Here is a 113683-nt window from a genome sequence, read left to right on the forward strand (position 1 = left end):
GCGTCATGCGACGTGGCTGACGCCCGTACGATGGACGTGGTGCGCCCGCACCGGCCGAGGAGGACTGATGAGCGACCGGAGACCCCACGTCTCCGGCGACGTGCTCGCCTCGCGGTACGAGCTCGCCGACCTGGTCAGTGAGAGCCTCGGCGCCTCCAACTGGCGTGCTGTCGACCGGGTCCTGCACCGCAACGTGCGGGTCGAGCTGCTCCCCGCCGACGATCCCCGGGGCCCGAACTTCCTCGAGGCCGCCCGCCGCTCGACCAGCGTCACCGACCACCGGTTCCTGCGGGTTCTCGACCTGCTCCAGGACGAGGACGGCGTCCACGTCGTGGTGCGCGAGTGGGCCAAGGCCACGCCGCTGAGCCGCCTGCTGGCCCAGTCGCCGCTGCCGAACCGCCGCGCCGCCGCAATCGTCGCCGAGGTGGCCGAGTCGCTCGCCCACGCGCACGACCGCGGCCTCGTCCACCGCCGGCTCACGCCGCACCAGATCATGCTGAAGGAGTCCGGCGCGGTCCGGATCGTCGGGCTCGGCGTGGCCACCGCGCTAGCGCCCGCCGACCACCAGGACTCCGACGACGACCTCGCGGCCTACCGCGCCGCCGACGTGCAGGCCCTCGGCAAGCTGCTCTACGCGTGCCTGGTGAGCCGCTGGCCCGGCGGGCACGTCGACGGGCTGCGGGCCGCTCCCACCGAGCACGGGCACCTCCTGCGGCCGCGGAAGGTGCGCGCCGGCGTCCTGCGCGACGTCGACGACATCTGCGACCGCATCCTGGAGCCGGCTCGGCACCCGCACGACGCGCTCACCACCGCCGGAGACATCGCGCGTGAGCTCTACGAGGCCCGCGAGGGCGACGAGGACCTCTTCGACGAGCCGCTCGGCTACGACGTCACCTCGCCCGACCTGCTGCGCCTCGACCCGGTGGTCGAGCCGTCGGGACCGCCGCCCGGCCTGGAGCCCCCGCGGCGCCGCCCGAAGGCGTTCGAGCCCAAGCCGCCCACGCGCCGCGAGCGATTCGCCGCCCGCATGCAGATGATGACGCACGGCGACCGGGCCCTGGTGCTGCTCGGCCTGGTGACGGCGATCATCCTCTCGGGCGTGCTGGCGTTCCTCGTGGGGCGCGAGGCCGGACGCGAGGGCGACCCGTACGCCCAGTCCGCCCCGGACGTCCCGGTGCGGGTGCTTCCGGTCTCGCGCGTCGTCGACTTCGACCCGCAGGGCGAGGACGGGAGCGAGAACCCGGAGCAGGCGGAGGCCATCCTCGACGAGGATCCCGACAACGGGTGGCGCACGAGCACCTACTACGGGCGCGCCGACCTGGGCGGGCTCAAGGACGGCGTCGGACTGATCCTCGATCTCGGCACCGTGCGGCAGGTCGAGCAGGTACGGCTGCGCCTCGCGGGCAGCCCCACCGACCTGTCGATCCTGACCGCCCCGTCGTCGATCAGCGAGCTGCCGACCTCGCTCGACGACCTGCGCGAGGTCGCCACGCTGAACGGCGCCGCCGAGGACCTCTCCGTCGCCCTGCCGCGCGACGTCCGCACGCGGTACGTGGTCGTGTGGCTGCGCGGACTGCCCCGGATCGCCGAGGGTGAGTACCGCGGGGAGATCCGCGCCGCGATCGTCCGCGGCCGGTGAGCCGCCGGCGATGGCAGGGAACATTCACCACCTAGAATCCGTTGAAGCACGTGAACCCGATCGAAAGCGCTCCTCCATGACCGACGACGTCCGCAGTCTCATCATCATCGGCTCCGGCCCCTCCGGGTACACCGCCGCCATCTACGCCGCGCGTGCCAACCTCAAGCCGCTCGTGTTCGAGGGCTCCGTCACCGCCGGTGGCGCCCTGATGAACACCACCGACGTGGAGAACTTCCCCGGCTTCCCCGACGGCATCATGGGCCCGGCCCTGATGGACAACCTGCGCGCCCAAGCCGACCGCTTCGGCGCCGAGCTGGTGTCCGACGACGTCACCTCGGTCGACCTCACCGGCGACATCAAGACCGTGGCCCTGGCCAACGGCAACACCTACCGCGCCCACGCCGTGATCCTCGCGATGGGCTCGGGCTACCGCAAGCTCGGCATCGAGGGCGAGGACGCGCTCTCCGGGCACGGCGTCAGCTGGTGCGCCACGTGCGACGGCTTCTTCTTCCGCGGCAAGGACATCGCCGTCGTCGGTGGCGGCGACTCCGCCGTCGAGGAGGCGCTGTTCCTCACCCGCTTCGCCGACAAGGTCACGCTGATCCACCGTCGCGACGAGCTGCGCGCCAGCAAGATCATGGCCGACCGCGCCTACGCCAACGACAAGCTCGAGTTCGCGTGGAACAGCGCCGTCGACCAGATCCACGGCGACGGCATCCTCGAGGGCGTCACGCTGCGCGACACCGTCACCGGGGAGACCCGCCGGCTCGACGTCAGCGGCCTGTTCATCGCGATCGGCCACGACCCGCGCTCCGAGTTGCTCACCGGGCAGGTCGACCTCGACGACGAGGGCTACGTCCTCGTCCAGCCCGGCTCCACCGCCACCAACCTGCGCGGCGTCTTCGCCGCGGGCGACCTCGTCGACCACACCTACCGCCAGGCCATCACGGCCGCGGGCACCGGCTGCCAGGCCGCCCTGGACGCCGAGCGCTTCCTCGCCGACATCGAGCATGCCGGCTTCCCCGAGCCTGCGGTCGCCCTGACCGACTGACCACCACCACCCAGAGGAGAATCCATGGCTGACATCGCCGCCGTCACCGACGCCGACTTCGAGTCCACCGTCCTGAAGGCCGAGGGCCCGGTCCTCGTCGACTTCTGGGCATCCTGGTGCGGCCCGTGCCGCCAGCTCGCGCCCATCCTGGAGGAGATCGCGAACGAGAAGGAGGGCGCGCTGACCATCGTCAAGATGGACGCCGACGCCAACCCGGTCACCCCCGCGCAGTACCGCGTGACCGGCCTTCCCACGATCAACCTGTATTACCAGGGCGAGCTCGTGCGGAGCATCGTGGGCGTCCGCCCCAAGTCCGCGATCCTCACCGAGATCTCGGAGTTCGTGGCCTGACCTGCTGAATCAATAAATCCACTTGTCGATTTGTCGACAAGTGGATTTATTGTTTTCTCGACTACTGCGGAGGAGCGGGAGCCGGGTCCATCAGTTCGACGATGCGCTCCAAGTCCCCGATCGTGGCGAACTCGACCACGATCTTGCCCTTGGACTTGCCGAAGTCGACCTTGACCCGGGTGTCGAAGCGCTCGGAGAGCCGGTGTGCGAGCTCGCCGACCCGCGCCGAGGTGGGGCGCGTCGACAGCTTGCGCGCCGCCGGGGTGGCCTCCTCCTCGCCGAAGCGGACGATCTCCTCGAGCTGGCGCACGGAGATCCCTTCCGCGACGACCCGGGAGGCCAGACGGTCCTGCAGGTCGGGGTTCGGCACCGACAACAGGGCACGGGCATGTCCTGCCGAGAGCACACCGGCCGCCACCCGGCGCTGCACGGCCGGGGGCAACTTCAACAGGCGAATCGTGTTGGTGATCTGGGGACGGGAGCGCCCGATGCGCTCGGAGAGCTCCTCCTGCGTGCAGCCGAAGTCCTCGAGCAGCTGCTGGTACGCAGCCGCCTCCTCCAACGGGTTGAGCTCGGACCGGTGCAGGTTCTCCAGCAACGCGTCGCGCAGCAGGTCCTCGTCGGTGGTCTCGCGCACGACTGCCGTGATGGTCGGCAGCTCGGCCTTCTGGTGGGCGCGCCAACGCCGCTCCCCCATGATCAGCTCATAGGTCTCCGCGCCGGTCTGGCGCACCACGATCGGCTGCAGCAGGCCGATCTCCTTGATGGAGTGGACGAGCTCGCCCATCGCCTCCTCGTCGAACACCGTGCGCGGCTGGCGAGGGTTCGGCGAGATCTGGCCCACGGGGATGTCCCGCAGTCGGGCCCCCTGGATCTCGGCGAGTCCGGACTCCTTCGCCTGGGCCGGCGAGGTGGGGATCAGGGCCGAGAGTCCGCGGCCGAGACCGGGTCGGGGGTTGCTCATGACGATGCTCCTTGCTGCGCGAGGGCCGCGCCGCGCTCAGTGATCTCGCGAGCAGCCTCCAGGTAGGACAGCGCTCCCGTCGAGTTCGGATCGTACGTGATGATCGTCTGCTGGTAGCCCGGTGCCTCACTGATGCGCACCGAGCGCGGAATCGCCGTGGAGAGCACGCGATCGCCGAAATGGCCTCGAACCTCAGCCGCCACGCTCGACGAGAGGTTCGTTCGGGCGTCGTGCATCGTCAGCAAGATCGTCGAGACGTCAAGGTCGGAGTTCAGGTGCTGCTGGACCAGCTCGATGTTGCCGAGCAGCTGGCTCAGTCCCTCCAAGGCGTAGTACTCACACTGGATCGGGATCAGCACCTCGCGCGCCGCCACCATCGCGTTGACGGTGAGCAGGCCCAGCGAGGGAGGGCAGTCGATGAAGACGTAGTCGATGTCCCGGCCGGGGCCGGCGAGGTAGTCGTCGATGGCCGTGCGGAGCCGACGCTCGCGCTGCTCCAGCATCACCAGCTCGATCTCCGCGCCCGCGAGGTCGATCGTGGCCGGGACCACGCGCAGACCCGGGACGTCGGGACTCGTCTGGATCGCGTCCTGAATCGGCAGCGCGTCGAGGAGGACCTCGTACGTCCCAGGGGTGCCCGACCCGTGAGGGATCGCGGCCGCGGTGGACGCGTTGCCCTGGGGATCGAGATCGATGAGCAGCACCGACAGCCCCCGCGCGGCCATCGCGGCGGCGAGGTTCACCGACGTGGTCGTCTTGCCCACGCCGCCCTTCTGGTTGGCGACCACGAAGACACGCGTCTTCCGGGGACGGTCGTACCGGCCGGTGGAGGCCAGACGTTCCATCAGTTCGACGTGGTATCCGGCCTGATCCGCGAGGGGAGTGGACGCTGACGCCCTCAGCGGCTCCTCGGCGAAGTCAGCGGCAGTCGGGATCGTCACTACGGCTCCTGTCGTGTTTCACGTGGAACATCGGTGGTCCCACGGTGTGTCATCGGCGGCGCTGGACTTCGACGAGCGTGGTGGGAACCTCGAGATCCCACCGGTGCCCGTACGTGGCCACCACGATATCGCCGGCCTTGAGCCGAGCGAGGGTGGCGCGCGCAGTCTCCACCTCTTCGGCTGCACTGCGGCCCTTGAGCGCCAGCATGAGTCCACCCGGCTTCACGAGCGGCATGCACCAGCGCGCGAGCTTGTCCAAAGCGGCCACGGCACGCGACGTCACGACGTCGAAGGTCTGGTCGACGTCCTCAGCGCGTGCCCGCAGCACAGTGACCTGATCGTCGAGACCCAGATCGGCCACCACCTCCTCGAGCCATGTGGTGCGGCGCAGGAGGGGCTCGATCAGGGTGACGTGGAGGTCAGGGCGGGCAATCGCCCAGACCAGGCCGGGTAGTCCGGCTCCCGAGCCCACGTCCGCAACGCCGGCGCCCTCGGGCACCCGGGGGACGGGCGCCGCGCAGTTGAAGAGATGCCGTTCCCACAGCCGGTCGACCTCACGAGGGCCGATCAGACCTCGCTCGACCCCGGAAGTGGCCAGAAGTTCGGCGTAGCGCTCGGCGAGCGGAAGCCGCTCACCGAACACCGTTTCACGTGAAACAGTCACTCGGCCGGGAGTACCACGACGTGGCGGCCTGCGCCGGCGCCGTCAGACTCACTCCGCAGGCCGGCGTCGGCCACGGCGTCGTGGATGACCTTGCGCTCGAAGGGGGACATGGGCGCCAGGGCAACGGACTCGCCTTCGGCCTTGACGCGCTCAATGGCCTCAGCGGCAATCTCCACGAGCTCAGCCTTGCGCGCCGCGCGGTGACCGTCGACGTCGAGCATCAGCCGGCTGCGGGCGCCGGTCTCGCGGTAGACCGCCAGGCGCGTGAGCTCCTGCAGCGCATCGAGCACCTCGCCGTCGCGTCCCACGAGGTGACTCAGGTTGCCACCGATGATCTCCACAGCGGCACGGTCGCCGTCCACGTCGATGTCGATGTCACCATCGAGGTCGGCGATGTCGAGCAGTTCTTCGAGGAAGTCGGCGGCGATGTCGCCTTCGCGTTCCAGATCGGTGTCACTCATCGGAATCCTCCTTGGCGGGCTTGGTCGGCTTCGGCGGCGTACCACCGGACTTGCGTCGCTTGTCGCGTGACTGCTTCTTCGGCTGCTGGCGCTTGATGCGCTGCTCCTCAGCCTCGGCCTTCGCCTCGGCGATCGGGTCGTCCTGCACGAGCTTGCCCTTGGCCCGGTCGCGGTCCTGCTTCGCCTTGAAGGCGGGGGTGCCGGGAGCGGGGTTGTTGCGGATGACCCAGAACTGCTGGCCCATGGTCCAGAGGTTGGAGGTCGTCCAGTAGACGAGCACGCCGAGCGGGAAGGCGACACCAGACACGGCGAACACGACCGGCAGGACGTAGAGCAGGATCTTCTGCTGCTGCGCGAAGGGGCCGTTGAGCGCCTCCGGCGGCATGTTCTTGGCCATCAGCTGCTTCTGGGTGAAGAACTGCGTGGCGCACATGGCGATGACCATCACCATGGCGATGATCTTCGTCTCGATGTGCTCGCTGGAGAGGAAGGTGTCGGCGATCTTGCCGCCGAGCCACTGGGCGTTGGCCAGCGACTCGGCCTGCTCACCGGAGAGGAAGCCCTTGGCACCCTCGGCGCCCTTGCGCGCTGCCTGGTCGATCACGCGGAACAGCGCGAAGAAGATCGGCATCTGCAGCAGCAGCGGCATGCAGGAGGAGAACGGGTTCGTGCCCGTCTCCTGGAACAGCTTCATCTGCTCCTGGGCGAAGCGCTCCCGGTCGTGCCCGTACTTCTTGCGCAACTCCTGCAATTGCGGCTGAATCAGCTGCATGTTCCGGCTGGAGTTGATCTGCTTGACGAACAGCGGGATCAGCATCGCACGGATCGTGATCGTCAGGCCCACGATCGACAGCACCCAGGTCCACCCGGCGTCGGGGTCCATGCCGATCTGCTCGAACAGCCAATGCCACCCGAGGATGATCCCCGACACGAAGTAGTACAGCGGCGTCATGATGGCGCCACCGATGCTGCTTAGGAAGTCGAACATGCTTCTCCTCGTTCATGGGCGCGGGCAGGTACGGGGTCGTACCCGCCTGACGCCCAGGGATGACAGCGACCCAGACGACGGATCGCGAGCCAGCAGCCCTTGAGGGCGCCGTGCGTCTCGACCGCCTCGAGGGCGTAGGCCGAACAACTGGGGTGGTAGCGGCACACCTGCCCGTACATCGGGCTGATGACCAGGCGGTAGGCGCGCAGCAGGCTCGCCACGATCCAGCGCATCATCGCCGGACTCGCGACGACGCGGTCTGCAGTGCCTGGTCGAGCTGGGGAGCGAGCTGCGCCGCGGGCCGGCGGGCCGAGCCGGGAAGCGCACGGATCACGACGCGTGATCCGGCCGGGACGGCGTCGATGCGCTCACGCATGAGGTGTCGCAGGCGGCGCTTCACCAGGTTGCGATCGTGGGCCGGGCCCACCTTCTTCGACACGACGAAACCGACGGACGTGACGTCCGCCGGTTCGACAGGTCCGCCCACGTGGACGACGAGGTCGGGCTGCACACCCTTGCCACCGCGACGAATCGCCTGGCGGAACACCTCACCGTCGCGCATGCGGTGCACGCGCGGCAGCACGCGGAATCAGGCCGACAGCTTGTCGCGGCCCTTGCGGCGGCGCGCGGCCAGGATCGAGCGGCCGGCACGCGTGCGCATGCGGAGGCGGAAGCCGTGCTTCTTGGCGCGGCGACGGTTGTTCGGCTGGTAGGTGCGCTTGCTCACAGGAGGTCCTTCGGTACGAAAACGTGGCCCAGTTGGAGGAGGCCACCGCTCGCCCACGACTGGAACTGTTCATGGGCACGCGGCGGACGTCGTTCGAGACGACCCCTCCACGGTACGGGGGGCGGCATGACGCGGTCAAACCGACCCAAAGCGGCCAGTCTTATCCTGATCGCCCAAGTGGGTCCACGCGACACGCCGGAGGGCCTCCACAAATCTGTCAACCCGCTTGTGACTGGTCCGTACCGGCTGCTAGCGTCACGGGATATCCACAGGACACCACCTTGCACGGTCGTGTCATCCATCCGACTCGTACACAGCGTGTGGACAACAGTGTGAACAACCGGCGGCAGCCGCATTCGGTGCCGCTGTCGAACTCGGGAATTTCCTGCTACGGCAAGAAGGAAGGCTGTGCGGTGCGCGACGAGGCTGAGCTGGATCTGGAGACCGTATGGCGCGATTCCGTCGCCACCTTGTCCCCAGGAGCCAAGGTCTTCGTCTACGCGGCCAAGCCCCTCTCGCTCCACAACGGCATCCTCATCGTCGCCGTCCACGACGATCTGTCCCGGGCCCAGCTCGAGTCGCGTGTGCGCCCCGCGCTCGAGCAGTCGCTGACGACACAGGCCGGCGAGGACATCCGCCTGGTCGTCACGATCGATCCCGAGGTCGTCGACGAGACACCCGACCTGCTCTCCTCACGCATCACCGTGGAAGAGGATCCGGGAGACGACAAGACGACAAGTAGATTTGTCGACAAGGACGATGACTTCGAGGACGACGACGATTCGCTGACTCCCAGCTGGGTGAGCCGGCCCACCGCCTCCAAGGGCGGCCCCGGCCCCTCGCACCGCGCGAACATCGCCGAGGCCCGGCTCAACTCGCGCTACCAGTTCGAGAACTTCGTCATCGGCTCGTCCAACCGCTTCGCCCACGCCGCCGCGGTCGCGGCCGCTGAGGCACCGGGCAAGGCCTACAACCCGCTGGTCATCCACGGCGACTCCGGCCTGGGCAAGACCCACCTGCTCCACGCCATCGGCCACTACGTCATCAACCTCTACCCGTCGTCCCGGGTTCGCTACGTCAGCTCCGAGGAGTTCGTCAACGACGTCATCAACGCGATCGGTGAGAACCGCACCCCCGCGCTGCGACGCAAGTACCGCGAGATCGACGTGCTGCTGGTCGACGACATCCAGTTCATCGAGAACAAGGACGCGACGCAGGAGGAGTTCTTCCACACCTTCAACGCGCTGCACAACGAGAACAAGCAGATCGTGATGACGTCCGACCGGCCGCCGTCGGAGCTGCGAACCCTCGAGGAGCGCCTGCGCAACCGCTTCAGCTGGGGCCTTCAGACCGAGATGCTGCCGCCCGACCTCGAGACCCGCATCGCGATCCTGCGCAAGAAGGCCGCCACCGAGAAGCTCACGGCGCCGGCCGACGTGCTCGAATTCATCGCGAGCAAGGTCCAGACGAACATCCGTGAGCTCGAGGGCGCGCTGATCCGCGCCACCGCCTTCGCCAACCTCAACGGCACCACGGTCGACCTCCAGCTGGCCCAGATCGTGCTGAAGGACCTGATCGCCGAGGGCGACGACCCCGAGATCACCGCCGGCATGATCATGGCCCAGACCGCGGCCTACTCCGAGTACACGATCGAGGAGCTGTGCGGCCCCAACCGCTCGCGCAACCTCGTGCTCGCCCGCCAGATCGCGATGTACCTGTGCCGCGAGCTCACCGAGATGTCCCTGCCGCAGATCGGCGGTGAGTTCGGCGGCCGCGACCACACCACGGTGATGCACGCCGAGCGCAAGATCCGCAAGCTCATGGCCGAGAAGCACGCCGTGTACAACCAGGTCACCGAGCTGACGGCCCGGATCCGCCAGCAGGCACGACAGTCCTGACTACCTGCGCCCCACCCACACCTGGGGACACTCCTGTGCATGAAGGCCCCGAATCGGTGCATCCGGGCGATCTGCATGTGAATGACATGTGAACACGCGATGATCGTCCACAGCCCGAGCGAGTCCCCCCACTGCGCCGAACACAACTTCATCCACCGGCCGAAACGCCGCCCCGCAGCAAAAACCACGGTTGTCCACCGAATCCACAGGCCCTACTACGACGACGGAAAGTACTAAGACCGAAACCCGAGTCGAAGTCACCAGCACCCATGGGTGTGGAAGAAGGCTCACCGTGGCAGGATTCGACTGACGAATGAGAGGCCCCCGAACGTGAAGTTCCGCATCGATCGCGACACCCTCGCCGACGCCGTCGGCTGGACCGCCCGGAGTCTGCCGACCCGTCCGAGCGTCCCCGTCCTCACCGGCCTCCTGCTCGAGACCGTCGGCGACGAGCTCCACCTCTCGGGATTCGACTACGACACGTCCACGCGGGCCACGCTGCCCGCCGAGGTGAGCGACGAGGGCAAGGCGCTCGTCTCGGGCCGACTCCTGGCCGAGATCGTCCGCTCCCTCCCGGCCGGCAAGCCGGTCGACGTCGCGCACGACGGCACCAAGGTGCAGGTCACGTGCGGCAGCTCGCGCTTCAGCCTCCAGACCATGCCGGTCGACGAGTACCCGCAGCTCCCGGCGATGCCCACGTCCTCGGGCACGGTCAAGGCCGACGACTTCGCCACCGCCGTCGGCCAGGCCAGCGCCGCCGCGTCGCGCGACGAGATGCTCCCGCTGCTGACCGGCATCCGCCTCGAGCTCGAGGGCTCCACGATCTCCCTCATGGCCACCGACCGGTTCCGCGCCAGCCTGCGCGACCTGGCCTGGTACCCCGAGGCGTCCGACATCTCGGCGCGAGCCCTCGTGCCCGCGCGCGTCCTGTCCGACACCGCGAAGGCACTCACCGCGGGCGGCGACATCACGATCGCCGTCTCCACCAGCGAGACCGGCGACGGCCTCATCGGCTTCGAGGGCACGGTCGGTGGCGGCGTCCGCCGCACCACCACGCGCCTGCTCGAGGGTGACTTCCCTCGCGTGCGCCAGCTGTTCACGGCCCAGGCCGAGACGGTCGCCTACGTCGGCACCCAGACCCTCGTCGACGCGGTCAAGCGCGTCGCGCTGGTCGCCGAGCGCAACACGCCCGTCCGCCTGTCGTTCTCCGAGGGCCAGGTGCTCCTCGAGGCCGGCAGCGGCGACGAGGCGCAGGCGTCCGAGAGCGTCGAGGCCACGATCGAGGGCAACGACATCTCGATCGGTTTCAACCCCAACTACATGCTGGAAGGGCTGTCGGTCATGACCGAGCCGGTCGTGCACCTGTCCTTCACGCAGCACACCAAGCCTGCCGCGATGTCCGGAGTCGCGGAGGTGGGAGCGGATCCCGATGGCGCATTCCGCTACCTGATCATGCCGGTTCGCCTGCAGAACTGAACGCGCCACGACGTCGGGAGGCGCTCATGCACATCGGACTCGTCGGACTGGGAAAGATGGGCGGCAACATGCGTACGCGCATGCGCAATGCCGGCCTGACCGTGGTCGGCTACGACCGCGACCCCGAGCTCAGTGACGTCGGCTCGCTCGCCGAGATGGTCGAGCAGCTGCCGTCGCCCAAGGTCGTGTGGGTGATGGTCCCGCACGGCGACCCCACGCACAGCACCATCACCGAGCTCAAGGAGCTGCTCTCCGAGGGCGACGTGGTCGTCGACGGCGGCAACTCGCGCTGGACCGACGACGAGATCCACGCGGCCCAGCTCGCCGAGAAGAACATCGGCTACGTCGACTGCGGTGTCAGCGGTGGCGTGTGGGGCCTGGAGAACGGCTACGCGCTGATGGCCGGCGGCGACGCCGCCGACGTCGCGAAGGTGCAGCCGGCGTTCGACGCCCTGCGCCCCGACGCCGAGAACGGCTTCGTCCACGCCGGGCGCGTCGGTGCCGGCCACTTCAGCAAGATGGTCCACAACGGCATCGAGTACGCCATGATGCAGGCCTACGCCGAGGGCTACGAGCTGCTCGAGGCCGTCGACATGGTCGACAACGTCACCGAGGTGCTGAACTCGTGGCGCGTCGGCACGGTCGTCCGTTCGTGGCTGCTCGACCTGCTGGTCAAGGCGCTGGAGGACGATCCGCACCTGTCGCAGATCCGCGGCTATGCCGAGGACTCGGGCGAGGGTCGCTGGACCGTCGAGGCCGCGATCGCCAACTCGGTGCCCGCCCCCACGATCGCCGCCTCGCTCTTCGCGCGGTTCGTGTCGCGCCAGGACGAGTCGGCCGCGATGCAGGCCGTCGCCGCGATGCGCCAGCAGTTCGGCGGCCACGCGGTCCGTGCGGCCGAGGAGAGCCCGGACGTCCCTCCGGCCTCCTGACGCCGGCCGTAGGCTGGGCCCATGCACGTGACCCGACTGGAGCTGGCCGACTTCCGGTCGTACGGCTCGGTCGATATCGAGCTGGGTGCGGGGCCGGTGGCGTTCATCGGCGCCAACGGGCAGGGCAAGACCAATCTGGTCGAGGCGATCGACTACCTCGCCACGCTGGACTCGCACCGGGTGTCGTCCGACACTCCCCTCGTGCGGGCCGGCGCGGAGCGGGCGATCGTCCGGGCCCAGCTCCAGCGCGAGGACCGTTCGGCACTGCTGGAGCTGGAGATCACCCCGGGCCGGGCGAACCGCGCTCGCGTGAATGGCAACCCGCTGCCCCGCGTGCGCGACCTCGTCGGGATCGCACGAACCGTGCTGTTCTCGCCCGAGGACCTGGCGCTGGTGAAGGGCGATCCGTCCGACCGGCGGCGCTTCCTCGACCACCTCGTCGTGATGCGCACGCCCCGGTTCGCGGGCGTCAGGGCCGACTACGACCGCGTGCTCAAGCAGCGCAACACGCTGCTCAAGACCGCGGGACGGCGCAGCAACGTGGAGATCTCCACGCTGGACATCTGGGACGAGAACCTCGCGCGCACGGGCGGTCAGCTGGTCGCGGCGCGACTGGCCCTGCTCGACGCCCTCGCGCCGCACGCCACCGACGCGTACCGCGACGTCGCGGCCGGAGCCGCGGCCGAGCGCCAGGTGGTCTCCCTCGTCTACAAGCCCTCGGTCGAGGGCATCGAGGAGCTGCGCGACCCCGACGACATCGCCAAGGCCCTGCTGGACGAGATCGGCCGCCGCCGCCGCGAGGAGCTCGAGCGTGGCATCAGCCTCGTCGGCCCGCACCGCGACGACGTGCTGCTGGGGATCGGCGACCTCCCGGCGAAGGGGTACGCCAGCCACGGTGAGTCCTGGTCGCTCGCGCTGGCCCTGCGCCTCGCGGCGTTCTCCCTGCTGCGCGAGGACCCTTCGTCAGGTTCCGGACTCCGCGGCGACGACCCGATCCTGATCCTCGACGACGTGTTCGCCGAGCTCGACAGCGACCGTCGCTCGCGGTTGGCAGCCCGCGTCGCCGGCGCCGAGCAGGTGCTGGTCACGGCCGCGGTCGAGGGCGACGTCCCTCCCGAGCTCGTGGGTCAGTCGTTCGACGTGGCCGGCGCGGTGGTGACGCCGCGTGGCTGAGGACAACGAGGACGTCCTGCGCCTCGCCCGCGAGATCGCCGACGCCTACCGCAACGGCAACGCTCCGCCCGCGCGCACCCGGCGGCCGATCCGCCGCAACGGTCCCGCACGGCGTCCCGGCCGCGAGGACGCGGTCGCCCTCGGCGACGTGCTCGGCGAGATGGTGAGGAACCAGGGCTGGAACGACCGGCTCGCCGCCTCGCGCGTGTTCTCCGACTGGGCCTCGATCGTCGGTCCCGAGGTGGCGCAGCACTGCAAGGTCGACCACTTCACCGACGGGGTCGTCTACCTCGAGACCAGCTCCACGGCCTGGGCCAAGGAGCTCAAGATGCTCGCTCCACGCCTCGTGGCGAAGCTGAACGAGGAGCTCGGCGACGGCCAGGTGCTGCGGATCGACGTCCGCGGACCGCAGGCGCCCAGCTGGAAGAAGGGCCGGCGCTCCGTGAAGGGGCGCGGGCCCCGCGACACCTACGGCTGAGCCGGCCTCATGCGTCGGGGCTGATCCACGCGATGGCCGACACCACGAGCGCCGACACGAGCGCGACGGCGCCGAGCACGAGCGACGCGTCGAGGAATCCGTCCATCCCCTCCACCGGACGCACCCCGATCAGCACGATGCCCAGGAGCGAGCAGGCCGCTCCGGCCAGCGCGGTGGGCAGGACGGCACGGGTGCGGGCGCGTCGCCCTCCGTGGATAGTCACGGCGATCGCACACCACGTCAGCACCACCAACAGCGCCGCCACGACGTCGGCGGGCCGGTGCCATCCGGCCACGATCGTGGACAGGCCGGTCAGTCCGGAGGCGAAGGTGCCCAGGCCCGCGACGGGCGCCCGCGCTCCGGCTGGGACGACGATCAGCAGTGCGGCCACCACCGACACCACCACGGTCACGTGCCCGCTGGGCAGGGAGTTGTGGACGCCGTGGCCGAGGTCAGGGCGGTCGAGCAGGCCGTGCTTGAGGACCTGGGTGGTGACGTTCGACCCCACGATGACGACCGCCGCGGCGAAGACGGCGCGCCAGTGGTGCCGCCGCGCGGCCAACAGGAGGCACACCACGGCGAGGGTCGCGGCCGACCAGATCGGCACGCGTCCGAGGATCGACAGCAGGGTCAGCTCGGCCTCGCGGCCCGCCGCGACGGTAAGCATTGCCCGCTCGTCGGCGGCCTGTCCCCGCGCGGAGGACAGCGCCACGCGCACGAGCAGGACGAGCGCGGTGACGGCCGCTGCGCCGGTCGCCAGCGCCGGTCCCGACACCCGCGCGGGCAGGCGGGTCGTGGAGCTCACGCCTCCAGCCTTCCAGACCGGCGGTGACGCGAACTCGCCACACGGCGCTGGAGCGACCGAAACCGGCGCCGGACGATGGCCACCTTGGTCGACCCCCTCGTCGCGGCTCCCAGAGCCCTTCTAGCGCCGTTCAGTGGCACCTGTGGACAAAGGAAGAACGCCGCACAGGAGGTGTCGTGTCGTCAGACGCACAGAATGGGCCCGTATACTGGTTGGGTGACCCAGGCGCCCGAGACACCCAGCACGTACGACGCGAGCAACATCCAGGTCCTGGAGGGACTCGAGGCGGTCCGCAAGCGGCCCGGCATGTACATCGGCTCCACCGGCGAGCGCGGCCTGCACCACCTCGTCTACGAGGTCGTCGACAACTCGGTGGACGAGGCCCTCGCCGGCTACGCCACCAACATCCAGGTGGTGCTGCAGGCCGACGGTGGCGTCAAGGTCATCGACGACGGCCGTGGCATCCCGGTCGACGAGCACCCCGAGGAGAAGATCCCCGCGGTCACCCTGGTGCTCACCTCGCTGCACGCCGGCGGCAAGTTCGGCGGCGGCGGCTACAAGGTCTCCGGCGGTCTGCACGGCGTCGGCGTCTCGGTCGTGAACGCCCTGTCCACCAAGCTCTACGTCGAGGTCAAGCGCGACGGCTACCGCTGGACCCAGTCCTTCACCTACGGCGTGCCCGACGGGCCGCTCGTGCGCGAGGAGGAGACCGACGAGACCGGCACCACCACCACGTTCTACGCCTCGGACACGATCTTCGAGACCACGACCTACGAGTACGAGACGCTCAAGACGCGCTTCCGCGAGATGGCGTTCCTCAACAAGGGCCTCCAGCTCACCCTGCGCGACGAGCGCCACGCCGACGACACCGATCCCAACGAGGGCGTGGTCGACGACGTCGAGCGCGAGGTCACCTTCCGCTACGACAACGGCCTGGTCGACTACGTCAACCACATCAACGTCGGCAGCAAGGCCCCGATCCACCGCGAGATCATCAGCCTCGAGCGTGAGGACGAGGCGAACGGCCTGTCCCTCGAGCTCGCGATGCAGTGGAACGACAGCTTCAGCGAGTCGGTCCACACCTTCGCCAACACGATCAACACGCACGAGGGCGGTACGCACGAGGAGGGCTTCCGCGCGGCGCTGACCACCACGGTCAACCGCTTCGCCGAGGCCAACAACCTCATCAAGAAGAAGGAAGACCGCCTCACCGGCGACGACATCCGCGAGGGCCTCACCGCGATCATCTCGATCAAGCTCGAGGAGCCGCAGTTCGAGGGCCAGACCAAGACGAAGCTGGGCAACACCGAGGCCAAAGGCTTCGTCCAGCAGGTGCTGAACGACGAGCTCGGTGCCTGGCTCGAGCGCAACCCCGCCGAGGGCAAGACCATCATCCGCAAGTCGATCGACGCCGCGGCCGCTCGCGTGGCGGCCCGCAAGGCACGCGACCTGGCGCGCAACCGCAAGGGCTTCGGCTCCGGCGGCGGACTGCCGGGCAAGCTCATCGACTGCTCCAGCCGCAACCCGGAGGAGTGCGAGATCTTCGTGGTCGAGGGCAACTCGGCCGGCGGCTCGGCCCGCAACGGCCGCAACCCCGCGACGCAGGCGATCCTCCCGCTGCGCGGCAAGATCCTCAACGTCGAGAAGGCGCGGATCGACAAGATCATGCAGAACACCGAGGTCCAGGCGATCATCAGCGCGCTCGGCACCGGTGTCCACGAGGACTTCGACATCGCCAAGCTGCGCTATCACAAGATCGTCCTGATGGCCGATGCCGACGTCGACGGCCAGCACATCACCACGCTGCTGCTGACGCTGCTGTTCCGCTTCATGAAGCCGCTGATCGACGCCGGCCACGTGTATCTCGCGCAGCCGCCGCTCTACAAGATCAAGTGGACCAACCACCACCACGAGCTGGCCTACTCCGACTCCGAGCGCGACGCCGTCATGGCCGCCGGCCTCGATGCCGGCTACCGGCTGCCCAACACCGCCCCGGTCCAGCGCTACAAGGGCCTCGGCGAGATGAACGCCAGCGAGCTGTGGGAGACCACCATGGATCCTGACGGTCGCCTGCTGCGCCAGGTCACCCTGGCCGACGCGGCCGTCGCCGACGAGATCTTCACGATCCTCATGGGCGAGGACGTCGACCAGCGACGCTCGTTCATCCAGCGGAACGCCAAGGACGTCCGCTTCCTCGACATCTGACCCCACCGAACCACCCGGTGGTCGAGGCGCCCGGCTAGCCAGCGGCACGAGACCACGGAACGAAGGACACAGAAGTGACCGACACCCCGATCGAGAGCGACCGCACCGAACCGGTCGAGCTGCAGGACGAGATGCAGCGCTCGTACATCGACTACGCGATGAGCGTCATCGTGGCGCGCGCGCTGCCCGACGTGCGCGACGGCCTCAAGCCGGTGCACCGCCGCGTCCTCTACGCCATGTACGACGGCGGCTACCGCCCCGACCGCGGCTTCAACAAGTGCAGCCGCATCGTCGGTGACGTCATGGGTCAGTACCACCCCCACGGCGACTCGGCGATCTACGACACCCTGGTGCGCCTGGCGCAGCCGTGGGTGATGCGCGCGCCGATGATCAGCGGCCAGGGCAACTTCGGCTCGCCGGGCGACGATCCCGCGGCCGCCATGCGGTACACGGAGTGCAAGCTCGCGCCGATCGCGATGGAGATGGTGCGTGACATCGACGAGGAGACCGTCGACTTCAAGCCCAACTACGACGGTCGCTCGCAGGAGCCCTCGGTGCTGCCCGCGCGCATCCCGAACCTGCTGGTCAACGGCTCGGCCGGCATCGCCGTCGGCATGGCCACCAACATCCCGCCGCACAACCTGCGCGAGGTGGCCGAGGGCGTCCAGTGGGCGCTCGAGCACCCCGACGCGTCCCGTGAGGAGCTGCTCGAGGCGCTCCTGGCGCGCATCAAGGGCCCCGACTTCCCCACCGACGGCCTCATCGTCGGCACCAGCGGCATCGAGGACATGTACCGCACGGGTCGCGGCTCGGTCCCGATGCGCGCCGTGGTGAACATCGAGGAGGACACCAAGGGACGCATGCAACTCGTCGTCACCGAGCTGCCCTACCAGGTGAACCCCGACGGCCTGATGCGCAAGATCGCCGACCTGGCCCAGACCGGCCGCGTCCAGGGCATCAGCGACCTGCGTGACGAGTCCAGCGACCGCGCCGGCCGCCGCATCGTCATCGAGATCCGCCGCGACGCTGTCGCCCGCGTCGTGCTGAACAACCTCTACAAGCACACCGACCTGCAGACGAACTTCAGCGCCAACATGCTGGCGATCGTCGACGAGGTCCCGCGCACGCTGACCCTCGACGGGTTCATCTCGCACTGGATCCACCACCAGGTCGACGTCATCCGTCGTCGCACCGAGTTCCGCCTGCGCAAGGCCGAGGAGCGCGCCCACATCCTGCGCGGCCTGGTCAAGGCCCTCGACATGCTGGACGACGTCATCGCGTTGATCCGCCGCAGCCCCACGGCCGACGAGGCCAACGAGGGACTGCAGGCGCTGCTCGAGATCGATGAGCTCCAGGCACGCGCGATCCTCGACATGCAGCTGCGTCGCCTGGCCGCCCTCGAGCGCCAGAAGATCATCGACGACCTGGCCAAGATCGAGATCGAGATCGCCGAGTTCAAGGCGATCCTGGCCAGCGAGGCGCGCCAGCGCGAGATCGTCGGCGAGGAGCTGGCCGAGGTCGTCGCGAAGTACGGCGACGACCGCCGCACCAAGATCATCGCCGCCGACGGCGATCTGTCCGACGAGGACCTCATCCCCGATGAGGAGCTCGTCGTCACGATCACCAAGGGCGGCTACGCCAAGCGCACGAAGACCGAGCTCTACCGCGTGCAGGGTCGCGGCGGCAAGGGTGTCCGCGGCGCCTCGCTGCGCGGTGAGGACGTCGTCGAGCACGTGTTCTCCACGACGGCGCACCACTGGATCCTGTTCTTCACCACGGCGGGCCGGGTCTACCGCGCCAAGGCGTACCACCTGCCCGAGGGCGGCCGCGACGCGCGCGGCGGCCACGTGGCCGGACTGCTGGCGTTCCAGCCCGACGAGGAGATCGCCCAGGTGCTGGCGGTCCGCGACTACGAGCAGGCGCCCTACCTGGTGCTCGCCACGAAGCGCGGCCTGGTCAAGAAGACCCGCCTCACCGACTACAACAGCCCCCGCCAGGCCGGCGTCATCGCGATCAACTTCCGCGACGAGGACGACGAGCTGGTCGGCGCCGAGCTGGTCTCGCCCGAGGACGACATCCTGCTGATCAGCCGCAAGGCGCAGTCGATCCGCTTCCGGGCCGACGACGAGCAGCTGCGCCCGATGGGTCGCGCCACCTCCGGTGTCACGGGCATGAAGTTCCGCGGCGAGGACTCCCTGCTGTCGATGACGGTCATCAAGGCCGGCGCCGACCTGGAGGGCGAGGACGACGAGAGCCAGAAGCTCTACGTCTTCACGGTCACCGACGGCGGCTTCGCGAAGAAGACGCGCATCGACGAGTACCGCATCCAGGGTCGCGGCGGACTGGGCATCAAGGCCATGCAGATCACCGAGTCGCGCGGCGAGTTGGTGGGCGGCCTGGTGCTGCGCGACACCGACGACGTGATCAGCGTGACCGAGTCCGGACAGATCACCCGGAGCCTCGTATCCGGTGTTCCTGTGAAGGGCCGTGGCACGATGGGTGTGAGTTTCGTGAAGTTCAAGGGCAACGACCGCGTGGTCACCATCGCCCGGAACACCGAGGTCGCAGTAGTGGCGGCACCGGAGTCCACGGACGAAACCGAGCAGTCGGAAGCGAGCGGGGACGACAGTGAGTGAGCAGAAGCCGGACAACGGTCAGCAGAACGGCGTGCCTGCGAAGAACGCCAAGGCCAACGGGACGACCCCGTCGGTCACGGCACGCCGCCCGCTGACGAAGGCGGAGTACGCCCGTACGACGAAGGCGACCCCGGACACCACCGCGGTCATCCCGGCGGTGCGTGACGACCAGCCCGCTCCGCCCAAGCCCGCGGCCCCGCCCGTGGACGACCGGCCCACGCAGACGTTGAAGGCCGTCCCGGCCGAGGCGCCCGCACCTTCGAAGAAGCCGGCTGGTCAGCCGCAGCAGAAGGCGCCCGAGCGCCCGGCGCCGGCGAAGAAGGACGCGCCGGCTGCCGTCCCTAAGAAGGCTCCGGGTCAGGGCGGTGCCGCTGCCGGCGTCGCCGGCGCGGGTGTTGCTGGTGCCACGGCGGCTGGCGCGACGGCTGCGGCCGCTGCGCCTGCGGCTGCACCGGCGGCGGCTCCGGCCGCCCCCGCCCCGGCTGCCCCGAAGCCCGAGCAGAAGGCTGCCCCGGAGCCGACGATGGCCCCGGCGCCCAAGCCCGAGTCGAAGAAGGCCGAGCCCAAGAAGCCGGAGCCGAAGAAGCCTGCGAAGTCCGTGCAGACCACCACGGCGCCCGCTGCCGACTCCGGTCGGTCGGCACGCCTGAAGCTGAGCCACGTCGAGCCGTGGAGCGTCACGAAGATGTCGTTCGTCGTCTCGGTCGCGCTCATGGTGGTCAGCGTCGTCGCGGTCACCGTGTTCTGGCTCGTCATGCAGATCACCGGCGTGTGGGGCGCCCTCAACGACAGCGTCTCCAACGTGCTCGCCGACGACGCCTCCGGCTTCGACATCACCGAGTACCTGGGCTTCGGCCGCGTCGTGGGCCTGACCCTGCTGGTGTCGGCCCTGAATGTCATCTTCATGACCGCCCTGGCCACCATCGCCGCCCACCTGTACAACCTGGCGGCCGGCATCCTCGGTGGCATCGAGCTGACCTTCGGCGAGCGCAAGTAGTCCGCAGACCCCAGCGCCTCTCCCCGCGAGTGGCGCGAATCGGCCCGCCACTCGTCGAGTGGCGGGCCTTTCTGCGCCACTCGTGGCGGGTGATGGGTCCCTCACGGACCCGATTGGAACTCCGGTGGGACCCTGAGGTAATCTCTTCTATTGCTGCCCGGGGCCTATAGCTCAGCTCGGTTAGAGCGCTTCCCTGATAAGGAAGAGGTCGATGGTTCAAGTCCATCTAGGCCCACCGAAGGAGGAATCGACGTGAAGAAGATCCTCACCCTGGCACTCGCGGTCGGCGGAGCCGTCTGGTTCGCGAACCGCCGCAAGTCCGCAGCTCAGCCCGATGCCTGGGCTCAGCACAGCGATCCGGTCTGACGCTCTCCCACCACGGGGCCTTGGCGCAATTGGTAGCGCACCTGCTTTGCAAGCAGGGGGTTAGGGGTTCGAGTCCCCTAGGCTCCACCACGAGAAACGCCAGTTCAGCCTGCGGCTTTCTGTCCTTCTCTGGCCGCTCAGCCTGCTAGCCGCAGATCCGCTGTTTGGGACCGGTGGGGGAATCGGGTAGAGCACAGTGTGCTGCCTGCCCGTTGGATCCCACACCAACCGAGTCCCCGCCGTGGCGCAACCCGTTCTTACATCTCTGCATTTTGTCGGTGCGCCGATCTAGCGTCGGCCATCTGCGCCTGCTTTGGCAGCGCACACCGGTATCGGGCAGGGGACGGGAAACGCCATGCAAGAAGACGAACGGAAAGCTGAAAGCTCAGCTAAGCTACTAGGCATGAGCTCGGCACCGTTCACGTTTGTTGACTTGTTCGCAGGCGTCGGTGGGTTTCACGCCGCGCTCGGGGCCCTGGGCGGGGAGTGTGTATATGCCGTCGAGAAGGACCCAGAAGCCGCGGCCGTCTACGAGCGGAACTGGGGCGCCAAAGCCTACGGCGACATCGTCGATGACACCGAAACGCGGATGCGAGTGCCCGCGCACGACGTCCTGACCGCAGGCTTCCCTTGCCAGCCCTTCTCTAAGTCGGGTTTCCAGCGGGGTATGGACGAGGCGCGTGGAACGCTGTTCTGGAACATCCTCCGGATCTTGGAGGTGCGACGACCGACGGTGGTCCTCCTGGAAAACGTCCGCAACATCTACGGACCCCGCCACAAGCACGAGTGGGATGTGATCGTCCGCTCGCTTCGCGAACTCGGCTACCAGGTCTCGTCCCGCCCCATCGTCTTCTCTCCGCACGTGCTTCCGCCCGAGCGCGGCGGGCGTCCGCAGGTCCGTGAGCGTGTGTTCATCGCGGCTACGCATGTCGGCTCGCAGGATTCACACGTAGACGTCGAGCCTTCTGTGCCGCGCCAGCCAGTCGACGGTTGGTCACCCAAGAGTTGGGAACTTCATTCGGATCTTCCCGTACAGCCGGACAAGGAATTGGGGAACCGGCTCCGACTGAACCTGACCTCGGCCGAGAAAATGTGGGTCGAGGCATGGAACGACTTCGTGATCTCCCTTCGTCGGGGAGGTGTGTCGAAGCTTCCAGGGTTCCCCATCTGGGTTGACGCGTTCGTTCACATGGACGACTTGGTAGTCCCCGACGACACCCCGCACTGGAAGGCCACCTTCCTTCGGAAGAATGCGGAGCTCTACACCAATCACCAAGACCTGATCGAGGCCTGGCTGGAGCGCTGGGGCTACCTCCGGGACTTCCCCGCGTCGAGGCGCAAGTTTGAATGGCAGGCTCAGGACGCCGAGTCGCTCTTGGACACCGTGATGCATCTCCGACCATCTGGCCTTCGCGTCAAGAAGGCAACCTATGTACCCGCACTAGTCGCAATCAGGCAGACGAGCATTCTGGGCCATCTTCAGCGACGAATCTCGCCACGGGAAGCTGCTCGACTACAGGGCCTTCCTGAGTGGTTCGACTTCGGTGACCAGCCCGAATCTGCGACATACAAACAACTGGGAAACGGCGTGAACGTCGGCGCCGCTTACCACGTCTTCCGCGAGCACGTTCTCAAGACCAGTCCAAGCGTCCGGCGGCGTGCACCCGGCCTCGCCGACGCCGTTGAGGCGAGCGCACCGAGCCCAGACGCTGCCTTAGAACGCTATTGGGACCGCGAGCGGCCAGTGATTCAGCGAGTCCGCCGGACGAGCGGAACCAACACCAGGGCGGTGGGCTAGCCTCAACGAGTGGCCGAGCGCCGCAGCGTTACTGCCGCCCCCCGGCCGCACGTGTGCTTACCTGAACCTGTCGGGAGGGTCGGCGGAATTAACGATCTAGGTGATGAGCGTGATGCGTGGTGGAGTACTCGAGCGCGAGGTCGAAGGCGGCCGCGACAGCGCGGATGTATGCATTAGGTGGAGTTCCCTCTGAGCCGCTCGGGGCCGGCAGCAAGGAGAAGCGATCGGCGCTAGACTCTCTCGGCCGATTCCTCGGCCTAGAGGAACTGGTTCCGGGCAAGGTAGAGGCAGGGCGAGCTATTGCGGGGCGACTCGGAGTCTCATGGGACGAGTCCTGCTTTTCTCTGGGAGACACCATTACGCTCGTCGGCTTGAATCGGCTCGTTGACGCCGCCGTTCTCGAGTACGTGAACTCTCCTCGCAACGAGTCGCCGCTAGATTTCCTCACGCGCGTAGTGAGCGCAAACCTTCCGGATCAACAAGAACGTGGCGAGAACGCCCCGCGAGAACAGGAGTCGACAGTGCCAGAGGACCTCAGCGAGATCGAGGAGAACGTCGCCGAGCTGATCGCGCAGCTTGCCGACACGGCACAGACTCCTATCGGGGTCGATGCTTCGCCCACGGCGATTAAGGCCGAGTCTGTCCGGATCGGTGACGGCAGTTGGCGCGAGCGATTGGTCGATGTAAAGGGGTGGCTCCGCCTTCCGAGTGACCTCGACGTTTCGGGTCCCGACGCGTTCGACACGAGCCTTGTTGCCGCACTTGGACTGGAGGCCGGGGCAGGCGAGTACACGATGTTTGTGGGGCTTGCGGAGCTCCTTGAGCGGGCGACGACGATGCGCGACGAGTTCGTAGCCCGTATGAGCGAGACGAGCGAGGGTGCCGAGACGCTCACGACGGCCACCCAGGCCTGGGTCACCGCGTGGGAAGAGGCGGAGGTCGAAGATGAAGAGGAAGCTGAGTCGGAGGGTGTTCCGATCAACGCGGACGCCGACACTTGGCCGATCTCAGACTTCGTCCAGCACGCCGAGGACAATGAGCTCAACCTAAGCCCCTCGTATCAACGCGCTGACGTGTGGCCGACCGGCGACGCACAGTTGCTGATCGAGTCGATCCTCCGCGGCATTCCCCTCCCATCTGTGATCATCCTGCAGGGCGATGACGGCATGACGACCAACTACGAAGTCGTGGACGGCAAGCAGCGCCTGACATCCATTCTCAGGTTCATCGGGGCACACCCGCGAGCGACGGCGCTCGTGGCCGAAAAGGCGGCGCTTTGGAGTGAGCCCGACGCCGAGACGCTCTTCCGTGCCGACTACCCGAAGTTCAAAAGGCTCTGGAACACCAAGGAGAGCGAGAAACTAACGGCCCAGGTCGAGCGGAGACTCTACTTCCCGTTCGCCCTCCGCCGACCCAAGCGCGGTCCACTAGGACCGCAGGGGAGCCTGGCCCACCTGAAAGGGAAGTACTACTCGGAGATCCGCGAGGAGACCATCCAGGTCCAAGGTCTTCCGAAGAAGATCAAGTCGGTATTCGAGCAGACCTCGGCATACAAGATCCCGGTGATCACCTACAAGAAGGTGACTCCGGCGCAGGTCCACGAGGTGTTCAGCCTGTACAACAAGCAGGGTAAGCACCTCAACGCGGAAGAGATCCGGAACGCGCTCTATCACGAGCTGGACCTGATGAAGGCTCTCCTTGTAACCGCGGGCGACGCCGAGGACGTCGAGGCTGTGGCGCCCTTCCTCGTCGAGGTCTGGGATGATCTGAGCTCCACGTCGAAGACGCTCGACGGATACGGATTCGATCGAGTCGGATACAAGCGCACCAAGATCCTCTCGTGGACGGCCGCGACTCTTCTCCTCGATGACGAGACTCAGGGACGCTCAACCGCCAGCCACATCAATGCCCTCCTCAAGCGGGTGCAGGAGACCCATGGCGACCGTCTCCGGAGCGCCGAACGAGTCAGGGTCGCGATGACCATGCTCGACCACGGCGTGGACGCCCACGCGATCGTCGAGGCGAACGGCGGTTGGGCGCCCACCTTCAAGAACGCCCAAGGCAAGGGCAAGTGGCAGGAACTGCAACTCGTCGCTGGCGTGATCGGGATGTCAGCGGCGAGCCTCGTGCTCGGTGACGACCTGCGCGCCCTCTCCGACGACGCAACGCCCGCGATCCTGGAGTCGTCGAGCAGTTGGAAGCGACCGACGAGCGCACAGTCGAAGGACCAGTGGGAGTTCATTGCCAGGGTGGTCAAGGGGCTGCTGGACGTGCTTGACGTCGACCCCGCCGCCGCGGACGACTTGATCAAGCAGCAGTTCGGAGAGTCCGGGCTGGCGGCGCTGTTGAGCGCATGAGCAACAACGCGCCGCATGGAATGGTGCGGATCTTCCGTCCAACAGGATCGGTCTCGGAGCCGTCTTGGTGGGAGACCTATGCGACTCACCTGGGGGGAATCAACGCAACCAGCCGCGGAGTCATCGAAGAGGACGCGGAGTTCATCGTCGATCGAGGCGTCTTCGGGGTCGGTGATCCGGCAGACGGCCAGTGGCCCTCGTCCCGTGAGCGCAGCGGTCTCGTCATGGGGGCTGTGCAGTCGGGTAAGACCGCGTCGATGATGGCCGTCACAGCTAAAGCACTGGATCGTGGCGTCGATGCGGTGGTCATCCTCGCCGGCACCCGGACCGCCTTGTGGAAGCAGACTCACGAGCGCGCAACCGACCAGTTGGCGTTCGCGACCAACGCCCACAAGCGCCGGCTTCTCGTACCACGAACCATCCCAGCCGACCCGCCTGATGTCGACATCGACCTTCTCTACCAGATTGGCGCGCCAGCGGCGCTGACCCTGGCTTTGAAGCAGAACAAGCCGATCCTCGCCATCGTCATGAAGAACTGGGCGCACCTGCAACGGCTCGCTAAGGTCATGCGAGACGTCTACGCTGGCGCCTCCGCACGCGACAAGCCATTTCACGTGCTTGTCATCGATGACGAGGCCGATGACTCTTCAGTCGTGGACGCGAGCGCTGAGGCTGCTTCGCCCACGGCCGAGCCGAAACAGGTGCCACGCAGAATCGTCGACATCTGGGAGGACCGAGCCCATCCAGGCGAGACGGTGAACAGCAACGTCTTCGCCACGTACCTGGCGTACACAGCGACTCCTCATGCCAACTTCCTCCAGGACGACCAGAATCCCCTCGCCCCGCGAGACTTCGTGGCGAGCCTCAGGACCGCTGGTGCAGAGGGGATCCCAGAGATTCGCACACCGACATATCGGGTGCCGGAGGGCATCAAAGACTGGTACACCGGCGGCGACACCTACTACAAGACCTTGAGCTCTGTGCCGTTGTGCATTCCGACCGACCAGATCGCTCCTAATGAACAGGTCCCGGAGGCAGTTCGAGCGTTCCTCGTTGCCTCTGCCGTCCGTTTGATGCGAGTGCCCAACCGACTCGGGCCTCGCGACGCCAAGGAAGCAACTTTCGTGTCGTTGGAGGATGCCAAACAGCAGTTGCCCGCAGTGGCATCAATGTTGATCCACCCGTCGTCGGGCATGGACGACCATTTCCGGGTCGCTCAGGAATTGCTCCGTTGGTCCGCAGGCGCGGTCGAGGATGCGGATGGCGACGATGTCGACACTCGGATCGACAGGCAGCTTGGCTCTGCCGGCATTGAGCAGGACATGGCTGCACAGCCTGAGCGGTGGCTGCACTGGCTCGGGGAGTATTCGAAGGCCGCGACAGCCGTTGTCGCCATGCCGGGGGCGGGTGATCGGCCCGTTCCTCAACTCGACGAGTGGCGCTCCGTTCAAAGCCTGATACTCAGCCAAATCCTTCCGGCGACATCGGTGCGTGTGATCAACAGCCACGAAGACGCAGACGACCGACCGCAGTACTCGCCGTCGCATGAGGTAGACGAGACCTGGCGTGCACCTCAGAACCTGTCGACAATCTTCATCTCGGGCAACGTGATGTCGCGGGGCCTCACGCTCGAGGGCCTGACCACCACGTTGTTCACCCGTCGAGCCGGCATCCCGTTTGCGGACACGCAGATGCAGATGCAGAGGTGGTTCGGTTACCGCGGCAGTTACATCGACCTGTGCCGCGTGTTCATGCCGCAGGACGTGCTCGGCAACTTCGTCAGTTACCACGAGGACGATGAGGCGCTCAGACTCGATGTCCTCGCTCGGATGGAGTCCAACAACGCCCTCCCAGACATCAGCGTCCTACAGGGACGGACCTACCTCGCCACGGGGAAGATCGCGAACCTCCGGGGTCAGCCGCTCTTTCCTGGCCCGAAGCCATTCATCACTCACATGAATGCACCTGGCCACGACGATGCGAACGCGCGTCTTGTCGCCGAGCTGTTCGCGGTCGATCCGATTAACGTCGGAAGCGGCGCGCGCCCTCGCGGGCTCATGCGCGGGACGCCAATGTCGCTGCTTGAGGCCGCAGACGTGCTCGACGAGTTGTGTTATGCCGACCACGGGCCTGGCAGAGACGGGCCCGAGGGTGAACGATGGCGTTCGGCCGAGAACTACGCCCAACTTGGAGCCGATCCGGTCGTGCCCTTGTTTCGGGCTCCCTCTGTACAGGAGGGCCGCGACCTTGGTGCAAAGTCTCCGTACTGGGTCGCCGCTTACCTCCGGTTCTGGCATGCGTGCTTGATAAGGCGCGTGCCCTCCGTCGTGACGACCGACGAGCCGCCGACGCGGTGGGACCTGGTGGATCTGAGAACCAAACGTTCCGAGCAGCCGAAGTTCTGGGTGGGCCTCCGTTTCGGCGATGGGAGCATCGTGACAGACGGTCCCCTCGCGGCGCTCGCCGGTCCTGTGCGTGCCATGAAGCGCCAGGTTGCTGGCAACGAGCTCCGGGCGACGTGGGGATCACGAGGTCGCGGCGAGGACGGCGAGATCCGTGGCGATGACCAGTTCGACTATCGGGCACGTCATCGAGCAGCGAACATCACGCCGAGCGGCGACCGGAAGGCAGGTGAAGACGGCTTGATCCTGTTCCACCCGATCGAGCGCTCTGACGGTTCTGTCACTACAGCCGTCGGGTTGAGCATCCCGCTGGGTGGGCCCGATCAGATGCGAGCGATGACGAGGAACTCCAGTGACTGATACAGACCAGACAACGTACGAGCAACTCAAGTCGTACGTCGCGAGCCTGGATCCCGCATCGTCGTCGACCGAGCGTTCCATCGGATTTGCCGACGGAGCCCACTCGGTCGCATTGTCGCGCGACGAGGCCGGTCGAGTCGAGGTCTTCCTCGTGGGTGGCCGGCTTGCGGCATCCCAGTCCGTGGTCGACCGTGCGATGGACTACCGCGAGGACTGGCAGTCGTCGAACGAGGGTTCGATCTGCGCGAACCAGATCGTTCTTCCGGGAGATACCTACTTCGACAGCGCGGCCGCGCTCATCTGCGTCGAGCTCATCCAGGCGGGGTTCGACGACGACCCGCACGGGGCGTTTGCACAGGTCGAGCCACTGATCGCGAAGTTCATCCACGGGAGCGAGCAGATTGGTGACCAGGTGCTCGTGGGCCTCTATGGAGAGCTCGTTCTCCTCGACGAGCTCACGGTCAGGGCCCAACCCGCAGCCGTCGACGACCTCGTCGGATCCTGGTTCGGCTGGCGGCCGTCGTCGCGCGACTTCCAGTTCGGCGCGGTCGGCGTCGAGGTCAAGACGACGTCGGGATCCACGTCCACACACCACATCCAGGGCTTCCAACAGGTCGAGGTCGGGCACCCGGTCATTGACGTTTCCGAGACGCACCTGTATCTGCTGAGTCTGGGGGTGGTCGCTGTCCCCAGCGGTCAGTGTGCAGGCGAAGCAGTCCCGTCGCTCGTGGAGCGGATCCTTCAGAGAATCACGAACACCTCTGCGCAAGATGACTTTCTTGATCGAGTACAGCAGTACGGCGGCGACGCCGGTCTCGGCTACAAGCATGCACGCGACAGGAACAAGTCACGCTTCCAGAAGCGGTTCTCACCGACGTTCGAGCGGCTCTACGACCTGGCGGATGACGGCCTTCACATCCTCCAGCGCTCAGACGTCTCGGGGTTCTCGCACATCGATGTGGACTCGATCGAGTTCAAGGTTGCCCTGCCGTACCCGTTCAGGGGGGTGGTCAATCCCGTCTCCGGACTCCCGACGATCGTCGACTTGCTCCTTGATCCGCCGACCTCTTCTGAGTCCGCTCCGCCCACGGCTTGAGTGCGCGAGCATCTCTCGTGGCATCTCAACCGTGGAGCGACGAGAAGATCAAGACGACCGTCGACGTCTAACTTCCGGATGCCGACCCTCAAGCTTGCGGACAAGAACTACCCAAGTCTGAGTCCCGGCGGGACGTCGAGCGAGAGGTGGAGCGGTCGACTTCCGCTAGCGACTACGAGTTCAACACTGTTTCTGCGGTCCTCGAGGCGTCTAACGATCTAGGTCGCGCGTATCGCCTGCTTCGCTTGTCCGCGACGGCAAAACGAGACACCGGGTACGACACGACGCTTGGACCGTGGGCGCGAAATGCGCAACTCCTGCCGGACTCGTATCGCGGCCTACCCGCGCTCGGGTCCAACGGATAGGTCGTAGACCGTCGCAGCCACGGCTGAGGCGACTTCGGCCGGGTCCTCGTGTTCCCAGAACCGGAGGACAGTCCACCCTGCGGCCCGCAGTCGCTCGGTGGTGTCAGCATCGCGGGCGACGTTCCGAGCGAGCTTCTCAGACCAGTAGGTCGCGTTCGACTGTGCGATCGTCTTATGCTCCGGGCAGGCGTGCCAGTAGCAGCCGTCGATGAATACAGCGATGCGCTGCTTGGTGAACACGATGTCGGCGGTGCGGCGCAGCGCGGGCTCGGGGCGATGATTGACCCGGTAGCGGAGCCCTGCAGCGTGAAGGAGGCGGCGGATTGCAATCTCTGGCGCGGTGTCGCGAGACCTGTTCGCTCGCATGACGTTGCGAGACGCCGCACTGCTCGCCCAGCTCTCGTATGTCGGCACACTTTCATCATGTCCGCGCGAGTCCGGGACCGCATGTGCGAATCAGGGCAGCGATCCGGTCTGACGCTCTCCCACCACGGGGCCTTGGCGCAATTGGTAGCGCACCTGCTTTGCAAGCAGGGGGTTAGGGGTTCGAGTCCCCTAGGCTCCACCACATGACCGCAACCCTCGCCAGAGCGTGCCGGTGAGCCAGCCGGACGATCGCCGCATGGGAGTGGCGCTGGGATGCTTCTGTGTTCATCTGGCCTGTGGGGCCGGCCTGTTGGTCTTCAATCCGGAGCCGGTGGGGTGGGTCGTCGTCGGGTGCGTTGCGGCGATCGCCAGCTTCGTCGGCGTCGTCCTCGTCCGGGCCCCCTTCGCGAAGTTCCTCTTCGCGGCGACCCTGCCCTTCGCGGTCCACCTGGTGCTGGTCTGGGTCGAGGCTCTCCAAGGGGCTCTCACGGACTTCTACGGGCTGTACTTCTTCTACGACGTGCTTCCTCTGATCTTCTTCTCCGCTCTCGCGGTGGTGGCGGCCTTCCTGACGCCCACGTCGTTCGACAGCCCCTACACCTAGATCCACGTCCTTGAGCTCCGTCCCGGCGCGTCATCGGCGGGCCGCGCCGCCCTGTCCGGGAGGCTGGTGCGATGACCCCCGGCATCGACACCCCTGACCATCGCGGCCGCATGGGCCTGCACCTGACCGGTCGCGACCTGACCCGCAACCCCGACGTCGTCGTGCGCGACGTGGAGGTGCTGTCGAACGACTGGTACGTCCTGCGCGCGACGACGTTCGACCGACGCGGGTCCGACGACGTCTGGCGCACCGAGCGGCGCGAGACCTATGACCGCGGCGACGGCGCGACGATCCTGCTCTACGACGCGGACCGCAGGACGGTGCTGCTGACGCGGCAGTTCCGCTTCCCGGTCTACGTCAACGGCCACCCTGACGGGATGCTCCTTGAAACCGCCGCCGGCTTGCTGGACGAGGACGACCCCGTCGCGGCGATCCGCCGCGAGACCGTCGAGGAGACGGGCGTCGAGATCGGTCCGGTCCAGCACGTCTTCGACGTGTTCATGAGCCCCGGTTCCGTGACCGAGCGCGTGCACTTCTTCGCGGCCCCGTATCGCTCGGAGGACATCGAGGGCACGCAGCACGGCGTCGCGGCCGAGGGCGAGGACATCGAGATCGTGGAGCTGGACATCGACCGGGCCCGCGCGGCCATCGGCACCGAGATCGTGGACGCCAAGGCGATCATGCTCCTGCAATGGGCGCTGCTGGACGGCCCTTTCGCCTGATTCTCCGACGAGCGGAGGGGCCCGGACTGCGGTACCAAGGAGGGAGGGCCCGGTGCGCCAGCGTCGACCGACGCAGCCGGACCCGCGGAGGTGAACCTGATGGACAACGTCGACCCCTGGGTCTGGATCCTGATCGCGGTTGTGGCGCTGCTGCTCGTGGCCGCTCTCGTCTGGGCCCTCACGAAGGGAAACAAGGCCAAGGAGGAGAAGCGGCTCGAGAAGGAGCGCGAGCAGCGCGTCGAAGCCGCCCGTCTGCGCGACGAGGCCCGCGAGGCCTCGGTCTCTGCCAACCAGACCGCCGCCGGTGCCGCGGCGGCCCGTGCCGACGCCGACCAGGCGCGACTCGACGCCGAGCGACTCGAGCGTCAGGCCGAGGAGCTCCAACAGGAGGCCGCGGAGACCAAGCAGCACGTCGACCACCGGATGGCCAAGGCCGACGAGATCGACCCCGACGTCACCGACGGTCAGCGCAACGACCGCACGGACGCCCAGCGTGACGACCTCACCGACGGTCGCCACGACGACGTGGCCGCGGCCCGGCAGGACCCGGTGTCGCAGGATCGGCCCGTCTTCACCGGCAAGCACGGTGGCGACCCGGACTCCGACGTGCGGGACCCCGCGCTGACGGACGCTCCGCCCGAGGATCCCGACACCCGTCGCGTCTGACCGCAGCGCGGACGGCGGGTTCGTCCCCAGGTGTGGGTAGACCTGTGGATGAAATAACAGCGATGTAATTCCTACCGTTGCAGGCAGTCCTGGGCAGGCCCGGGTTCCACGTCCGGAACCCGGGCCTGCTCGCTCTCCAATGTCACGCACGACGACGGAGGCGAGCACCATGGCCAGGGACGACAGGTCGACCCCATGATCGCGCTGGCGCTCGCCTTCCTGTGCGGCATGGCGTTCACTGTGTCCGTCGCCGTGATGCTGGCGACCGGCATGGTGAGTCGGGCGATGGCCTCGTTCTCGCTGGCCGAGGAGGACGCCGGGCTCGACGAGTTCGCCCACCTGCGCTGACGCGGCGTTGTCCCCAGCTGTGCACAGCCATGTGGATGAACCACACGGGTGTAATTCGTGGAATTCACCGGCATCAGTAGGATGTCCGAATGCCGTTGATCGTCCCGGACGCCCTGCGCGCCGCCGGTGTGGTCAGCGTCGTGGCGGCCACGATCCACGCGGGCTGGATCGGCTTCGCACTCTTCTTCCTCGTGCTCGGGGCGCTCTTCATCCCTCGGGCGGTCGGCACCGGGCCGGCCCTCGACGTCACCTTCTGCGGCGCCCTCCTGCTCGGCGGCTGGGCGGCCCAGCTCGACTGGTACCTCGCCGTCCCGGGCCTCGATCTCGTCGTCCACGCCACAGCCACCGGGCTCATCGCCGCCCTGACGTGGCAGGTGCTCGTGAAGGTCGGCGCCCTCGCCACCCACGACGATCCCCGGCTCGCGCGCCCCCGGCTCGGCGCCTTCGTCGTCACGATCACCACCGCCGTCGCGCTCGCCGTGGTGTGGGAGTTCCTCGAGTGGATGGGCCACACGTGGATCGACGACCGGATCCAGGTGGGCTACGACGACACGATCGGCGACCTCGCCGCCGGAGCGGTCGGCGCGCTGGTCGCCGCGCTCGTGGTGAGCCGCACGTCGGCCGCGGAGCCGAGCCGGTGACGACCCCGACGGTCTCGGTCGTCATCCCCGTGCACGACGACGCGGACGAGCTCCGCGAGTGCCTGCGTCTGCTCGCGCTCCAGACCGTGGCCCCGCTCGAGGTGGTCGTCGTCGACAACGACTGCACCGACGACTCGGCGGCCGTCGCCGAGGCCGCCGGGGCCCGTGTCGTCGTGGAGCCGCGCCTGGGCATCCCCCCGGCGGCCGCCACCGGCTACGACGCGGCCTCGGGCGATGTGGTCGCCCGGCTCGACGCCGACTCGCGGCCCGGCCCCGACTGGATCGCGCGGGTCGCCGGCGCGATGGCCGACCCCGAGGTCGATGCCGTCACCGGGGCGGGCTGGTTCCACGACCTGCCGCCCCTGCTCGGCCGCATCGCCACCGTGGCCTACCTCGGCGCCTACTACGTCCTGACGTACCTGGCCCTCGGCCACCATCCGCTGTGGGGATCGAGCATGGCGATCCGCCGCACCAGCTGGGAGCGCGTGCGCGACCGGGTGCACCGGTTCGACGACGTCCACGACGACATGGACCTGGCCTTCGCGCTCGGCCCCGAGTCCGTGATCCGCTACGACCGCGCCCTGCGGCTGGGTGTCTCGGGACGCTCGGTGCGGGGCCGGAGGCAGCTGGCGCGCCGGATGGACCGGGCCGTCACCACGCTGAGGCTCAACTGGGCGGAGCGACCGCCGTGGAAGCGCTGGCAGGACCGGTTCCGGCCCCGCCACGTCACCGGAGGCTGATCCAGATCAGCAGCTGCGTCACGAGGAACCCGGTGAGGAAGTTCAGCCACAGGAAGCGGCGCCAGCCGGCGTTCGCCTCCTCGCACCGCTCGTCGGTGATCGACAGGTACGGCGCGATGTTGGCGGCGTAGGGCAGCACCAGCAGGGCGGAGAGGGATCCGGGCCACGGCAGCGCCAGCAGGCACAGGCCGCCCACGAGGTAGGCCGCGAACGCGAATCGGGTGGTGTTGCGGGCCCCGAGGACCGTGCCGATCGAGCCGATGCCGGCCGCGCGGTCGGCGGTGACGTCCTGGACGGCACCGAACGCGTGCGAACCGACGCCCCACGCGAAGAAGCCCGCGATGGCGGCGACGACCGTGCCCCCGAGCTCGACCTCGCCACCGCGGGCAGCCGCGAGGGCCAGCCCGAACACGGCAGGGCTGACGAAGTGCGTGCTGGAGGTGATCGAGTCCAGGAACGGGCGCTCCTTGAACCGCAGCACCGGGGCCGAGTACGCGATGACGGCGAAGATGCTGATCGCCAGCACGAGGTTCGACAGCGGCGAGCCCATGACGGCGAGCACCACGACGAACGGCACGTTCGAGAGGACCGCCGACCAGATCGTGAGCCGGTGGATGCGCCGGTCGAGCACGATCCCCTCGACCCCGCCCTTGCGCGGGTTGCGCAGGTCGGACTCGTAGTCGAAGACGTCGTTGATCCCGTACATCAGCAGGTTGTAGGGCACCAGGAAGTACGCGCAGCCCACCCAGAACGCGACGTCGAGCCCACCGCCGGCCAGCAGGTAGGCCGCGCCGAACGGGAAGGCCGTGTTGACCCACGACAGCGGGCGGGACGACGCCAGCACCTGGCCGGCGCGGCTCACGCCTGGTCCTGCGCCGAGACGGTGGAGTCGAAGTGCCGGGCCGGCCGCGAGAGCAGCAGGGACAGCGACGAGACCAGGATCGTGGCCGCGAGCGGCCACGCGAAGTCCTCGATCGGCGCGAGCCCCACGTGGATGCCGGTCAGGGCCGACTCGTCGAACCGGAAGAGGTCGGCGGCGATCATCACGCTGTCGAACACCGCGGTCAGGACGGCGAGCGCCACGGCGGTGAGCCCGGTGGCGGCCCACCAGCGACGGTCGGGGCGACGCGTGACGACCGCGAGGGCCAGGACGGGAAGAGTGGCGGCCGTGAAGACCGCGGCGAGCCCGAGGTACGTCATCGGGTCACCGTCCTGCGGTCGAGCAGCATCGTGAACAGCCCGTGCAGGACGCCGGTGACGTAGCAGAGGAAGACGATGAAGAAGAGCTCCTCGAGTGGCAGCTCCCGGGCCACCTCGATCCCGGTCATCGCCGGGGACTCGCCCCGCGCGTACACCTCGAGCCGGATCGCCACGATGTCCCACACCAGGAAGAACACGAAGCCGATGGCGAGGACCACCAGCGCGTTCGAGGCCTTCCGGAAGAGGAACAGCCGCCAGCGGCGGTCGACCAGTCCCATGCAGAAGCCCGCCCCGATCACCGAGGCGAGGTAGAGCCAGCTCACGCGACCACCGTAGTGCCGGCCTGCGGCTCGGATGACGGGCCCGCCGACCGGTCGCCGCGCAGCCGCTTCAGCACGAGCTCGGCGCTGATCAGGCACATCGGCAGTCCGATGCCCGGGATCGTGCTGGATCCGGCGTAGAGCAGCCCGTCCACCTTGCGCGAGGCGTTGCGCGCGCGGAGGAAGGCGCTCTGCCTCAGGGTGTGGGCGGGCCCGAGAGCCCCGCCCGACCACGCGTTCAGGTCTGCGGCGAAGTCACCGGGTCCCATGGTGCGCCGCACCTTGATCCGCGAGGCCAGGTCGGGGACGCCCGCCCACGAGGCGATCTGGCCGATGGCCGCGTCCGCGGTCTTCTCGACCACGGGATCGCCTGCCCCGTCGACGCCCCCGCGCCCCAGGCCCACGTCGGCCGGGACGGGAACGAGGATGAAGACGTTCTCGTCGCCCTCGGGAGCCACCGAGGGGTCGGTGGCCGACGGACGGCACACGTAGGAGGACGCGGGGTCCGGCACGCGTCCGGGGCGGCCGAGGACGTCGTCGAAGTTCGCGGCCCAGTCCCGCGTGAAGAACATCGTGTGGTGGGCCAGCTCGGGCAGCTCGCCCTCCACGCCGAGGTACGCCAGCACGGCGCCAGGCCCCGGATCGCGGCGCTTCCACCACGACTCCGGGTAGGTCTGCAGGTGCTCGGGCAGCAGTCGCGTCTCGAGGTGGTGCAGGTCCATCGCGCCGACCACCACGTCGGCATCGATCCGCTCGATCCCCTCGTCGGTGCGGAACGTGACCCCCTCGACCCGCGCCCGCGCGCCCGGCGTGGGCAGGGCGCGGCCGGTGGAGCTGGTGTCGATGCCGATGACGGTGGCGCCCGTGCGGATGCGCACGCCGCGGGCGCGCGCCAGGGCGGCGATCGCGTCGATCAGCGTGGAGAACCCGCCCTGCGGGTAGAGCACGCCGTCGGCGAGGTCCATCCCGCTCATCAGGTGGTACATGCTGGGCGCGCGCGACGGCGACGAGCCGAGGAACACGGCGGGGTACCCCAGGATCTGGCGCAGCCGCGTGTCGTCGAAGCGCGCGGCGACGTGCGACTCCAGAGAGCGCCCCAGCAGCCCGGCCAGGCGCGGCGCCCGGCGCAGCACGTCGGCATGAGCGAGGTTCGCCGGTCGCTCGAAGCTCGTGTAGAGGAAGTGGTCGACCGCCATCTGGTGGGTGTCGGCCGCGGAGTCCAGGTAGTCCTCGAGGCGACGGCCCGCGCCGGGCTCGATCGCGTCGAACAGGGCGACGTTCTCGGCGCGCGTGGCCCGCACGTCGACGGGTTGCTCGTTGCCCTCGAAGAACACGCGGTAGCCCGGATCGAGCCGGACGAGGTCGAGCTGCTCGTCCGCGGTGGTCCCGAGGAGCCGGAAGAAGTGCTCGAAGACCTCGGGCATCAGGTACCAGGACGGGCCCGTGTCGAAGCGGAAGCCGTCCTTGCTCCACGAGCCGGCGCGCCCGCCCACGTCGTCGCGCTGCTCGAGCAGGTCGACCGACCAGCCGTCGGCGGCCAGGAGGGCCGCGGTGGCGAGTCCGGAGATCCCGCCGCCGATGACGGTGACGCGGCGCATCAGACGCCCACCGTGACGGCGCGCGCGACGACCCGGGCCTTCGCCGGGCCGGGCACGCGGATGCGCTCGGAGCGGATCCGGGCCGGCGAGGCGTTGCGGAGCCGCCGTGACAGCTCCGCGAAGAGGGCGTGGGCGGCGGCGACCGCGCGGCGGCTGCCGGCGGGCAGGCGCGGGATCACGGCCGCGGCGGCGGCGAGGTCGGCGTCGATGTCATCGAGCAGCCGGTCGCGCATCGCGACGTCGAAGTGCTCCGGGTCCAGTCCGGGCACGTAGCTGCGGCCGAGGTTGTCGCGGTCGTCGCCGAGGTCGCGCAGGAAGTTCACCTTCTGGAAGGCGGCGCCGAGGCGCTGGGCGCCGGGGGCCAGCTCGGCGTACTGCGCCTCGGGGCTGGGCTGGTCGAGGAGGAACGCCTTGAGGCACATCAGTCCCACGACCTCGGCGGAGCCGTAGATGTACGTCGCGAAGCTGGCCTCGTCGTGGTCGGTGCGGAAGAGGTCGGTGCGCATCGACTGGAAGAACGGGTCGACCAGGTCGGTGCCGATCCCGCACGCGCGCGCCGTGCGCGCGAACGCGTGGACGACGAGATTCGCACTGTGCCCGGTGCGCATGGCCTCGTGGACCTCGGCATGGAGCGAGTCGAGCACGCGCAGCTGCTGGTCGTGGTCGCCGTCCGGGCGCGGGGCGTCGACGATCTCGTCCGCCACGCGCACGAGCGCGTAGATGTTGCACACGCGCGTGCGCACGGGCTCGTTCAGCAGCCGTGACGCCAGCGAGAACGAGGTGGAGTAGCGCTTGATCACGAGCGCGGCGGCACCCTCGGCCACGTCGTCGTACAGCGTGTACGCCTCGGTGGCGGCGGTCGATCCCGAGCGGCCGTGCTCGTCGTGGTGGAGCGCGCTCATGCCGCACCGACCTGGGCGGCGGGGTCGTGCGTCGTGGCGGCCATGTGCCAAGCCTGCGCCACGAGGGGGTCCAGGAGCGACCGTTCGAGGTCGAGCGTGCGGGCGTGCTCGCGCGCCAGCGCCAGGTGGCCGTCGGCGAGGTCCTCCACGTAGCCCCGCGATCCGCAGGCCGCGAGTGCCTCGCGCACGCCGGCCGCGGCCGCCTCGGTGAGGTCGGGGTCACCGAGGTGGGGCGCGATCCGCTCCCACTCGGCCGTCTGCGACGCGTGCACCATGAGCGGCGTTCGCTTGCCCTCGCGCAGGTCGCCCAGCGGGTCCTTGCCCGTCGTCTCGGGGTCGCCGAACATCGCCATCACGTCGTCGTGGAGCTGGAACGCGACCCCCAGGCAGCGGCCGATCTCGCCGAGGACCCGCACGGCGGACTCGTCGGCGCCCGCCAGGACGGCTCCGGCCTGCAGCGGCAGCACGAACGAGTAGACGGCCGTCTTGTGCTCGGTGACGGCGATGGCCTCGTCGGCGCTCGGCATGGCGGTGCCCAGGGCCAGGCGGACGTCGGCCAGCTCGCCGGCGGCGGAGGCGTGCAGCGTGGCGTCGAGGAGATCGAGCAGACGGTGGGTGGTGACCGGGTCGACGCCGCACGTCGCCACGGCGCGGATCGCCGCGGCCAGTGCCAGGTCGCCGGCGAGGATCGCGCCGGCGCGCGCGTAGGTGTCGTGGTCGTCCGGCGAGCTGGCCAGCTCGGTGGCGTCGGAGCGGAACAGGCCCGGCACGCTGGGCCGTCCACGGCGGGTGTCGTCGTTGTCGATCACGTCGTCGTGGATCACGAAGGCGGTGTGGAGCAGCTCGGTGGCCGCGGCGACGGCATCGACCACCGTGTCGGGCTGGTCGCCGCCGAAGGCCGCGTGCACCGTCGTGACGAGCCACGGCCGGAAGCGCTTGCCGCCGGAGCTGCCGAGGTCGAGGGCGGTGAGCAGTGCGTGGTGGTCGCGGCTCAGGCCGGGGACGCGGGCCGAGTGCAGGAGTGAGTCGAGCTCCGATTGCAGGGTCATGGACTCGTCTCCGTCTCGTCCGGCGCCAGCACGTGCCAGGCGTCCGCCTCCTCGATCGCGGCAGCCTGCTCGACCAGCCACGGGCTCAGCGCCCACGGCGCGATCCGCACCGTCTCGCGCAGGTCGGACACGTCGACCCAGCGCAGCTCCTCCACCTCGTCGGGATGGGGCTGCGCCTCGTCGGTCGCGCGGGCGACGAAGACGGGGCACACCTCGTTCTCCACCACGCCGGAGGCGTCGACCGCGCGGTAGGCGAAGTCGGGCAGGAACGGGCGGATGGATGAGGGCTCGAGGCCGAGCTCACCGCGGCCGTGGCGGCTGACCGCGTCGACGAGGTCCTCGCCGGGCCGCGGGTGGCCGCAGAAGGAGTTGGTCCACACGCCGGGCCACGACCGCTTTCCCAGGGCGCGCCGGGTGAGCAGCACGCGACCGCGACCGTCGATCAGGTAGCAGGAGAAAGCCAGGTGCAGCGGCGTGTCCTGGCCGTGGACGTCGTGCCGGGGAGCGGTGCCGATGGGGCGCCTCTCGTCGTCCAGCAGGACGACGAGGTCGTCGGGATCCCCGTGCGGGAGCCGGTCGGGCAGGCCCGAGCGCGTGCCGCTGGACGGCGCAGCGGCGTCCGCTGCCCCGGTGGCGTGGTCGAGCACGGGTTCCACAAGACCTCCTGGTGACACCTCGAACGATATTGCTAACCAATCTAGATATCAACTTGTAGAAATAGTGCCTATGATGAAGGGGTGCCGATGCGTCCACTTCCCCGTACCCCCGTGGCACCCGACTACACCGACGACGAACGCGACCTGCTGAGGGCCGTGCGCGAGCTCGTCCGGGCCGATCGGGAGATGCGCAACCGCCTCAGCGACGCGATGCGGGTCAACCCCACCGACCTGCGATCGCTGCGTCACGTCATTCGCGCGGTGGAGATCGCGGAGTCCGATCCGCAGGGCAGCGCGGTCCCGGGGGTGACCCCGCGCCGGCTCGCAGACCACCTCGGCATCAGCACCGCCGCCGTGACGACCTTGGTCGACCGGCTCGTCGCCTCCGGACACCTGGAGCGCGTGCCGCACCCCACCGACCGTCGTTCCGTGGTGCTGGTCCCCACCGAGCAGGCCCGCCACGAGATGTCGGTGCACCTGGCCGACATGCACGAGCGGATGAAGGCCATCGCGGCCAGGGTGCCGGTGGAAGCCAGGCCCGCGATCATCGACTTCCTGCAGTCCCTCACGTCGGAGATGGAGCGCGGCCGGCTCGAGGTGGGCCCGTCCTGAGGCCCCGGTTGTCCCCAGATGGGGACAATGCTGTGGGTAAACCACACCCATGTAATTCGCGGCGTTCGAGTGCCGAAACGACAAGGCATCCGAGCCCGGATGGGGGTCGGATGCCTCATCGTTCGTCGGTACTCAGACGTGCGGAAGGATCTCCTCGGCCACGAGCCGCAGGTGGTCCAGGTCGGCCAGGTCGAGCACCTGCAGGTACAGGCGCTCTGACCCGGAGTCCGCGAACTCGCCGATCCGGTCGAGGATCTCAGCAGGCGTGCCGGCGAGCCCGTTGGTGCGCAGCTCGTCGACCTCGCGGCCGATCGCCGCGGCACGCCGGGCGATCTCGGTCTCGTCCGATCCCGCGCACAGCACCAGCGCGTTGGACCACGCGAGCGATGCCGGATCGCGCTCGGCCTTCTCGCAGGCCTCACGCACCCGCCCGAACTGCGTGCGGGTGAAGTCGGCCGACTCGAACGGGATGTTGAACTCGTCGGCGAACCGCGCCGCGAGCGCCGGCGTGCGGCGCTTGCCCTTGCCGCCCACGATCACGGGGATCCGGTCCTGTGCCGGCTTGGGCAAGGCCGGCGAGTCGGTGACGGTGTAGTGCCGGCCCTCGAACGAGTAGGCGCCGGAGGTGTCGGCCCACAGGCCGGTGATGATCTCCAGCTGCTCCTCGAGGCGGTCGAAGCGCTCGGGCGTCTCGGGGAAGCCGATTCCGTAGGCCCGGTGCTCGGCGTCGAACCAGCCAGCGCCGAGCCCGAACTCCACGCGTCCACCGCTCATCTGGTCGACCCCGGCCACGCTGATCGCCAGCGGTCCGGGCAGCCGGAACGTGGCGCTCGTGACGAGGGTGCCCAGCCGGATGGTGGACGTGTCGCGGGCCAGGCCGGCCAGCGTGATCCAGGCGTCGCTCGGACCGGGCAGGCCCTCCCCGCCCATCGCGAGGTAGTGGTCGGAGCGGAAGAAGGCGTCGAAGCCCAGCCGCTCGGACTCCTGCGCGACGGCGAGGAGGTCGTCGTACGACGCGCCCTGCTGCGGTTCGGTGAAGATCCTCAGTCGCATCAGGCGCGAGCGTCGGGATCGTCGGTGCCCAGCGGGTTCGGCTGGGAGGAGAGGTCGTCCGAGCCGGCCTCGTCGATGTCGAACGGAGCCCGGGCGTCGGCGGCTGCCGCGTCAGCACGCAGACCCTCCGAGCTGGTGCTGTAGGCGGGGGCGGACGCGTCGGCATCCGTGGCGGCGGCCGTACGGGACCCGGTGCCTGAGTCCTTCGAGCCCTCGTCCTTGGAGAAGTCGGCGGCGGTCTTCACCTTGTCGCCGACCGTGCCGGAGACGTCCTTGGCCTTCTCGCTGACGACGCCGGAGACGTCCTTCGCCGTCTCGGCGACGCGGTGGCCCACGTCGGAGGCGGCCTGCTTGGCGGTGTCCTGCGCCTTGTGGGCGGTGGACTGGACCGGATCGGTGTGCCACACCTTCTCGGCCTGCTGCTTGATCTGCTCATAGCGGCCGCGGCCGGCGCGGGTTCCAAGGACGTATCCGACGGCGGCGGCCGTCAGCAGCGCGAGCTTCTTCACGAGCGATCACTCCTAGGTTCTGGTGGGGACCCGTCCATTGTGTCGCGGTTCGCCGACATCCTCATGTCGTGGAGCGGGGCGCGGGCGACATGGCCCATCCGATCGCCCGCGTCACGGCCACGCCGCCGGCGCGTACGGCGGTCGCCTCGGTGACCGGCAGCCAGGGCAGGCGCAGCGGACGGCGGGCCCAGCGCGGCAGCAACCCCACCGCCGCGGCCGCGAGCATCCCGTAGGGCGCTCGCACCGTCCACGGCACCGGCGGGCTCAGCAGCATGAAGCGGGCGGCCTCGCGAGCGGCGGGCGTGCTCTCGAGCTCGGGGCGGTAGGACGCCAGCGCAGCCGCCAGCTCCTCCGTGCTCTCCGGCACGTCGCGCGCGCCGAGCAGTCGGGCGGTGATTCCCGCCTGGGCGACGTAGACGTCGCGCTCCTCGGGCCCGAGGGGACGGGCGCCGTAGCGGTCGTGCGCGCGCAGGAACGAGTCGATCTCGGCGACGTGCACCCAGCGCAGCAGGTGCGGGTCGGAGGCGGCGTACTCGCGTCCGTCGTCGGTGGTGCCCCGGACGCGCTCGTGGATCCGGCGCACGGCCCCGATCGCGCGGTCGGCGTGGTCGACGGTGCCGAAGGTCGTCTCGGCGATGAAGCCGCTGGTGCGCTGGAGTCGTCCCCAGGGGTCGCCGCTGAACCCCGAGTGCTGGTCCACCCCGGCCATCGCCAGGGGGTGTAGCGACTGCAGGAGGAGGGCACGGATCCCGCCGACGAACATCGAGGCATCCCCGTGGACGCGCCAGACGGGGTCCGCGGGGGTGAACCGGCGCTGGCCCGGCGTGCCGTGGATGCGCTCGCGGCGACCCTCGCCCTCGGGACCGGCCACGCGCGCGAAGATCGCGGAGGCGGCCTGATCGCGGACGCGTTCGATCATGGCGCCAACGTAGCCCCGGCGGCGTGAGATCGCCGCCGGGACTTCGGGCTGCCCAGGACCTTCGGGGGCGAGGCGGGGCAGCGGACCGCGCGTGGGGGAGGGGCGCGGCCCGGGAAGGGCGGCCGGGAGGGGAAGCCCGGCTCGCCTCAGTGCGTGACCAGGTCGTCGGCCGAGGCCACGTCCACCGTCTCGGCGGTGGACGTGGTCGGCACCGCGACCACGACGCACTGCGCGTGGGTCAGGCAGTAGTGGCTGACCGATCCGAACAGCACGCGGCTGATGCCCGTGTGCACGCGCGTGCCGACGACCAGCATGGCCGCGTCGCGCGAGGCATCGACGAGCGTCGGTCCGGGCGCGCCCTGCACGACCTCGATGCGGCGGGGCCTGCCGTCGGCGTCCTCGGACCCGATCGTCTCGGTCACCCAGCGCGCGGCGTTCGACCGGGCGTCGGTCTCGTAGGCCATCCACGGGACCTCGGCGCCGGCCATCGCGACGGCCGCGTCGATCTGCCACACGTGGACGATCTTGAGGTCCGCGCCACGGAGGTCGGCCTCCTTCGCGGCCCACGTGAGGGCGGCGGCTCCTGCGGGGGTCTCGTCCACTCCGACGACGATGGTGTTGGTGCTCATCGTGGTTCCTTTCTCGACACCTCCATCGTGCTCCGGTCCGGCGTCGCGGAGCAGGGCCGAAGGTCCCGAGTTGCAGGGACCTCCGGCCCGGCGATCTCGGTACGGTGAGCGCGTGGACGAACAGGACCGGAAGCGCTGGGAGAACATCGTCGACGCCGCCGTCGCGGTGACGTCCGACCTCGACCTCGACAGCCTGCTGGCCCGCATCATCGAGCTGGCCCGCGACCTGACCGGTGCCCGCTACGGCGCGCTGGGGGTGCTGGGGCACGACCACGACGAGCTGGCCGAGTTCCTCACCCAGGGCATCGACGAGGAGACCGCGGCCCGGATCGGCGACCTGCCGCGAGGTGCCGGGGTCCTCGGCGTCGTGCTCCGCGACGGGGTGCCGCTGCGACTCGACGACGTCGCCTCGCACCCCGCCTCCGTCGGCTTCCCGCCGCACCACCCGCCCATGGGCGCGTTCCTCGGGGTGCCCGTGCGGGTCAACGGCCAGGTGTTCGGCGACCTCTACCTGACCGAGAAGCCGGGCGGGTTCACCGACGACGACGAGCGCCTCGTGACCGGTCTCGCCGCGGTCGCCGGGACGGCGATCGCGAACGCGCGCCTCTTCGACGAGCTCGCCGGCACACGGGCCGAGCTCGCGCGGATGGCCGTGGTCGAGGACCGCAACCGCATCGCGCGCGACCTCCACGACCTCGTCATCGGGCGGCTCTTCGCCGTGGGCCTGTCCCTGGACCGGATCTCGCGGAACGTCGACGAGCCGTGGGCCGGCCGAGCCTCGCAGGCCGTGGACGACGTCGACCGGGCGATCGCCGACCTGCGCGGGGCGATCTTCGCGCTGGGCTCCGACGCCGCGACGGACGAGGCACGTCTCGTGCGCCTCCTGAAGGCCACGGCTGCGCCGCTGGGCTTCGCGCCCGTCATCGACATCGAGGGCGACCTCGGCCGGCTCGACATCGGCCTGCGCAGCGACGTGCACGCGGTGATGAACGAGGCGCTGGCCAACGTCATCCGGCACGCGAGGGCCACGTCGGTGGCCCTGCGCCTCGAGGTGGCCGAGCACGAGGTGGTGGCCACGGTGACCGACGACGGTGCCGGCATGGGCGACGCCGAGCCGGCCAGCGGACTGGCGAACCTGAGCGAGCGGGCCCAGCGCTCGGGCGGGTCGTTGCGGATCGGTCCCGGTCCGGGCGGCACGGGGACCCGCGTGGTCTGGCGCATCCCGCTCGTAACCGGCGGCGCCGCGGCCGCCCTTCCGTAGGCTGAGCCCGTGAGCGAACCCATCCGCGTCTTCCTGCTCGACGACCACGAGGTCGTGCGGCGCGGCGTCGGTGACCTCCTCGAGGACTCCGGCGTGATCACCGTGGTGGGCGAGGCCGGAACGGTCGCCGAGGCCGCCACCGCGATCGAGCGGCTCCAGCCCGACGTCGCGGTGCTCGACGCGCGGTTGCCGGACGGCTCGGGGATCGAGCTGTGCCGGCGGGTCCGGCTCTCGGCCGAGCGCACGGCGGTCCTCATCCTGACGTCCTACGAGGACGACGAGGCGCTCTTCGAGGCGATCATGGCCGGAGCCTCGGGGTTCCTCCTCAAGCAGGTGCGCGGGAACGACCTCGTCGACGCCGTCCAGCGGGTCGCCGCGGGACAGTCGCTGCTCGACCCCGCCGTCACCCGCTCGGTGCTCGAGCGCCTGCGCCACCAGGCCGACCCCGACCCGCTCGACGAGCTCACCACGCAGGAGCGCAAGGTCTTCGACGAGCTGCGGCTCGGCCGCTCCAACCGCGAGATCGCCGCCACGCTCTTCCTGTCCGAGAAGACCGTCAAGAACTACGTCTCCACCGTCCTGGGCAAGCTCGGCCTCGAGCGCCGCGCCCAGGTCGCCGCCTGGGACCGCTGACGCCCGAGGCCTCGCGCACCTAGGCGCCCGTCAGCAGGTCGCCCCGTTCGGCGCGCCGGCGGCGCTGCTCGGCCGGATCCGGCACGGGCACGGCCGCGATCAGGCTGCGCGTGTACTCCTCAGCGGGCTGCCGCAGCACCTGGTCGCGCGGGCCGAGCTCGACCAGCCGCCCGCGCTGCATCACCGCGACCCGGTTCGCCAGGGTGTCGACCACCGCGAGGTCGTGCGTGATGAACAGGCACGCGAACTGCAGGCGCTGCTGCAGCTCCAGGAAGAGCTCCAGCACGCGCGCCTGCACCGAGACGTCGAGCGCCGAGGTGGGCTCGTCCGCGATGAGCAGGTCGGGGTCGAGCGCCAGGGCCCGCGCGAGGCTGATCCGCTGGCGCTGACCGCCGGAGAGCTCGTGCGGGAAGCGCTCGGCGTACTCGCCGGGCAGCTCCACCGAGTCGAGCAGGCTCCGCACCTTCTCGGTGACCTGCGCGTCGGTGAGGTCGGTGTGCACCCGCAGCGGCTCCGCGATGCAGTCCAGGATCGACATCCGCGGGTTGAGCGAGGCCGCCGGGTCCTGGAACACGAAGCCGAACCGGCTGCGGTACGGGCGCAGGTCCTTGTCGCTGAGGCCGGAAATGGTCTCGCCGCCCACCCGGACGATGCCGGAGGTCGGCTGCTGCAGCCCCACGGCGACACGGCCCAGCGTGGACTTGCCCGAGCCGGACTCGCCCACCAGGCCCAGCACCTCACCACGGTGCACCTGCAGGCTGACGTGGTCGACGGCGCGGAAGGCCGTCTCGCCCCAGCCGCCCGGGAACTCCACCACGATGTCCTCGAGGTCGAGCACGACGGGCGCACCCTCGAGCGGGGCGGGGCCGGTCGGGCCGTCCTCGCTCCCGTGCGTGCGACCGAGGTGGGGCACCGAGTCCAGCAGGGCCTGCGTGTACGGGTGCGCGGGCGCGGCGAAGAGCCGGTCGACGGGCGCCTGCTCGACGATGCGCCCCTTGTACATCACGACCACGCGATCTGCGATGTCGGCGACGACCCCCATGTTGTGCGTGATCAGCACGATCGCCGTGCCGAGCCGCGAGCGCAGGTCCAGCAGCAGCTCGAGGATCGCCGCCTGCACCGTCACGTCGAGCGCGGTGGTCGGCTCGTCCGCCACGATCACGTCCGGCTCGCACGCGATGGCGATCGCGATCACGACGCGCTGCTTCTGGCCGCCGGAGAGCTGGTGCGGGTAGTAGTCCACCCGCTTGGCCGGATCGGGCAGTCCGACCAGCTCGAGCAGCTCGATGGCGCGGGCCCGGGCGTCTGCCTTGCTGGTCTGGCGGTGGGCGCGGATCGCCTCGACGACCTGCCAGCCGACCGTGCGCACCGGGTCGAGCGCGGTCCCGGGCTCCTGGAAGACCATCGAGATCTCGTCGCCTCGGATCGGCCGCAGCTCCTGCGGCGTCATCCCGATCAGCTCGCGTCGGGCGTCCCCGCTGGTGTGCAGCACCGCGGACCCGTCCACGGTCGCCGTGCTCGGGAGCAGGCCCATGACGGCACGTGAGGTGACCGACTTGCCCGACCCGGACTCGCCGACGACGGCGACGACCTCGCCGGGTGCGACGTCGAAGCCCACGCCGTCCACTGCGACCACGCGGCCGGCGTCGGTGCCGAAGCTCACCCTCAGGTCCGACAGGGACAGCACCGCCGTGCGCCGTCGCTCCACCGATTCGGGAGCGCTGATCGGCGCGGCTCCGGCGGACTCGGTGATCTCGGGAGCGGCGCTGAGGTCCTCGGCCAGCTCGATCTCGAGCTCACCCTCGGCCTTGTCGGCCGCACGCGTGCGCAGCAGCGGGTTGGTGATGTCGTTGAGGCTCTCGCCCATCAGCGTCACGCCCAGCACGACCAGGACGATCGCCAGACCCGGGTAGAGGCCGGTCCACCAGATGTCGTTGGTGGCGTCGGGCATCGCCTTGTTGAGGTCGTAGCCCCACTCGGCGGCGGCCGACGGCTCGATGCCGAAGCCCAGGAAGCCCAGGGCCGCCAGGGTCAGGATCGCCTCGGAGGCGTTCAGGGTCCCGATCACCGGGAGGGTCTGCGCGACGTTGGACAGGATGTGCCGGAACAGGATCCGCGGGGTCCGCACGCCCACGACCTTGGCGGCGTCGACGTACGGCTCGGTCTTGACCGAGACCGTCGCGTTGCGGATCACGCGGTAGTACTGCGGGATGAAGATGACGGTGATCGAGATCGCGGCCGAGGCGATGCCGCCCAGCGCGCCGCTCGACCCGCCGGAGACGACGATCGACACGACGATCGCGAGCAGCAGCGACGGGAAGGAGTAGAGCGCGTCCATCACGAGCACGAGCGTCTTGTCGAGCCAGCCGCCGAGGTAGCCCGAGACCAGCCCGAGCGGCACGCCGATCAGGCTCGAGACGAGCACGGCCAGGATGATGACCTCGACCGCGGTGCGGGCCCCGTAGACGACGCGCGAGAGCACGTCGGTGCCTCCCACGTTGGTGCCGAACCAGTGGTCGGCGCTCGGCGGCTGCTGCGTGCCGAACAGGACACCGTCGTCGCCGCGCACCTGGTTGAAGTCGTACGGGGCGATCCACGGCGCGAAGACGGCGAGGACGAGGAAGAACGCGATGAGCCCGAAGCCCAGCAGCAGCATGAACCGCTGGAGGCCGTGGGACTGCGAGACGACGGACTGGCCGGGGTAGCGCATCAGAACCTCACTCGGGGGTCGACGAGCGCCACGATGGCGTCGATGAGGAAGCTCGCGATGCACACGATGAAGGCGATCGCGGTGACGATGCCCTGCACGGCGAGGAAGTCGCGCCGGACCAGGTACTCCGTGAGCTGGTAGCCGAGCCCGTTCCACTCGAAGGTCGTCTCGGTCAGCACGGCGCCTCCGAGCAGGATGGCGATCTGCATGCCCATGACCGTGACCACCGGGACCAGGGCGTTGCGGAAGGCGTGCTTGCGCTCGACCTGTCGCTCCGAGACGCCGCGGGCGCGGGCGGCCGTGACGTAGTCAGCGCGCAGCGTCTGCAGCAGGTTCACGCGGACGAGCCGCAGGAAGATGCCGCCGGTCAGCATACCCAGCGCGAGCGCCGGGAGCACGGCGTGCTGCAGGACGTCCCAGATGTACTCCGGCTCGCCCCACAAGATGGCGTCGACGATCATGATGTTGGTCTGCGGCTCGACCTTGGCCAGCGTCAGCTCGGTGGCGGTCGAGGCCCGGCCCGAGGTGGGCCAGCCGAACGGGGCGACGGCCAGCTTCAGCAGCAGGCCGACGAAGAAGACGGGGGCGGCGTAGGCGACGATCGCGAACAGCCGCAGCAGCACGTCGCGCCAGCGGTCGCGGTGGCGGGCGGCGATCCGGCCCAGCGGGATGCCGATGGCGAACGCGACCATCAGCGCCCACACCGACAGCTCCAGCGTGGCGGCGCCGTTGACGATGAGGATGTCGGTGACCTCGCGGTTGTCGGTCAGCGTCGTGCCGAAGTCGCCGTGCAGGATGTTGCCGAGGTACTCGAGGTACTGCACGATGATCGGCCGGTCGAGGCCTGCCTCGGCCTTGCGCTCGGCGATCTGGTCGGGGGTCAGGCGGCCACCCTGCGCCGCGGTGATCGGGTCGCCGATCACGCGCATCAGGAAGAAGACCAGGGTCACCAGCACCCACAGCATCGGGATGATCAGCGCCAGCCTGATCAGCAGGTAGCGCGCGAGCGGGCTCAGCCCGCCGCGGCGACCGGGTGGTTCGGCCGACGGGCTGTCGGCGGCGACGAGGACGTCAGTGGTCACGCTGTGCTCCTGCCTACGTGGAAGCGGGGCCCCGGCACGCGCAGGGCGTGCCGGGACCCCGGTCCCGGGTGTCCGTTACTTCGACAGCGACGCGAACCGGAACTTGAACGACGGGTCCAGCGTGTCGCCCACGCCCTTCACGTCCTTGCCGGCCACCGCGACCTGCGCGCCGGTCAGCAGCGGCAGGATCGGCACCTGGTCGGCCACCATCTCCTGCGCCTCGGCGAGCTTGGCCTCGCGCGAGGCGGCGTCGGCGTCGACCCGCTGCTCGTCGAGCAGCTTCGTCATCGCGTCGTCCTCGTAGTGCGACTGGAGGAAGTTGTTCGGCGCGAAGAACGGCGTGAGGTAGTTGTCCGGGTCCGGGAAGTCCGGGAACCAGCCCAGCTGGAACGCCGGGTAGGCGTCCTTCACGCGCTCCTCGGAGTAGGTGTTCCACTCCGTCGACTGCAGGTTGACGGTGAAGAGTCCGCCTTCCTCGAGCTGGCGCTTGACTGCCTGGTACTCCTGGTCGGAGCTGCCGCCGTAGTGGTCGGGGTTCCACTGCAGGTTCAGCTCGACGGGCGTCGAGACGCCGGCGTCGTCGAGGACCTTCTTCGCGGCGGCCGGGTCGGGCGCGTCGCCGTACTTGTCCTTGAACGCCTCGGTCGCGCCGACCTGGCCCTCAGGGACGGCCGAGTAGGCCGGCGTGTAGGTGCCCTTGTAGACCTCGGAGGAGATCTCGTCGCGGTTCACCAGGTAGGCCGTGGCCTGGCGGACGGCCTGCTTCTGCGCGTCGTCGTCGCCGGGCATCGTCTTGAGGTTGAACACGATGTAGCGCAGCTCGCCGCCGGGTCCGGTGTGGACCGTGACGTCGTCGGACTTCTTCAGGCTGTCGATGTCCGTGGGGGTCAGCGAGCGGTAGGCGACGTCGATGTCGCCCTTCTCCACGTCGAGCTTGAGGTTGTTCGAGTCGGCGTAGTAGCGCATCGTCACGTCCGACTTCGGCTCACCGTAGGTGCCGTCGTAGTCGGGGTTGACCTTGAACTCGGCCAGCTCGTTCTTCTTGTACTCGCCGATCGTGTACGGGCCGGAGAAGGCGTTGGCCTCGACCGCCGCGTCGTCGTCGAGCAGCTTGTCGGCGGGGTAGGTCTCCTCGTCGACGATCGGGCCGGCGGAGGTCACCAGGACCTGCGCGAACGTCTGGTCGTTCGGCGCGGCGAGCGTGAACGCGACCGTCGCGTCGTCGCGGGCCTCGACCTTCTTCATGGCGCCGAGCAGCGAGGCCGGGCCGTTCGGGTCGTTGATGTCGACGATGCGCTGGAACGAGAAGGCCACGTCGGAGGCGGTCAGCTCGTTGCCGTTGCCGAACTTGAGGCCGGACTTCATGGTGCACACGTAGACCGTGGGCTCCTCGAAGTCGCACTTCTCGGCGGCGTCCGGGGTCAGCTCGGTGCTGCCCGCGGGGAAGTTGAGGAGGTACTGGAAGACCTGCGTCTGCACCGCCATCGAGCCGTTGTCGTACGAGCCGGCCGGATCGATCGAGACCACCTTGTCGGTGGTGCCCACGATCAGGCTCGCGTCGCTGTCGTCGTCGTTGTTCTGACCTGCCCCGCACGCTGCCAGGACGGATCCGGCCAGGGCCGCGGTCGCCAGAGTGGTGACGCGTCGCCGCATCGAGTTCATGTGTTCCTCCCCTTCGGTGTCCACCATCCGGACACTCGCTGCGACGCTACTCCCGTCGCGCGGCGGGGGCCATCCGCAACGAGGTTGCGTTTTGGTTACGCCCGGAGGGGGCGCGCGGATCTGGGCGTGCGGAGCGGGCGATATCCTCGGACCATGAGCCACGACCAGCATCTCGCCGATTTCGATCCCGACATCGCCGCGCTCCTCGACGCCGAGCTGGTCCGCCAGCAGACGACGCTCGAGATGATCGCTTCGGAGAACTTCGCTCCCGTCGCCGCCCTCGAGGCGCAGGGCAGCGTGCTCACGAACAAGTACGCCGAGGGCTATCCGGGCAAGCGCTACTACGGCGGCTGCGAGTTCGTCGACCAGGTCGAGCAGCTGGCCATCGACCGGCTCAAGGAGCTCTTCGACGCCGAGTACGCCAACGTGCAGCCCCACTCGGGCGCCTCGGCGAACGCGGCCGCGCTGCACGCGATCGCCACCGCCGGCGACACGATCCTGGGCCTCGACCTGGCCAACGGCGGTCACCTCACGCACGGGATGAAGCTCAACTTCTCGGGCCGTCTGTACAACCCGATCGCCTACCACGTCGTCCCCGAGACCGGCCTGGTCGACATGGACGAGGTGCGCGCCCTCGCGATCGAGCACCGTCCCCGCGTGATCATCGCCGGCTGGTCGGCCTACCCGCGCCAGCTCGACTTCGCCGCGTTCCGCGCGATCGCCGACGAGGTCGACGCGATCCTGTGGGTCGACATGGCCCACTTCGCCGGCCTCGTGGCCGCGGGTCTGCACCCGAGCCCGCTGCCGCACGCGCACATCGTCACCACCACGACGCACAAGACCCTCGGCGGCCCGCGCGGCGGCGCGATCCTCACGAACGACGAGACGATCGCCAAGAAGATGCGCTCCGCCGTGTTCCCGGGCCAGCAGGGTGGACCCCTCGAGCACGTCATCGCTGCGAAGGCCGTGGCCTTCAAGATGGCCCTACAGCCCGAGTTCGCCGAGCGTCAGCAGCGCACGATCGAGGGTGCGCGCATCCTCGCCGACCGCCTGCTCGCCGCCGACGCGGTGGACGCGGGCGTCCAGGTCCTCAGCGGCGGCACCGACGTGCACCTGGTGCTCGTCGACCTGCGCAACTCCGAGCTCGACGGCCAGCAGGCCGAGGACCGGCTCCACGAGGTCGGCATCACGGTGAACCGCAACGCGGTCCCGAACGACCCGCGGCCGCCGATGGTCACCTCCGGTCTGCGCATCGGCACGCCGGCCCTGGCCACGCGTGGCTTCGGCGCCGAGGAGTTCACCGAGGTCGCCGACATCATCGCCGCGGCCCTGCAGCCCGGCGCGGTCGACATCGACGGCCTGCGCAAGCGCACCGCCGTGCTGGCCGAGCGCTTCCCGCTGTACCCCGGCATCAAGCCGTTCACCTCGTGAACGACCGGCCGGGGGTGGGTGCGTGGTTCCGCCCGGCCGTCCTCGGCCTGCACCTGTTCGCGATCGCGGCGATCGGCTTCTGCCTGTTCATGGGCACGTGGCAGCTCGGCGCGTACGACCAGCGGCAGGAGGACGAGCGCGCCGAGCAGGGCAGCACCGGCGCGGTCGCCCTCGAGTCGGTGTGGAGCCCGACCGACATCTTCACCACCGACCAGGACCAGCGCCCGGTCACCGTCACCGGCACCTTCCGTCCCTCGGAGGAGCAGCTGTGGGTCACGGGGCGTGAGCACGACGGTCAGGACGGCGTGTGGCTGCTCGCCCCGGTCACGGTCGACGACGCGCAGCTGATGGTGGTGCGCGGGTGGGCGCCCCGCCCCGCGGCCGCGTTCCCCGAGGTACCGGCCGGCGTGGTCTCCTTCGAGGCCGTGCTGCAGCCGGGCGAGGAGTCCGCCGTCGGCTGGGACGCCACCGCGCGCACGATCGGCTCGGTGCGGATCCCCACGCTGCTGAACGAGCTCGGCTACGCCGACCTGTGGTCGGGCTTCGCGATCTCCACCGATCCGGCGGTGGCAGGCGGGCTCGAGGTCGCCGACGTGCCGGAGTCCGACGTCTCCTGGACCGCGGGTGGTCGCAACCTCGGATACGGCCTGCAATGGTGGGTCTTCGCCGCCTTCGCGCTGTTCATGTGGTGGCGCATGGCCCGCGAGATGGTGCTTGGCCGCGCTCGGTAATCTGGGGCGGTGAACGACCGACTCCTGCGCGCTTACCAGGTCATGGCGACCATCGTGGGCCTCAACCTGCTGATCGTGATGGCCGGCTTCATCGGCAAGTACGCCACCGACGCCGGCTCGTGGTGGAACCGCAACCAGGACGCCTTCCTGGTCATCGACCAGCTGCACGGCTTCCTGTTCATGGTGCTGATCGTGCTCGTCGCCCGTCTCACGCTGCGCGAGAAGTGGTCCTGGGGCTACATGCTCAGCGTCATCGTGCTGGCCTGCATCCCGCTGGTGTCCTTCTGGTCCGAGCGCCGCACCACCCGTCGCGTGCACGCCGGCCGCCAGCCCGCCACCGTCTGAGGCGCTAGCCCTCCTCGGGGTCGGGGACGAACAGGTCCTCGATCCGGCACGCGAACACCGCCGCCAGCCTGAACGCGAGCGGCAGCGACGGGTCGTAGCGCCCCTTCTCGATCGAGATGACCGTCTGGCGCGACACCCCGAGCTCGTCGGCGAGGCGCCGCTGCGACCAGCCGCGCTCCTCCCGCACGCGCACGACGTGGTTCTCCATCAGCCCTCCCGGCGCTTGAGCCACAGCAGCCGCAGCGCCGCGTCGGCCATCGCGAAGGCGAGGACGACGGTGAGCGCGCCGCGCACCGACACGTCGAGGTCGACGAAGACGCCGACGACCAGCGCGATGCCCAGGAGCAGCAGCAGGTCCGTGAACGCCCCACTCTGGGCGCGCCGCATCCACTGGAGCTCGATGGTCTCCTCGGGGCGGTCCACCGCGTCGCGCAAGGACGCCGGATCGACCAGCGCGACCCAGGCGAGCGCGAACACGGACGGCAGCGCCAGGAACGCGAACACCAGCGCCACGTCCCGCCGCGACCCCTCGAGACCGGTCAGGGCCAGGGCGGCCGTCGCGCCCGACACGGCCAGCGCGATCCCTACGCACGACGCGAGGAGCGCGCCCGTCCCCCCGCCCAGCCGCGCCCGTCCCCAGTAGCTGCCCTGCTGTGTGTCCGTCGACATGCCGATCCCCTCGTCCCCGCGCCACGCGACGCTGCGACCACCGTAAGGTCAAGGTCACTTGACAGTCAAGCGACCTTGACTTGATGGAAACTCGACTGTTTCCCCGGTTAAGCGGGGAAACTGTCACTTCACGAGGGTTGCGAACCTCGCGAAGTGACTGGAAACCTCGTTAAGTGGGGACTCCGCTCGATGCAGCGGTGCACGGCTTTCCACAGGCGACGCCGGCCGGGTTGTTCAGTTGGACACGAATCGTCGAGTCTCCTGGGATGGAGAACTTCTTCGAGACTGTCGCCGAGCACCGGGGCGGGTACATTCTGCGTCCCGACCTCTTGGATCTCGGAGTGACGGATCGCCAGATCAAGGACGCGATCCGCGCCAACGTGCTCGTCCGGATTCGACCCGGAACCTACGCACCGCGCGGTCACCTCGATCTCACACGGGAGGAACGACACCGACTCCTGTCCTTCGCTGTCCAAGACAAGCTGCCGTCGGGCGTGGTGCTGAGTCATCACTCAGCTGCGGTCATCCACACGGGCGTATCGCAAGGGCTCGACCTGAGCACCGTGCATGTGACCCGTCTGGGGAGGATGACGGCGCGAGCGGAAGCGAAGGTCGTCCACCACGGCGGGACGCTACCTGAGGAGGACATCACGGAGGTGGATGGACATCTCGTCGTCGTGCCCGGACGTGCGGCCCTCGAAACGGGTGCTGTCGCGGGTACGGAAGCCGGACTGGTCCAAACATCGTTCGTCCTGCGGCACGGCGTGACACCGGAGGAATTGCATGAGCGGCTGGGCCGGATGGCTCGGTGGCCGGGTGTGGCGAAGGTCCGACTGTCGGTCGTCTGGGCGGCGCCGCAGTGCGAGAGCGTCGGTGAGGTCCGGTCCATTTACATGTTCCGGATGGGCGGGCTGCCGATGCCGCGCATGCAGGTGGAGTTCTTCGATGCGACTGGTACGTCTCTCGGGCGAGTGGATTTCGAGTGGGAGGACTTTTTCCACTGCGGCGAATTCGACGGCCTGCAGAAGTACGGACGGCTCAACCCCTACGGCGGAGGGAATCTCGGTCAAGTGATCGTGGACGAGAAGCGCCGAGAGGATCGCATCCGTGATCTGGGCCGAGGGATGAGCCGGTGGGTCTGGTCGGACCTCTACTCACCTTCCGCGACGTGTCAGCGGATCCGAACGTCACTCGAGCAATCGCGTCGCCTTCACGCACGTCCCACGGCAACGATCATCGTCTGACTTCGCGAGGTTCCCCGTCACTTAACGAGGTTCGTAACCCTCGTTCAGTGACAGTTTCCCCGGTTAACCGGGGAAACTGTCAGCGCCCGACGAACGTGGCCTTCCCGGGCCCGTCGGCGAGGAAGGACGCCATGCCGTGCTGGAGGTCCTCGGTGTCGAAGAGCTCGGCGGCGATCTCGGTGGTGCGGGCGACGGAGCCCGGGACGCCACCGGTCTCGAACTCGCGCAGGATCTGCTTGGCGGCGCCGAACGCGCGAGTGGGGCCGGCGGCGAGGTCGGCGACGAAGGCGGCGACGCCGGCGTCGAGGTCTTCAGGGGCGAGGACGCGGTTGACGACGTTCCACCGCTCGAGGGTGGCCGCGTCGTACGGCGTCCCGGTGAAGACGAACTCCTTGGCCCGCGCGACGCCTGCGCGCCCGGCGAGGCGCTGGGTGCCGCCCATCGTGGGCGTCAGGCCGATGACGCGCTCCACGAGCCCGAACTTTGCCCGCTCTGACGCCAGCAGCACGTCGCACGCCAGCGCCACCTCGAACGCCCACGTGAGGGTCAGCCCGTGGGCCACGAAGACCGTCGGGAAGTCCAGGGCCGCGAAGCGCTCGGGCAGCTCGAGCATCCGGTCGTAGAGCTCGCGGGTCTCGACCTTGGACTTCCTTGCGTGGAACTGCGACACGTCGACGCCACCGGAGACGATCTTCCCTTCGGCGCGCACCACCAGCACGCGCGGCGGGTCGGCCTCGATGCGGTCGAGCGCCGCGTCGAACTCGTCGTGCAGCTCGAGCGAGTACAGGTTGACCGGGACGGCGGAGAACGTGAGCGTCGTCACGCCGCCCTCGGTGCGGAGGTCGACGGTCACCGATCGTCCCTCGGATCGTAGGAGCCACCGCGGTCCGCGGTGGCCTTGCGGAGGACCGCGACGACGGCCGCGGCAGCAATCAGGAGCAACACCAGTCTCGACATGCCCCCACGCTAGCGGCCGGCGCTCGACCGCTCGTGCAAGGATGGAAGCAACCCCTGAAAGGACGTGAAGTGCCCACCATCGCAACGCTCCACACGAATCGTGGAGACATCAAGATCGAGCTGTTCGACCACCAGGCCCCCAAGACCGTGGCGAACTTCGTCGGCTTGGCCGAGGGCACGAAGGAATGGGTCGACCCCGCCACCGGTTCGGTGTCGACGAAGCCCTTCTACGACGGCCTCACGTTCCACCGGATCATCCCCAACTTCATGCTCCAGGGCGGCGACCCGCTCGGTGACGGACGCGGCGGCCCCGGCTACGAGTTCGACGACGAGTTCCATCCCGAGCTCCAGTTCGACCGCCCCTACCTGCTGGCCATGGCCAACGCGGGCACCAAGGCCAACGGCGCCGGCACGAACGGCTCCCAGTTCTTCATCACCGTCGCCAAGACCGAGTGGCTGAACCGCAAGCACTCGATCTTCGGTGAGGTCAAGGACGCCGACAGCCGCGCCGTCATCGACGCGATCGCCGCCGTCGAGACCGATCGGTTCGACCGTCCGGCCGAGCCCGTCGTGATCGAATCCGTGACCATCGAGAAGTGACCGACCAGGGCGCCGGCCAGACCTGCTACCGCCACCCGGGTCGGCCTGCGTTCATCCAGTGCCAGCGCTGCTCGCGCTACATCTGTCCTGAGGACATGCGCGAGGCCAGCGTCGGCTTCCAGTGCCCCGAGTGCGTGAAGAGCGGCCAGGCGGCCGTCCGCCAGCCGCGCACCCTCGCCGGTGGCGCGATCTCCACCAACGCGGCCGCGATCACGATGGCCATCATCGCGATCAATGTCGCGGCACAGGTGGCGGTCGTGGCCACGGGCGGCGTCCGCAACCCGAGCAACAGCGAGTTCTTCCGGTGGGGCTGGCTCAGCGGCATCGAGGTGGCCGACGGCCAGTACTGGCGGCTGCTCACGGCGGCGTTCCTGCACGGCGGCTGGCTGCACCTGGCGTTCAACATGTACGCGCTGTACCTGTTCGGACCCTTCGTCGAGCAGACGCTCGGGCGCGTGCGCTTCGTCATCACCTACCTGACCCTCGCGATCGGGTCGTCGGTGCTGGTCTACCTGCTGGAGGACCCGCTCACCCCGACGATCGGCGCGTCAGGCGCCGTCTTCGGCCTGTTCGGGCTCGCGCTGGTGTTCCTCATCCGCACCCGGCAGAACATCACCGGCATGCTCATCCTGCTGGCCATCAACGGCTTCATCAGCCTGCAGGAGGGCATCAGCTGGCAGGGTCACCTCGGTGGGTTCATCACCGGCGTGCTGCTCGGGCTGATGTTCGCCTACGCGCCCCGCGAGCGCAGGACGCTGATCCAGGTCGTCACGTTCGTGGCGCTGTGGGCGGTGTTCGTGGCGGCGATCGCGTGGCGAACGGACGAGATCATGGGCGCGATCGCGCCGTGGCTCGGCTGACCGAGAATTAGTTTGTCCACAGGGGTGTGCACAACCTGTGGGGCATGACAGGGGTGTGATTCACTCCCACTTCATGGCGAAGCCGAAGGCCGCCAGGATGAAGCCCATGCCGATGGCGAGGTTCCACCCGCCGAGGTCGCTGTAGACCGGGATCGTCACGTCGGTGTTGCTGATCGTGTAGAAGACCACGATCCACGCCAGGCCGATGACCGCGCACGCGACCATCAACGGAGCCGCCCACCGGTTGCCGATGCGCACGGGCTTGGGGCCGTTGTCGTTCACGGACTTGCGCTTGAACCTGTTGAACACGAGCATCTCCCGGTCTGGCGGCTTGGCACGGCCGCGGTGTGTCGTACTCCGCTAGCGTAGTCGTCGTGCCGGGAACCCCACGCGACCAGGGGAAGATCAGGGCCGTCAGCAGGTGGAGCCTGCTCGCCCTGACGGTCGCGTGCGCCTGCGGTGTGGTCGTCGTCGCGGCCGCGGTCACCTCCAACGGGTCCGACCTGCGCCCCGCCGGAGGCGATCTCAGCTCCGTGCTGCGCGACCGGGCGCAGGAGGTCGAGAATCGCCGGCGGGAAGCGGTCGAGCTCCAGCGCGAGGTCGATGCCCTCACGCGGGGGGTCGACGACGCCGACCTGCGCCGCGAGGCGAGCCGGGTCTCCCGCCTCTCCGATCCCGCGGGGCTCACCCCGGTCGAGGGGCCGGGTGTGCGGATCGCCCTCGAGGACGCTCCCCGCTCGGTGGACATCCCCGGCCTCGACCCGAACCTCCTGGTGGTCCACCAGCAGGACATCCAGGCGTTCGTGAACGCCCTGTGGGCCGGGGGCGCCGAGGCCATCACGCTGCAGGGTCAGCGCCTGATCACCACGACGGGGATCAAGTGCGTCGGCAACACGGTCGTGCTCGACGGCGTGCCCTACTCGCCGCCCTACGTGATCGAGGCGATCGGCGACCGCAGCCGGTTGCGCGGGGCGATGACCTCCTCGCCCGAGGTCACCACGTACACGCAGTACGCGAACCGGTACGGGCTCGGGCTGGAGCAGCGCGACGTCGACGTGGTGAAGGCTCCCGCTCACGGCGGCAGCGTGGCGATGCGCCACGCCACCGTCGTGGAGTGAGCTAGGGCGTCGGCACGACCGTCGGCGGCGCGTTCGGGTCCGGCGTGGGCTCCGTGGTGGGAGCCGGCGGCCGCGACACGGTGAGAGTGATCGTGGTGCCCGGAGCCACCATCGAGCCGGGCTCGCGGCTCTGCTCGGTGACGGTGCCGTCGGGCGCGGTGCCGGCGGGATCGTTCTGGGCCGAGACCTTCAGGCCGGCGTCCTCGAGCGTCTTCGTGGCGTCCTCGACCGACTGGCCCACGACGTTCGGGACGTCGACCTCGCCGCGCGACACGATGAGGGTGACGGTGCTGCCGCGCTCCACCTCGGTGCCCGGAGGCGGGTTGCTGTTGAGCACGCGACCCTTCGGCTCGCTGCTGTCGGTGTTCTGGCGCTTGACCTTCAGCCCGTAGCGGTCGCCCTCGAGCAGGTCCTTGGCCTCGTCGTACGAGTAGCTGGTGAGGTTCGGGATGTCGACCAGCTCGGGACCCGAGCTGACGATGAGATCGATCGCGGTGCCCTCGTCGACCGTGGTCCCGGCCTCGGGATTGGTGGCGATGACCTGGTCCTCGGGGATGTCGGCGCTGGTCTGCTCGGTGACCTCGCCGACGACGAGATTCTGCGACTCCAGCCGGTTCGTTGCGGTGGGGACGTCGAGTCCCTCGACCCGCGGCACGTCGGTGGTCGGCGTGTTCACCTCGGGATCTCGGTCGTTGAGCATGAGGGCCAGGCCGACTGCGGCAGCGATGGCCAGCAGCACCAGCGCGAGGGCCCACCACTTCCCGGACCCCTTCTTCTCCTCCTCGTCCGGCGGCGGCAGGAGGGGCGCGGCGACCGCGGGGCTGACCTGCGTGGCCGCACCGACGGCGGTGACGGCCTGCGTCGGCGCGTCGACGGTGCCACCGGCGAGCACCCGCTCGATGTCCTTGCGCATGTCGCCCGCGCTGGAGTACCGGTCGTCGACGCGCTTGGCCAGGGCCTTGGCGACGACGTTGTCGACCTCGACCGAGACGTCGGGGTTCAGCTGGGACGGGGGCCGGGCCTCCTCGCGCACGTGCTGGTAGGCCACCGAGACGGGGCTGTCGCCGACGAACGGCGGGCGCCCCGTGAGCAGCTCGTAGAGCACGCAGCCGGTGGAGTAGATGTCGCTGCGGGCGTCGACCGTCTCGCCGCGCGCCTGCTCGGGCGACAGGTACTGCGCCGTGCCGATGACGGCTGCGGTCTGGGTCATGGCGCTGGAGGTGTCGGCGATGGCCCGGGCGATGCCGAAGTCCATCACCTTGACCTTGCCCTCGGGCGTGAGCATGACGTTGGCCGGCTTGATGTCGCGGTGGATGATGCCGGCGCGGTGGCTGTAGTCCAGCGCGGCGAGGATGTCGGCGGTGATCGAGAGGGCACGCTCGGGCAGGATCTTGCGACCGTCGCGCAGGACGTCGCGCAGCGTGCGTCCCTCGACGAGCTCCATGACGATGTACGGCACGGTGGCGCCGGTGGGATCGGTGGCCTCGCCGGTGTCGTAGACGGCGACGATCGACGGGTGGTTCAGCGAGGCCGCCGACTGCGCCTCGCGCCGGAAGCGCTCCTGGAACGTCTCGTCGGCTGCGAGGTCGGCGCGGAGCAGCTTGATGGCGACGGGGCGACCGAGCCGCATGTCGTGGCCGGCCCGGACGTCGGCCATGCCTCCGCGCCCGACCAGCTCGCCGACCTGGTAGCGGTCGCCGAGGGGGCTCATGTTCGCGTCACTCTCGGTCATGGTGTCCAGTCTCCCAAAGGGTGGATGAGGTTCATCGGAGCACCGCTTCCATCACGGAGCGGGCGATGGGGCCGCCGAGGCGGCCACCGCCGATGTCGTTGGTGTTCTGTGCGGACTCGACCAGCACGGCGACCGCGACCTGGGGGTCCGTGGCGGGTGCGTAGCTGATGAACCAGGCGTAGGGCGGTCGGTCGGGCGCCGACTCGGCCGTGCCGGTCTTGCCACCGACGTCCACGCCGGGGATCTTGGCCGGGGTTCCGGTGCCCTCGTCGACGACGGCCACCATCATGTCGTTGAGCTCGCGGGCGTCGCCGGCCGACATGGCGCGTCCCAGCTCCTGGGGCTCGGGCTGCTCGAGGATCGAGAGGTTGGGCGCACGGACGGTGCGCACGACCCGCGGCTTCATCAGCACGCCGTCGTTCGCGATCGTGCCCGCGACCATCGCCATCTGCAGCGGGGTGGCGGCGACCTCGTACTGGCCGATGCCCGACTGCGCGAGCTGCGGCGGCTCGAGCTCGGTGTCGGGGTCGGCCGTGAAGCGGCTGGCCGCGGACGCGAGGTCGTCGAGGGGGCGCTCTCCGAAGCCGAACTTCGTGGCCTGCTCGGACAGGACGTCCTGCCCGACCTTGCCGGCCATCCAGCCGAACGAGACGTTGCAGGAGACCTCGAGGGCCCGCTCGAAGCTGATGGGGTTTCCTCCGCAGTTGCTGCCGCCCTGGTTGGTCAGCTGGTAGTCGATGCCGGGGAAGCTCAGCGTGGCGCCGCCGCGGACGTCGTCATCGGCCTTGAGCCCGAGGTCCTCGATGCCGGCGGCGGCGGTGACGGCCTTGAACGTCGATCCCGGGGGGAGCGTGGTCTGGGCGCCACGGTTGATGAGCGGGTCGTTCTCGTCGGACTCGAGCTTGCGCATGGCCGACGTGACGGCGTCGAGGTCGTGGCTCGCGAGCTGGTTCGGGTTGTAGGTCGGCTGGCTGACCATGGCCAGGATGTCGCCCGACTGCGGGTCCAGCGCCACCACGGCGCCGCGGGTCTTCTCGCCGAGGTCGGCCAGGCCCTCGAACGCGGCCTTCTGCGCGGCGGGGTCGAGCGTGAGCTCCACGCTGCCGCCCTGGGGCTGGTCGTTGGAGATCACGTCGATGACCCGGTTCACGAAGAGCCGGTCGTCGCTGCCGGAGAGGATGTCGTTGTACGACTGCTCGATGCCGTCGCGGCCGTAGATGTAGGAGAAGTAGCCGGTCACCGGGGCGTAGAGCTCGGGCTCGGTGTACTTGCGCTGGAACTGCCACTTGTCCTTGACGGGCACGGACTGGGCGATCGGCTCGCCGTCGACGATGATCGCGCCGCGCTCGCGGCTGAACTGCTCGTCGATGACGCGGCGGTTGCCCTCCTTCGCGTTCAGGTCGTCGGCCTGGACGAACTGCACGTAGTTGGCGTTCAGCAGCAGGGCGAGGAACATCAGCAGGCACGCGACGGCCATGGCACGGACGGGCTTGTTCATGACAGCTTCACCACCTGTGTCTCGTCGTCGCCGCTGATCGTGGCGACCTCCGGCGCGGGGCGCCGGGTCTGGTCGCTGATGCGCAGCAGCAGCGCGACGATGATCCAGTTCATGATGATCGAGGAGCCGCCCGCGGCCAGGAACGGCGCGGTCAGGCCGGTCAGCGGGATGAGCCGCATGACGCCGCCGGCGACGACGAAGACCTGCAGGGCGAAGGACACCGAGAGGCCCACGGCGAGCAGCTTGCCGAAGGCGTCGCGGCACGTCAGCGCGATCCGCAGGCCGCGCTCGACGACGAGGGCGTAGACCATGATCACGGCCATCAGCCCGGCCAGGCCGAGCTCCTCGCCGATGGACGACAGGATGAAGTCGGAGAAGCCGAACGGGGTCAGCTCGGGGCTGCCCTGCCCCCAGCCGCGACCGAGCAGACCGCCGTGCGCGAGACCGTAGAGCGCCGTGATGATCTGGTAGTTCTTGTCCGGATCGGCCCACGGGTCGAGCCACGCGTCGAAGCGGTCGCGCACGTGGCCGAAGGCGGCGTAGCCGAACCACGCGCCCACCGCGAACAGCGCACCGCCGACGACGAGCCAGCCCGGGCGCTCGGTGGCCACGTAGAGCATGACGACGAAGAGGCCGAAGAACAGCAGCGAGGAGCCGAGGTCGCGCTGGAAGACCAGGATTCCGACGCTGACGAGCCAGCCCAGCAGGATGGGGCCGAGGTCGCGGCCCCGGGGCAGGTCGATGCCGAGGACCCGCCGGCCGGCCAGGGCCAGGGCGTCGCGCTTGGCGACGAGGTAGCCGGCGAAGAAGATCGCCAGCGCGATCTTGGCGGCCTCCGCGGGCTGGAAGCTGAAGGGGCCGAGCTGGATCCAGATCTGTGCGCCGCGCTTGGCGTTGCCGATGATCGGCAGGATCGGGAGCACGAGCAGCGCGATCGCCGCGAGGCCGAACGTGTAGGTGTACTGCTGCAGGCGGCGGTGGTCGCGGATCAGCACCAGCACGGCGACGAACATCAGGATGCCCAGGATCGTCCAGCGCAGCTGACCCTGCGCGAACGGGCCGAACCCGGAGCCGTTGGCCTCCAGGCCGAGGTCGATCCGGTAGATCATCACCAGGCCGATGCCGTTGAGGGCCACGACGAGCGGCAGCAGCACGGGGTCGGCGTACCCGGCGAACCTCCGGACGGCCAGGTGCGCGCCCAGCGCCACGACGGCGTAGACGGCTCCGACCGTGTAGATGCCCGCGGGAACCGTGCCGTCGAAGCCGAGCCCGACGGCGGCGTACGACCCGATGCCGATTGCGATCGCCAGCAGCAGCAGTCCCAGCTCGGCGGTGCGGCGCTTGCGCGGGATCCAGGCGGGAGTGACGCCGCCGGCACTCATGGTGCCTCCGTCGGAGCGGACGTGGCGGGGGTGCGGCGCGGCGTGGGAGTCGGCGTCGGTGTCGGCGTGGGCGTCGGCTCGGTCACCTGGATGCTGAGGTTGGTGACGATGCGCTTGGCCTCGTCGTGGTCGGCGGCCGCGATGCCGGCGGCGACGCGGTCGCGCTGGTACGGCGGCAGCGTGTCGATCTCGATCCGCGTGACCTCGTCGACCGTCTTGAGGGTCACGCCGGGCACGTCGACGTCGACGCCGCGGTAGATCGCGACCATGCCGTTCGAGGGCGCCACGAAGTACTGCCGCTGCGACCAGTCGTAGGCGTAGGCCGCCGCGCCGCCGAGCAGCCCGAGGATCACGAGGCTCCCCAGCAGCCACCGCACCCAGCGACGCCTCGGGATCGGAAGGGGGGCGTAGCGCAGCTCCTCGGGGTCGGGCTCGACCGCGCCGGGTGCACCCGCGACGTGCACGGCCGGGGCCGAGGACGCCGAGACCGAGCCGGTGCGACGGCGCGGCTGGCTGGTGGCGGCGCCCACGAGCTGGGGCTTGCCGTCGGCGCAGACCAGGTCCTCGTCGACCGGCTCGTCGCCGGGCACGAACTCCGCCAGCACGACGGTGACGTTGTCGTAGCCGCCGGCCTCGAGGGCGAGCCGGACCAGCTCGGTCGCGGCCGCGTCGATCGTCTCGAGCTTCATCGTCCGCTCGATCGTCTCGTCGTCGACCATGTCCGTGAGGCCGTCGCTGCACAGCAGGTAGCGGTCGCCCACCGCCGGCTGCAGCCACGTGAAGTCGGGCTCGAAGTCGTCGCGACCCAGGATCGCCTTCAGCAGCAGCGACCGGTGGGGGTGGACGCGCGCCTCCTCGGGCGTGATCCGGCCTTCCTCGACGAGGCTCTGCACGAACGTGTGGTCGATGCTGAGCTGGCTCAGGCGGCCGTGCCGCAGCCGGTAGGCCCGCGAGTCGCCGATATGGGCCACGGCCAGCTTCTCGCCGTCCCACAGCATCGCCTCGAGGGTGGTGCCCATGCCCTCGACGGCCGGGTCGTCGGCGATCAGCTGGGCGAGGCGGTGGTTCGCGTTGGCGACGGCGGTGCGCATCGCGTCCAGGGCGTCGCCGTCGGTGTCGTCGTCCAGCTCACGGTCGAGGTCGCGGATCTCCGCGAGGGCGGCCGAGGAGGCCAGGTCGCCGGCCGCGGCGCCGCCCATGCCGTCGGCGATGACCAGCAGGCGGGGGCTGGCGTAACCGGAGTCCTGGTTGTTCGAACGGCGCAGACCGACGTCGGTCAGCGCTACGTAGCGGTAGGTCAGCGGCGCCATCTACTTGCGCAACTCCACGATCGTCTTGCCCAGCCGCACCGACGTGCCGATCGCGACGGGCACCGGCGAGGTGACGCGCTGACTGCCGATGTAGGTGCCGTTCGTGGAGCCGAGGTCCTCGACGAACCACTGCTCGCCGTTGGTGGCGAAGCGGGCGTGACGGGTGGAGACGTAGTCGTCGTCGAGGCGGATGGCGGCGTCGGTGCCGCGGCCGAGCAGGATCGGCTCGGTGCCCAGCGGGACGCTCTGGCCGGCGTTGGGGCCGTCGACGATCTGGAGCTTGTTGGGGGCGCCACGCATCTTGCGGCTGTTGCGCGGGACCTTCTTCTGGGGCTTGGGCTGCTTCTGGCCCTTGGCGGGCTTCGGGGTCTGGACCTTCGTGCCGAAGATGTCGGTGCGGATCACCGAGACCGCGGACAGCACGAACAGCCACAGCACGGCCAGGAAGCCGAGCTTGATCAGCGTGAGGGTCAGTTCGCTCACGCGATCTCCTCGCTGATCTGGACCGAGATGGTCGTGTTGCCGAGGCGGATCGTAGAGCCGTTGCGCAGGAAGGCGGCGTCCACACGGCGGCCGTCGACGATCACGCCGTTGGTGGAGCCCAGGTCGCGCACCTCGACGCCGTTGCCGAGGAACGAGATCTCGGCGTGGTTGCGGCTGATGCCCGGGTCGTCGATCTTCAGGTCCACCGAGGAGCCGCGGCCGATCGTGATGCCGGGCGGGTTCACGGGGTGACGCAGGCCGCCGATGTCGAGGACGACGCGGGCGCGGCGCACCGCGGTGTCGGTGATCGGCTCGCCGCGCACGGGGGTGACCGACGCGTTCGAGGCGCTGACGATCGTGAAGCGACCCGTGTGCAGGTTCTCGTCGAGCGCGAACTCGATGTGCAGCGGGCCGGCGGCCGTGTAGTGCTGCTCGGCCAGGTGCTCCTTGAGCAGGGTGGCCAGCTCGGTGGCCAGCGTCGCCCCGTAGGGCGAGAGGCGCTCGTGGTCGGCGGGCGAGAGCTCCACCGTGAAGTCGTTCGGCACGAGCGTGCGCTCGCGGCTGAGGATCGTGGCGCTCTGGTCGACCTCGCGCTGCAGGGCGGCGGCGATCTCGACCGGCTGGACCGCGCTGCGGAAGGCGCGCGCGAAGGCCCCGGTGACGGCACCCTCGAGACGCTTCTCGAAGCGCTGCAGGACTCCAGCCACGGGTGCTCACCTCCTCGGGCATGCGACGTCGACGACGGTTGGTCCTGTCGATCGTATCGACACCGCACCAGATCGGGGGTGTCCGTGCCTGCGACCCGCCGCACACCCCGACGCTGGAAGGAGGGTGACCCGGGGAGTTCGCGTCCTCCGCCGGTCCTGTTAGACTCTGACGTCGGTCCGGTTCACCGGATCACTGCGCGAGTGGCGGAATGGTAGACGCGCTGGCTTCAGGTGCCAGTGTCCGCAAGGGCGTGGGGGTTCAAATCCCCCCTCGCGCACCATAACGAGAGAGCCCCTGACCTGCGGTTGCCCGCGGAGCAGGGGCTTTGTCGTGTCCCGGGCCGTCGGCCCGTCACCCCGCCAGACTTTTGTGACGCGTTGCGGCCCTCGGAGCCCCGCGGGGCCGACTCCTGTCACAAAACTCGGCCGTGGGATCAGTCCGGCTGCAGGACGATCCTCGCGGACTGGCCGCTTTGTCGTTCCTTGTCTCGAAGCATGTGCTGGACGGCGTTCGACAGTCGCAGGATCCACCGGCAGACGAGGCGGGCGATGACGAAGCATGCGCAAGGTGCAGCAGGACCGCCATTCAGCTTGGCGGATCTGATGTCGGTGCTCGGCGGCGTTCCAGAGTGCTCGGAGGACGGGTCGCGCATGATCGTCCGAAAGGCCTGGGGCGGACGCGTCTTCGACGTCGACGTCGAGGGCGCCGTCGCCTACCTGAACGACGAGTTCTACCCCAAGCACCGCGACCTCGCAGCGAAGGCTCGCGAGGACGCACTGTCCTACTTCGACCTGGAAATCCAGGAGTTCACGGGCACCACGCCCCCCGCGGGTGATCCCATCATCATCGATCGGGCGGGCCCGCGACTCACGCACGACGTGCGGTGGGAGCACCCGACCGGTGGGGAGTGGTTCGCCCGCGCTGACGGCGTCGACGGGGATCGTCGACCGTGACGCACTGACGCTTCCCGAGCTCGCGCACCAGATCGACCAGCCCCTGCCTTGCGGAGACCACGGAGCAAGGGCTTTGTCGTGTCGACCCCGGGCCGCCGGAGCTGGTCCCTACCGTCAGCCGGGTGACCGACGGACGAACTGATGTGTTTCATTCGTTGAGTCTGTGCAACACAATGGGTGGCGATGATGATCGTCGACCGGTCGGTGACCGATGGAGGAACGTCCGTCGTCGTCATCGAGCAGGTCAAGGACGCAGGCGTACGACCGATCACCGGCTGGGAGGCATGAGGATGGGAAAGAAGAGCACCAACCAGGAGCTCGCCGAGCACTACAACGAGACCGGCGACCTCTCCGGTTTCGACGAGACCAAGGCCGAGCCGGTCGCGGTCAGGCGAGCCGTGACGATCTCGGTGCGCTTCTCCGACGAGGAGATCGCCCAACTCCGTGAACGAGCAGACCAGGCCGGTGTGAAGGTGACCTCCTTCATCCGTGCGGCCGCGCTCGAGGCCGCCAGTCCGGTCGACCTCACCGTGCTGAGCCGGCTCGCCCGGGACCTGGAGCAGCGCGCTCACGACGTCGCGACGATGGCCGCCCGCGGCGTGGCCTGAGCTGACGACTCGTCGACACCGCAGCAGTGGCCGGGCCCACACCGCTCACCCGGCGAAGGTGGCGGTGACGACCCTAGGATGGCGGTGACGCGCCCGACGTCGCGCGCGCTGGAACCGAATCCCCATCACCCCCGCGGGAGTCACATGTCCGAGTCCCTGGAAGTCCACGGCGTCGACCTCGACGACCTGACCCTTCCCGAGCCCACGCCCGAGCAGTTCCGCCGGTCCCTGCTGCATCACCTGCAGTACACGGTCGGCACGGACCCCGAGCACGCCTCGAAGTTCGACTGGCGGATGGCGCTGTCCTACACGATCCGCGACCGTGCGCTCGAGCCGTGGTTCGACGCCACCCGGCGCACGTGGAACGAGGACCGCAAGCGCGTCTACTACCTCTCGATGGAGTTCCTCATCGGGCGCCTGCTCGAGGACGCCACCATCAACCTCGGACTGCGCGACGTCGCGGTCCAGGTCTTCGACCGCCTGGGCCTGGACTTCGCCGACATCGCCGACGACGAGCCCGACGCCGCACTCGGCAACGGCGGCCTCGGCCGCCTCGCGGCCTGCTACCTCGAGTCGATGGCGACCCTCGGCTGCCCGGCCTACGGCTACGGCATCCGCTACGAGCACGGCCTGTTCAAGCAGCGCTTCGAGGGCGGCCGGCAGGTCGAGGCCCCCGAGGACTGGCTCGTCACCGACAACCCGTGGAGCTTCACCCGGCCCGAGTCGGCCTACCCCGTCGGCTTCCGCGGCGAGGTCGTCGAGCAGGACGGCCGCCAGGTCTGGACGCCGCAGCTGCAGGTCCTCGCCGAGGCGCACGACACCCCCGTCGTCGGCTACGGCCGCCAGTGGGCGAACACGCTGCGCCTCTGGGCGGCCAAGCCCAGCGCCGACCTGTTCGACCTCGAGCGCTTCAACGCGGGCGACTTCACGGCGGCGGCCGAGCCCGAGGCGTGGGCGCGCACCCTGTCGCGCGTGCTCTACCCGAACGACACGACCTCGCGGGGCAAGGAGCTGCGGCTCTCGCAGGAGTACTTCCTGACCTCGGCCTCGGTGCAGGACATCGTGCGCCGCTACCTCGAGACGCACGACGACCTGCGCCGGCTGCCCGAGTACGTCGCGATCCAGATGAACGACACGCACCCGGCGATCGCCGGACCCGAGCTGATCCGGCTGCTCGTGGACGAGCACGGCTTCGGGTTCGACGCGGCTGTGGACCTCTCGACGCAGGTGCTCGGCTACACGAACCACACGCTGCTGCCCGAGGCGCTCGAGCACTGGTCGGTCGGCCTCATGCGCAAGGTGCTGCCGCGCCACCTGCAGATCATCGAGCAGCTCGACCGGCGCGACGCCGAGCTGCACGGCCCGCGGCCCGAGGGCGTCGGCCTGATCGGCGACGACCAGGTCAGGATGGGCGACCTCGCGTTCGTGACGAGCCACAAGATCAACGGCGTCTCGGCGCTGCACACCGACCTCGTGCGCCGCGACCTCTTCCCGGCCCTCGACAGCCTGCACCCCGACCGGATCGTCAACGTGACGAACGGCGTCACGCCGCGCCGGTGGATCGCGCTCGCGAACCCGCCGCTGGCCCAGCTGCTCACCGACACGCTCGGGTCCGGCTGGGAGACCGACCTCGAGCGGCTCAAGGGCCTCGAGGACCACATCGACGACCCGGCGTTCCGCGAGGCGTTCGGCGCCACGAAGCGTCAGGCGAAGGAGCGGCTCTCCGGCTGGCTGGCCGACCACCACGGCATCGAGGTCCCGACGGACGCCCTGTACGACGTCCAGGTCAAGCGGCTGCACGAGTACAAGCGCCAGCTGATGAACATCCTGTGGACCATCGCCCACTGGCAGCGCATCAAGCGCGATCCGGGTGCCGGGTGGGTGCCGCGGGTCAAGATCTTCGGCGGCAAGGCCGCACCCAGCTACGTCATGGCCAAGGACATCATCCGGCTCATCAACGACGTCGCCGCCGTCGTGAACGCGGACCCGGAGACCCGCGACCTGCTGCAGGTCGTCTACCCGGCGAACTACAACGTGTCGATGGCCGAGAAGCTCATCCCCGCGGCCGACCTGTCCGAGCAGATCTCGACCGCCGGCATGGAGGCCTCGGGCACGGGCAACATGAAGTTCGCGCTGAACGGTGCGCTGACGATCGGCACCCTCGACGGCGCCAACGTCGAGATCCGCGAGCACGTGGGCGCGGAGAACTTCTTCCTGTTCGGCCTGACCGCCGACGAGGTCACGGCCCGCCGGAACGAGCCCGACCACGCCCGCACGGCGATCGAGAAGAGCCAGGCGATGCGCGACGTGCTCCAGGCCATCGCCGAGGGGACGTTCAGCCCGGACGAGCCGAACCGTTACGGCGCCATCCTCGACATGATCTGGAACAGCGACTGGTTCCTCGTGGCGTCGGACTTCGACTCCTACGACGAGACCCAGCAGGCGGTCGACCGTACGTACCTCGACCACGAGCGCTGGCAGCGGATGGCCCTCCTCAACGTCGCCCGGACGGGGTACTTCAGCTCCGACCGCTCGGTGCGCGAGTACATGAGCCGCATCTGGAACATCACCCCGGCGCTCTGAGCCCGGCGAGCCCGACGCGTCTCAAGGGTGCCAACCGGCGCCGCCGGTGGTTGTATGAAACAGATGGCAGCCGAGGAGGGACGCATGGCCGGTGAGGACACGACCCCGCTCGTGCTGGACGCGGCCGAGGCCTGGCAGCTCGCGCAGGGCCTGCACCGCGACCCCTTCGCGGCGCTCGGTCCCACCGACGACGGTCACCACGTCGTGGTGCACCGCCCCGGTGCCGACCGCGTCTGGGTCGTCAACGACACCGACGAGGTCGAGCTGTCCCGGCACCCGGCCGCCCGCGACGTCTTCGTCGGGCCGTCGCTGCCGTTCTACCGGGTGCGCGTCCTGTGGCCCGAGGCCGGCACCGAGGAGTACGAGGACCCCTACCGCTTCGGTCCCGTCCTCGGCGAGATCGACGAGTACCTGATCGGCGAGGGCACCCACCGGCGGCTGTGGCAGGTGCTCGGCGCCCGCGTGATCACGCACGAGGAGACCACCGGCGTGCACTTCGCCGTGTGGGCACCGAACGCCGAACGGGTGTCGGTGGTCGGTGACTTCAACGGCTGGAACGGAGCGGTGCACCCGATGCGCCCGCGCGGCGCGACCGGCGTGTGGGAGGTCTTCCTGCCCGGTCTGGGCGAGGGGTGCGTCTACAAGTACGACATCCTCGGGCCCGGGGGCCGCCAGCTGCCGCTCAAGGCCGACCCGGTCGGCTTCGGCAGCGAGCACCCGCCGCGCACCGGCTCGGTCGTCCGAGAACTCGGTCGCCACGCGTGGCAGGACGCCGACTGGCTCGAGAACCGGGCGGACATCCACGCGGTCGACGCCCCGATGAGCATCTACGAGGTCCACCTCGGCTCGTGGCGACGCGTCGCGGAGGAGGGGAACCGTCCCCTGTCGTACCTCGAGGCGGCCACGCGACTGGTCGACTACGTGGCCGACCTCGGCTTCACCCACCTCGAGGTGCTGCCCGTCAGCGAGCATCCCTTCGACGGGTCGTGGGGCTACCAGCCGATCGGGCTCTACGCGCCGACGATCCGCTACGGGACGCCCGCGGAGTTCGCCGCGTTCGTCGACGCGGCCCACGCGAAAGGCATCGGGGTGCTTGCCGACTGGGTGCCGGGGCACTTCCCGACCGACCAGCACGGACTCGGCCGGTTCGACGGCACGCCGCTGTACGAGCACGCCGACCCGCGCGAGGGCTTCCACCCCGACTGGAACACGCTGATCTTCAACTACGGCCGCCCAGAGGTGCTGAACTACCTCGTCTCGAACGCGCTGTACTGGCTGGACGAGTACCACCTCGACGGCCTGCGCGTGGACGCCGTCGCCTCGATGCTCTACCGCGACTACTCGCGCCAGCCCGGCGAGTGGATCCCCAACAAGGACGGCGGCCGCGAGAACTACGAGGCGGTGAAGTTCGTCCAGGAGGCCAACGTCGCCGTCTACGGCGAGCACGACGGCGCGGTGATGATCGCCGAGGAGTCGACCACCTTCCCGGGCGTCACCCGCCGCGTCGACGAGCAGGGCCTGGGGTTCGGCTACAAGTGGAACCTCGGCTGGATGAACGACTCACTGACCTACTTCGGCAAGGACCCGGTCCACCGCAAGCACCACCAGGACGAGCTCACGTTCGGCCTCACGTACGCGTTCACCGAGAACTTCGTCCTGCCGATCAGCCACGACGAGGTCGTCCACGGCAAGGGCTCGATGTACGGGCGCATGCCCGGCAACCACGCCGACAAGCTGGGCAACCTCAAGTCGTTCTACGGCTACATGTGGGGCTACCCCGGCAAGAAGCTGCTGTTCATGGGGCAGGAGCTCGGCCAGCCCGCCGAGTGGAACCACGACGGCGAGCTGGACTGGGGCGTGCTGCACGACCCGGGCCACGTCGGGGTCCAGAGTCTCGTCCGCGACCTCAACCGGCTGTACCGCGAATTGCCCGCGCTGCACCGCCACGACACCCACGGCCGCGGGTTCCAGTGGCTGCTCGTCGACGCCGTGGAGGAGCAGGTCTTCGCCTGGCTCCGCCGCGGCGACGAGGACGACCAGCACGTGGTCGTCGTGCTCAACCTGACCCCCGTCGAGCGCACCGGCTTCCGCATCGGGTTCCCCGTCGCGGGTCGCTGGACCGAGGCGCTCAACACCGACTCGCGCTTCTACGGAGGTGCCGACCGTGGCAACGGCGGCGCCATCGAGACCGAGCCCGTCCCCGCCCAGAACGAGGCACAGTCGGCGATGCTGACGCTGCCGCCCCTGTCCGCTGTCTACTTCGTGGAGGAACGGTCATGACCATCCCGATCTTGACGGGTCGCGACGCCGGCGCGCCGCCCCGACTGTCCAGTCAAGCGATGGCGTTCGTGCTGGCGGGCGGACGCGGCAGCCGCCTCGAGGAGCTCACCGACCGACGGGCGAAACCGGCCGTGCAGTTCGGCGGCGAGTGGCGCATCATCGACTTCCCGCTGTCGAACGCGCTGAACTCCGGCATCCGGAAGATGGCCGTCGCCACGCAGTACAAGGCCCACTCCCTGATCCGGCACATGCAGCGGGGCTGGAACTTCTTCCAGGCCGAGCGCAACGAGTACCTGGACATCCTCCCCGCGAGCCAACGCGTCGAGGAGACCAAGTGGTACCTCGGCACCGCCGACGCCGTGACGCAGAACATCGACATCGTCGACGACTACAAGGTCAAGTACGTGATCGTCCTGGCCGGCGACCACGTCTACAAGATGGACTACGAGGTCATGCTGCGTCAGCACGTCGAGACGGGCGCCGACGTGACCGTGGGCTGCCTGACCGTGCCGCGCGAGGAGGCCACGGCGTTCGGCGTCATGCACGTCGACGCGACCGGCCGCATCGTCGACTTCCTCGAGAAGCCGGCCGATCCGCCGGGCACCCCGGAGGACCCGGACGTCGCCCTCGCGTCGATGGGCATCTACGTCTTCGACTGGGACTTCCTGCGCGAGCTGCTGCGCCAGGACGCCGAGGACACCAGCTCGCGGCACGACTTCGGGTTCGACCTGATCCCGGCGATCGTCCGCGGCGGCAGTGCCTACGCCCACCGGTTCAGCGAGTCGTGCGTCATGACGGGTCTGGAGACCGAGCCCTACTGGCGCGACGTCGGCACGATCGACACGTTCTGGCAGGCCAACATCGACCTGACCGAGTTCATCCCGGCGCTCGACCTCTACGACAACTCGTGGCCGATCTGGACGTACGCGGAGTTCACGCCGCCGGCGAAGTTCGCCCACGACGAGGAGGGCCGGCGCGGCCAGGCGATCCAGTCGCTCATCGCGGGCGACTGCATCGTGAGCGGCTCGGAGGTGCACAACTCGCTGCTGTTCACGGGCACCCGCACGCACTCGTACTCGATGCTCGACCGCGTCGTGGCGCTGCCGCACGTCGACGTCGGCCGCGGTGCCCGGCTGACGAACGCCGTGGTCGACAGCCGGGTCCACATCCCCGAGGGGCTCGTGGTCGGTGAGGACCCCGACGAGGACAACCGCTGGTTCCGCCGGACCGAGAACGGGATCGTGCTGGTGACCCAGCCGATGCTCGACCGCCGCGCGGCCTCGCTGGAGTAGTCGATGCCCCCTCGCCCGCGCCGCCTGCTCTCGGTGGCGTCGGAGTGCGCCCCGCTGCTCAAGACCGGGGGGCTCGCCGACGTCGTCGGTGCCCTGCCGTCCGCCCTCGCCGAGCAGGGCTGGCGGTCGCGCGTCCTGATGCCCGCGTACCCGGGAATCCTCGATCGGGTCGGCTCGACGAAGACCGTGTGGGAGGACCCCGACCTGTTCGGTGGCCCGGCGGTCGTGCGCGCCGGGCGCCACGCGGGCGTGGACCTTCTGCTGCTCGACGCGCCACACCTCTTCGACCGCCCGGGCGGCCCGTACAACGTCGACGGGCACGACCACCCCGACAACCACGTGCGGTTCGCGGCGCTGTCGTGGGTCGGTGCGCGGATCGCGACCGGCGGCACCACCGATCGCTGGCGCCCCGACGTGGTGCACGCCCACGACTGGCAGGCGGGCCTCGTGCCGTCGTACCTGCGCTACGCGGAGGCTGACGTGCCGACCGTGATGACCATCCACAACATCGCCTTCCAGGGCATCTTCGGGCCCGACCAGCTGGACCGGCTGCGCCTGCCGACGTGGGACTTCCACCACGAGGCGCTGGAGTACCACGGTCTCGTCAGCACGCTGAAGGCCGGCATGGTGCACGCCACGAAGGTGACGAGCGTCAGCCCCACGTACGCCGAGGAGCTGACGACACCGGAGTTCGGGTTCGGGCTCGAGGGCGTGGCCGCCGCGCGCCGGGACGGCGGCGACCTGCTCGGCATCGTCAACGGGATCGACACGACCGTGTGGGATCCGGCGTCGGACCGCGCGGTCGTCCACTACTCCGTCGACGACCCGGCAGCGAAGGACCGCAACCGGCGCGAGCTGCTCGCCGAGTTCGGGCTGGCGGAGCCGGCCGGCCCGCTCGCGGTCGTGGTCACCCGGCTCACGCACCAGAAGGGTGTCGACCTGCTGCTCGAGGCCCTCCCGGGATTCGTGGAGGCCGGCGGGGCCGTGATCGTCCTGGGCTCCGGCGACCCCGGCTACGAGTACGCCCTGAACGACCTCGCCGCCCGGTACTCGCAGTCGATCGGCGTGCGGATCGGCTACGACGAGCCCCTCAGCCACCGGATGTACGGCGGGGGCGACCTGGTCCTCGTGCCGTCGCGCTTCGAGCCCTGCGGGCTGACCCAGCTCTACGGGATGCGCTACGGCGCGATCCCGGTCGTCGCGTCCACCGGAGGTCTGCGCGACACCGTCGTGGATGCCTCGCCGGAGAACCTCGCCGCCGACGTGGCCACCGGCTTCGCCTTCGCCGACATCGACGCGGGCGGGCTCGCCGGGGCGCTCTCCCGGGCGCGCGAGCTGTACGCCGACCCGCCCGCCTGGCAGCGGCTGCGCCACCGGGCGATGTCCACGCCGGTGGACTGGGGGCCTTCCGCCGAGCGCTACGCGACGCTGTTCGCGGAGATCGTGCGATGACCCGAGCCGTGACCACCGGCCGGCCGTACCCCCTGGGCGTCACCGTCGACGGCGACGGCGTCAACGTGGCGGTCTGGTCGGCGAACGCCGAGCGGGTCGAGCTCTGCCTGTTCGACGAGTCGGGTGCCGAGGAGCGGATCGACCTCGTCTTCCGCGACGGTGACGTCCGACACGCCCACGTGACCGGAGTCGGACCCGGCACGCGGTACGGCCTGCGCGCCCACGGCCCCCACCGGCCCGAGGAGGGCCTGCGGTTCAACCCCGCCAAGCTGCTCATCGACCCGTACGCCCGCGCGCTCGACCGGCCGCTGCGCTGGGACGAGGCGATGTCCGGGCACGCCGGTGACGACGACCTCACGCTCGACGACCGCGACAGTGCGCCCGTGGTCCCGCGCGGCATCGTGCAGGGCGACCCGGCGGGCCCCGACCCGACGACCAACCGGCCCGGCCATGCCTTCAGCGACCTGGTGATCTACGAGGCGCACGTGAAGGGCCTCACCGCCGCGCACCCCGGCGTCCCCGAGGAGGTGCGCGGCACCTACGAGGGCCTCGCGTCGCCTGCCGTCATCGACCACCTGACCTCGCTGGGGGTCAACGCCGTCGAGCTGTTGCCGGTGCAGGCGTTCCTCGACGACCGCTTCCTCGTCGCAAAGGACCTGCGGAACTACTGGGGCTACCAGCCCATCGCGTGGTGCGCCCCCGAGCCCCGGTACGCCCGGGACGACGCGGTCGCCGAGCTCCGCCAGGCCGTCCACGCCCTGCACGAGGCGGGCATCGAGGTCATCGTCGACGTCGTCTACAACCACACCGGCGAGGGTGACGAGCTCGGCCCCACGCTGTCGTTGCGCGGTCTGGACAACACCGCGTACTACCGGCTCGTCGACGCGGGACGTCACTACGTCGACGACACGGGCACGGGCAACACCCTCGCCGTCGACCGGCCGCCGGTGCTGCGGCTCGTGATGGACAGCCTGAGGTACTGGGTCGAGGTGCTCGGGGTCGACGGGTTCCGGTTCGACCTCGCCACCACGCTCGGCCGCACCCAGAAGGGCTTCCGCCCCCACGGGCCGTTCTTCAGCGCCATCCGCCAGGACCCGGTGCTGTCGACGGTGAAGCTGATCGCCGAGCCGTGGGACCTCGGCCCCGGCGGCCATCGGCTGGGCCGGTTCCCGCACCCGTTCTCGGAGTGGAACGACCGCTTCCGCGACGGGATCCGCCGGGCGTGGCAGGTCCGGTCGCTCGGCAGTGCCGACGTCGGCGCCCGGCTGCTGGGTTCGGCCGACCAGTTCGACCACGGCTCACGCGGGGCCACCGCCTCGGTCAACTTCGTCACGGCCCACGACGGGTTCACCGTGGCCGACCTCGCCTCCTACGCGCACAAGCACAACGAGGCCAACGGCGAGGACAACCGGGACGGCCACGACGAGAACCTCTCGGACAACCTCGGGGTCGAAGGCCCCACCGACGATCCCGACGTCCTGGCCGCACGGGCGCGCCGGGTGCGCGGGCTGCTGGCGACGCTGCTGGTGTCGCAGGGGGTGCCGATGCTGCTGGCCGGCGACGAGATCGGCAACAGCCAGGGCGGCAACAACAACGCCTACGCGCAGGACAACGAGCTCGGCTGGATCGACTGGTCGGCGCCCGACACCGGGCTGCTCGCGCTGGTGCGCCGGCTCGTCCGGTTGCGCCGCGAGCAGCCGGTGCTGCGCCAGCGCACCTTCATGCACGGCCGCGAGCGCGCTGACGGCCACAGAGACGTGACGTGGCACCGGGCCGACGGGGCGACCCCGACGGCCGAGGACTGGCACGACCCCGAGTGGCGGTCGGTGGGCCTGCTCCTGCGGGGCGCTGCGGGCGACCCGATGGGCGAGGCGCTGGACGACGCCGTCTTCGTCGTCCTCAACGTGGGCGGCGACGTCGAGATGGCGCTCCCCGACCCGGGGCAGCACCGTGCCTGGCGGCTCGAGGTCGACACCGCCCGTCCCGACGACGAGGTGTCGTTCGGCTCGACCTATCCCGCGCTCGGGCAGTCGGTCGTCGTCCTGGCAGCGCGCTGAGCGTGCCCGGGACGCGCAATGGCCGCGGGGGGAGAACCCGCGGCCATTGCCAGAGTGCTGAGGTCGGCAGGAGGAGGGAACCGACGTCAGCTGAGAAGGAGACGATCAGTCGCCGGGCCACTCACCCGTCGCCTTGGCGAACGCCTTGGCGCCCTGCCGCTGGACGATCGCACGTACGCCGGAGAAGATCGCGCCCTGGATCACCGCAGCGAGCAGGATCTCCTTGAGCGGGAACTCCGACTGGGTCGGGTTGGGCGGATCGCCCTCGCTGTTCGGGCTGGCGCGCTTCCACACCTGCTTGAACACCGCCGAGGCGATCAGACCCGCCAGGATCGACGTGATCAGCCCGACCGGCTGGTAGAGGATCTTGGCGGAGGTGCTGGCCTTCGCCTTCTTCGGCGCCGCCATCAGCCGACAGCGGCCTGACGGCCGGCCAGGATCTCGGTGCGCTCGGACTCGGTGAGGCCACCCCAGACGCCGTACGGCTCCTGGACGGCGAGGGCGTGCTCCCGGCACCGGTCGATGACCGGGCACGTGGCGCAGACGGCCTTGGCGGACTCTTCACGGCGGTGGCGCTTCATGCCGCGTTCAGCTTCGGGCGAGAAAAAAACGGAGGAGTCGACGCCCATGCAGGCGCCCTCCCACTGCCATTCGTAGGACTCAATGATGGGCGACGGAAGTCGCTTGATGTTGACCATGTTTCCTGCCCCTTCCCCAAGGGTGAGGACTGACTCGAGCTGTGTGCGCAACCCGGCAAGTAGTTCGACGGTACTACCTAATCTATTCATTGTGCAAGCACCCTGAATAAGTTTTATGATCGACCGCATGCACCGCCGCTGGACCGTGGGTACCCTCTCCGAGATGCTGGGAATCGCGGCTCCCACCCTCCGGACCTGGGAACGCCGCTATGGCGTCGGTCCGACCTTCCGTACGGCGGGCGGCCACCGTCGCTACACGATCGTCGACGCCGACCGCGTCGCGACGATGGCCCGGTTCATCGAGTCGGGCGTCCCCGCCCACGACGCCGCCGAGCGGGTGAAGCGGCTCTCGCCGCACGAGCTGGCCGCGATCGTGGGGGCCGGACCCGCCGGCCTCAGGGCCTCCGCCCACGAGCAGACCGTCTTCGACATGCTCGAGGGCGCGAAGGAGCTCGACGCCGCGAAGGTGCAGGAGGCCGCCGAGAGCGCGATCGAGCGCTTCGGCGTCGAGGAGGCCTGGGACTCGGCCATCGCCCCGGCGATGATCCAGGTCGGCCTGTACTGGGAGGACGGGCGGATCGACGTGGCCGCCGAGCACCTCGTCACCGCGTGCGTCCTGACGGCCCTGCGCGCGGCGGCGCACCGCTACCCCTCGCGTGGGCCGGCGCGCGTCGTGCTGGCCAGTGTGGAGGACGAGCAGCACAAGCTGCCGATCGTCGCGCTCGGCGCGGCCCTGGCCCGTCACGGCCACGGGTGGACCGAGCTCGGGGCCCGGCTGCCCATGGAGTCGCTCGAGTCCTTCGTGCGCAGCAGCCGGCCCGACGCCGTGTTCCTCTGGTCCTCGGTGATGAAGCCGGGGCCCGAGACCCTGGAACGGCTGGCCGAGCTGGGGCGTCACACCGCGCTGTTCCTCGGTGGTGCGGGGTGGCCGCGGGACGTCGTCACGTCGCACTCCCTGACCGAGACCGTGCGGCAGTTGCGGCAGGCGCTCGGCGACGATCTACCCTGAGCGCATGACCGAACAGCATGTCGTCACCGAGATCGAGGGGCCCATCGCCCGCGTCTGGCTCAACCGCCCCGACAAGCTGAACGGCATCACGTTCGGCGTGCTCGACGGCCTCCTGGAGGCCGCCGACCGGATCGAGGCCGATCCGAACGTCCGCGCGGTGCTGCTCGAGGGCCGCGGCCCGTCCTTCTGCGCCGGCCTGGACTTCGCCCAGGTGATGACCGACAAGAAGCGCGTCGCCCGCTACTTCATGCCGAACCCGCTCAAGGGCACGAACAAGTTCCAGCAGCCGCTGTGGGCGTGGCGCGAGCTCTCCGTCCCGGTCATCGCCGTCACGCGCGGCCACGTGTTCGGCGGCGGCATCCAGCTGGCGCTGGGCGCGGACTTCCGGTTCACCACCCCCGACTGCCAGTGGTCGATCATGGAGGCCAAGTGGGGCCTGGTCCCCGACATGAGCGGCACCGTGGCGCTGGCCGAGCTGGTCGGCGCCGACCTGGCCAAGCGCCTCGTGATGACCGGCGAGGTGTTCTCCGGCGAGCAGGCGGTCGAGTACGGCATCGCCTCGGGCGTCGCCGAGGACCCGACCAAGCCGGCCCTCGAGCTGATCGACCAGCTCCTCGCTCGCTCGCCCGACTCCGTCGCCGCGTCCAAGCGCCTGCTGAACGAGACCCGTCTCGCCAAGCCGCGCCGGGCGTTCGCGCTCGAGCGCAAGTACCAGCGGGCCATGCTCAAGTCGCCGAACACCGACGTCGCGCGCAAGGCCGGCATGGCGAAGACCGAGCCCGAGTTCGGTCCGCGCCGGTTCGGCCGCTGACCGGCGTCCGGCGATGACCGCCGTTCAGCCCCTGATTGTTAGGGTTGCCCGGTGAACGAGGACAAGCCCAGCAAGAAGGTCGCCGACCAGTACGACCGGGGATACGACTACACCCAGTACTGGAACAACCGCGACTACGAGAACGCCGCCGAGCAGGTGGCGATCCGCCGGCTGCTCAAGGGCCGCCGGTTCGCCAAGGCCGCCGACGTGGGCGGTGGCTTCGGCCGCCTCGCGCTGCTGCTGCGCGAGTACGCCGACCAGGTCACGCTCGCCGAGCCCAGTCAGACCCAGCTCGACGCCGCCGAGAAGTTCCTCGAGGGCACCGACGTCATCAAGGCGCGCCAGCAGGCCGACGCCCTGCAGTTCGGCGACGGCGAGCTCGACCTCATCACGATGGTCCGGGTCATGCACCACATCCCCGAGCCCACCGACGAGTTCGCCGAGATCGCCCGCGTGCTCGCGCCCGGCGGCACGGCGATCATCGAGGTCGCGAACTACGGCCACTTCAAGAACCGTCGCGCCTTCAAGAAGGCCGGCAAGGCGCTGCCGAAGGAGCCCGTCAGCATCCGCACCGTCGCGGCCGACGAGCCCGACGCGATCGCCTTCGTGAACCACAACATCGACACGGTCGTCGGCCAGCTGGCCGCGGCCGGCCTGGTGCTGCAGCGCAAGCTGTCGGTGTCGAACCTGCGCAGCCAGAAGCTCAAGCGCTACGTGCCGGGCAAGGTGCTCGTCGCGGTCGAGCGCGTGCTGCAGAAGCCCCTCGCCTCCAGCGACTTCGGTCCCTCGATCTTCCTGGAACTGCGCAAGCGCTGAGGGTGGCGACCTACCGCACGCTCGATCTCGGCCTCGGCGACACCGCCGAGGCCGAGATCGTGGTGCTGAGGTCGCGCTTCCTGGCGCGTGCGGGGCGCGTGGAGGACGAGGCGAGCGCCCGGGCGCTCATCGCCGACGTCCGCGCGACGCACCACGACGCCCGGCACCACTGCACCGCCTTCGTCGTCGGCCCCGAGGCCGCGCTGCGTCGCAGCAACGACGACGGCGAGCCCTCGGGGACCGCCGGACGACCCATGCTCGAGGTCATCACCGGACGTGAGGTCAGCGACGTCGTCGTCGTCGTGACGCGGTGGTTCGGCGGCACGCTGCTGGGCACCGGGGGCCTCGCCCGCGCCTACGCCGACGCCACCGGGGCAGCGCTCGACGAGGCCGGGGTCCGCGAGAGGCGCCTGTGGCAGCGGGCCCGGGTGACCGTCCCGGTCACCGAGGTCGGCGCGATGGAGAGCCGCCTGCGCCGCGACACCGACGTGATCGACGTGGCCTACGGCCCCGACCGCGTCAGCTACGAGGTCGCCGCCGCCGACCTCGCCGTCCTGGAGCGGTTGCCGTTCGAGCGGCTCGAGCCGGTCTGGCGCGACGCCTGAGGTCGTGACCCCGGGCGCCGCGCCGGGGCGTCAGCCCTGGACGGTGGCCTTCGCGACGACCAGCTGGTGGTCGGACGGGCTGTCGAGGGCGTTGAAGGCCGCGCCCGACTGCGTCCACGGGGTCTTGTTGTTCGAGAAGAACACGTGGTCGATCTTGCGCTTGCCGCTCTGGTCCGTGGCGTTGCCCCCGCGGTTGGAGGTCTGCCCCTCGAGCTGCGCCGCCTCGAAGAACTTGCCGTTCGGGGAGTTGCCGTCCTCGTCGACGCCGCGGGCGTACATGCGGTTCAGCACCGGGTCCTTCGGGACGGCGTTGAAGTCGCCGCCCACGACGACCAGCTGGCCGTTGCCGATGAACGTCGCGGTGATGTCCTTGATCTCCTTGATCTGGGTCTTGCGCGCGTTGAGGGTGGGGCTGCCCACGACGTAGGCCTTGCCCAGCGCGACGTGCACGGAGCACACGGTGCGCACGGAGGTGTCCGTCCACCGCACGCACACCAGCTCCTGCTGCCGCGTGTGCAGGCTGCCGTCGTCGTTCACGGACTCGTCCTGGGAGAGCGACCGGACGACGTTGTCCGCGCCGGCCGCGGTCCGCACGGCGACGGTCATGACGTCGCCCCGGGCGCCGCAGCCGGCGGTACGGCTCTGCTGCGCGTGCACCGACCAGGTCTGGCCGACGCTGGCGGCGTAGCTCTGGATCAGCGGCACGTCGCTCGCACAGACCTCCTGCAGGGTCACCGCCTGGGCGCCGAGGCTGTGAGCCTTCGCCAGTGCGTGGGTGATCGCCGCGCCGTTCTTCTCCACGTTGTGCTGGACGACGATGAACCTCGTCGCGGCCTGCGCACTCGTCGGTGAGACGAACGAGATCGCCGTCAGGGCGAGTGCGCCGGCGAGTGCGGTGACGGCGCTGCGCGCGCGTCGTGGGGTGCGTTGCGTCATGCGGATGGCCTCATTCGTCGAAGGACTCGGAGTTCCCCACGATGCGTCACGTCCGGGTCGGTGTCCACCTGAGCGCCGGCCGGCCCGACACGCGGCTCACTGGCCGAGGCGGCCCAGGACCTCGCGCACGTGGCCGAGCGCGTCGGGGCTGCCCAGGCCGGTGGTGTCGTCGAAGTAGAGGCCGTCGCCGATGAGCTGGATCGTGCGGGCGAGGGCCTCGTCGCCGAGGTGCTCGTTGAGGACGCCGAACCACGCGTCGCGGATGTCGGCCAGCGCCGCGCGCGCGCCGTGGTCGTGCTCCTGGGCGATGCGCGACGCCGCGATCAGGGCGCGGTCGAAGTCGCTGCCGGTGTCCACGGAGGTCTCGAGGTAGAAGGCCACGGGGCCCTGCTCGGCCGAGCGCATCTGCTCGACGTCACGAGCCGCCTGCTCGCGCAGCCGCTCGACCATGCCGTCGACGAGGGCCTCGCGACTGTGGAAGTGGTACAGCAGCCCGCCCTTGGAGACGCCGGCCTCCGCGGCGACGGCGTCCAGCGTGGCGGCGCGGCTGCCGGCACCCACCAGCAGGCGCTCGAAGGCGTCGAGGACGCGATCGCGGGTACTGCGCTCCTCGGCCATGGGCTCAGCCTAGTGATCCGGCCGCGTCCACGGCCCGGAACCTGCGACGCGGGTGACCCTGATCACCGGAAAGCCCTGTGACGCGAGTCATTTTGGAACTGTACCGTCTGGACGGTACAGTAAGGGTGATGTCCACGTTCACACCTCATGCCGCCCGTGCCGGCCGACGCGAATGGTCCGCGTTGGCCGTGCTGATGCTGCCCGTGCTGCTCGTCTCGGTCGACAACACGGTGCTGTCCTTCGCGCTGCCCGAGATCAGTCGCGAGCTGCGCCCGAGTGGCAACCAGCTCATGTGGATCGTCGACATCTACGCGCTCATGCTGGCCGGTCTGCTCATCGCCATGGGCAGCCTCGGCGACCGCATCGGTCGCCGCCGCCTGCTCGTGGCCGGCTCCGTCGGATTCGGCGCCGCCTCCGTGCTCGCGGCCTTCAGCACGAGCCCGGAGATGCTGATCGCGGGCCGTGCGCTGCTCGGCTTCTTCGGCGCGACCCTCATGCCCTCGACGCTGTCGCTGATCCGCAACATCTTCGAGGACGCGCGCGACCGGCGCACCGCGATCGCGGCGTGGGCGGCCATGTTCTCCGGCGGTGCCGTCCTCGGCCCGGTGGTGGGCGGCTACCTGCTCGAGCACTTCTGGTGGGGCTCGGTGTTCCTGCTGAACGTCCCGCTGATCATCGCCTTCGTTCCCGCGGCGCTCGCGCTCATCCCCGAGTCGCGAGACCCCCAGCCCGGCCCGTTCGACCCGACCTCGGTCGTGCTGTCGCTGGTCGCGATGGTGCCGCTCGTCTTCGCGATCAAGCACGGTGCCACGGCCGGCCTCGACGACACCACGCTCGCCGCGCTGGCCCTGGGCCTCGGTGCCGGCTGGTGCTTCATCCGCCGCCAGCAGCGCAGTGCCACGCCGATGCTCGACCTGAGCCTGTTCCGCAACCCGGTCTTCAGCGGCGCCCTGGCGGCGAACGCCCTCAGCCTCATGGCACTGGCGGGCTTCCTCTACTTCGGCGCCCAGCTGCTCCAGCTCGTGCTGGGGCTGTCCCCGCTGGAGTCGGCGCTGGTCCTGGTGCCCGGCTCGATCGCCACGATGGCGGCCGGCTTCGCGGCCGTGCGTCTCGTCGAGCGGGTCCCGGCGCGCACCCTCGTACCGCTGAGCTTCATGCTGTCATCGAGCGGCTACGCGCTGGCGGCCTTCACGGGTCACCCGACGGTGCTCTCGGTGGGTGTGGCGTTCCTGATCCTGGGCATCGGCATCGGCCTGGCCGAGACGATCACCAACGACCTCATCCTGTCGAGCGTGCCGCCGCAGAAGGCGGGCGCCGCGTCGGCGATCTCCGAGACCGCCTACGAGATCGGTGCCGTCCTGGGCACCGCGGTGCTCGGCAGCGTGCTCACCGCGACGTTCCGCTCGAACCTGACGGTCCCGGCGGTCGCGAAGTTCGGCGAGCAGGAGAACGCGTTCGAGACCCTCGGCAGCACCCTGCAGTTCGCCGAGCAGTTCGCGGCGCCGGTGCAGGGGTGGATCCACGCCTCGGCCGCCTCGGCGTTCGACCTCGGCGTGCAGTTCACCGCGGGTGCTGCGATCTTCGTCGCCCTGGCCGCTGCGCTCATCTCGCGACGCACCCTGCGCCACGCCTGAGCGGACCTACACTCGGCCCATGCGGGGTCGTGTCGCGCTGGTCTCAGCCCTCCTGGTGGTGGCGGGGTGCTCGGCCGCGCCCGACCTGGAGGACGCGCCGGAGGGGTTCACGGCTGAGGTGATGCAGTACCGCGGCAAGCGCCTGACCCGTGACATCGCGATCGCGATCCGCAACGACACCGACCGCGAGATCACGCTCTCGGCGATGCGCCTGGAGTCGAACCGGTGGTCCGAGGCGGTCGACTGGTCGGGCACGGAGTCGGTCGGTCCGGGCTTCGGCACGGGCATCGACGTCGACCCGCCCGCCGGCACGTGCCCCGAGGGGGAGGAGCTCGCGACGGTCGCGGAGTTCACCTACCGCACCGGCGACGACGATCGCCGTTCGCGAGTGGACGTCGAGGACCCGTACGGCGTGCTGCGCGACCTGGTCGACGGGGACTGCGGCGAGCAGGCGTTCGACGCCGCCACCACGGTCACGGTCGGCCCGCCGGGGGTCCGCGGCGACACGTGGTCGGCCACCCTCGATCTCGCTCCCCGTGAGCCGAACGACGTGGTGTTGCTCGGCTTCGCGCCCACGCTGCGCTTCGCGTTCGGGCCGGCCACGCCGGTGGACGTGGAGCTGCCGCTCGACCAGCCGCAGCGCGTGCGTCTCGACGTCGTCATGGGCCGCTGCGATCCGCACGTGGTCGCCGAGGACAAGGTCGGGTCGCGCTTCGGCGTCCGCGTGCGCACCACCGACATCGAGCACGCGTACTTCACGCTGCCGCTCGACGATGCGGTCCGGGAGTCGCTGGAGGAGTTCTACGCCGAGCGCTGCCGGCCCTGAGCCACGGCTGTCTCCGGTTCGGTCTGGAACACTGGCGACGTGACCGAGCACTACCCGTTGGACGACCACGCCGACTCCCGCTCGCTGCTCGTCGCCGCCGCCTACGTGATCCTGCGCCGCGGCGACGAGGTCTTCGTGCAGCGTCGCGCCGGGACCGGGTACCGCGACGGGTACTGGGCGGTCGTGGCCGGCCACGTCGACCCCGGCGAGTCCGTGCACGAGGCCGCGGTGCGCGAGGCGCTCGAGGAGGCCGGCGTGACGATCGCCCCCGACGATCTGCGTCCCGTGACCGCGATCCACCGCTTCGAGCGCGGCGGCCCGCAGGTCGAGCAGCGGATCGACGTCTTCTTCGAGGTGACGCGGTGGAGCGGCGACGCAGCCCACCTGGAGGCGGACAAGGCCGCCGAGGCCGGGTGGTACCCGCTGTCGGCCCTGCCCGAGCCGTTCGTGCCCCACGAGCGCGACGTGCTCGACCTCCTCGCCGCCGGCACCCCCGTGCCGCCGGTGATCTCGCTGCCGATGCGAGACCGCCGGTGGCGTGATCTTGACGAGGACTGGCAGCGGGCGCCGCTGCGCCGGGTGACGCCCACCTGACAGCATGGCCCGGTGACCCGCCGCGACAGCCTGCTCGCCGTCCTCGTGGCGGTGCTCTGGGGCTGCAACTTCGTCGCCATCCACGTCGGTCTCGCCGACGTGCCGCCCTTCCTGTTCCTGGCGATCCGGTTCGTCCTCGTGGCGTTCCCCCTCGTGTTCTTCGTGGCGCGGCCCAAGGCCTCGTGGCAGGTCGTCGTCGCCGTCGGCTTCTTCATGAGCTTCGGTCAGTTCGGGCTGCTGTACCTGGCGATGGCCATCGGCATGCCCGCAGGCCTGGCCGCGCTGGTCCTGCAGGCGCAGGTCATCTTCACGATCCTGATCGCCGCCGGAGTCCTCGGCGAGCGGGCGTCCCGTCGTCAGGGCATCGGCGCCGCGATCGGCACCGCCGGCTTGGCGATCGTCGCCTGGGGCTTCCACCAGGACGCCCCGCTGGTCCCGCTGCTCGTCACGATCGGCGCCGCGCTCTCGTGGGCGATCGGCAACGTCGTGGCGCGGGCCGCGAAGGTGTCGTCGGGGCTGTCGCTCGTGGTGTGGTCGGCGCTCGTCGTGCCGCTGCCCGCGCTCGCCGTCTCGCTCACGGTGGAGGGGCCGGCCGAGATCTCGGCCGCCCTGGGCCGGTTCGGGATCGAGGCCTGGATCAGCACGCTCTACACCGTGGTGCTGTCCTCGCTCGTGGGCTACACGATCTTCAACGGCCTGATGGCGAAGTACCCCGCGGCCAGCGTCGTGCCGTTCATCCTGCTCGTCCCGCCGGTCGGGGTCCTGTCGGCGTGGGTCGCGCTGGACGAGGTGCCCAGCGCGCTGGAGTGGGTGGGCGGCATCGTGATGATGGTCGGCGTGGCGGTCGCCACGATCTCGTTCAGGTCGCGAGCAGCGCGGCGCGCGCCATCGACGCCAGCAGCCGCGCCATCGAGTCCGCGCTGATCCGCGCCGAGTGCGGGGTGGAGTTGATCAGCCCGAACACCGCCTGGACGGCGGCACGGGCCGTCGCGCGGTCGAGGTCGGCGCGCAGCTCGCGCAGGGTCTCGACCCACGCGTCGATGTAGGCCAGCTGCAGCTCGCGGACGGCGGCCTGGGCGGCCGGCGGGAGGTTCGACCACTCGCGGTCCTGGATCACGATGAGCGCCGGGTGGGTCAGCGCGAACTCGACGTGCCACGCGATGAGGGCGTCGAGGGCCGCGGCCGGATCGCCGGCCTCCGCGCGACGCTGCCGACCCTCCGAGAGGAGTCGCTCGCTGATGGAGGTGAGCGAGTGGGCCAGCAGGTCCTCCTTGCCGGCGAAGTGCTTGTAGAGGGCCGGGCCGGAGATCCCGCACGCCTCGCCGATGTCGTTGACCGAGACCCCGTGGAAGCCGCGCTCGGCGAACAGTCCGGCGGCGGTGTCGAGGATCTGCTCGCGGCGGCTCACGGCAGGAGCATAGCAGCGCAGGTTAATGAGTGTTAACCTTCGAGCCGTGAACATGAGAGAGCTCGTCGCCGAGCTGAGGGAGCGCACCGCCACCGCGCGGCTGGGCGGGTCGGAGAAGGCCCGCGAGCGTCACGTCTCGCGCGGCAAGCTGCTGCCGCGCGAGCGGGTGGACCGGCTGCTCGACCCGGGCTCGCCCTTCCTCGAGATCGGCGCGCTCGCCGCCTACGGCCTCTACGGGGACGACCCGTTCGCCGTCCCGAGCGCCGGCATCATCACGGGCATCGGCACCGTCTCCGGGCGCGAGTGCGTGATCGTGGCGAACGACGCGACGGTCAAGGGCGGCACGTACTACCCGCTCACCGTCAAGAAGCACCTGCGGGCCCAGACCATCGCGGCGGACAACCACCTGCCGTGCCTCTACCTCGTGGACTCCGGGGGCGCCTTCCTGCCGATGCAGGACGAGGTCTTCCCCGACCGCGACCACTTCGGCCGGATCTTCTTCCACCAGGCGCAGATGTCCTCGCGCGGCATCCCGCAGGTGGCCGCGGTGATGGGCTCGTGCACCGCGGGCGGCGCCTACGTGCCGGCGATGAGCGACGAGTCGGTGATCGTGCGCGACCAGGGCACGATCTTCCTCGGCGGGCCGCCCCTCGTGAAGGCCGCGACCGGCGAGGTCGTCACGGCCGAGGAGCTCGGCGGCGGCGAGGTCCACGCCAAGGTCTCGGGCGTCGTCGACCACCTGGCCGACGACGACGACCACGCGCTGCAGCTCGTGCGCTCGATCGTCGACACGTTCGCGCGTCCGCAGGAGCCCACGATCACGCGCCGCGAGCCGATGCCGCCGCGCGAGGATCCCGCCGGCCTCTACGACGTCGTCCCGGTGGACTCGCGCACCCCCTACGACGTGCGCGAGGTGATCAGCCGCATCGTCGACGACTCCCGCCTGCACGAGTTCAAGCCGCTCTACGGCGACACCCTCGTGTGCGGGTTCGCGCACATCGACGGCTGGCCCGTGGCGATCCTGGCCAACAACGGCATCCTGTTCAGCGAGTCGGCCCTCAAGGGGGCGCACTTCATCGAGCTGGCCAACCAGCGCGGCATCCCGCTGGTGTTCCTGCAGAACATCACCGGCTTCATGGTCGGCCGGGAGTACGAGAACGGCGGCATCGCCAAGGACGGCGCGAAGCTCGTCACGGCGGTCGCCTCGAGCGTCGTCCCGAAGTTCACCGTGGTGATCGGCGGCTCGTTCGGCGCCGGCAACTACGGCATGTGCGGCCGCGCCTACGACCCGCGGTTCCTGTGGATGTGGCCCAATGCCCGGATCTCGGTGATGGGCGGCGAGCAGGCGGCTTCGGTCCTGGCGACCGTGCGCGGCGACTTCGACTCGCCCGACGCCGAGGAGGCGTTCAAGGCGCCGATCCGCGACCAGTACGAGACCCAGGGCTCGCCGTACTACTCCACCGCGCGACTGTGGGACGACGGGATCATCGACCCGGTCGACACCCGACGGGTCCTGGCCCTCGGCCTGGCCGCGGCCGCCCACGCCCCCGTTCCCGCGCCGAGCTTCGGCATCTTCCGGATGTGAGTGACATGACCCTCGACTCCGTACTGGTCGCCAACCGCGGCGAGATCGCCGCCCGCGTGCTGCGGGCGTGCCGCGAGCTCGGCATCCGCGGCATCGCCGTGCACGTCGCCGGCGACACCGCTCACCTCCCGTGGGCCGACGCCGCGGTCGAGGTGCCGTCGTACCTCGACGGCGCCGCGATCGTCGAGGCCGCGCGCGAGGCCGGCGCCGCAGCCGTCCACCCCGGGTACGGCTTCCTCTCCGAGAACGCCGCGTTCGCGCGGGCGGTCACCGAGGCGGGGCTCGTCTTCGTGGGGCCGGACGCCGACGTCATCGAGCTGATGGGCCGCAAGGACCGGGCACGCGAGGTCGCCGAGCGGGCCGGAGTTCCGGTCATGCCGCGCTACGAGCCCGGCGCCGTGCCGACCGACGCCTACCCCGTGCTCGTGAAGGCCGCCGCCGGTGGTGGCGGCAAGGGCATGCACGTCGTGCGCGACCCGAAGGACCTCGGCCACGCCCTGACCACCGCCGCGCGTGAGGCCCGCGCCGCGTTCGACGACGACACCCTGCTCATCGAGCGCTACGTCGAGGGTGGTCGTCACGTGGAGGTGCAGGTCTTCGGCGACCGCCAGGGCCACGTGGTGCACCTGCTCGACCGTGACTGCTCGGTGCAGCGCCGCCACCAGAAGGTCGTGGAGGAGGCTCCGGCACCGGGTCTGGACCCCGAGGTGCGCGAGCGGATCCGCTCCGCCGCGGTCGCCCTGTGCCGTGAGGTGGGCTACGTCAACGCGGGCACGGTGGAGTACCTCGTCCACGGCGACGAGGCCTACTTCCTCGAGATGAACACGCGGCTCCAGGTGGAGCACCCGGTCACCGAGGAGGTCACCGGCACCGACCTCGTCCACTGGCAGCTGGCCGTCGCCGCCGGCGAGCCGCTGCCGTTGCGCCAGGACGAGATCACCGAGCACGGTCACGCCGTCGAGGTGCGCGTCTACGCCGAGGACCCCTACGCGGGCTTCCTGCCGCAGGCCGGCCGTATCCGCGAGGTGTGGTGGCCCGGCGCCCGCGTGGAGTCGGTCATCGAGGACTTCGACGCGGCCGACGTCAGCGCCGCGTTCGACCCGATGATCGCGAAGATCGTCACGACGGGCGACGACCGCGACGAGGCCGTCGACGCGATGGTCGAGGCGCTCGACATGACGGCGGTCTTCGGCATCCGCTCGAACGTCGGGTTCCTGCGCCGGGTCGTGGACTCGGCGCGGTTCCGTGCGGCCGAGATGGACACCGGCTGGCTCGACACCGCGCCCGAGGAGCTGCTGTCGCTGCCGGTCGTGCCCGAGGCCGCGGCGGCCTGCGCGGCCCGGCTCCTGTGGCCGCGACCCGCCGACGGCTGGAGGCTGGCCGGCCCCGCGGCGCCGCTGCTGCTCCCCGTGGTCGACGAGGAGGGCGAGCGGCACGAGATCACGTCCTGGTCCGACCACGTCCTGCCCGCCACGACCGACGGGGCGAGGGCGTGGGTGGCCGTCCGCGGCGAGACCCACGTCTTCGAGCGGCCCGATGGCACGCGTCGCCCGCGCGCCGTCCACGCCGGCGACGCCGAGGTCACGGCGCCCATGCCCGGCACCATCATCGCCGTTGAGGTCGAGCCGGGCCAGGAGGTCGAGGCCGGTCAGCGGCTCGGTGCCGTCGAGGCGATGAAGATGGAGCTGGCCCTCACCGCCGCGCACGCCGGCGTCGTCACCGAGGTGGCCGCCACGGTGGGCCGTCAGGTGAGGATGGGCGACCTGCTGTTCCACGTCGAGGCCCGGGAGGACTGATGGACGCACTGCCGATGGTCGAGCGCGATCCCGCCCTGCCCGAGCGCGTCACGATCTACGAGGTCGGCCCGCGCGACGGCCTGCAGAACGAGTCGGGCATCGTCCCCGTGGACGCCAAGGTCGCGTTCATTCGCGACCTGATGGCGGCGGGGCTGCCGGTGGTCGAGGCCACGAGCTTCGTCCACCCGAAGTGGGTTCCGCAGCTCGCCGACGCCGGTGAGGTCGTGGCGCGGCTGCCGATGGACGGTGCGGTCCCGCTGCCCGTCCTCGTGCCGAACGAGCGAGGGCTCGATCGCGCGCTGGAGGCCGGGGTGCGGCACATCGCGATCTTCGCCAGTGCCACCGAGACGTTTGCGCGCAAGAACCTCAACAGCTCGGTCGAGGACCAGTTCGCGATGTTCACGCCGGTCGTCGCCCGCGCCCTCGACGCGGGCGTGGACGTCCGGGCCTACGTCTCGATGTGCTTCGGCGATCCCTGGGAGGGCCCGGTCGATCCCGCTCAGGTCGTGCGCGTCGGCTCGCGCCTGCTCGACCTCGGGGCCACCCAGCTGTCGATCGGTGACACGATCGGCGTGGGCACGGCCGCGCACGTGGCGCGGCTCGTGGCGGAGTTCGCCGCGGCGGGCGTGGCGCCCGACCGCCTCGCGATGCACTTCCACGACACCTACGGCCAGGCGCTGGCGAACGCGCTCGCGGCGCTGCGCTGCGGCATCACGACCTTCGACGCGTCGGCCGGCGGCCTGGGCGGCTGCCCCTACGCCGAGAGCGCCACGGGCAACCTCGCCACCGAGGACCTCGTGTGGATGCTGAACGGCCTGGGGATCGAGCACGGCGTCGACCTGCCGGCGCTCGTCCGCGCAAGCGTCACGATGGCGCAGGTGCTGGGCCGCGAGAGCCCCTCCGCGGTCGTCCGCGCCCTCGCCTGATCCCCCGGTGGTCGAGTAGCTCGTGAGCGCAGCGAGCGGCGTATCGAGACCACGTTCGGATTCAGCGTCGGAGGCGGCGGTCCTTGAGCTCGTCCTGGGCGTAGCGACCGACCTGCCACGTGCCGAAGCCGTCGGCGGTCGCGCCGACGGCGCCACCGAGCAGCGGGATCTTCTTGCCGGCGAGCATGAGCGCGCGGCGACCGATGGTGCGGCCGACGAGCTCGCCCGTGACCTCCTTGGCGATCCGGTCGTCGAGGACCGGATCGTGCATCGGCGAGGTCGCGAGCGCCATCGGCGAGGAGGGCAGCGTGCGCTTCTTGATCATGTCGGCGACGGTGTCCTCGCCGAGCATCACCGCGAGCACGGCGTTGCGGACGCGGGGGTCCTCGATGTCGTAGCCGCGGAGGTGGGCGATGCTGGCCACGAGGTGGCACTGCACGATCGTCACGCCCACGACGTTCGCCGGGACGCTGACCGGCGCGAGCGCGATGCCGCCCAGGTTGGTGACGAAGCCCTGGAGCCCCGCGAGGCTGGTGTGGGAGCGGACCAGCGCGGCGACCGCCTTCTCGACGTCACCGCCGTGCGCCGCGAGCTTCGCTCCGGCCGTCTCGGCGACCGACCGCAGCGGCCCGACGCCGTCGATGGCGCTGTCGAGCACCGTGCGGACGTACCCGGAGGCCACGTTGGGCACGACACGGGTGCCGGCCTCCTTGGCGATGCGGTCCTTCATACCCATGCGGCAAGCATAGGAAGCCTGGGCGAATCCGCTCACTCGCCGCGAGCACGCCCCGCCCCTAGGGTGGCGCCATGGCGCAGGAGCCGTTCTCGACGCACGTGGCGACGCCGCAGTGGCGTGCCCTCGCGGTGGAGTGGCTCACGGGGGCCCTCGCCGAGCACGCGATCGCGGTGACCGGCGAGATCGAGCAGCCCCGGATCCGGCCCTGGTCGACCCAGCTCACCGTCCCCACCGACGCCGGGCGGGTCTGGTTCAAGGCCACGTGCCCGGCGATGGCGTTCGAGCCGCCCCTGCAGCAGGCGATGGCCCGCCTCGTGCCCGGGGCGGTGCAGGAGCCGCTGGCCGTGGACGGCGAGCGGGGCTGGATGCTCACGCTCGACCACGGCCCCACCGTCGGCGACCAACGCACGCCCACGGCGCAGGACTGGTGCCGGGCTGTGGCCCAGGCGGCCCGCGTGCAGCGCGCCCTGGTCGGCCACCACGACGAACTGCTCGCCACCGGCCTCCCGGACGCGGGCCCGGAGACGGTCGTCGCGCGCTTCGACCGGCTGCTGGAGATCCACGAGCAGTCTCCTGCCGACCACGACGGTCGCGTTCCTCCCGGGCGGATCGAGGAGCTGCGCGCGCGCCGACCCGAGCTCGTCGACGCCTGCGCAGTCCTCGCCGCGTCGGCCGTCCCGTCCACCTGGCAGCACGGTGACCTGCACCCGTGGAACCTCCACGGCTCGGGCGACGACGTCGCCTTCTTCGACCTCGGCGACGGCATGTGGGCCCACGCCGTCGAGCTGCTCTCGGTGCCCTACGGCGTCGTGACCTCGCAGGACGCGGTGGCGTGGGAGGACGTCGCGCCCGCCTGGTGCGAGGTGTGGGAGGTCGAGCCGCCCGAGTTCGAGTGCCTGTGGCGGGCCTCGGGCTTCACCCACGCCGTGAACCGCGCCGTGACGTGGCATCGGGCGCTGCTGACCGCCACCCGCGAGGAAATGGCCGAATGGGGCGGTGCCGTCGAGCACCACCTGACCTCCATGCTTGACGCATGAGACCGGTGCCCCTGCCGCCCTCGCCCTGGGCGTTCGAGCCGGCGGAGTGGCCCGAGGAGGACTGCATCGCGTCCGGCGCCGACCTCGAGCCGTCCACCCTCATCGCGGCCTACCGGCACGGAGCCTTCCCGATGCCCGACCGCAGGCGCCTGCTCTGGTGGTCGCCGATGGACCGCGGCGTCCTCGGGCCGGGTGACCTGCGCGTCTCGCGCTCACTGCGGCGCTCGATGCGCTCGTTCACGATCACCGTGGACCAGGACTTCGAGGCGGTCATCGCCGCATGCGCCGACCCGCGCCGTCCGGGGGCGTGGATCAACCCGGCGATCCGCAAGGCCTACATCCGGCTGTTCGAGCTGGGTCACGCGCACAGCGTCGAGACCCGCGACGAGCACGGGCGGCTCGTCGGAGGGCTGTACGGACTGGGGATCGGAGCCCTGTTCGCAGGCGAATCGATGTTCCACCACCGCACCGACGCCTCGAAGGCGGCCCTGGTCGGCCTGGTCGAGCGGATGTCGGTGCTCCCGGACTGGCTCATCGACACCCAGTGGCAGACCGACCACCTGGCGACGCTCGGGGTGCGCGAGGTTCCGCGGGCGGACTACCTGGCCGCGATCGAGGCCCTCACGGAGCTCCCCGCACCCGATTGGGACTGAAATCTCGCGACACGCCCGGGGGCCCCCGGCAGGCGGACCCTCCCGTGTCATCCCTAGACTGACGCAGTACCCATTTCATCCATTTCAGGAGCAGAATCGTGGCACTTTCCCGCAACGATCTCGTGGCCGAGCTGGCCGCCAAGACCGGCAGCACCAAGAAGGACGTCGACGAGTTCGTCACCGCCTTCGCCGAGCTCGTCATCGACTCGGTCGCCAAGGGCGAGAAGATCTCGATCCCGGGTGTCCTCTCGGTCGAGCGCGTGCAGCGCGCCGCTCGCACGGGCCGCAACCCCGCCACGGGCGAGACCATCGACATCCCCGCCGGCTACGGCGTGAAGGTCAGCGCCGGCTCGCGCCTCAAGGCCGCCGCGAAGTGATCTGACGCCTGCGTCACGACGCCCCCGCCCCTGTGGTTCCCGAAGCTGTGGACACAGGGCCGGGGGCGTCGTTCGTCTGTGTGAGGATGCGGCCGTGAGCTCCTCGACGACGTCCTATCCCCGACTGGCGCGTGAGTCCCCCGACTTCGCGCACTGGAAGCTGCCGGTCGCGGCGGTCGTGGGGACCTTCCTCTACGTCGTCCTGGTCGTCGTCCTGGTCATCGTGGCCGTCGTCGGCGTCGCGGCGTCCGGTACGTCGTTCGACACGTGGCTCGACGGGACCGACACCGACATCGCCCTGGACGATCCGGGCCTGCTGCTCTTCCAGCTCGCCACGATCGCCGTGCTGCTGCCGTGCGTCGTGCTGGCGGTCGCGCTGGTGTGGCGGCGCCACGTGGGCTACCTGCACTCGGTCGAGGGACACCTGCGCTGGTCGTGGCTCGGCCGCTGCCTCGCGCTGGCGTTCCTCGTCGTCGCGGCGGCGCTCGGCCTCTCGGTCCTGGTGGCCGCGGTGGCGGGCGACGAGACTGTCAGCGTCGAGGCACCCGGTGGGCGCGCCCTGGCCGCCCTCGCGGTCGTCCTGCTGGTCGTGCCGTTCCAGGCCGCGGCCGAGGAGTACGTGTTCCGCGGCGGGCTGATGCAGCTGATCGGCTCGTGGACCCGCTGGACGGTGGTCCCCGTCGTCGCCACGAGCCTGCTGTTCGCCGCCGGCCACCTCTACTCGTTCTGGGGGCTCGTCTCGGTCTTCGCCTTCGGCGTCATCGCGGCCGTGCTCACGATCCGCACGGGCGGCCTCGAGGCCGCCGTGGCCCTGCACGTGGCCAACAACATCGTCCTCATGGTGCTCGACATCGTGGGCGTCATCGACTCGAGCGGGGAAGGTGCGGGGCTGTGGAACGAGGTCGTCCCGTCCACGGTGATGTGCCTCGTCTTCTGGGCCCTCGTCGAGTGGTCCGCCCGGCGTCGCGGCCTCCAGCGGCGCCGTCCGCCGCTGCCCGCACCGGCGCCCGCCGCGGCCCCTGCCTATGTCGTGGTGCCGCCCCCGCCGTACGTGCCCGCCGCCGAGGGCCCGACTCCCGCAGTGCCGGCACCGCCCGTCGTGCCGGCCGCCGCGCAGCCTGTCGTGCCGCCGAACGCACCGTCCTACCCGGGGGATCCCGGCGTGTGGGGTCGCTGAGCCACCACGGACGACGACGGGCTGCCCACGGAGGAACCGTGGACAGCCCGTGCAGGCCGAGGATCAGGCGTTCACCTTGGCGTAGTGGTCCTCGAGGTGGGGCCGGTGCAGGTTCTCGCCCTCGATGTCCACGTTGGGCAGGATCCGGTCCAGCCAGCGCGGCAGGTACCAGGCCTTCTCGCCCATGAGGTACATCAGAGCGGGGATCAGCACCATCCGCACCACGAACGCGTCGAAGATCACCGCGGCCGCCAGCGCGAAGCCCATCGACTGCACGATCGGCTCGTCCATGAAGATGAAGCCGGCGAAGACCGAGGTCATGATGAGCGCCGCCGCCGTGACCACGCGCGCGCTGTTGCGGAAGCCGTCGACGACCGCCTCACGGTACGAGGCACCGTGCACGTGGGCCTCACGGATCCGGGTCACCAGGAACACCTGGTAGTCCATCGCCAGGCCGAAGACCACGCCGATCAGGAAGATCGGGATGAAGCTCACGATCGGCTGGCCCGGGAAGATCCCGAACAGGCCCTCCTGGAAGATCGCGACGGTCGCGCCGAGCGTGGCCATCACCGACAGCAGGAAGCCGAGCGTCGCGGTGAGCGGCACCAGCAGCGAGCGGAAGACCATGACCAGCAGCACGAAGGCCAGGCCGATGACGATCGCCAGGTAGACGGGCAGCGCGTCGGAGAGCTTCTCCGAGACGTCGGTCTGGATGGCCGTCATCCCGGTCACGCCGATGGACGTTCCCGTCTCGGCCTCGATGGCCTGCTCACCGTCGCGCAGCGACTGGAGCAGCTCCTCGGTGGCGGTGTCCTCGGCCCCGGACGACGGGGTGAGCAGGATCATCGCGCCCTGCTCGTTGCCCGCCGCCATCATGGCGCTCGCGACGTCGTCCTGGTCGGCGGCCCACTGCGTGACGGCCTGGTAGGCGGCCTGCTGCTCCTGGGGGTCCTCCACGCCGCGCGCGTCGACGACCACGAGCATCGGCGAGAGCCGGCCGGGGCCGAACGCCTCGGTGACGAGGTCGGACGCCTTGCGCTGGGTGGTGTCCTCCGCGGCGGTGCTGTCGGTCGGCAGCGCGAGGTGCATGTCCTTCACCGGAATCGCCAGGGCGCCGAGGCCCACGACGACCAGCAGCACCCACACCAGCGGCGCCCTGCCGACGAACCGCGCCCAGCGGACGCCGTGGTTCAGGACGTGGCCGTTGGCGTCGCGGGCCGGCGTGTAGCGGCGGAAGCGCAGCGAGAAGGCCTTCGTCTTCAGCATGCCCAGGATGGCGGGCAGCAGCGTCAGCGCGACCAGCACCGCGACGGCGACCGTCGCGGCCGCGCCCAGGCCCATGGCCGTGAGGAACGAGATCCCGACGACGCTGAGCGCGACGAGGGCGATGATCACCGTCAGACCGGCGAACACCACGGCCGAACCGGCGGTGCCGACGGCGATGCCCATCGCCTCCTGGCGGTCGTCGGTGTGCTCCAGCTCGCTGCGGTAGCGGGCCAGGATGAACAGGGCGTAGTCGATCCCGACCGCCAGGCCCAGCATGCTGGCCAGTGCCGTGGTGCTCGACGGGACCTCGGTGACCGCCGTCATCGCGGTGATCGCGGTGAGGCCGATGCCGACGCCGATGCCGGCGGTGACGATCGGCATGCCGGCGGCCACCAGCGAGCCGAACGTGAGCGCGAGGATCACCAGGGCCAGACCGATGCCGATCAGCTCCGACGAGGCGCCGGCGGGCTCCATGGACTGCATGGCGGAGCCGGAGACCTCGACGGTCAGGCCGGCATCGCGCGCCGTGTCCATGACCTCGGTGACCTCGTCCTGCATCTCGGGCGTCACCTCGAGCACCGTGGGGGTGTCGAACGTGAACGCGATCGTGCCGACGCGGCCGTCCTCCGACAGCGGGGTGGCCGCGTCGATCTGCGCGGTCGCCCGGGCCAGGGCCGCGTCGCGGTCGAACGGCTGGCCGGCGGCCGTGGCCTGCTCCTGCGCCTGGTCGACGCCGCCGACGGCCTGGGCCCCGAGCCCGGCGGCCGCCTCCACCGGTCCGACGACGCCGTCCTCGACGTCCTCGAGTGCGTTCAGCTCGGACACGAGCGTCGCCACGGTGCCCGCGTGGGGCTCGGCCGACAGCTGCTCACCCTCGGGGGCGGCCAGCACGATCGTCGCGCTGGGCGCGTCGACCGGTGCGGCGTCGGGGAAGAGCTCCTGCTGCAGCTCGGCCGCCTCGACGGACTCGATGCCGGGAATCGAGAAGGTGTTCGACATCGGCTTGGACAGGTAGCCGGCGACGGCGCCGAGGCCGATGAGCGCGATGAGCCAGGCGGCGATGAAGATCGGCCAGCGCCGGTAGGCGGTCTTGCCGAGTCGGTAGAGCAGGGTTGCCATGAAGGTCTTTCTCGGGTGGGTGGGCGGAGGATCAGGCGCGACGGGTGCCGAACAGGGCGCTCGTCGCGGCGAAGGCGCGGTCGAAGTGGTGGGCGACCGTCTGCGACGGGTCGGCGAGCGACTCGTCGAGCGCGGCGTCGCACAGGGTGAGGATCAGATTGCCGATGAGTCGCAGGTCCAGCGGATCGACGGCCTTGCCCTCGCGGTGCTCGATCGCCTCGGAGAGCTTCCGGGCGCGTTCGACGAAGCGCTCGTGCACCGCCGACATCAGGCGATGGTCGCGGCGCAGGATGCGGCGGACCGCCGCGAGCTCGGCCGGGTCGGGTACCTCGGCCTCGAGCGAGGTGCGCACGAGCTCCTTCACGTCGACCAGGAGGTCACCGGTCGGGCCGCCGGACAGGAACGTGGCGACGATCGCCTCGTCGGGGTCCTGGTCCGGGCCGAGCACGGCGTCGAGCTTGCCCGGCACGTAGTTGAACAGGGTCCGGCGCGAGACGCCGGCGGCCTCGGCCAGCTCCTCCATCGTGAAGCCGTCCAGACCGCGTTCGTCGGTCAGCAGGCGGGCCTGGCGCACGATCGCCGCGAGGGTGCGCTCACGCCGGGTCGAACTTGCACTCTTTGCCATGGAGTGCATTCTTGCACTCCATGAGCCACAGTGCAAAGTTCGTGAGCGTGCTCACGTCACGACGGGCCGCCCGGCCGCCTCCCAGGCGTCCATCCCGCCCTCGAGGTTCACCGCGTGGTGGCCGATCGACGTCAGCCAGGCGGTGGCTCGCGCCGACCGCTGGCCGAGGTGGCACACCACCAGCAGGGGACGCTGCGGATCGAGCTCGCCGACGTGCAGCGGCAGCTGTCCCAAGGGGATGTGCAGCGCGGACCGGACGTGACCGGCGGCCCACTCGTGGGGCTCGCGGACGTCCAGCACGACCCAGTCCGGCGGCAGCGGATCGGGCACCTCGGCGACCGTGACGTGGGGCACCTCGGAGTCACTCATGGGACGTGGCACCTTTCCCGGGTCTTGAATCCCGGCCGGTTGAATGGTTAATTGTTACTAGTCATGCGGTCGTGGCGCACAGTGCGCCCTGCCCTCATGACCAGGCGCGTGTCGACCGACACGTGCTGGGGGAGGAGGACACATGGTGGAGAGTCGCGACCTGGTACGACTGCCCTTCGAGTCTTCCACCCCGGGCATCGCCCGCACGAAGCTCGCCGCGTTCCTCACCCGCAACCGCACTGATCTGGCCGCCATCGACAACGCCCTCATCGTGCTGAGCGAGATGATCGCGAACGCCGTCGCCCACGGCACCCCCGACGACGACGGGGCCATGGAGATCTCCTGGGCGATCGAGAACGGTCACCTCCTGCTGAGCGTGCGCGACTTCGGCCGTGGCTCCGGCGCCGACCTCGTGCCGCGCCCCTTCGACGAGGACTCCCTCGGTGGCCGCGGCCTCTCGATCATCAGCCGGGTCGCCGACAACTGGTCGGTCGACCTGAGCGAGGGCACCTGCGTGCGTGCCGAGCTCACGCTGGCCTGAGCACCGGACCCACGCCGCCGACGGATACCGTGTCGGCCATGGGCAAGAAGTCGCGAGGAACCAAGCCGGCCAAGCAGCGCATGCCGTTCGTGGCACGCACCTTCGAGGGACTCCCGTCCGAGGGTGACTGGGTCGCGATGCGCGAGTTCGTCCCGTCGGCCACGGCCCGCGTGGGCCTGCGCGACGGAGGAACGGTCCGGATCTGCTCCCTGCTGCCAGGTGCCGGTGCCGGACTCGTGCGTCCCGACGGCGAGATCTGGGTCGGCCTGCAGGTCATGCACAACCACGGCGACATCAGCCGCGACCTGGCCCACGTCATCGAGGTGGCCCGCGAGACCGAGCCGGGCACGCCCATCCGCATGACGCCCCCGGGCGTGGGCGCCCGCCTGCAGGACCTCATCGACCCCGACGGCTCCTTCGAGATCGAGTTGCACGAAGGCTTCGACTGGTGGCTCGTCGAGGAGGACCGCGGCTCGTCCGCGGCCGCGTCGGCGCTCGAGGAGGCCAACGCCACCGTGGCGCCCACCACGCGCCTCACCGCCACCGACTCCGCCTACGTCACCGAGATGGGCGACCACGCGTACCTGCGCTGGATCATGCTCGACGAGGAGGGCCCGCTGCTCGACGCTTTCGCCCGCCTGCGCGCCGCCGGCACCGACTCGCTCGGCGAGGGCACCAAGCTGATCGGCATCTTCCGCGCCCACGGCCTGCTGGTGCCCGTTTGGGAGCTCGACGGCGTCGGTGCCACCGAGCTCGATGCCGCGGTCCCGGACTTCGTCGCCGTGCTCGACGAGGCCAAGGCGCAGACCGCCGAGCTGTCCGCTGCCGAGCGCACGGCCCGCCGCGACCTGGTCAGCCGACAGGTCACCATTCGCTGAATCGACGGGCTGATCGGCGTGCCGTCGGTCACGGGGTTCGGTGTGACCGGCGACCAGCCCCTAGGCTGATTGCGTGGACTGGAACGACTACGACGCCGCGTTGTTCGACCTCGACGGAGTGATCACGCCCACCGCCGAGGTCCACGAGACGGCCTGGGGCCGGATGTTCAGCGACTTCCTCGCGGGGCACCCGGACGCCGAGCCCTACACCGACGCCGACTACTTCGCGTACGTCGACGGCAAGCCGCGCTACGAGGGCGTGCGCTCGTTCCTCGAGTCGCGCGGCATCGAGCTGCCGTACGGCGACCCGTCCGATGATCCCGCGGCCGAGACCGTCTGCGCGCTCGGCAACCGCAAGAACGACTACTTCCGCGAGGTGCTGCGCACCGAGGGGGTCGAGGCGTACCCGGGCTCGATCCGGCTGCTCGACGCCCTCGAGGAGCGCGGCGTCAAGGCCGCCCTCGTGTCCAGCTCGCGCAACGCCCGGCCCGTGCTCGAGGCCGCCGGCATCACCGAGCGCTTCGAGGTGATCATCGACGGCGAGGTCGCGGCCGCCGAGCACATCGCCGGCAAGCCGCGTCCCGACACGTACGCGGCGGCCGCCGAGCGCCTCGGCGTGCCCACGCAGCGGTCGGTCGTCCTCGAGGACGCCGTGTCCGGCGTCCAGGCCGGCGCCGCCGGAGACTTCGGCCTCGTCGTGGGCGTCGACCGCGGCGCCGGCGCCGAGACGCTGCGCGAGAACGGTGCCGACGTGGTCGTCTCGGACCTGGCGGAGCTCCTGTGAGCGAGCGCGCGATCCTGGTGGCCCCGTGCCGTCGCTCCCACTCGGCGGTGATCGCATGAGCGAGCGTCAGCGAGTGAGCCATGCAGATCTCATGCCGGCGGCCCCGTACCGTCGCTTCTCCACGGGGGTGACGGCATGAGCTCGCACGAGGCCCCCCTGGCGGACGACTTCCTCGACCGGGTGCGCTGGCCCGCCGATCCGTGGCGGCTCGTCGAGACCGCGCCCGACCAGACCGACCTCGGCGTCACCGAGACGCTCTTCGCGGTGGGCAACGGCTACCTTGGCATGCGCGGCAACGTCACCGAGGGCCGCGACTCCCACACCCACGGCACGTTCGTGAACGGCTTCCACGAGACGTGGAAGATCCACCACGCCGAGGAGGCCTACGGGTTCGCGCGGGTCGGCCAGACGATCGTCAACGCCCCCGACGCCAAGGTGATCCGGCTCTACGTCGACGACGAGCCGCTGCTGCTGAGCGTGGCCGACCTGCTCGAGTACGAGCGCTCCATCGACTTCCGCGAGGGGGTGCTGCGGCGCGAGATCCTGTGGCGCACCCCGTCGAACAAGCGCGTGCGCGTCGTGGCGACCCGCATGGTGTCGTTCGCCCAGCGCCACCTCGCGGTGCTGGAGTTCGAGGTCACGATGCTCGACGACAGCGCGCCCATCGCGATCTCGTCGCAGATCCTCAACCGTCAGGACGGCGAGGACGAGTACCACGTCCGTTCGAAGTCCATGGGTGAAGGACACGACCCCCGCAAGTCCGAGGGCTTCGACCGGCGGGTTCTCGAGCCGCGGCACAGCTGGGGCGACGCCGACCAGGGACGGGTGTCCCTGGGCTTCCGGTGCTCCGACAGTGGCATGACCCTGGCCGTTGCGGCCGACCACCAGCTCGAGACCTCCCTGGACTACACGACCCGGGTCCAGGTCGAGGACGACCTGGCCAAGGTGACGTACCGGATCGCGGCCCAGCCGGGCGAGACGATCCGGCTCACCAAGCTCGTCGCCTACCACACGTCCCGGGGCGTTCCGGTGCGCGAGCTCGTCGACCGGTGCCGCCGCACGCTCGAGCGCGCCGCGCAGGACGGCGTCGCGCAGCTGCACGAGGCGCAGGCCGGTTGGCTCTCCGACTTCTGGGCCCGCTCCGACGTCGAGGTCCCGGGGCACGCCGCCATCCAGCAGGCGATCCGCTGGAACCTCTTCCAGGTGGCGCAGGCCAGCGCCCGCGCGGAGGGCGCGGGCATCCCCGCGAAGGGCGTCACCGGCTCGGGCTACAGCGGTCACTACTTCTGGGACACCGAGGTCTACGTCCTGCCGTTCCTGACCTACACGAATCCCGACCACGCCCGCAACGCCCTGCGCTTCCGGCACAGCCTGCTCGAGGCGGGCCGGCGCCGCGCGCGTGAGATGTCGCAGTCGGGAGCGCTCTTTCCCTGGCGCACGATCAACGGCGAGGAGGCCTCGGCCTTCTTCGCCGCGGGCACCGCGCAGTACCACATCGACGCCGACATCGCGTATGCCGTGACGCAGTACTACCTCGCCACGGGCGACGAGGACTTCATGATCCGCCAGGGCATCGACATCCTCGTCGAGACCGCGCGGATGTGGGTCGACCTGGGCTTCTGGCGCGACGAGGAGGTGGGCACGTTCCACATCCACGGTGTCACCGGTCCGGACGAGTACACCACCGTCGTGAACGACAACATGTTCACGAACGTCATGGCGCGGTTCAACCTCGGCGCGGCGGCGTTCGCCGTGAAGCGGCTCGCCGAGCGCGACGAGATCGCCTACCAGCGCATGCTCACCCGGCTCGCGCTCCAGGACCACGAGATCACCGACTGGGAGCGCGCCGCCCGCAACATGGCGATCCCCTACGACGAGGCGCTCGGCGTCCACCCGCAGGACCAGCACTTCCTCGAGCGGGAGGTCTGGGACCTCGACCACACACCGCTGGACAAGCGGCCGCTGCTGCTGAACTACCACCCGCTGGTCATTTACCGGTTCCAGGTGATCAAGCAGGCCGACGTCGTGCTGGCCCTCTACCTGCAGGGCCACCACTTCACGTCGGAGCAGAAGCGCGCCAACTTCGAGTACTACGACCCGATCACGACGGGCGACTCCACGCTGTCCGCCGTGGTGCAGTCGATCATCGCCGCGGAGGTCGGGTACCGCGATCTGGCCTACCGCTACTTCCTCGGCGCCCTCTTCGTCGACCTGGCCGACCGCCACAAGAACGCCACCGACGGTGTCCACGTGGCATCGACCGGAGGCGTCTGGGGCGTGCTGGCCAGCGGCTTCGGTGGCTTCCGCGACCACCAGGGCGACTTCTCGATCGACCCGCGCCTGCCCGAGGAGTGGGACGAGCTGACCTACCGCGTGACGCTCCACGGCACCCGGGTCCGGGTCACCGTGCGTCGCGAGGAGCTCGAGCTGTTCGTCGAGGACCAGCAGCCCGACGCGCAGGGCCGGCTCGTCGACCCCACGTTCTTCGTGCGCAAGCGCTCGATCACCGTGAAGCCCGGCGAGCCCGTCGTGGTGCCGCTGGAGGGTCAGGGCCCCGACATCGAGGGCACCCCGCCGCCGGTGTCGGGCCGCCGTCGCGCCGACGGCACGATCATCACGGCCATCGTCCCCGGCGGCTGAGCCCTACTCGGCGGGGGCCAGCGTGGCCGGCACCCGCACCAGGACGACGCCCGGGTGGATCTCGGCCGTGATCTCGCGGCCCTCGCCCACCGGGTCGCCGTCGAGCTGCATGGGAACGGGCTTCTCGGCCTTCACGTGCACGCGCTGGGCGCACAGGCGGGTCAGCCGCGCGTCGTTGGTCTTGCGGCGCGTGATGACGCGGGCCACGATCGACAGCCAGCCGATGAAGCGCTTGGGTGCCACGATCACGACGTCGAGCAGCCCGTCGTCGATCTGCGCGTCGGGCAGCAGCGGGATGCCACCCTGCAGGAAGCCCACGTTGCCGATCACCACGGTGCGGGCCCGGAAGTGGCGCGGCTCGTCGTCGTCGAGGGTGATCTCGACCTTGGTGCGCGGGAACGTGATCGCCTTGACGCCCGACACGAAGTACGCGAGGTAGCCGACGCGCTTCTTCAGGTCCTCGTTGACGCCCGTCATGATCATGGCGTCCATGCCCAGGCCGGCCATCACGAGGAACGAGGTCTCCGTGCCGCCGTCCGTGCTGAAGCTGGCCAGGTCGATCGCGCGGTCCTGGCCGCCGAACACGACGTCCAGGGCGTCCCGCGTGTTCACGGGGATGTCGAGGTTGCGCGCGAGCAGGTTGCCGGTGCCGTGGGGCAGCACGCCGATCGCGACGCCGGAGCGGGTCGCCTCCTCGCACACGGCGCGCACCGTGCCGTCGCCACCGGCGGCGATGACCAGGTCGACGTCGGAGTCGAGGGCCAGGCGGGTCTGGCCGTGGCCGGGGTCCTCGATGGTGGTCTCGAACCACTGCGGCTCGTCCCAGCCGTGCGCGGCGCCGACCTGGCGCACCTTCGCCTTGAAGTCCTCGATGTCGCCGACCTTGACGGGGTTGAGCACCACCGCGGCGCGGCGGCGGCCCGAGCCCGTGACGACCGCGAGCTCGGACGGCATCCGGCCGCGGCCGTGGACCAGGAGCTGCCACAGCAGGAGCGTGGCCGTGACGCCGAAGCACAGGCCCGCCGTGACGTCGCTGAGGAAGTGCACGCCCAGGAAGACGCGGTCGGCGGCCACGAGGAGGGCGAGCACGATCCACAGCGTCAGCCAGAGGCGCCGGCGCAGCCCGCGGCCCGTGACCACGATCGTGAGCAGGGCCAGGACGGTGAAGAACAGCCCGGCGCCGGCGGAGTGTCCGCTGGGGAACGAGTAGCCGCCGATCTCGTGCAGGGGCAGGTCCCACACCGGACGCTCGCGCTTCACGGCGAGCTTGATCAGCGCGTTGCCGGCCAGGACCACGACACCGGACACGACCACCCAGATCGCCACGAGCCGCTCGTTGCGCCACCACAGCAGACCGGCGAGCACCGACAGCACGATGGCGACGGTCCAGTTGCTGGTGACGATGGCGACGAAGTCGAGGAGGTCGACCAGCCAGGCGCGCGACGCCGAGACGTCGTAGGCCCACTCGGCGACCTCCTGGTCGAGGTCCATCAGCGGCTGCCAGCGGATCGACACCAGGATCGTGAGGACGACGAACACGACGCCGCCGATCACCATGAGGGCGGTCGGCAGGAGCGGCCGGTCGCCGTCGGCGCGGCGCAGGTCGATCGTCACTGCGGTCCTCTCGTCAGAAATGGGGCCCGCTCAGCGTAACCGCGCCGGGACGACTCGGCCGTTCACGCCTCGCTAGGCTGGCGGAGTGATCGATCCCCGACTGTTGCGCGACGAACCCGACCTGCTGCGAGCCGCCCAGGAGCGCCGGGGCGAGTCGCCCGAGGTCGTCGACCAGCTCATCGCGGCCGACGAGGCCCGCCGAGCCGCGATCGTGCGGTTCGAGGCCGTGCGGTCCGAGCAGAAGCAGCTCGGCAAGCAGATCCCGAAGGCGCAGGGCGACGAGAAGCAGGCGCTGCTGGCGCGCACGAAGGAGCTGAGCACCGAGGTCAAGGCCGCCGAGGCCGCCCAGGCCGAGTCCGCGAAGGCGTTCGAGCTCCTGCTGAAGTCCCTGCCGAACCCCACGGTCGACGCGCCCCCGGGCGGCGAGGACGACTTCGTCGTGCTCGAGGAGATCGGCACGCCGCGCGACTTCGCCGCCGAGGGCTTCGAGCCGCGCGACCACCTCGAGCTGGGCGAGCTGCTCGGCGCCATCGACGTCGAGCGCGGCGCGAAGGTCAGCGGCTCGCGGTTCTACTACCTCACGGGCGTCGGCGCCCAGCTCGAGCTCGCGCTCGTGCAGCTGGCGATGTCCACGGCCGCCGAGTGGGGCTTCACGCCGATGATCCCCCCGGCGCTGGTCAAGCCGCAGGCGATGGAGGGCACCGGCTTCCTCGGCCAGGCGGCCGACGACGTCTACCACCTGGAGAAGGACGACCTCTACCTCGTCGGCACCTCCGAGGTGCCGCTCGCGGCCTACCACGGCGGCGAGATTCTCCCCACCGAGTCGCTGCCGCGTCGCTACGCCGCCTTCAGCCCGTGCTTCCGGCGCGAGGCCGGGTCGTACGGCAAGGACACCCGCGGCATCTTCCGCGTGCACTGGTTCGACAAGGTCGAGATGTTCGTCTACACCACGCTCGACCAGGCGGCCGCCGAGCACGAGCGGCTGCTGGGCTGGGAGAAGGCGTGGCTCGAGAAGCTCGAGCTGCCGTTCCGCGTCATCGACGTGGCCGCGGGCGACCTCGGCCTGTCGGCCGTGCGCAAGTTCGACTGCGAGGCGTGGATCCCCACGCAGGCCAAGTACCGCGAGCTCTCGTCGGCGTCGAACTGCACCGAGTTCCAGGCGCGCCGGCTCGACGTGCGCACCCGTGGCGTGGCCGACGAGGGCACCTCGCACGTCGCCACGCTCAACGGCACCCTGTGCGCCATGACCCGCACGATCGTGGCGCTGCTGGAGAACGGCCAGCAGGCCGACGGCTCGGTGCGGCTCCCTGCGGCGCTGCACCCGTTCCTCGGCGAGGTCCTGCGGCCGATCGGTCAGGCGTCGGCGTGACCTGGCGCCCGAAGCTCGTCGCACTCGACGTCGACGGCACGATCGTCGACCACCGCAACGAGCTCAGTCCCGCGGTGAAGGAGGCGATCCTCGGCCTGCGCGAGCAGGGCGTCCCGGTGGTCATCGCCACCGGCCGCGCGGTGCCGGGCGTCTACGACGTGCTCGACAAGCTGGGCTTCCGTGAGGGTCTCGGCGTGGCCAGCAACGGCTCCGTGGTGTTCAGCGTCGACCCGTTCGAGGTCGTCCACACCACCACGTTCGACGCCCGCGAGGCCGTCAAGCGCGTGCTCGAGCAGGTGCCGGAGGCCCTCGTGGCGGTCGAGGAGGTCGGCATCGGCTACCGCGTGAACCGCGCGTTCCCCAAGGGCGAGATCACCGGCAAGATCATCCTCGACGAGGTCGACCGCATGGTCTCCCAGCCCGTCACCCGCGTCGTCGTGCGAGCCCCCGACCACGACCGCGACGAGTTCTCGAAGCTGGTCGAGGACCTCGGCCTCGACGGTACGAACTACTACATCGGCTACACCGCGTGGCTCGACCTCGCGCCCGAGGGCGTCTCCAAGGCGTCGGGCCTCGACGTCGTGAGCCGCTCGATGGGCCTCACCGCCGCTGACGTCCTCGCCGTCGGCGACGGCAGCAACGACGTCGAGATGATCCGCTGGGCCGGCCGCGGCGTCGCCATGGGCCAGGCCCCCGACGAGCTCACCGCGGTCGCCGACCACGTCACCGGCCCGGTCGAGGACGACGGCCTCGCCGAGGAGCTCTCGCGCTGGCTCGACTGACGCCGCGCCCCGGAGCGCACCGCTCGCCGCACGACAGTGGCCGCTCGTCGGTGTGCTCTGGCGCACACCGGCCGTGATGGGGCACCGTAAAGTCGTCGGCAGTTGTGACCTGCGACACCAGAACCCCCACCGCGCCAGGAGGCCCACTCGTGACTCAGACCGGCATCGACAACCTCGCCCACGAGGACCGCATCTTCGAGCCGCCGGCCGACCTGGCCGCCAACGCCAACGTCACCGCCGAGGCCTACGACCGCGCCGCGCAGGACCGCCTCGGATTCTGGGGCGAGCAGGCGAACCGCCTCACCTGGGACACGCCGTTCACCGACGTCCTCGACTGGTCGAACCCGCCGTTCGCGAAGTGGTTCGTCGGAGGCAAGCTCAACGTCGCGTACAACTGCGTCGACCGCCACGTCGAGAACGGCCTGGGCGACAAGGTCGCGTTCCACTTCGTCGGCGAGCCCGGCGACACCCGCGACATCACGTACAGCCAGCTCAAGGACGAGGTGTCCAAGGCCGCGAACGCGATCACCGAGCTCGGCATCGAGGCCGGCGACCGCGTGGCCATCTACCTGCCGATGATCCCCGAGGCCGTCATCGCCATGCTGGCGTGCGCCCGCGTCGGCGCCCCGCACACGGTGGTCTTCGGCGGGTTCAGCTCCGACGCGCTCGCCAGCCGGGTGGAGGACTGCGAGGCCAAGCTCGTCATCACCGCCGACGGCGGCTACCGCCGCGGCAACCCCTCGGCCCTCAAGCCCGCCGTGGACGAGGCGATCGCGAAGCTCGGCGACGCAAGCCCCGTCGAGAACGTGCTGGTCGTGCGCCGCACCGGCCAGGAGGTCGCGTTCGACCAGGACATCGACGTCTGGTGGGACGAGTTGGTGGACGAGTCCTCGACCGACCACACGCCCGAAGCGTTCGACGCCGAGCACCCGCTCTACGTCATGTACACGTCCGGCACCACGGGCAAGCCCAAGGGCATCCTGCACACCAGCGGCGGCTACCTGACGCAGTGCGCCTACACGTTCGACGCCGTCTTCGACCACAAGCGCGACACCGACGTGTTCTGGTGCACCGCCGACGTCGGCTGGGTCACCGGCCACTCGTACATCGTCTACGGACCCACGGCCGAGGGCGCCACGCAGGTGCTCTACGAGGGCACGCCCGACACCCCGCACAAGGGCCGCTGGTGGGAGATCATCGCCGAGAAGGGCGTGACGCTCTTCTACACCGCGCCCACCGCGATCCGCACGTTCATGAAGTGGGGCGACGACATCCCCGCCCAGTTCGACCTGTCGTCGCTGCGCATCCTGGGCTCGGTGGGCGAGTCCATCAACCCCGAGGCCTACGTCTGGTACCGCAAGAACATCGGCGGCGACCGCACGCCGATCGTCGACACGTGGTGGCAGACCGAGACCGGCGCGCACATGCTCAGCCCGCTCCCGGGCGTGACGACGGCCAAGCCCGGCTCGGCCATGGGCCCGCTGCCGGGCATCAGCGCCGAGGTCGTGAACGACGAGGGCAAGCCGGTGGGCCACGGCGAGGGCGGCTACCTCGTCCTCACCGAGCCGTGGCCGTCGATGCTCCGCACGATCTGGGGCGACGACCAGCGCTTCAAGGACACCTACTGGGCGCGCTTCCCGAACATGTACTTCGCCGGCGACGGCGCCAAGAAGGACGACGACGGCGCCATCTGGCTGCTCGGTCGCGTCGACGACGTCATGAACGTCTCCGGGCACCGCCTGTCGACCACCGAGATCGAGTCCGCGCTCGTGTCGCACCCCACCGTGGCCGAGGCCGCCGTCGTGGGTGCCTCGGACGACACCACCGGCCAGGCCGTCGTGGCGTTCGTGATCCTGCGCGAGTCGGCGGGCGAGGCCGGCGGCACCGAGGAGGCGATCGTCGCGCTGCGCAACCACGTGGCCAAGGAGATCGGCCCGATCGCCAAGCCGCGCCAGATCATGGTCGTGCCCGAGCTGCCCAAGACGCGGTCCGGCAAGATCATGCGCCGCCTGCTGCGGGACGTCGCGGAGAACCGCGAGGTCGGCGACGCGACGACCCTGGCCGACTCCTCGGTCATGGACCTCATCACCGCCGGCCTCAAGAAGCCGGCAGCCGACCAGGAATGACCGCGAGTCCGGGCTGCGGCGGTCACGAAAGGCTGTCGCGCCCGGACTTGGGTACTCTCGGGCCATGACGAAGACCACGGACGACCCCACGATCGGACGACTCGTCGCAGACGTGACCCGCGACCTCTCGTCGATCGTCCAGCACGAGATCGCGCTGGCGAAGTCGGAGCTGCGTGTCAGCGTGAAGGCGGGAGGCATCGGCGTCGCCCTCGTCGCCGTCGCCGCGTTCCTGCTGCTGCTGGTCCTGATCCTCGCCTCGATCACCGTGGCGTACTTCCTGACGATGACCGGGCTGCACCCCGCCTGGGCGTTCCTGATCGTGACGGCGTTCTACCTGCTGCTCGCCGTGGTGCTCGTGCTCGTGGCCTGGACCCGCTTCAAGAAGGTGCGCGCGCCCGAGAACACGATCGGCACGGTGCGCCAGCTTCCGGGGGCCCTGAAGCCGGGCAGCCCCTCGCCGGGGACGCGCGTCAAGACCGCCGCGCGCGGCTGAGCAGGCCCAGCAGCGTCAGCGCGGCGCCGCCCAGCGCCACCCAGAGCAGCGTCGTGTCGAGCGACGCCACGATCCGGTCGGTCAGCACCTCGTGCAGCTCCCGGCCGTAGGCCGTGGCGGCCGCCTGGTCCTCGATGAACTGCGGCAGGGCCATCCGGCCCAGGACCCACCACGCACCCACCGCGAGCAGCACGCCGATCCCGAGCGCGGCCAGCGTGGTGGAGCGCCGACGTGAGACTGCGAGGGCGATCACCCCCGCGACCAGCGCGACCCCGATCGCCACGAGCGTCATGTCGCGGGCGCGTGAGACGGCAGCGACGAGGTCGGCCGGGTCCTCGTCGCTCACGGTGACCGGCAGCTCGGAGGGACCCGGGAGGGTGATCGGCAGGTCGACCTCGGCGATGGCCAGGTTCACCAGCGGCGCGACGTCGGCCCGGATGTCGGTGGGCGTCGGCTCGGCGAACAGTCGCTGGTGCGTGCTGCGGGTGGTGTCGCGCCAGGCGCTGCTCCAGTCGGGCGATTCCGTCAGGCGCAGGATCGACCGGCTGACGGCGGACGTCACCTGATCGTGCCACGCGATCGGCAGGCCGGTCTGGTCGGCGAACGCCTCGCCGGCGAGTGCCGCGGCGGCCTCCTGCACCTCCCGGTCGTCGCCGACGCGCGACGTGAGCTCGACGAAGCCGCTCTCGTCCTGGAGGTGCGCCGCGGACCACTGGGCGCCGATCGCGACGAACGTGGCCAGGGTCGCGACGCACCACAGCAGCGCGGTGGCGAGCGTGCGCATCAGGCGCACGCCCCGGTGTCGACGGTCGAGGTGGCCCGCGTGGCCGCCTGCGCGACGGGCAGGCTCTCCCTGGCGGTCACCGCGTAGCCCGTCTCGGGGTCGGACAGTGACGCGGCGAAGATGACGCCGATGACGTCGCCACGTGCCGAGAGCAGCGGGCCGCCGGAGTTCCCCGAGCGGACGAGCGAGCGGATCGAGAAGACGTCGCGCGACACGCGGCCGTCGCCGTAGATGTCGGGGCCCCTCAGGTCGAGCCGGCCGCGGACGCGCGCGGCGCGGGCGTCGAAGGGGCCGTTCTCGGGGAAGCCCAGCACGGCGGCGGGGTCGCCCTGCTGCGCGCCGGTGTCGAAGCGCAGCGGGGTGCCGTCGAGGCCCGGGACGTCGACGACCGCGAGATCGAGCTGGGTGTCGAACCACACCGGACGCGCCTCGAGCCTGCGGTCGCCCAGCGTCACCGTGGGCCGGTCGACGCCGGCGATGACGTGCGCGTTCGTCATGACGCGCTCCGGGGCGATGACGAACCCGGAGCCCTCGATCGTGCGCCGGCACTCGGCCTGTCCGAGCAGCCGCACGACGCTCTGGCGGGCCGAGCGGACCGACTTCAGGGCCAGGGTGGCCTCGTCCGGCGGCTCGGTGTCGGGGATGATCTCGGTCTCGAACGGATCGAGGTAGCGCGGGAAGACGTCGCCGGTGAGGGTGTCGGTGAACGCGCGCAGGGCCTCGCCGGCGCGCTCGGGCATGAGGTTGTCGACGCGCGCCAGCACGGAGGAGTCGCGCACCGCCGAGCTGACGTACGGCAGCGTGGAGGCGCTCACCGCGTAGCCGAGGGCCCACGAGGCCGCCATCACCACGACGGCGCCGAAGGCGGCCCCGAAGACGGCGTCGACGGCGCGACCGGGCCCGCGGCGGATGCGCAGCGACCGCCCGATGAGGGTGCCGACGAAGTTGCCGATGCCGGCCACGACGAACACCAGGACGATCGACATGACGGCCTGCATCGGGTCGCCCTCGCCCTGCGTGAAGAACCGCGGTGCCAGGGCGATGCCCAGCAGGAAGCCCAGCAGCAGGCCACCTCCGGAGAAGACGTTCGAGACGAACCCGTGCACCCACCCCGCGTAGGCGTAGACCACGAACGTCACGACCAGGACGACATCGAGCCAGTTCATGTCACTCCGGGATGGGTCGGGTCCGGGTGGCGTCCCAAGGGCGCTCCCACCCCAGGCGCTCGAACAGGCGGGCGATGATGCCGGCGGTGAATCCCCACAGGGGGACGTCCGTGCCGATGTCGAAGGCGGGTCCGGTCCAGCCCGAGGGGTGCACGACGCTGAAGCGCCGGTCGGGGTCGAGCAGCAGGTCGAGCGGCGTGGGCAGCACCTTCTCGACCTCGTCGGGGCTGTGCGCGTGCAGGGGGCGCGGGTCGGTCCAGTAGCCGAGCACGGGGGTCACCGCGTGGTTGCTCGGCGGCAGCCACAGCGTGGGCAGGGAGCCGAAGACGACGACCTCGGTCGGGTCGAGGCCGACCTCCTCCTGCGCCTCGCGCAGCGCCGTGTGGACGGGGTCGCGGTCGGTGGCGTCCTGCCGCCCGCCGGGGAACGAGATCTGCCGAGCGTGGCTGCGCAGCGTGGCCGCGCGCTCGGTGAGCAGCAGCTCGCGGCCCTGCGCGCCGTCGGCGAAGAGCATCAGCACGGCGGCGGGGCGAGCCTCCGGCGGCGGGTGGGGGAACCGGGGAGCGAGGTGCTCGGCCTCCACGGAGTCGAGCATCTCGGCGAGCGGGTGCAGCCACTCCGGCAGTCCGACGAGGGGAGCGGCCGCGTGGGAGGAGTCGGTCATGCGGGCCCCTGCGTGGTGACGAGCGCCTCGGCCACCTCGGGGTCGGTGGGACCCAGGCCGTAGGAGGGGCACCACTGCGCGACGGGGCAGGCGCCGCAGGCGGGCACCTTCGCGTGGCAGCGACGGCGCCCGTGCCAGATCACGTGGTGGCACAGCATCGTCCAGTCGCTGCGCGGGAACAGGGCGCCGACGGCGTGCTCGGTCTTCACGGGGTCCTTCGCGGTGGCCTCGTCGACCCACTCCCACCGGCGCACGAGGCGGGCGAAGTGCGTGTCGACGGTGATTCCGGGGACGTCGAAGGCGTTGCCGAGGACGACGTTCGCGGTCTTGCGGCCGACGCCCGGCAGGGAGACCAGGTCGGGCAGCCTCCCCGGGACCTCGCCGTCGAAGCGCTCGACGAGCGCGGACGACAGGCCCAGGATGCTCTCGGTCTTGGCGCGGAAGAACCCGGTGGGCCGGACGATCTCCTCGACCGCCGCGCGGTCGGCGCCGGCGAGCGCGGCGGCGTCGGGATACGCCGCGAAGAGGGCGGGTGTGATCGCGTTGACGCGACGGTCGGTGGTCTGGGCCGACAGCACCGTGGCCACCAGCAGCTGGAAGGGATTCTCGAAGTCGAGCTCGCACCGGGCGTCGGGGTAGGTCTGCGCCAGGACCCGGTTGATCTTGCGTGCGCGCCGTACGAGGGACGTGGCCGGACGCGAGGTCGCGGGCGTCGATTCGGCTGGCACGCTAACACCGTATCCGGACACATCACACGCGCGCGGGCCCAAGGTGGGTGTGATCTGGGTTGCATGTGGGAAACTAACGCTGTGACCGACGAAGTTCTGCGCCAAGCTCCTCTGTTCAACGGCCTCGACGACGACGCCTCCGGCGCGCTCGAGTCCTCCATGTCGCCGGTGACCCTGCGCCGCGGCGAGGTCCTGTTCGGCGAGGGCGACGAGGGTGATCAGCTCTACGTCGTCATCGAGGGCAAGATCAAGCTCGGCCGTCGCTCGGTCGACGGTCGCGAGAACCTCATCGCGATCCTGGGCCCCGGACAGATGTTCGGCGAGCTCTCCTTCTTCGACCCGGGCCCGCGCTCGGCCACGGCCACGGCCGTCACCGACACCGAGCTGCGCAGCCTCGGCCACAGCGCGCTCAACCCCGTGCTCCAGTCGCACCCCGACGTGGCCTACGCCCTGCTGAACCAGCTCGCCGGGCGCCTGCGCCGCACCAACGAGGTCGTGGGCGACCTCGTGTTCTCCGACGTCCCCGGTCGCGTCTCGAAGGCGCTGCTCGACCTCGCCGCGCGTTTCGGTCGCGAGGCCGACGACGGCATCCACGTCAACCACGACCTCACGCAGGAGGAGCTGGCGCAGCTCGTCGGCGCCTCGCGCGAGACGGTCAACAAGGCGCTGGCCGACTTCGCGTCGCGCGGCTGGCTGCGCCTCGAGCCCCGCTCGGTCATCATCCTCGACCTCGAGCGGCTCAAGCGCCGCTCCCGCTGAGCGGTTGCCAGCAGCCGAGGTCCAGGCCCTCATCCGGAACGAGCGCGCTCGACTGGTCGAGGCACTGGAGCCGCTGAGTCCTGATCAGTGGCGCACGACGTCACGGTGCCCGCGATGGTCCGTGGAGGACGTCGTGGCCCACTTGAGCGCCGCCGCGAGTACGGGCACCCTGGCCTGGATCGCCAGCATCGCGCGCGCCCGGTTCGACCAGGACAAGCACAACGACCGCCTCGTCGCCCGGCACCGAGGCGCGACGCCGGCCGAGACGCTCGCGACGTTCCGCGCGCTCGTGCCGAGCCGCACCGCGGCAGCCGGTGCCCACGTCGCCATGCTCGGTGAGGTCGTCGTCCACAGCCAGGACATCGTCCGGCCGTTGGGGATCGAGCTCGTGCCTTCCCCGGCCGCGCTCCTCGAGGTTGCCGAGTTCTT

112 protein-coding genes and 4 tRNA genes (2 of these 116 running past the window's edge) are annotated in these 113683 nt (G+C 70.1%); 68 read left to right on the forward strand and 48 right to left on the reverse strand.

Annotation, left to right across the window (positions count from 1 at the left end; all coding sequences use genetic code 11):
• From murJ to trxA, 4 genes are all read left to right on the forward strand, one after another.
• A protein-coding gene (gene murJ / locus B2363_RS12915; RefSeq protein ID WP_286930696.1) for a murein biosynthesis integral membrane protein MurJ crosses the window boundary here: on the forward strand, positions 1-20 show its 3' portion. Its footprint begins 1624 nt before the window's first position; only the last 20 of its 1644 coding nucleotides appear in the window; the start codon falls outside the window, past its left edge; its stop codon occupies positions 18-20.
• 47 nt (positions 21-67) lie between these two features.
• On the forward strand, positions 68-1639 hold the full coding sequence (locus tag B2363_RS12920; RefSeq protein ID WP_286930697.1) for a protein kinase family protein: 1572 nt from the start codon (positions 68-70) through the stop codon (positions 1637-1639).
• Positions 1640-1715: 76 nt separating this feature from the next.
• Complete coding sequence (gene trxB, locus B2363_RS12925) at positions 1716-2690, forward strand: thioredoxin-disulfide reductase (RefSeq protein WP_286930698.1); 975 nt, start codon at positions 1716-1718, stop codon at positions 2688-2690.
• 24 nt (positions 2691-2714) lie between these two features.
• Positions 2715-3041, forward strand: a complete 327-nt coding sequence (gene trxA / locus B2363_RS12930) for a thioredoxin (protein ID WP_078699626.1) — start codon at positions 2715-2717, stop codon at positions 3039-3041.
• Between the two features lie 61 nt (positions 3042-3102).
• On the opposite strand, the gene B2363_RS12935 is transcribed toward trxA, so the two are convergent.
• The 8 genes from B2363_RS12935 to rpmH are packed head-to-tail and all read right to left on the reverse strand — an operon-like array spanning position 3103 to position 7786.
• Positions 3103-4005 carry a ParB/RepB/Spo0J family partition protein gene (locus tag B2363_RS12935; protein WP_286930699.1) on the reverse strand — a complete coding sequence of 301 codons (903 nt, stop codon included), beginning with the start codon at positions 4003-4005 and terminating at the stop codon, positions 3103-3105.
• Entirely contained in the window at positions 4002-4946 is a 945-nt protein-coding gene (locus B2363_RS12940) for a ParA family protein (protein ID WP_376785978.1), read from the reverse strand. Before B2363_RS12940 ends, B2363_RS12935 begins: the two co-directional genes overlap by 4 nt.
• A 49-nt stretch (positions 4947-4995) precedes the next feature.
• Positions 4996-5610, reverse strand: a complete 615-nt coding sequence (rsmG, locus tag B2363_RS12945; RefSeq protein WP_286930700.1) for a 16S rRNA (guanine(527)-N(7))-methyltransferase RsmG — start codon at positions 5608-5610, stop codon at positions 4996-4998.
• On the reverse strand, positions 5607-6071 hold the full coding sequence (locus tag B2363_RS12950) for a protein jag (protein ID WP_286930701.1): 465 nt from the start codon (positions 6069-6071) through the stop codon (positions 5607-5609). Before B2363_RS12950 ends, rsmG begins: the two co-directional genes overlap by 4 nt.
• Entirely contained in the window at positions 6064-7059 is a 996-nt protein-coding gene (yidC, locus tag B2363_RS12955; RefSeq protein WP_286930702.1) for a membrane protein insertase YidC, read from the reverse strand. The genes B2363_RS12950 and yidC overlap by 8 nt, the downstream gene beginning before the upstream one ends.
• Positions 7044-7292, reverse strand: coding sequence for a membrane protein insertion efficiency factor YidD (yidD, locus tag B2363_RS12960; protein ID WP_181756153.1), 249 nt, complete (start codon positions 7290-7292; stop codon positions 7044-7046). The genes yidC and yidD overlap by 16 nt, the downstream gene beginning before the upstream one ends.
• Positions 7292-7642: a ribonuclease P protein component gene (rnpA, locus tag B2363_RS12965; protein ID WP_286930703.1), complete on the reverse strand. Its 351-nt coding sequence runs from the start codon at positions 7640-7642 to the stop codon at positions 7292-7294. Before rnpA ends, yidD begins: the two co-directional genes overlap by 1 nt.
• A gap of 6 nt (positions 7643-7648) precedes the next feature.
• Positions 7649-7786: a 50S ribosomal protein L34 gene (gene rpmH / locus B2363_RS12970; protein WP_078699619.1), complete on the reverse strand. Its 138-nt coding sequence runs from the start codon at positions 7784-7786 to the stop codon at positions 7649-7651.
• A 470-nt stretch (positions 7787-8256) separates the two neighbouring features.
• Between rpmH and dnaA the strand changes: the two genes are divergently transcribed.
• The 5 genes from dnaA to B2363_RS12995 all read left to right on the forward strand — a co-directional run bounded on the left by dnaA (position 8257) and on the right by B2363_RS12995 (position 13743).
• Positions 8257-9684 (forward strand): chromosomal replication initiator protein DnaA, encoded by a 1428-nt coding sequence (gene dnaA, locus B2363_RS12975; RefSeq protein WP_286930704.1) that lies wholly within the window; start codon positions 8257-8259, stop codon positions 9682-9684.
• Between the two features lie 330 nt (positions 9685-10014).
• A complete protein-coding gene (gene dnaN, locus B2363_RS12980) occupies positions 10015-11160 on the forward strand; it encodes a DNA polymerase III subunit beta (RefSeq protein ID WP_181753559.1) in 1146 nt (381 codons plus the stop codon).
• 26 nt (positions 11161-11186) lie between these two features.
• Positions 11187-12092, forward strand: a complete 906-nt coding sequence (gene gnd / locus B2363_RS12985) for a phosphogluconate dehydrogenase (NAD(+)-dependent, decarboxylating) (protein WP_286930705.1) — start codon at positions 11187-11189, stop codon at positions 12090-12092.
• A 21-nt stretch (positions 12093-12113) separates the two neighbouring features.
• Positions 12114-13265, forward strand: a complete 1152-nt coding sequence (gene recF, locus B2363_RS12990; RefSeq protein WP_286930706.1) for a DNA replication/repair protein RecF — start codon at positions 12114-12116, stop codon at positions 13263-13265.
• Positions 13258-13743, forward strand: a complete 486-nt coding sequence (locus B2363_RS12995; protein WP_286930707.1) for a DUF721 domain-containing protein — start codon at positions 13258-13260, stop codon at positions 13741-13743. Before recF ends, B2363_RS12995 begins: the two co-directional genes overlap by 8 nt.
• 7 nt (positions 13744-13750) lie before the next feature.
• Here the strand turns inward: B2363_RS12995 and B2363_RS13000 are convergent, their stop codons facing one another.
• On the reverse strand, positions 13751-14548 hold the full coding sequence (locus tag B2363_RS13000) for a phosphatase PAP2 family protein (protein ID WP_286930709.1): 798 nt from the start codon (positions 14546-14548) through the stop codon (positions 13751-13753).
• Positions 14549-14764: 216 nt separating this feature from the next.
• On the opposite strand from B2363_RS13000, the gene gyrB reads away from it, so the two are divergent.
• The 9 genes from gyrB (at position 14765) to B2363_RS13045 (ending at position 28765) form a co-directional block, all read left to right on the forward strand.
• Positions 14765-16753: a DNA topoisomerase (ATP-hydrolyzing) subunit B gene (gene gyrB, locus B2363_RS13005; RefSeq protein ID WP_286930710.1), complete on the forward strand. Its 1989-nt coding sequence runs from the start codon at positions 14765-14767 to the stop codon at positions 16751-16753.
• A 74-nt stretch (positions 16754-16827) separates the two neighbouring features.
• Positions 16828-19389, forward strand: coding sequence for a DNA gyrase subunit A (gene gyrA / locus B2363_RS13010; RefSeq protein WP_286930712.1), 2562 nt, complete (start codon positions 16828-16830; stop codon positions 19387-19389).
• Entirely contained in the window at positions 19382-20386 is a 1005-nt protein-coding gene (locus tag B2363_RS13015; RefSeq protein WP_286930713.1) for a DUF3566 domain-containing protein, read from the forward strand. Before gyrA ends, B2363_RS13015 begins: the two co-directional genes overlap by 8 nt.
• 160 nt (positions 20387-20546) lie before the next feature.
• Positions 20547-20621, forward strand: a tRNA-Ile gene (locus tag B2363_RS13020).
• A gap of 145 nt (positions 20622-20766) precedes the next feature.
• A tRNA-Ala gene (locus B2363_RS13025) sits at positions 20767-20842 on the forward strand.
• A gap of 313 nt (positions 20843-21155) precedes the next feature.
• Positions 21156-22550, forward strand: coding sequence for a DNA cytosine methyltransferase (locus B2363_RS13030; RefSeq protein WP_286930714.1), 1395 nt, complete (start codon positions 21156-21158; stop codon positions 22548-22550).
• 116 nt (positions 22551-22666) lie between these two features.
• Positions 22667-24907 carry a DUF262 domain-containing protein gene (locus B2363_RS13035; RefSeq protein ID WP_286930715.1) on the forward strand — a complete coding sequence of 747 codons (2241 nt, stop codon included), beginning with the start codon at positions 22667-22669 and terminating at the stop codon, positions 24905-24907.
• Positions 24904-27669 carry a Z1 domain-containing protein gene (locus B2363_RS13040; RefSeq protein ID WP_286930716.1) on the forward strand — a complete coding sequence of 922 codons (2766 nt, stop codon included), beginning with the start codon at positions 24904-24906 and terminating at the stop codon, positions 27667-27669. The genes B2363_RS13035 and B2363_RS13040 overlap by 4 nt, the downstream gene beginning before the upstream one ends.
• A complete protein-coding gene (locus B2363_RS13045) occupies positions 27662-28765 on the forward strand; it encodes a PD-(D/E)XK motif protein (RefSeq protein ID WP_286930718.1) in 1104 nt (367 codons plus the stop codon). Before B2363_RS13040 ends, B2363_RS13045 begins: the two co-directional genes overlap by 8 nt.
• 338 nt (positions 28766-29103) lie before the next feature.
• On the opposite strand, the gene B2363_RS13050 is transcribed toward B2363_RS13045, so the two are convergent.
• A complete protein-coding gene (locus B2363_RS13050; RefSeq protein WP_286930719.1) occupies positions 29104-29544 on the reverse strand; it encodes a very short patch repair endonuclease in 441 nt (146 codons plus the stop codon).
• A 78-nt stretch (positions 29545-29622) separates the two neighbouring features.
• On the opposite strand from B2363_RS13050, the gene B2363_RS13055 reads away from it, so the two are divergent.
• The 7 genes from B2363_RS13055 (at position 29623) to B2363_RS13085 (ending at position 33217) form a co-directional block, all read left to right on the forward strand.
• A tRNA-Ala gene (locus B2363_RS13055) sits at positions 29623-29698 on the forward strand.
• A gap of 54 nt (positions 29699-29752) precedes the next feature.
• A complete protein-coding gene (locus B2363_RS13060) occupies positions 29753-30100 on the forward strand; it encodes a hypothetical protein (RefSeq protein ID WP_286930721.1) in 348 nt (115 codons plus the stop codon).
• Between the two features lie 71 nt (positions 30101-30171).
• Complete coding sequence (locus B2363_RS13065) at positions 30172-30822, forward strand: NUDIX domain-containing protein (RefSeq protein ID WP_286930723.1); 651 nt, start codon at positions 30172-30174, stop codon at positions 30820-30822.
• A gap of 99 nt (positions 30823-30921) precedes the next feature.
• On the forward strand, positions 30922-31488 hold the full coding sequence (locus B2363_RS13070) for a hypothetical protein (RefSeq protein WP_286930725.1): 567 nt from the start codon (positions 30922-30924) through the stop codon (positions 31486-31488).
• A 195-nt stretch (positions 31489-31683) separates the two neighbouring features.
• Positions 31684-31836, forward strand: coding sequence for a hypothetical protein (locus B2363_RS13075; protein WP_286930726.1), 153 nt, complete (start codon positions 31684-31686; stop codon positions 31834-31836).
• An 89-nt stretch (positions 31837-31925) separates the two neighbouring features.
• Positions 31926-32477, forward strand: a complete 552-nt coding sequence (locus B2363_RS13080; protein ID WP_286930727.1) for a hypothetical protein — start codon at positions 31926-31928, stop codon at positions 32475-32477.
• On the forward strand, positions 32474-33217 hold the full coding sequence (locus B2363_RS13085; RefSeq protein WP_286930729.1) for a glycosyltransferase: 744 nt from the start codon (positions 32474-32476) through the stop codon (positions 33215-33217). Before B2363_RS13080 ends, B2363_RS13085 begins: the two co-directional genes overlap by 4 nt.
• Here the strand turns inward: B2363_RS13085 and B2363_RS13090 are convergent.
• The 7 genes from B2363_RS13090 to idi are packed head-to-tail and all read right to left on the reverse strand — an operon-like array spanning position 33204 to position 38870.
• Entirely contained in the window at positions 33204-34079 is an 876-nt protein-coding gene (locus B2363_RS13090; protein ID WP_286930730.1) for a prenyltransferase, read from the reverse strand. The two genes, B2363_RS13085 and B2363_RS13090, sit on opposite strands and share 14 nt — an antisense overlap.
• Positions 34076-34417: a lycopene cyclase domain-containing protein gene (locus B2363_RS13095; RefSeq protein WP_181753534.1), complete on the reverse strand. Its 342-nt coding sequence runs from the start codon at positions 34415-34417 to the stop codon at positions 34076-34078. The genes B2363_RS13090 and B2363_RS13095 overlap by 4 nt, the downstream gene beginning before the upstream one ends.
• Complete coding sequence (locus B2363_RS13100; RefSeq protein WP_286930731.1) at positions 34414-34740, reverse strand: lycopene cyclase domain-containing protein; 327 nt, start codon at positions 34738-34740, stop codon at positions 34414-34416. Before B2363_RS13100 ends, B2363_RS13095 begins: the two co-directional genes overlap by 4 nt.
• Complete coding sequence (crtI, locus tag B2363_RS13105; RefSeq protein WP_286930732.1) at positions 34737-36335, reverse strand: phytoene desaturase family protein; 1599 nt, start codon at positions 36333-36335, stop codon at positions 34737-34739. Before crtI ends, B2363_RS13100 begins: the two co-directional genes overlap by 4 nt.
• A complete protein-coding gene (locus tag B2363_RS13110; protein ID WP_286930733.1) occupies positions 36335-37237 on the reverse strand; it encodes a phytoene/squalene synthase family protein in 903 nt (300 codons plus the stop codon). The genes crtI and B2363_RS13110 overlap by 1 nt, the downstream gene beginning before the upstream one ends.
• Positions 37234-38286: a polyprenyl synthetase family protein gene (locus B2363_RS13115; RefSeq protein ID WP_286930734.1), complete on the reverse strand. Its 1053-nt coding sequence runs from the start codon at positions 38284-38286 to the stop codon at positions 37234-37236. The genes B2363_RS13110 and B2363_RS13115 overlap by 4 nt, the downstream gene beginning before the upstream one ends.
• Complete coding sequence (gene idi / locus B2363_RS13120) at positions 38283-38870, reverse strand: isopentenyl-diphosphate Delta-isomerase (RefSeq protein WP_313601369.1); 588 nt, start codon at positions 38868-38870, stop codon at positions 38283-38285. Before idi ends, B2363_RS13115 begins: the two co-directional genes overlap by 4 nt.
• A gap of 159 nt (positions 38871-39029) precedes the next feature.
• Here idi and B2363_RS13125 point away from each other — a divergent pair, with 159 nt between their 5' ends.
• Complete coding sequence (locus tag B2363_RS13125) at positions 39030-39554, forward strand: MarR family winged helix-turn-helix transcriptional regulator (RefSeq protein WP_181753524.1); 525 nt, start codon at positions 39030-39032, stop codon at positions 39552-39554.
• Between the two features lie 132 nt (positions 39555-39686).
• Here B2363_RS13125 and B2363_RS13130 read toward each other — a convergent pair whose 3' ends face one another.
• The 4 genes from B2363_RS13130 to B2363_RS13145 form a co-directional block, all read right to left on the reverse strand.
• A complete protein-coding gene (locus B2363_RS13130; protein ID WP_286930736.1) occupies positions 39687-40607 on the reverse strand; it encodes an LLM class F420-dependent oxidoreductase in 921 nt (306 codons plus the stop codon).
• Positions 40607-41116, reverse strand: a complete 510-nt coding sequence (locus tag B2363_RS13135; protein ID WP_286930737.1) for a hypothetical protein — start codon at positions 41114-41116, stop codon at positions 40607-40609. The genes B2363_RS13130 and B2363_RS13135 overlap by 1 nt, the downstream gene beginning before the upstream one ends.
• A 61-nt stretch (positions 41117-41177) precedes the next feature.
• Entirely contained in the window at positions 41178-42035 is an 858-nt protein-coding gene (locus B2363_RS13140; protein ID WP_286930738.1) for an oxygenase MpaB family protein, read from the reverse strand.
• 146 nt (positions 42036-42181) lie between these two features.
• Positions 42182-42664 carry a universal stress protein gene (locus B2363_RS13145; RefSeq protein ID WP_286930739.1) on the reverse strand — a complete coding sequence of 161 codons (483 nt, stop codon included), beginning with the start codon at positions 42662-42664 and terminating at the stop codon, positions 42182-42184.
• A gap of 112 nt (positions 42665-42776) precedes the next feature.
• On the opposite strand from B2363_RS13145, the gene B2363_RS13150 reads away from it, so the two are divergent.
• Together B2363_RS13150 and B2363_RS13155 are read left to right on the forward strand one after the other, a co-directional pair.
• Positions 42777-43925, forward strand: coding sequence for a GAF domain-containing protein (locus B2363_RS13150; RefSeq protein WP_286930740.1), 1149 nt, complete (start codon positions 42777-42779; stop codon positions 43923-43925).
• 9 nt (positions 43926-43934) lie between these two features.
• Positions 43935-44558, forward strand: coding sequence for a response regulator (locus B2363_RS13155; RefSeq protein ID WP_286930741.1), 624 nt, complete (start codon positions 43935-43937; stop codon positions 44556-44558).
• Positions 44559-44577: 19 nt separating this feature from the next.
• On the opposite strand, the gene B2363_RS13160 is transcribed toward B2363_RS13155, so the two are convergent.
• From B2363_RS13160 to B2363_RS13170, 3 genes are all read right to left on the reverse strand, one after another.
• Entirely contained in the window at positions 44578-47268 is a 2691-nt protein-coding gene (locus B2363_RS13160) for a dipeptide ABC transporter ATP-binding protein (RefSeq protein ID WP_286930742.1), read from the reverse strand.
• Positions 47268-48350 carry an ABC transporter permease gene (locus tag B2363_RS13165; RefSeq protein WP_286930743.1) on the reverse strand — a complete coding sequence of 361 codons (1083 nt, stop codon included), beginning with the start codon at positions 48348-48350 and terminating at the stop codon, positions 47268-47270. Before B2363_RS13165 ends, B2363_RS13160 begins: the two co-directional genes overlap by 1 nt.
• Positions 48351-48425: 75 nt before the next feature.
• Positions 48426-50012, reverse strand: a complete 1587-nt coding sequence (locus B2363_RS13170) for an ABC transporter substrate-binding protein (protein WP_241732810.1) — start codon at positions 50010-50012, stop codon at positions 48426-48428.
• A 153-nt stretch (positions 50013-50165) separates the two neighbouring features.
• Between B2363_RS13170 and glyA the strand changes: the two genes are divergently transcribed.
• Genes glyA through B2363_RS13185 form a run of 3 tightly spaced genes read left to right on the forward strand, consistent with a single transcriptional unit; the run spans position 50166 to position 52519 of the window.
• Positions 50166-51443 carry a serine hydroxymethyltransferase gene (gene glyA, locus B2363_RS13175; protein WP_286930744.1) on the forward strand — a complete coding sequence of 426 codons (1278 nt, stop codon included), beginning with the start codon at positions 50166-50168 and terminating at the stop codon, positions 51441-51443.
• Entirely contained in the window at positions 51440-52174 is a 735-nt protein-coding gene (locus tag B2363_RS13180; protein ID WP_286930745.1) for an SURF1 family protein, read from the forward strand. The genes glyA and B2363_RS13180 overlap by 4 nt, the downstream gene beginning before the upstream one ends.
• 9 nt (positions 52175-52183) lie before the next feature.
• Complete coding sequence (locus tag B2363_RS13185; protein WP_181753510.1) at positions 52184-52519, forward strand: DUF3817 domain-containing protein; 336 nt, start codon at positions 52184-52186, stop codon at positions 52517-52519.
• A gap of 4 nt (positions 52520-52523) precedes the next feature.
• Here the strand turns inward: B2363_RS13185 and B2363_RS13190 are convergent, their stop codons facing one another.
• Positions 52524-52727, reverse strand: coding sequence for a helix-turn-helix transcriptional regulator (locus tag B2363_RS13190; RefSeq protein WP_286930746.1), 204 nt, complete (start codon positions 52725-52727; stop codon positions 52524-52526).
• Positions 52727-53188: a hypothetical protein gene (locus B2363_RS13195; RefSeq protein ID WP_286930747.1), complete on the reverse strand. Its 462-nt coding sequence runs from the start codon at positions 53186-53188 to the stop codon at positions 52727-52729. Before B2363_RS13195 ends, B2363_RS13190 begins: the two co-directional genes overlap by 1 nt.
• 266 nt (positions 53189-53454) lie before the next feature.
• Between B2363_RS13195 and B2363_RS13200 the strand changes: the two genes are divergently transcribed.
• Entirely contained in the window at positions 53455-54432 is a 978-nt protein-coding gene (locus B2363_RS13200) for a type IV toxin-antitoxin system AbiEi family antitoxin domain-containing protein (protein WP_286930748.1), read from the forward strand.
• 79 nt (positions 54433-54511) lie between these two features.
• Here the strand turns inward: B2363_RS13200 and B2363_RS13205 are convergent, their stop codons facing one another.
• Positions 54512-55285, reverse strand: coding sequence for an enoyl-CoA hydratase/isomerase family protein (locus tag B2363_RS13205; protein WP_286930750.1), 774 nt, complete (start codon positions 55283-55285; stop codon positions 54512-54514).
• A gap of 173 nt (positions 55286-55458) precedes the next feature.
• Between B2363_RS13205 and B2363_RS13210 the strand changes: the two genes are divergently transcribed.
• Entirely contained in the window at positions 55459-55989 is a 531-nt protein-coding gene (locus B2363_RS13210; protein WP_286930752.1) for a peptidylprolyl isomerase, read from the forward strand.
• Entirely contained in the window at positions 55986-56849 is an 864-nt protein-coding gene (locus B2363_RS13215) for a rhomboid family intramembrane serine protease (RefSeq protein ID WP_286930753.1), read from the forward strand. The genes B2363_RS13210 and B2363_RS13215 overlap by 4 nt, the downstream gene beginning before the upstream one ends.
• A gap of 60 nt (positions 56850-56909) precedes the next feature.
• Here the strand turns inward: B2363_RS13215 and B2363_RS13220 are convergent, their stop codons facing one another.
• Complete coding sequence (locus B2363_RS13220; protein WP_206679956.1) at positions 56910-57158, reverse strand: cell division protein CrgA; 249 nt, start codon at positions 57156-57158, stop codon at positions 56910-56912.
• Between the two features lie 65 nt (positions 57159-57223).
• On the opposite strand from B2363_RS13220, the gene B2363_RS13225 reads away from it, so the two are divergent.
• Positions 57224-57967: a DUF881 domain-containing protein gene (locus tag B2363_RS13225; protein WP_286930754.1), complete on the forward strand. Its 744-nt coding sequence runs from the start codon at positions 57224-57226 to the stop codon at positions 57965-57967.
• 1 nt (position 57968) lies between these two features.
• Here B2363_RS13225 and pknB read toward each other — a convergent pair whose 3' ends face one another.
• The 6 genes from pknB to B2363_RS13255 are packed head-to-tail and all read right to left on the reverse strand — an operon-like array spanning position 57969 to position 65079.
• Entirely contained in the window at positions 57969-59699 is a 1731-nt protein-coding gene (pknB, locus tag B2363_RS13230) for a Stk1 family PASTA domain-containing Ser/Thr kinase (RefSeq protein ID WP_286930755.1), read from the reverse strand.
• 31 nt (positions 59700-59730) lie between these two features.
• The gene (locus B2363_RS13235; protein WP_286930756.1) at positions 59731-61197 is read right to left on the reverse strand and encodes a peptidoglycan D,D-transpeptidase FtsI family protein; all 1467 of its coding nucleotides are present in this window, start codon (positions 61195-61197) and stop codon (positions 59731-59733) included.
• Positions 61194-62579, reverse strand: a complete 1386-nt coding sequence (locus B2363_RS13240) for an FtsW/RodA/SpoVE family cell cycle protein (protein ID WP_181753493.1) — start codon at positions 62577-62579, stop codon at positions 61194-61196. The genes B2363_RS13235 and B2363_RS13240 overlap by 4 nt, the downstream gene beginning before the upstream one ends.
• On the reverse strand, positions 62576-63889 hold the full coding sequence (locus B2363_RS13245; protein ID WP_286930757.1) for a PP2C family protein-serine/threonine phosphatase: 1314 nt from the start codon (positions 63887-63889) through the stop codon (positions 62576-62578). Before B2363_RS13245 ends, B2363_RS13240 begins: the two co-directional genes overlap by 4 nt.
• Entirely contained in the window at positions 63890-64372 is a 483-nt protein-coding gene (locus B2363_RS13250; RefSeq protein ID WP_181753489.1) for an FHA domain-containing protein FhaB/FipA, read from the reverse strand.
• Positions 64369-65079 carry an FhaA domain-containing protein gene (locus B2363_RS13255; RefSeq protein WP_286930759.1) on the reverse strand — a complete coding sequence of 237 codons (711 nt, stop codon included), beginning with the start codon at positions 65077-65079 and terminating at the stop codon, positions 64369-64371. The genes B2363_RS13250 and B2363_RS13255 overlap by 4 nt, the downstream gene beginning before the upstream one ends.
• 195 nt (positions 65080-65274) lie before the next feature.
• Here B2363_RS13255 and B2363_RS13260 point away from each other — a divergent pair.
• From B2363_RS13260 to glgX, 8 genes are all read left to right on the forward strand, one after another.
• A tRNA-Leu gene (locus B2363_RS13260) sits at positions 65275-65360 on the forward strand.
• A 370-nt stretch (positions 65361-65730) separates the two neighbouring features.
• Positions 65731-66033, forward strand: a complete 303-nt coding sequence (locus B2363_RS13265; protein WP_286930760.1) for a hypothetical protein — start codon at positions 65731-65733, stop codon at positions 66031-66033.
• A gap of 290 nt (positions 66034-66323) precedes the next feature.
• Positions 66324-66641, forward strand: coding sequence for a plasmid mobilization protein (locus tag B2363_RS13270; protein ID WP_286930762.1), 318 nt, complete (start codon positions 66324-66326; stop codon positions 66639-66641).
• 144 nt (positions 66642-66785) lie between these two features.
• Entirely contained in the window at positions 66786-69224 is a 2439-nt protein-coding gene (locus tag B2363_RS13275) for a glycogen/starch/alpha-glucan phosphorylase (RefSeq protein WP_286930764.1), read from the forward strand.
• An 84-nt stretch (positions 69225-69308) separates the two neighbouring features.
• The gene (gene glgB, locus B2363_RS13280; protein WP_286930766.1) at positions 69309-71504 is read left to right on the forward strand and encodes a 1,4-alpha-glucan branching protein GlgB; all 2196 of its coding nucleotides are present in this window, start codon (positions 69309-69311) and stop codon (positions 71502-71504) included.
• Positions 71501-72796: a glucose-1-phosphate adenylyltransferase gene (gene glgC / locus B2363_RS13285; RefSeq protein WP_286930767.1), complete on the forward strand. Its 1296-nt coding sequence runs from the start codon at positions 71501-71503 to the stop codon at positions 72794-72796. Before glgB ends, glgC begins: the two co-directional genes overlap by 4 nt.
• Positions 72797-72799: 3 nt before the next feature.
• A complete protein-coding gene (gene glgA / locus B2363_RS13290; protein ID WP_286930768.1) occupies positions 72800-74248 on the forward strand; it encodes a glycogen synthase GlgA in 1449 nt (482 codons plus the stop codon).
• Positions 74245-76305, forward strand: coding sequence for a glycogen debranching protein GlgX (glgX, locus tag B2363_RS13295; protein ID WP_286930769.1), 2061 nt, complete (start codon positions 74245-74247; stop codon positions 76303-76305). Before glgA ends, glgX begins: the two co-directional genes overlap by 4 nt.
• A gap of 105 nt (positions 76306-76410) precedes the next feature.
• Here glgX and B2363_RS13300 read toward each other — a convergent pair whose 3' ends face one another.
• Complete coding sequence (locus B2363_RS13300) at positions 76411-76713, reverse strand: DUF4235 domain-containing protein (protein WP_181753474.1); 303 nt, start codon at positions 76711-76713, stop codon at positions 76411-76413.
• Positions 76713-77003, reverse strand: a complete 291-nt coding sequence (locus B2363_RS13305; RefSeq protein ID WP_181753472.1) for a WhiB family transcriptional regulator — start codon at positions 77001-77003, stop codon at positions 76713-76715. The genes B2363_RS13300 and B2363_RS13305 overlap by 1 nt, the downstream gene beginning before the upstream one ends.
• Positions 77004-77130: 127 nt before the next feature.
• Between B2363_RS13305 and B2363_RS13310 the strand changes: the two genes are divergently transcribed.
• The 4 genes from B2363_RS13310 to B2363_RS13325 are packed head-to-tail and all read left to right on the forward strand — an operon-like array spanning position 77131 to position 80244.
• Entirely contained in the window at positions 77131-78012 is an 882-nt protein-coding gene (locus tag B2363_RS13310; protein WP_181753470.1) for a MerR family transcriptional regulator, read from the forward strand.
• A 4-nt stretch (positions 78013-78016) separates the two neighbouring features.
• A complete protein-coding gene (locus tag B2363_RS13315; RefSeq protein ID WP_286930770.1) occupies positions 78017-78823 on the forward strand; it encodes a crotonase/enoyl-CoA hydratase family protein in 807 nt (268 codons plus the stop codon).
• A gap of 51 nt (positions 78824-78874) precedes the next feature.
• Entirely contained in the window at positions 78875-79639 is a 765-nt protein-coding gene (locus tag B2363_RS13320) for a class I SAM-dependent methyltransferase (RefSeq protein ID WP_286930771.1), read from the forward strand.
• Positions 79640-79641: 2 nt separating this feature from the next.
• Positions 79642-80244 carry an IMPACT family protein gene (locus B2363_RS13325; protein WP_286930773.1) on the forward strand — a complete coding sequence of 201 codons (603 nt, stop codon included), beginning with the start codon at positions 79642-79644 and terminating at the stop codon, positions 80242-80244.
• 30 nt (positions 80245-80274) lie between these two features.
• Here the strand turns inward: B2363_RS13325 and B2363_RS13330 are convergent, their stop codons facing one another.
• The gene (locus B2363_RS13330) at positions 80275-81180 is read right to left on the reverse strand and encodes an endonuclease/exonuclease/phosphatase family protein (RefSeq protein WP_286930775.1); all 906 of its coding nucleotides are present in this window, start codon (positions 81178-81180) and stop codon (positions 80275-80277) included.
• 96 nt (positions 81181-81276) lie between these two features.
• Entirely contained in the window at positions 81277-81798 is a 522-nt protein-coding gene (locus B2363_RS13335) for a TetR/AcrR family transcriptional regulator (protein ID WP_181753464.1), read from the reverse strand.
• A 128-nt stretch (positions 81799-81926) separates the two neighbouring features.
• Here B2363_RS13335 and B2363_RS13340 point away from each other — a divergent pair, with 128 nt between their 5' ends.
• Genes B2363_RS13340 through B2363_RS13355 form a run of 4 tightly spaced genes read left to right on the forward strand, consistent with a single transcriptional unit; the run spans position 81927 to position 85776 of the window.
• Complete coding sequence (locus tag B2363_RS13340; protein ID WP_286930778.1) at positions 81927-83432, forward strand: MFS transporter; 1506 nt, start codon at positions 81927-81929, stop codon at positions 83430-83432.
• A gap of 19 nt (positions 83433-83451) precedes the next feature.
• Positions 83452-84258, forward strand: a complete 807-nt coding sequence (locus B2363_RS13345) for a hypothetical protein (RefSeq protein WP_286930780.1) — start codon at positions 83452-83454, stop codon at positions 84256-84258.
• 39 nt (positions 84259-84297) lie between these two features.
• Positions 84298-84852, forward strand: a complete 555-nt coding sequence (locus B2363_RS13350; RefSeq protein ID WP_286930782.1) for an NUDIX hydrolase — start codon at positions 84298-84300, stop codon at positions 84850-84852.
• A gap of 12 nt (positions 84853-84864) precedes the next feature.
• Positions 84865-85776: an EamA family transporter gene (locus tag B2363_RS13355; protein ID WP_286930784.1), complete on the forward strand. Its 912-nt coding sequence runs from the start codon at positions 84865-84867 to the stop codon at positions 85774-85776.
• Here B2363_RS13355 and B2363_RS13360 read toward each other — a convergent pair.
• On the reverse strand, positions 85712-86260 hold the full coding sequence (locus B2363_RS13360; RefSeq protein WP_286930785.1) for a TetR/AcrR family transcriptional regulator: 549 nt from the start codon (positions 86258-86260) through the stop codon (positions 85712-85714). The two genes, B2363_RS13355 and B2363_RS13360, sit on opposite strands and share 65 nt — an antisense overlap.
• A 52-nt stretch (positions 86261-86312) precedes the next feature.
• On the opposite strand from B2363_RS13360, the gene B2363_RS13365 reads away from it, so the two are divergent.
• The 3 genes from B2363_RS13365 to B2363_RS13375 are packed head-to-tail and all read left to right on the forward strand — an operon-like array spanning position 86313 to position 90567.
• Positions 86313-87845, forward strand: a complete 1533-nt coding sequence (locus B2363_RS13365) for a carboxyl transferase domain-containing protein (RefSeq protein ID WP_286931537.1) — start codon at positions 86313-86315, stop codon at positions 87843-87845.
• 5 nt (positions 87846-87850) lie between these two features.
• Positions 87851-89641, forward strand: coding sequence for a biotin carboxylase N-terminal domain-containing protein (locus B2363_RS13370; protein WP_286930786.1), 1791 nt, complete (start codon positions 87851-87853; stop codon positions 89639-89641).
• Positions 89641-90567 (forward strand): hydroxymethylglutaryl-CoA lyase, encoded by a 927-nt coding sequence (locus B2363_RS13375; RefSeq protein WP_286930787.1) that lies wholly within the window; start codon positions 89641-89643, stop codon positions 90565-90567. Before B2363_RS13370 ends, B2363_RS13375 begins: the two co-directional genes overlap by 1 nt.
• A gap of 61 nt (positions 90568-90628) precedes the next feature.
• Here the strand turns inward: B2363_RS13375 and B2363_RS13380 are convergent, their stop codons facing one another.
• Positions 90629-91303, reverse strand: a complete 675-nt coding sequence (locus tag B2363_RS13380) for an EcsC family protein (protein ID WP_286930788.1) — start codon at positions 91301-91303, stop codon at positions 90629-90631.
• Positions 91304-91374: 71 nt separating this feature from the next.
• On the opposite strand from B2363_RS13380, the gene B2363_RS13385 reads away from it, so the two are divergent.
• From B2363_RS13385 to B2363_RS13400, 4 genes are all read left to right on the forward strand, one after another.
• Positions 91375-92340 carry a phosphotransferase gene (locus B2363_RS13385; protein ID WP_286930789.1) on the forward strand — a complete coding sequence of 322 codons (966 nt, stop codon included), beginning with the start codon at positions 91375-91377 and terminating at the stop codon, positions 92338-92340.
• Positions 92337-92993, forward strand: coding sequence for a leucyl/phenylalanyl-tRNA--protein transferase (gene aat / locus B2363_RS13390; RefSeq protein ID WP_286930790.1), 657 nt, complete (start codon positions 92337-92339; stop codon positions 92991-92993). The genes B2363_RS13385 and aat overlap by 4 nt, the downstream gene beginning before the upstream one ends.
• Before the next feature lie 98 nt (positions 92994-93091).
• Complete coding sequence (locus B2363_RS13395) at positions 93092-93370, forward strand: HU family DNA-binding protein (RefSeq protein WP_078699556.1); 279 nt, start codon at positions 93092-93094, stop codon at positions 93368-93370.
• Positions 93371-93464: 94 nt separating this feature from the next.
• Entirely contained in the window at positions 93465-94547 is a 1083-nt protein-coding gene (locus tag B2363_RS13400) for a CPBP family intramembrane glutamic endopeptidase (RefSeq protein ID WP_286930791.1), read from the forward strand.
• A 63-nt stretch (positions 94548-94610) separates the two neighbouring features.
• Here B2363_RS13400 and B2363_RS13405 read toward each other — a convergent pair whose 3' ends face one another.
• Genes B2363_RS13405 through B2363_RS13415 form a run of 3 tightly spaced genes read right to left on the reverse strand, consistent with a single transcriptional unit; the run spans position 94611 to position 97926 of the window.
• Positions 94611-96932: an MMPL family transporter gene (locus B2363_RS13405; protein ID WP_286930792.1), complete on the reverse strand. Its 2322-nt coding sequence runs from the start codon at positions 96930-96932 to the stop codon at positions 94611-94613.
• A 31-nt stretch (positions 96933-96963) separates the two neighbouring features.
• Positions 96964-97557 (reverse strand): TetR/AcrR family transcriptional regulator, encoded by a 594-nt coding sequence (locus B2363_RS13410; protein WP_286930793.1) that lies wholly within the window; start codon positions 97555-97557, stop codon positions 96964-96966.
• A 51-nt stretch (positions 97558-97608) separates the two neighbouring features.
• A complete protein-coding gene (locus B2363_RS13415; RefSeq protein ID WP_286930794.1) occupies positions 97609-97926 on the reverse strand; it encodes a rhodanese-like domain-containing protein in 318 nt (105 codons plus the stop codon).
• A gap of 142 nt (positions 97927-98068) precedes the next feature.
• Here B2363_RS13415 and B2363_RS13420 point away from each other — a divergent pair, with 142 nt between their 5' ends.
• From B2363_RS13420 to B2363_RS13435, 4 genes are all read left to right on the forward strand, one after another.
• Positions 98069-98467, forward strand: a complete 399-nt coding sequence (locus tag B2363_RS13420; RefSeq protein WP_286930795.1) for an ATP-binding protein — start codon at positions 98069-98071, stop codon at positions 98465-98467.
• A 38-nt stretch (positions 98468-98505) separates the two neighbouring features.
• Positions 98506-99345, forward strand: a complete 840-nt coding sequence (locus B2363_RS13425) for a DUF5926 family protein (RefSeq protein WP_286930796.1) — start codon at positions 98506-98508, stop codon at positions 99343-99345.
• 73 nt (positions 99346-99418) lie between these two features.
• On the forward strand, positions 99419-100129 hold the full coding sequence (locus B2363_RS13430) for an HAD family hydrolase (RefSeq protein ID WP_286930798.1): 711 nt from the start codon (positions 99419-99421) through the stop codon (positions 100127-100129).
• A gap of 135 nt (positions 100130-100264) precedes the next feature.
• On the forward strand, positions 100265-102769 hold the full coding sequence (locus B2363_RS13435; RefSeq protein ID WP_286930799.1) for a glycoside hydrolase family 65 protein: 2505 nt from the start codon (positions 100265-100267) through the stop codon (positions 102767-102769).
• A 3-nt stretch (positions 102770-102772) separates the two neighbouring features.
• Here the strand turns inward: B2363_RS13435 and B2363_RS13440 are convergent, their stop codons facing one another.
• Positions 102773-104383, reverse strand: coding sequence for a YegS/Rv2252/BmrU family lipid kinase (locus tag B2363_RS13440; RefSeq protein ID WP_286930801.1), 1611 nt, complete (start codon positions 104381-104383; stop codon positions 102773-102775).
• An 85-nt stretch (positions 104384-104468) separates the two neighbouring features.
• Between B2363_RS13440 and serS the strand changes: the two genes are divergently transcribed.
• From serS to B2363_RS13460, 4 genes are all read left to right on the forward strand, one after another.
• Entirely contained in the window at positions 104469-105752 is a 1284-nt protein-coding gene (gene serS, locus B2363_RS13445; protein ID WP_286930802.1) for a serine--tRNA ligase, read from the forward strand.
• Positions 105749-106534, forward strand: a complete 786-nt coding sequence (locus B2363_RS13450) for an HAD family hydrolase (protein WP_286930803.1) — start codon at positions 105749-105751, stop codon at positions 106532-106534. The genes serS and B2363_RS13450 overlap by 4 nt, the downstream gene beginning before the upstream one ends.
• Before the next feature lie 149 nt (positions 106535-106683).
• Entirely contained in the window at positions 106684-108660 is a 1977-nt protein-coding gene (gene acs / locus B2363_RS13455; RefSeq protein ID WP_286930804.1) for an acetate--CoA ligase, read from the forward strand.
• A gap of 64 nt (positions 108661-108724) precedes the next feature.
• A complete protein-coding gene (locus B2363_RS13460; RefSeq protein ID WP_181753422.1) occupies positions 108725-109153 on the forward strand; it encodes a phage holin family protein in 429 nt (142 codons plus the stop codon).
• On the opposite strand, the gene B2363_RS13465 is transcribed toward B2363_RS13460, so the two are convergent.
• Genes B2363_RS13465 through nth form a run of 4 tightly spaced genes read right to left on the reverse strand, consistent with a single transcriptional unit; the run spans position 109131 to position 112495 of the window.
• The gene (locus tag B2363_RS13465) at positions 109131-109946 is read right to left on the reverse strand and encodes a hypothetical protein (protein ID WP_286930805.1); all 816 of its coding nucleotides are present in this window, start codon (positions 109944-109946) and stop codon (positions 109131-109133) included. The two genes, B2363_RS13460 and B2363_RS13465, sit on opposite strands and share 23 nt — an antisense overlap.
• Complete coding sequence (locus tag B2363_RS13470; protein WP_286930806.1) at positions 109937-111103, reverse strand: MarP family serine protease; 1167 nt, start codon at positions 111101-111103, stop codon at positions 109937-109939. Before B2363_RS13470 ends, B2363_RS13465 begins: the two co-directional genes overlap by 10 nt.
• 1 nt (position 111104) lies before the next feature.
• Positions 111105-111767 (reverse strand): NUDIX hydrolase, encoded by a 663-nt coding sequence (locus tag B2363_RS13475; protein WP_286930807.1) that lies wholly within the window; start codon positions 111765-111767, stop codon positions 111105-111107.
• Positions 111764-112495, reverse strand: a complete 732-nt coding sequence (gene nth, locus B2363_RS13480; protein WP_286930809.1) for an endonuclease III — start codon at positions 112493-112495, stop codon at positions 111764-111766. The genes B2363_RS13475 and nth overlap by 4 nt, the downstream gene beginning before the upstream one ends.
• 63 nt (positions 112496-112558) lie before the next feature.
• Here nth and B2363_RS13485 point away from each other — a divergent pair, with 63 nt between their 5' ends.
• On the forward strand, positions 112559-113254 hold the full coding sequence (locus B2363_RS13485) for a Crp/Fnr family transcriptional regulator (protein ID WP_313601230.1): 696 nt from the start codon (positions 112559-112561) through the stop codon (positions 113252-113254).
• 4 nt (positions 113255-113258) lie between these two features.
• A protein-coding gene (locus B2363_RS13490) for a maleylpyruvate isomerase family mycothiol-dependent enzyme (RefSeq protein WP_286930813.1) crosses the window boundary here: on the forward strand, positions 113259-113683 show its 5' portion. Its footprint extends 211 nt past the window's final position; only the first 425 of its 636 coding nucleotides appear in the window; the start codon lies at positions 113259-113261; its stop codon lies off the right edge, out of view.

The organism is Aeromicrobium sp. UBA7512 (genome assembly GCF_002476985.1).
In the GTDB taxonomy this organism is placed as follows: domain Bacteria; phylum Actinomycetota; class Actinomycetes; order Propionibacteriales; family Nocardioidaceae; genus Aeromicrobium; species Aeromicrobium phoceense.

Bases quoted from the DNA above. Each gene is read 5' to 3' on its own strand.
- B2363_RS13110 (WP_286930733.1), bottom strand. From the start codon at position 37,237: ATGAGCGCGCTCCACCACGACGAGCACGGCCGCTCGGGATCGACCGCC.
- trxA (WP_078699626.1), top strand. From the start codon at position 2,715: ATGGCTGACATCGCCGCCGTCACCGACGCCGACTTCGAGTCCACCGTC.
- B2363_RS13130 (WP_286930736.1), bottom strand. From the start codon at position 40,607: ATGCGACTGAGGATCTTCACCGAACCGCAGCAGGGCGCGTCGTACGAC.
- B2363_RS13420 (WP_286930795.1), top strand. From the start codon at position 98,069: ATGGTGGAGAGTCGCGACCTGGTACGACTGCCCTTCGAGTCTTCCACC.
- B2363_RS13305 (WP_181753472.1), bottom strand. From the start codon at position 77,003: ATGGTCAACATCAAGCGACTTCCGTCGCCCATCATTGAGTCCTACGAA.
- B2363_RS13270 (WP_286930762.1), top strand. From the start codon at position 66,324: ATGGGAAAGAAGAGCACCAACCAGGAGCTCGCCGAGCACTACAACGAG.
- B2363_RS13200 (WP_286930748.1), top strand. From the start codon at position 53,455: ATGGAGAACTTCTTCGAGACTGTCGCCGAGCACCGGGGCGGGTACATT.
- B2363_RS13195 (WP_286930747.1), bottom strand. From the start codon at position 53,188: ATGTCGACGGACACACAGCAGGGCAGCTACTGGGGACGGGCGCGGCTG.
- B2363_RS13380 (WP_286930788.1), bottom strand. From the start codon at position 91,303: ATGGGTATGAAGGACCGCATCGCCAAGGAGGCCGGCACCCGTGTCGTG.
- B2363_RS13435 (WP_286930799.1), top strand. From the start codon at position 100,265: ATGAGCTCGCACGAGGCCCCCCTGGCGGACGACTTCCTCGACCGGGTG.
- B2363_RS13080 (WP_286930727.1), top strand. From the start codon at position 31,926: ATGCCGTTGATCGTCCCGGACGCCCTGCGCGCCGCCGGTGTGGTCAGC.
- B2363_RS13265 (WP_286930760.1), top strand. From the start codon at position 65,731: ATGATCGTCCGAAAGGCCTGGGGCGGACGCGTCTTCGACGTCGACGTC.
- B2363_RS13240 (WP_181753493.1), bottom strand. From the start codon at position 62,579: ATGAGTGCCGGCGGCGTCACTCCCGCCTGGATCCCGCGCAAGCGCCGC.
- B2363_RS13345 (WP_286930780.1), top strand. From the start codon at position 83,452: ATGCGGGGTCGTGTCGCGCTGGTCTCAGCCCTCCTGGTGGTGGCGGGG.
- B2363_RS13060 (WP_286930721.1), top strand. From the start codon at position 29,753: ATGGGAGTGGCGCTGGGATGCTTCTGTGTTCATCTGGCCTGTGGGGCC.
- glgA (WP_286930768.1), top strand. From the start codon at position 72,800: ATGCCCCCTCGCCCGCGCCGCCTGCTCTCGGTGGCGTCGGAGTGCGCC.
- B2363_RS13470 (WP_286930806.1), bottom strand. From the start codon at position 111,103: ATGAACTGGCTCGATGTCGTCCTGGTCGTGACGTTCGTGGTCTACGCC.
- B2363_RS13070 (WP_286930725.1), top strand. From the start codon at position 30,922: ATGGACAACGTCGACCCCTGGGTCTGGATCCTGATCGCGGTTGTGGCG.
- B2363_RS13065 (WP_286930723.1), top strand. From the start codon at position 30,172: ATGACCCCCGGCATCGACACCCCTGACCATCGCGGCCGCATGGGCCTG.
- B2363_RS13160 (WP_286930742.1), bottom strand. From the start codon at position 47,268: ATGCGCTACCCCGGCCAGTCCGTCGTCTCGCAGTCCCACGGCCTCCAG.
- B2363_RS13335 (WP_181753464.1), bottom strand. From the start codon at position 81,798: ATGGCCGAGGAGCGCAGTACCCGCGATCGCGTCCTCGACGCCTTCGAG.
- B2363_RS13315 (WP_286930770.1), top strand. From the start codon at position 78,017: ATGACCGAACAGCATGTCGTCACCGAGATCGAGGGGCCCATCGCCCGC.
- B2363_RS13340 (WP_286930778.1), top strand. From the start codon at position 81,927: ATGTCCACGTTCACACCTCATGCCGCCCGTGCCGGCCGACGCGAATGG.
- B2363_RS13385 (WP_286930789.1), top strand. From the start codon at position 91,375: ATGGCGCAGGAGCCGTTCTCGACGCACGTGGCGACGCCGCAGTGGCGT.
- glyA (WP_286930744.1), top strand. From the start codon at position 50,166: ATGAGCCACGACCAGCATCTCGCCGATTTCGATCCCGACATCGCCGCG.
- B2363_RS13475 (WP_286930807.1), bottom strand. From the start codon at position 111,767: ATGACCGACTCCTCCCACGCGGCCGCTCCCCTCGTCGGACTGCCGGAG.
- B2363_RS13040 (WP_286930716.1), top strand. From the start codon at position 24,904: ATGAGCAACAACGCGCCGCATGGAATGGTGCGGATCTTCCGTCCAACA.
- B2363_RS13410 (WP_286930793.1), bottom strand. From the start codon at position 97,557: ATGGCAAAGAGTGCAAGTTCGACCCGGCGTGAGCGCACCCTCGCGGCG.
- crtI (WP_286930732.1), bottom strand. From the start codon at position 36,335: ATGCGCCGCGTCACCGTCATCGGCGGCGGGATCTCCGGACTCGCCACC.
- B2363_RS13235 (WP_286930756.1), bottom strand. From the start codon at position 61,197: ATGAACAAGCCCGTCCGTGCCATGGCCGTCGCGTGCCTGCTGATGTTC.
- glgB (WP_286930766.1), top strand. From the start codon at position 69,309: ATGGCCGGTGAGGACACGACCCCGCTCGTGCTGGACGCGGCCGAGGCC.
- B2363_RS12935 (WP_286930699.1), bottom strand. From the start codon at position 4,005: ATGAGCAACCCCCGACCCGGTCTCGGCCGCGGACTCTCGGCCCTGATC.
- B2363_RS13300 (WP_181753474.1), bottom strand. From the start codon at position 76,713: ATGGCGGCGCCGAAGAAGGCGAAGGCCAGCACCTCCGCCAAGATCCTC.
- B2363_RS13190 (WP_286930746.1), bottom strand. From the start codon at position 52,727: ATGGAGAACCACGTCGTGCGCGTGCGGGAGGAGCGCGGCTGGTCGCAG.
- yidD (WP_181756153.1), bottom strand. From the start codon at position 7,292: ATGCGCTGGATCGTGGCGAGCCTGCTGCGCGCCTACCGCCTGGTCATC.
- yidC (WP_286930702.1), bottom strand. From the start codon at position 7,059: ATGTTCGACTTCCTAAGCAGCATCGGTGGCGCCATCATGACGCCGCTG.
- B2363_RS13460 (WP_181753422.1), top strand. From the start codon at position 108,725: ATGACGAAGACCACGGACGACCCCACGATCGGACGACTCGTCGCAGAC.
- B2363_RS13330 (WP_286930775.1), bottom strand. From the start codon at position 81,180: ATGACGCAACGCACCCCACGACGCGCGCGCAGCGCCGTCACCGCACTC.
- pknB (WP_286930755.1), bottom strand. From the start codon at position 59,699: ATGACCGAGAGTGACGCGAACATGAGCCCCCTCGGCGACCGCTACCAG.
- B2363_RS13145 (WP_286930739.1), bottom strand. From the start codon at position 42,664: ATGAGCACCAACACCATCGTCGTCGGAGTGGACGAGACCCCCGCAGGA.
- recF (WP_286930706.1), top strand. From the start codon at position 12,114: ATGCACGTGACCCGACTGGAGCTGGCCGACTTCCGGTCGTACGGCTCG.
- trxB (WP_286930698.1), top strand. From the start codon at position 1,716: ATGACCGACGACGTCCGCAGTCTCATCATCATCGGCTCCGGCCCCTCC.
- B2363_RS13310 (WP_181753470.1), top strand. From the start codon at position 77,131: ATGCACCGCCGCTGGACCGTGGGTACCCTCTCCGAGATGCTGGGAATC.
- B2363_RS13485 (WP_313601230.1), top strand. From the start codon at position 112,559: ATGTGGGAAACTAACGCTGTGACCGACGAAGTTCTGCGCCAAGCTCCT.
- glgX (WP_286930769.1), top strand. From the start codon at position 74,245: ATGACCCGAGCCGTGACCACCGGCCGGCCGTACCCCCTGGGCGTCACC.
- B2363_RS13415 (WP_286930794.1), bottom strand. From the start codon at position 97,926: ATGAGTGACTCCGAGGTGCCCCACGTCACGGTCGCCGAGGTGCCCGAT.
- gnd (WP_286930705.1), top strand. From the start codon at position 11,187: ATGCACATCGGACTCGTCGGACTGGGAAAGATGGGCGGCAACATGCGT.
- B2363_RS13375 (WP_286930787.1), top strand. From the start codon at position 89,641: ATGGACGCACTGCCGATGGTCGAGCGCGATCCCGCCCTGCCCGAGCGC.
- B2363_RS13095 (WP_181753534.1), bottom strand. From the start codon at position 34,417: ATGACGTACCTCGGGCTCGCCGCGGTCTTCACGGCCGCCACTCTTCCC.
- B2363_RS12920 (WP_286930697.1), top strand. From the start codon at position 68: ATGAGCGACCGGAGACCCCACGTCTCCGGCGACGTGCTCGCCTCGCGG.
- B2363_RS13170 (WP_241732810.1), bottom strand. From the start codon at position 50,012: ATGAACTCGATGCGGCGACGCGTCACCACTCTGGCGACCGCGGCCCTG.
- B2363_RS13115 (WP_286930734.1), bottom strand. From the start codon at position 38,286: ATGACCCTGCAATCGGAGCTCGACTCACTCCTGCACTCGGCCCGCGTC.
- B2363_RS13245 (WP_286930757.1), bottom strand. From the start codon at position 63,889: ATGGCGCCGCTGACCTACCGCTACGTAGCGCTGACCGACGTCGGTCTG.
- B2363_RS12950 (WP_286930701.1), bottom strand. From the start codon at position 6,071: ATGAGTGACACCGATCTGGAACGCGAAGGCGACATCGCCGCCGACTTC.
- B2363_RS13275 (WP_286930764.1), top strand. From the start codon at position 66,786: ATGTCCGAGTCCCTGGAAGTCCACGGCGTCGACCTCGACGACCTGACC.
- B2363_RS13075 (WP_286930726.1), top strand. From the start codon at position 31,684: ATGATCGCGCTGGCGCTCGCCTTCCTGTGCGGCATGGCGTTCACTGTG.
- B2363_RS13405 (WP_286930792.1), bottom strand. From the start codon at position 96,932: ATGGCAACCCTGCTCTACCGACTCGGCAAGACCGCCTACCGGCGCTGG.
- B2363_RS13140 (WP_286930738.1), bottom strand. From the start codon at position 42,035: ATGATCGAACGCGTCCGCGATCAGGCCGCCTCCGCGATCTTCGCGCGC.
- B2363_RS13030 (WP_286930714.1), top strand. From the start codon at position 21,156: ATGAGCTCGGCACCGTTCACGTTTGTTGACTTGTTCGCAGGCGTCGGT.
- aat (WP_286930790.1), top strand. From the start codon at position 92,337: ATGAGACCGGTGCCCCTGCCGCCCTCGCCCTGGGCGTTCGAGCCGGCG.
- B2363_RS13425 (WP_286930796.1), top strand. From the start codon at position 98,506: ATGGGCAAGAAGTCGCGAGGAACCAAGCCGGCCAAGCAGCGCATGCCG.
- B2363_RS13125 (WP_181753524.1), top strand. From the start codon at position 39,030: ATGCGTCCACTTCCCCGTACCCCCGTGGCACCCGACTACACCGACGAC.
- B2363_RS13365 (WP_286931537.1), top strand. From the start codon at position 86,313: ATGAGAGAGCTCGTCGCCGAGCTGAGGGAGCGCACCGCCACCGCGCGG.
- glgC (WP_286930767.1), top strand. From the start codon at position 71,501: ATGACCATCCCGATCTTGACGGGTCGCGACGCCGGCGCGCCGCCCCGA.
- B2363_RS13370 (WP_286930786.1), top strand. From the start codon at position 87,851: ATGACCCTCGACTCCGTACTGGTCGCCAACCGCGGCGAGATCGCCGCC.